This is a genomic window from Streptomyces sp. NPDC008137 (genome assembly GCF_042957035.1).
Classification (GTDB): domain Bacteria; phylum Actinomycetota; class Actinomycetes; order Streptomycetales; family Streptomycetaceae; genus Streptomyces.
Map to the genome: position 1 here is coordinate 112437 of NZ_JBIBHN010000002.1, position 87463 is coordinate 199899.

General features: G+C 71.1%; 73 protein-coding genes and 2 pseudogenes (1 of these 75 running past the window's edge). 41 read left to right on the forward strand and 34 right to left on the reverse strand.

What is annotated here, in order from left to right:
• Nucleotides 1-1014, forward strand: the 3' portion of a protein-coding gene (locus ACFZBT_RS03830) for an NCS1 family nucleobase:cation symporter (protein ID WP_391097991.1). 513 nt of this gene lie to the left of the window's left edge; the window shows 1014 of its 1527 coding nt (coding positions 514-1527); its start codon lies off the left edge, out of view; it ends in the stop codon at nt 1012-1014.
• 25 nt (nt 1015-1039) lie between these two features.
• Here ACFZBT_RS03830 and ACFZBT_RS03835 read toward each other — a convergent pair whose 3' ends face one another.
• The 3 genes from ACFZBT_RS03835 to ACFZBT_RS03845 form a co-directional block, all read right to left on the reverse strand.
• Nucleotides 1040-1714 (reverse strand): hypothetical protein, encoded by a 675-nt coding sequence (locus ACFZBT_RS03835; RefSeq protein WP_391097992.1) that lies wholly within the window; start codon nt 1712-1714, stop codon nt 1040-1042.
• Between the two features lie 235 nt (nt 1715-1949).
• Nucleotides 1950-3203, reverse strand: coding sequence for an SLC13 family permease (locus ACFZBT_RS03840; RefSeq protein ID WP_391097994.1), 1254 nt, complete (start codon nt 3201-3203; stop codon nt 1950-1952).
• Nucleotides 3204-3306: 103 nt separating this feature from the next.
• Nucleotides 3307-4428: a PrpF domain-containing protein gene (locus ACFZBT_RS03845; RefSeq protein ID WP_391097995.1), complete on the reverse strand. Its 1122-nt coding sequence runs from the start codon at nt 4426-4428 to the stop codon at nt 3307-3309.
• A 169-nt stretch (nt 4429-4597) separates the two neighbouring features.
• Here ACFZBT_RS03845 and ACFZBT_RS03850 point away from each other — a divergent pair, with 169 nt between their 5' ends.
• Together ACFZBT_RS03850 and ACFZBT_RS03855 are read left to right on the forward strand one after the other, a co-directional pair.
• Complete coding sequence (locus ACFZBT_RS03850) at nt 4598-5551, forward strand: LysR substrate-binding domain-containing protein (RefSeq protein ID WP_391097996.1); 954 nt, start codon at nt 4598-4600, stop codon at nt 5549-5551.
• A gap of 146 nt (nt 5552-5697) precedes the next feature.
• Complete coding sequence (locus ACFZBT_RS03855) at nt 5698-6063, forward strand: RICIN domain-containing protein (protein WP_391097997.1); 366 nt, start codon at nt 5698-5700, stop codon at nt 6061-6063.
• Between the two features lie 671 nt (nt 6064-6734).
• Here the strand turns inward: ACFZBT_RS03855 and ACFZBT_RS03860 are convergent.
• Nucleotides 6735-7325 carry a TetR family transcriptional regulator gene (locus tag ACFZBT_RS03860; RefSeq protein WP_391097998.1) on the reverse strand — a complete coding sequence of 197 codons (591 nt, stop codon included), beginning with the start codon at nt 7323-7325 and terminating at the stop codon, nt 6735-6737.
• A 72-nt stretch (nt 7326-7397) separates the two neighbouring features.
• On the opposite strand from ACFZBT_RS03860, the gene ACFZBT_RS03865 reads away from it, so the two are divergent.
• The 4 genes from ACFZBT_RS03865 (at nt 7398) to ACFZBT_RS03880 (ending at nt 12525) form a co-directional block, all read left to right on the forward strand.
• Nucleotides 7398-8225 carry an SDR family NAD(P)-dependent oxidoreductase gene (locus ACFZBT_RS03865; protein WP_391098000.1) on the forward strand — a complete coding sequence of 276 codons (828 nt, stop codon included), beginning with the start codon at nt 7398-7400 and terminating at the stop codon, nt 8223-8225.
• 11 nt (nt 8226-8236) lie between these two features.
• A complete protein-coding gene (locus ACFZBT_RS03870; RefSeq protein ID WP_391098001.1) occupies nt 8237-9664 on the forward strand; it encodes an aldehyde dehydrogenase family protein in 1428 nt (475 codons plus the stop codon).
• Nucleotides 9665-10162: 498 nt separating this feature from the next.
• On the forward strand, nt 10163-10972 hold the full coding sequence (locus ACFZBT_RS03875) for an SDR family NAD(P)-dependent oxidoreductase (RefSeq protein ID WP_391098002.1): 810 nt from the start codon (nt 10163-10165) through the stop codon (nt 10970-10972).
• Between the two features lie 254 nt (nt 10973-11226).
• The gene (locus tag ACFZBT_RS03880; protein ID WP_391098004.1) at nt 11227-12525 is read left to right on the forward strand and encodes a DUF3533 domain-containing protein; all 1299 of its coding nucleotides are present in this window, start codon (nt 11227-11229) and stop codon (nt 12523-12525) included.
• A 250-nt stretch (nt 12526-12775) separates the two neighbouring features.
• Here the strand turns inward: ACFZBT_RS03880 and ACFZBT_RS03885 are convergent.
• The 5 genes and pseudogenes from ACFZBT_RS03885 to ACFZBT_RS03905 all read right to left on the reverse strand — a co-directional run.
• Nucleotides 12776-13052 (reverse strand): annotated as a pseudogene (locus ACFZBT_RS03885) (FAD-binding protein); the annotation flags it as partial.
• Between the two features lie 241 nt (nt 13053-13293).
• Nucleotides 13294-14010 carry a flavin reductase gene (locus tag ACFZBT_RS03890; RefSeq protein WP_391098005.1) on the reverse strand — a complete coding sequence of 239 codons (717 nt, stop codon included), beginning with the start codon at nt 14008-14010 and terminating at the stop codon, nt 13294-13296.
• Nucleotides 14011-14051: 41 nt separating this feature from the next.
• Nucleotides 14052-14840, reverse strand: a complete 789-nt coding sequence (locus ACFZBT_RS03895; RefSeq protein WP_391098007.1) for an enoyl-CoA hydratase-related protein — start codon at nt 14838-14840, stop codon at nt 14052-14054.
• Between the two features lie 480 nt (nt 14841-15320).
• Nucleotides 15321-16238 (reverse strand): alpha/beta fold hydrolase, encoded by a 918-nt coding sequence (locus ACFZBT_RS03900; protein ID WP_391098009.1) that lies wholly within the window; start codon nt 16236-16238, stop codon nt 15321-15323.
• A 2-nt stretch (nt 16239-16240) separates the two neighbouring features.
• Nucleotides 16241-17416 (reverse strand): alpha/beta fold hydrolase, encoded by a 1176-nt coding sequence (locus ACFZBT_RS03905; RefSeq protein ID WP_391098011.1) that lies wholly within the window; start codon nt 17414-17416, stop codon nt 16241-16243.
• A 220-nt stretch (nt 17417-17636) separates the two neighbouring features.
• Here ACFZBT_RS03905 and ACFZBT_RS03910 point away from each other — a divergent pair, with 220 nt between their 5' ends.
• Complete coding sequence (locus ACFZBT_RS03910; RefSeq protein ID WP_391098012.1) at nt 17637-18485, forward strand: MBL fold metallo-hydrolase; 849 nt, start codon at nt 17637-17639, stop codon at nt 18483-18485.
• 31 nt (nt 18486-18516) lie between these two features.
• Here the strand turns inward: ACFZBT_RS03910 and ACFZBT_RS03915 are convergent, their stop codons facing one another.
• Nucleotides 18517-19110 (reverse strand): CGNR zinc finger domain-containing protein, encoded by a 594-nt coding sequence (locus ACFZBT_RS03915; protein WP_391098014.1) that lies wholly within the window; start codon nt 19108-19110, stop codon nt 18517-18519.
• Nucleotides 19111-19411: 301 nt separating this feature from the next.
• Here ACFZBT_RS03915 and ACFZBT_RS03920 point away from each other — a divergent pair.
• The 6 genes and pseudogenes from ACFZBT_RS03920 to ACFZBT_RS03945 all read left to right on the forward strand — a co-directional run.
• Nucleotides 19412-19684, forward strand: a pseudogene (locus ACFZBT_RS03920) (beta-ketoacyl synthase N-terminal-like domain-containing protein); the annotation flags it as partial.
• Between the two features lie 50 nt (nt 19685-19734).
• Nucleotides 19735-20478 carry an acetyl-CoA C-acyltransferase gene (locus ACFZBT_RS03925; protein ID WP_391098015.1) on the forward strand — a complete coding sequence of 248 codons (744 nt, stop codon included), beginning with the start codon at nt 19735-19737 and terminating at the stop codon, nt 20476-20478.
• A gap of 465 nt (nt 20479-20943) precedes the next feature.
• On the forward strand, nt 20944-22773 hold the full coding sequence (locus ACFZBT_RS03930) for a gamma-glutamyltransferase (RefSeq protein WP_391098016.1): 1830 nt from the start codon (nt 20944-20946) through the stop codon (nt 22771-22773).
• Between the two features lie 121 nt (nt 22774-22894).
• Nucleotides 22895-23740 (forward strand): inositol monophosphatase family protein, encoded by an 846-nt coding sequence (locus ACFZBT_RS03935; protein ID WP_391098017.1) that lies wholly within the window; start codon nt 22895-22897, stop codon nt 23738-23740.
• A 160-nt stretch (nt 23741-23900) separates the two neighbouring features.
• Nucleotides 23901-25310, forward strand: a complete 1410-nt coding sequence (locus tag ACFZBT_RS03940; RefSeq protein ID WP_391098019.1) for an FAD-dependent oxidoreductase — start codon at nt 23901-23903, stop codon at nt 25308-25310.
• Nucleotides 25307-25816 (forward strand): O-acetyl-ADP-ribose deacetylase, encoded by a 510-nt coding sequence (locus ACFZBT_RS03945; protein WP_391098020.1) that lies wholly within the window; start codon nt 25307-25309, stop codon nt 25814-25816. The genes ACFZBT_RS03940 and ACFZBT_RS03945 overlap by 4 nt, the downstream gene beginning before the upstream one ends.
• A gap of 34 nt (nt 25817-25850) precedes the next feature.
• Here the strand turns inward: ACFZBT_RS03945 and ACFZBT_RS03950 are convergent, their stop codons facing one another.
• Nucleotides 25851-26684 carry a class II glutamine amidotransferase gene (locus ACFZBT_RS03950; protein ID WP_391098022.1) on the reverse strand — a complete coding sequence of 278 codons (834 nt, stop codon included), beginning with the start codon at nt 26682-26684 and terminating at the stop codon, nt 25851-25853.
• Between the two features lie 239 nt (nt 26685-26923).
• Here ACFZBT_RS03950 and ACFZBT_RS03955 point away from each other — a divergent pair, with 239 nt between their 5' ends.
• The 3 genes from ACFZBT_RS03955 (at nt 26924) to ACFZBT_RS03965 (ending at nt 30413) form a co-directional block, all read left to right on the forward strand.
• Nucleotides 26924-29599 carry a LuxR C-terminal-related transcriptional regulator gene (locus ACFZBT_RS03955; RefSeq protein WP_391098024.1) on the forward strand — a complete coding sequence of 892 codons (2676 nt, stop codon included), beginning with the start codon at nt 26924-26926 and terminating at the stop codon, nt 29597-29599.
• Nucleotides 29596-30102, forward strand: a complete 507-nt coding sequence (locus ACFZBT_RS03960) for a hypothetical protein (RefSeq protein WP_391098025.1) — start codon at nt 29596-29598, stop codon at nt 30100-30102. The genes ACFZBT_RS03955 and ACFZBT_RS03960 overlap by 4 nt, the downstream gene beginning before the upstream one ends.
• A 113-nt stretch (nt 30103-30215) precedes the next feature.
• Nucleotides 30216-30413, forward strand: coding sequence for a hypothetical protein (locus ACFZBT_RS03965; RefSeq protein ID WP_382578135.1), 198 nt, complete (start codon nt 30216-30218; stop codon nt 30411-30413).
• Between the two features lie 39 nt (nt 30414-30452).
• Here the strand turns inward: ACFZBT_RS03965 and ACFZBT_RS03970 are convergent, their stop codons facing one another.
• Nucleotides 30453-31856, reverse strand: coding sequence for a DUF2252 family protein (locus tag ACFZBT_RS03970; RefSeq protein WP_391098028.1), 1404 nt, complete (start codon nt 31854-31856; stop codon nt 30453-30455).
• Between the two features lie 3 nt (nt 31857-31859).
• On the reverse strand, nt 31860-32477 hold the full coding sequence (locus ACFZBT_RS03975) for an ion channel (protein ID WP_391098030.1): 618 nt from the start codon (nt 32475-32477) through the stop codon (nt 31860-31862).
• 262 nt (nt 32478-32739) lie between these two features.
• On the opposite strand from ACFZBT_RS03975, the gene ACFZBT_RS03980 reads away from it, so the two are divergent.
• Nucleotides 32740-33180: an SHOCT domain-containing protein gene (locus ACFZBT_RS03980; RefSeq protein ID WP_391098031.1), complete on the forward strand. Its 441-nt coding sequence runs from the start codon at nt 32740-32742 to the stop codon at nt 33178-33180.
• 34 nt (nt 33181-33214) lie between these two features.
• The gene (locus ACFZBT_RS03985; protein WP_391098032.1) at nt 33215-33664 is read left to right on the forward strand and encodes a hypothetical protein; all 450 of its coding nucleotides are present in this window, start codon (nt 33215-33217) and stop codon (nt 33662-33664) included.
• Nucleotides 33665-33891: 227 nt separating this feature from the next.
• Here the strand turns inward: ACFZBT_RS03985 and ACFZBT_RS03990 are convergent, their stop codons facing one another.
• Together ACFZBT_RS03990 and ACFZBT_RS03995 are read right to left on the reverse strand one after the other, a co-directional pair.
• Entirely contained in the window at nt 33892-35574 is a 1683-nt protein-coding gene (locus ACFZBT_RS03990) for an ATP-binding cassette domain-containing protein (RefSeq protein ID WP_391098033.1), read from the reverse strand.
• Between the two features lie 237 nt (nt 35575-35811).
• Nucleotides 35812-37857 (reverse strand): SpoIIE family protein phosphatase, encoded by a 2046-nt coding sequence (locus ACFZBT_RS03995; RefSeq protein ID WP_391098035.1) that lies wholly within the window; start codon nt 37855-37857, stop codon nt 35812-35814.
• A 390-nt stretch (nt 37858-38247) separates the two neighbouring features.
• Between ACFZBT_RS03995 and ACFZBT_RS04000 the strand changes: the two genes are divergently transcribed.
• Complete coding sequence (locus ACFZBT_RS04000; RefSeq protein WP_391098037.1) at nt 38248-42144, forward strand: glycoside hydrolase family 2 TIM barrel-domain containing protein; 3897 nt, start codon at nt 38248-38250, stop codon at nt 42142-42144.
• A 27-nt stretch (nt 42145-42171) separates the two neighbouring features.
• Here the strand turns inward: ACFZBT_RS04000 and ACFZBT_RS04005 are convergent, their stop codons facing one another.
• Complete coding sequence (locus ACFZBT_RS04005) at nt 42172-42534, reverse strand: metalloregulator ArsR/SmtB family transcription factor (protein ID WP_391098039.1); 363 nt, start codon at nt 42532-42534, stop codon at nt 42172-42174.
• Nucleotides 42535-42653: 119 nt separating this feature from the next.
• Between ACFZBT_RS04005 and ACFZBT_RS04010 the strand changes: the two genes are divergently transcribed.
• The gene (locus tag ACFZBT_RS04010) at nt 42654-44135 is read left to right on the forward strand and encodes an AlkA N-terminal domain-containing protein (protein WP_391098041.1); all 1482 of its coding nucleotides are present in this window, start codon (nt 42654-42656) and stop codon (nt 44133-44135) included.
• Nucleotides 44136-44153: 18 nt separating this feature from the next.
• Nucleotides 44154-44645, forward strand: coding sequence for a methylated-DNA--[protein]-cysteine S-methyltransferase (locus ACFZBT_RS04015; protein ID WP_391098043.1), 492 nt, complete (start codon nt 44154-44156; stop codon nt 44643-44645).
• On the opposite strand, the gene ACFZBT_RS04020 is transcribed toward ACFZBT_RS04015, so the two are convergent.
• The 3 genes from ACFZBT_RS04020 to ACFZBT_RS04030 form a co-directional block, all read right to left on the reverse strand.
• On the reverse strand, nt 44622-45350 hold the full coding sequence (locus ACFZBT_RS04020; RefSeq protein ID WP_391098044.1) for a Sir2 family NAD-dependent protein deacetylase: 729 nt from the start codon (nt 45348-45350) through the stop codon (nt 44622-44624). The two genes, ACFZBT_RS04015 and ACFZBT_RS04020, sit on opposite strands and share 24 nt — an antisense overlap.
• A gap of 91 nt (nt 45351-45441) precedes the next feature.
• The gene (locus ACFZBT_RS04025) at nt 45442-45936 is read right to left on the reverse strand and encodes an NUDIX domain-containing protein (protein ID WP_391098046.1); all 495 of its coding nucleotides are present in this window, start codon (nt 45934-45936) and stop codon (nt 45442-45444) included.
• Nucleotides 45937-45967: 31 nt separating this feature from the next.
• Entirely contained in the window at nt 45968-47038 is a 1071-nt protein-coding gene (locus tag ACFZBT_RS04030; protein WP_391098047.1) for an ADP-ribosylglycohydrolase family protein, read from the reverse strand.
• Nucleotides 47039-47239: 201 nt separating this feature from the next.
• Here ACFZBT_RS04030 and ACFZBT_RS04035 point away from each other — a divergent pair, with 201 nt between their 5' ends.
• On the forward strand, nt 47240-48358 hold the full coding sequence (locus ACFZBT_RS04035) for a glycerate kinase (protein ID WP_391098863.1): 1119 nt from the start codon (nt 47240-47242) through the stop codon (nt 48356-48358).
• Nucleotides 48359-48605: 247 nt separating this feature from the next.
• On the opposite strand, the gene pssA is transcribed toward ACFZBT_RS04035, so the two are convergent.
• From pssA to ACFZBT_RS04080, 9 genes are all read right to left on the reverse strand, one after another.
• Complete coding sequence (gene pssA / locus ACFZBT_RS04040) at nt 48606-49424, reverse strand: CDP-diacylglycerol--serine O-phosphatidyltransferase (RefSeq protein WP_391098866.1); 819 nt, start codon at nt 49422-49424, stop codon at nt 48606-48608.
• 22 nt (nt 49425-49446) lie between these two features.
• A complete protein-coding gene (locus ACFZBT_RS04045) occupies nt 49447-50103 on the reverse strand; it encodes a phosphatidylserine decarboxylase (protein WP_215117587.1) in 657 nt (218 codons plus the stop codon).
• A 170-nt stretch (nt 50104-50273) separates the two neighbouring features.
• Entirely contained in the window at nt 50274-51479 is a 1206-nt protein-coding gene (locus tag ACFZBT_RS04050) for an acyl-CoA dehydrogenase family protein (RefSeq protein WP_391098048.1), read from the reverse strand.
• A 2-nt stretch (nt 51480-51481) separates the two neighbouring features.
• On the reverse strand, nt 51482-51994 hold the full coding sequence (locus tag ACFZBT_RS04055; protein WP_391098049.1) for a MaoC/PaaZ C-terminal domain-containing protein: 513 nt from the start codon (nt 51992-51994) through the stop codon (nt 51482-51484).
• 5 nt (nt 51995-51999) lie between these two features.
• Complete coding sequence (locus tag ACFZBT_RS04060) at nt 52000-52959, reverse strand: CoA ester lyase (protein ID WP_184588553.1); 960 nt, start codon at nt 52957-52959, stop codon at nt 52000-52002.
• Nucleotides 52956-54983 carry a methylmalonyl-CoA mutase family protein gene (locus tag ACFZBT_RS04065; RefSeq protein WP_391098051.1) on the reverse strand — a complete coding sequence of 676 codons (2028 nt, stop codon included), beginning with the start codon at nt 54981-54983 and terminating at the stop codon, nt 52956-52958. Before ACFZBT_RS04065 ends, ACFZBT_RS04060 begins: the two co-directional genes overlap by 4 nt.
• Nucleotides 54984-54991: 8 nt before the next feature.
• Nucleotides 54992-56329 (reverse strand): crotonyl-CoA carboxylase/reductase, encoded by a 1338-nt coding sequence (gene ccrA, locus ACFZBT_RS04070; protein WP_391098869.1) that lies wholly within the window; start codon nt 56327-56329, stop codon nt 54992-54994.
• 407 nt (nt 56330-56736) lie between these two features.
• On the reverse strand, nt 56737-57546 hold the full coding sequence (locus ACFZBT_RS04075) for a TetR family transcriptional regulator (protein WP_391098052.1): 810 nt from the start codon (nt 57544-57546) through the stop codon (nt 56737-56739).
• Between the two features lie 115 nt (nt 57547-57661).
• Nucleotides 57662-59467 (reverse strand): 3-hydroxybutyryl-CoA dehydrogenase, encoded by a 1806-nt coding sequence (locus ACFZBT_RS04080; protein ID WP_391098054.1) that lies wholly within the window; start codon nt 59465-59467, stop codon nt 57662-57664.
• A 330-nt stretch (nt 59468-59797) separates the two neighbouring features.
• Between ACFZBT_RS04080 and ACFZBT_RS04085 the strand changes: the two genes are divergently transcribed.
• Nucleotides 59798-60373, forward strand: coding sequence for an adenylosuccinate lyase (locus ACFZBT_RS04085; protein WP_391098056.1), 576 nt, complete (start codon nt 59798-59800; stop codon nt 60371-60373).
• 2 nt (nt 60374-60375) lie between these two features.
• Here ACFZBT_RS04085 and ACFZBT_RS04090 read toward each other — a convergent pair whose 3' ends face one another.
• The 4 genes from ACFZBT_RS04090 to ACFZBT_RS04105 all read right to left on the reverse strand — a co-directional run bounded on the left by ACFZBT_RS04090 (nt 60376) and on the right by ACFZBT_RS04105 (nt 64106).
• Nucleotides 60376-60879 (reverse strand): GNAT family N-acetyltransferase, encoded by a 504-nt coding sequence (locus ACFZBT_RS04090; protein ID WP_391098057.1) that lies wholly within the window; start codon nt 60877-60879, stop codon nt 60376-60378.
• An 11-nt stretch (nt 60880-60890) separates the two neighbouring features.
• Complete coding sequence (locus ACFZBT_RS04095) at nt 60891-61289, reverse strand: RidA family protein (protein WP_359889180.1); 399 nt, start codon at nt 61287-61289, stop codon at nt 60891-60893.
• 56 nt (nt 61290-61345) lie between these two features.
• Nucleotides 61346-62923, reverse strand: a complete 1578-nt coding sequence (locus ACFZBT_RS04100) for an alpha/beta fold hydrolase (RefSeq protein WP_391098058.1) — start codon at nt 62921-62923, stop codon at nt 61346-61348.
• Nucleotides 62924-63059: 136 nt separating this feature from the next.
• On the reverse strand, nt 63060-64106 hold the full coding sequence (locus ACFZBT_RS04105; RefSeq protein ID WP_391098059.1) for an Rv2578c family radical SAM protein: 1047 nt from the start codon (nt 64104-64106) through the stop codon (nt 63060-63062).
• A gap of 170 nt (nt 64107-64276) precedes the next feature.
• Here ACFZBT_RS04105 and ACFZBT_RS04110 point away from each other — a divergent pair, with 170 nt between their 5' ends.
• The 15 genes from ACFZBT_RS04110 (at nt 64277) to ACFZBT_RS04180 (ending at nt 83715) form a co-directional block, all read left to right on the forward strand.
• Nucleotides 64277-64720: an SRPBCC family protein gene (locus ACFZBT_RS04110; protein ID WP_215117577.1), complete on the forward strand. Its 444-nt coding sequence runs from the start codon at nt 64277-64279 to the stop codon at nt 64718-64720.
• Between the two features lie 163 nt (nt 64721-64883).
• Nucleotides 64884-67274: a DHA2 family efflux MFS transporter permease subunit gene (locus ACFZBT_RS04115; protein ID WP_391098060.1), complete on the forward strand. Its 2391-nt coding sequence runs from the start codon at nt 64884-64886 to the stop codon at nt 67272-67274.
• A gap of 143 nt (nt 67275-67417) precedes the next feature.
• Nucleotides 67418-69856 (forward strand): SpoIIE family protein phosphatase, encoded by a 2439-nt coding sequence (locus ACFZBT_RS04120; RefSeq protein WP_391098062.1) that lies wholly within the window; start codon nt 67418-67420, stop codon nt 69854-69856.
• An 89-nt stretch (nt 69857-69945) separates the two neighbouring features.
• Nucleotides 69946-70671, forward strand: coding sequence for a methyltransferase domain-containing protein (locus ACFZBT_RS04125; protein WP_391098063.1), 726 nt, complete (start codon nt 69946-69948; stop codon nt 70669-70671).
• Between the two features lie 156 nt (nt 70672-70827).
• Entirely contained in the window at nt 70828-71106 is a 279-nt protein-coding gene (locus ACFZBT_RS04130) for a LuxR C-terminal-related transcriptional regulator (RefSeq protein WP_391098064.1), read from the forward strand.
• Nucleotides 71107-71185: 79 nt separating this feature from the next.
• Nucleotides 71186-71497 (forward strand): hypothetical protein, encoded by a 312-nt coding sequence (locus ACFZBT_RS04135; RefSeq protein ID WP_391098065.1) that lies wholly within the window; start codon nt 71186-71188, stop codon nt 71495-71497.
• Nucleotides 71498-71618: 121 nt separating this feature from the next.
• Nucleotides 71619-72293, forward strand: coding sequence for an ATP-binding cassette domain-containing protein (locus ACFZBT_RS04140; protein ID WP_391098066.1), 675 nt, complete (start codon nt 71619-71621; stop codon nt 72291-72293).
• Nucleotides 72290-74872 carry an FtsX-like permease family protein gene (locus tag ACFZBT_RS04145; protein WP_391098067.1) on the forward strand — a complete coding sequence of 861 codons (2583 nt, stop codon included), beginning with the start codon at nt 72290-72292 and terminating at the stop codon, nt 74870-74872. Before ACFZBT_RS04140 ends, ACFZBT_RS04145 begins: the two co-directional genes overlap by 4 nt.
• Before the next feature lie 51 nt (nt 74873-74923).
• Entirely contained in the window at nt 74924-76021 is a 1098-nt protein-coding gene (locus tag ACFZBT_RS04150; protein WP_391098068.1) for a GDSL-type esterase/lipase family protein, read from the forward strand.
• A 71-nt stretch (nt 76022-76092) separates the two neighbouring features.
• Complete coding sequence (locus ACFZBT_RS04155; RefSeq protein WP_391098069.1) at nt 76093-76926, forward strand: M55 family metallopeptidase; 834 nt, start codon at nt 76093-76095, stop codon at nt 76924-76926.
• Nucleotides 76919-78232, forward strand: a complete 1314-nt coding sequence (locus ACFZBT_RS04160) for a M20/M25/M40 family metallo-hydrolase (RefSeq protein ID WP_391098071.1) — start codon at nt 76919-76921, stop codon at nt 78230-78232. The genes ACFZBT_RS04155 and ACFZBT_RS04160 overlap by 8 nt, the downstream gene beginning before the upstream one ends.
• Before the next feature lie 4 nt (nt 78233-78236).
• The gene (locus ACFZBT_RS04165; protein WP_391098072.1) at nt 78237-80255 is read left to right on the forward strand and encodes a prolyl oligopeptidase family serine peptidase; all 2019 of its coding nucleotides are present in this window, start codon (nt 78237-78239) and stop codon (nt 80253-80255) included.
• The gene (locus ACFZBT_RS04170; protein ID WP_391098074.1) at nt 80252-81184 is read left to right on the forward strand and encodes an LD-carboxypeptidase; all 933 of its coding nucleotides are present in this window, start codon (nt 80252-80254) and stop codon (nt 81182-81184) included. The genes ACFZBT_RS04165 and ACFZBT_RS04170 overlap by 4 nt, the downstream gene beginning before the upstream one ends.
• Before the next feature lie 72 nt (nt 81185-81256).
• Nucleotides 81257-83098 carry a CocE/NonD family hydrolase gene (locus ACFZBT_RS04175; protein WP_391098075.1) on the forward strand — a complete coding sequence of 614 codons (1842 nt, stop codon included), beginning with the start codon at nt 81257-81259 and terminating at the stop codon, nt 83096-83098.
• Between the two features lie 38 nt (nt 83099-83136).
• Nucleotides 83137-83715, forward strand: a complete 579-nt coding sequence (locus tag ACFZBT_RS04180; protein WP_391098077.1) for a GNAT family N-acetyltransferase — start codon at nt 83137-83139, stop codon at nt 83713-83715.
• A gap of 18 nt (nt 83716-83733) precedes the next feature.
• On the opposite strand, the gene ACFZBT_RS04185 is transcribed toward ACFZBT_RS04180, so the two are convergent.
• Nucleotides 83734-84081, reverse strand: a complete 348-nt coding sequence (locus tag ACFZBT_RS04185; RefSeq protein ID WP_391098078.1) for a VOC family protein — start codon at nt 84079-84081, stop codon at nt 83734-83736.
• Between the two features lie 48 nt (nt 84082-84129).
• On the opposite strand from ACFZBT_RS04185, the gene ACFZBT_RS04190 reads away from it, so the two are divergent.
• On the forward strand, nt 84130-84558 hold the full coding sequence (locus ACFZBT_RS04190) for a phage holin family protein (protein ID WP_391098079.1): 429 nt from the start codon (nt 84130-84132) through the stop codon (nt 84556-84558).
• 4 nt (nt 84559-84562) lie between these two features.
• Here the strand turns inward: ACFZBT_RS04190 and ACFZBT_RS04195 are convergent, their stop codons facing one another.
• Nucleotides 84563-85525: a TIGR03557 family F420-dependent LLM class oxidoreductase gene (locus tag ACFZBT_RS04195; protein ID WP_391098080.1), complete on the reverse strand. Its 963-nt coding sequence runs from the start codon at nt 85523-85525 to the stop codon at nt 84563-84565.
• A 169-nt stretch (nt 85526-85694) separates the two neighbouring features.
• On the opposite strand from ACFZBT_RS04195, the gene ACFZBT_RS04200 reads away from it, so the two are divergent.
• Nucleotides 85695-87463 (forward strand): FAD-dependent oxidoreductase (locus ACFZBT_RS04200; RefSeq protein WP_391098081.1); only part of this gene is annotated, 1769 nt, incomplete at its 3' end.

Consider the following 87463-nt stretch of genomic DNA (forward strand, 5'->3'; position numbering starts at 1 on the left):
GGCGGCTACGCCTGGACCATGTGGCTGTCGTTCGCGATCTTCTGGGCGCTGCAGGTCGTCATCATCTACCGGGGCATGGAGACGATCCGCCGCTTCGAGAACTGGGCGGCGCCCTTCGTGCTCGTCGGCGCGTTCGTGATGCTGTGGTGGATGAGCGACAAGGCGGGCGGCTTCGGCCCGCTCTTCGACCAGCCCTCCAAGCTCGGCTGGGGCGCCGACTTCTGGAAGCTGTTCGCGCCCGCCCTGATGGGCATGATCGGCTTCTGGTCCACGCTGTCGCTGAACATCCCCGACTTCACCCGCTACGGCAAGAGCCAGAAGGCACAGACCCGGGGCCAGGCGCTCGGTCTGCCCACGACCATGACGCTCTTCGCCTTCCTGTCCGTGATGGTCACCTCGGGCTCGCAGGCCGTCTACGGCGAGGCGATCTGGGACCCGGTCAAGCTCGCGGCCAAGACGGACAGCACGGTGGGCCTGCTCTTCGCGCTGGTCACCGTCCTGGTGGCGACGCTCTCCGTCAACGTCGCGGCCAACCTGGTCTCACCGGCCTTCGACTTCTCCAACATCGCGCCCCGCAGGATCAGTTTCCGGGCCGGCGCCCTCGCCACCTGCGTCCTCGGTGTGCTGATCTTCCCGTGGAAGCTGTACTCCGACCCGCAGGGCTACATCTTCACCTGGCTCGGCCTGGTCGGCGGACTGCTCGGCACCGTCGCGGGCATCCTCATCGCCGACTACTGGATCCTGCGCCGCGCCCGGCTGGACCTGGCCGACCTGTACCGCACGGGCGGCCGCTACTGGTACGAGGGCGGCTGGAACTGGCGGGCCGTCGTCGCCTTCGTGGTCGGGGGCGTCCTCGCCGTCGGCGGCGCGAGCTTCAAGCCGCTGATCGACGGCCGCCCGATCCCGGCGCTGGCCGAGCTGGCCGACTACGGCTGGGCGGTGGGCCTGGGCACGTCGATGGTGCTGTACCTGGCGCTGATGGCGTTGCGGGGCCGGCATCGCGGCACGGTCTGACCCGGGTGGGTGCGCTGGAGGGCGATCAGCCCTTGCCGCCCTCGGCCTCCAGCGCGGCCACCGCCTCCTTGGCGGCCTTGATGGCGCCCTTGTTGATCGTGTCCGTACTGGGCGCCTTCTTCGACTCGAAGTCACTGCCGTTGTACGTGATGGTCACCAGCGCGTTGGAGGCGCTGACGAACACCTGGCCCTCGCGGGTCTCCTGCTTGTCCTCGGTGGTGAGGTTGACGATGGAGTACGCGCTGTCGCCGAGGCCCGGGACGGCGCCGCCGCCGCTCTTCTCCTCGGTGCGTTTCCTGTAGGCCTTCTGCGCGGCCTCGTCCGACTCCAGCACCTCGTAGGACACGTCGAGCCAGCGGTAGTCGTAGCCGTCGAGGGCGTTCCAGGAGCAGGTGCGGCGCAGGTCCGAGTCCGTGGACGGGATCTCCTTCCCGGCCGTCTTGGCGCCCGGCACCAGCGACTCGACCGTCTTCTTGGCGACGCTCTCGCAGGGCGCGGGCGCGGCCGAGTACGCCTTGGACACCGTCTCCGTCGACGGGCCGGACGCGGACTGGGTCTCGGTCTTCTCCTCGGCCGAGGTGTGCTCGGTGTCCTGCGGCGCGGCGAGCGGACCGGAGGACAGAGCCCAGCCCATGGTCGCGAGCACGACCACCGGGGACAGGCGTGCGGTCAGGGCCAGGGGCAGAGGTAGGGAACGCACGGCGCCCTTCTGTGGGGGACGGACGGTGCGGAGCGGGCCCGCACGGCGGACGGGACGCCAGTGTCACACGGCTGCCTGCGGGGCGGAAGCGCGGCCTGGAACTCAGGGCGTCGGCAATACCGTTCGCGGTGATGCGGTCGCGCTGCGCAGCCTTGATCCATGCCTTCTCCATCCATCTGGGGTAATTCGCGACATGTCCCAAGTCCCCGCTGTTCGCCAGGACATAGCCGCCCTCTTATGACCAGGGCAGGACCAGCGCGCCCCAGGCGACGACGGGCCCGACGGCGACGATGCCGCCGGTGTAGCCGATGACCTGGCGGTAGAAGCGGCGGGAGTCCACCCCGCGGGCGTTGCTGAGGACGAGCGCGCCGTTGGTGGAGAAGGGCGAGGTGTCGACGATCGTCGTGGAGACGGCGAGCGCGGCGATCAGTCCGGCGGCGCTGAGGTGGCTGGAGAGCAGCAGCGGCACGGCGATGGGGATGATCGCGGTGAGGATCGCGGTGGAGGAGGCGAAGGCGGAGGTGATGGCCACGGTGAAGCACAGCAGCAGGGCGACGGCGACCGGTGCGCCCAGGCCCGCCGCGTGTTCGGAGATGCTCTCGATGATGCCGGCCTTCTCCAGCATGGCGATGTAGGTCATCATGCCCGCGACCAGCAGCAGGGTGGCCCAGCTGACGCCGTCCACGGCCTTCTCCTGTCGCTTCATGTCCACCAGGGCCAGCAGGGCACCGGCCGCCAGGGCCAGGAAGCCGATCTCCAGATGGAAGCCGAGAGCACCGACGACGAGGGCGACCAGGCAGGCGAGGGTGAGCCACTGGCGCCAGTCGGGCCTGCCGGACACGGAGACGTCCTCGTCCCCGGACGCCTCCTCGGAACCCTCGGCCAGTGGGGCGGGGCGCTTGGCGAGCAGTGCGTAGGTGAGGGCCGAGAGCACCAGGTTGATCAGGAAGCTGGCGCTGAACAGCGTCACCGCGGAGACCTGCAGTTCGGTCTTGTCGACCAGGCCGAGGACCAGCGCGCCGGAGACGGCGAGCGGGGAGAACGCGCCCGCGTGTCCGCCGCTGATCACCATCATGCCGACGACCAGCGGGTTGAGCTTGTAGCGGTAGGCGAAGTTCATGCCGATCGGCGCGAGGATCGCGACCGCCGCGGGAGTGAAGGTGCCGAACGCCGTCAGCAGTGCGGCCACCAGGAACAGCACCCAGGGGATGAGCGCGACCTTGCCGCGTACCAGCCGTACCCCGGCCGCGACGAGCCAGTCGATGGTGCCGTTGCGGCGGGCGACGGAGAACAGGTAGGTGACCCCGACGATGGTGACGAAGAGCTTCGCTGGGAACCCCTCGAAGATCTCGTCCTCGGTGAGGCCGAGCGAGGCGGTGCCGACGGCGAAGGTGGCGACGAAGGCGAGGATGCCCAGGTTGATCGGCAGTACCGTGCCGACCACGAACATCACCAGCAGCGCGCCTATGGAGATCACTTCAGCAGACATCTTTGTCCTTGGTGCGAGGGGGAGGGGCGCGCCCGGAGGGCGCGAGGGTATACCGGTGCGGCCGGCTGGGGGACCGGCTGACCGAGGTGATGTCCGTCCCGGTTCAGGCGGCCTGCGTGCGGCCTGTTTCCGGGACGTAGATGCGGGCGTCGGCGAGCAGCCGTGCCGCGCGCTGCACGGTGACCCGTTGCGGCAGGCCGTCCCGTATGTCGGTGCAGCGGACCGAGACGATGCCGGCGGGTGTGCCGAGACGCAGCCATTCGTCGGTCGGACCACCCGCGGCCCGGCAGATCACGGAGTCCTCGACGAGTCCGGCCGCGGCGACGGCGACGGCGGAGGTCAGGCCGATCGCGGGGTGCGGGGCGTTCATGCTGAGCATGCGCACCGAGATGTCGTACTCCTCGGCCGCGATCTCGTCCCCGAGGGTGGTGGTGTACGGCACGGGCGGACCCACCAGGCCCACCTTGGGCACCGCGTCGCCCGGTTCCGTGCCGGGCTCGAGCAGCCCCATCAGCGGCGCGGCGGCATGACGCACGGTGCGCAGCCAGGGCACGTCCGCGCTGATCCGTTCCGGGGGCTCGGCGCCGGTACGGCCCGCTCCGAGGGCGTCGACGAGGACGACCGGGGCCCCGGCGTCCACCATGCTCACCCGTACCGGCTCGCCGGCGGTGACCCGCAGGTCCTGCGCCGCCTGACCGGTGGGAAGCAGTAAACCGGTGGTGCCGCCGGCCGGATCGCGGAAGGTGAGACCGACGGCGACCCCGCCGGCCCGGGTGCCGGGTATCGTCTGACGGCCGAAGTGGCGCACCACGCCTCCGGTGGTGTCCACGAGTCCTTCCAGGACCGAGCCGGTGTTGGTGTTGCGCATCACCACGCGCGTCTGATCGCCGGTGATCGCCACCATGCCCTTCGCGACCGCGTACAGCGCGACCCCCGTGGCGCAGTTGCCGCAGTTGCTCGTCCACTCGACCGAGCCCGTGCCGACACCGACCTGGGCGAAGAGGTAGTCCACGTCCACGCCGGGTTCGGGGGAGGCGCTGACGACGGCCGCCTTCGAGGTGGTGGGGGTCGCCCCGCCCACGCCGTCCAGTTCCCCGGGATCGCCGGCGCCGTACGCGGAGACCAGCAGCTTCTCCAGTTCGTCACGACCGGCGGGGACGTCGACCTGGTTGAACAGCCAGCACTTGCTGGTGCCGCCACGCACCAGGGTCGCGGGAGTGTGCACGTCTGAGCACTTCCTTGATCACGGGAGGGAGGGAAAGGCCGAAGCGGTGGTCACGGGCGCATTACGGGCCGGTGAACCGCTCGGCGATTGCGGAGACCTTCGCAGAGGCGTGACTTCGGAACAATCGCAGTTCGCTACACATGGGTTTAGCTCAGCTAAAGTCGAACGCATGCTGAACGTGCGCCGACTGCTGCTGCTCACCGAGGCCACCGAACGCGGTTCGCTCACCGCGGCGGCGGAGGCGCTGGGCATGACCACCTCCGCCGCCTCCCAGCAGATGTCCCTGCTGGAGCAGGAGGTAGGGCAGCCCTTGATCGAGCGGCTGCCGCGCGGTATCCGCCCCACCCCGGCCGGTGCCGCGCTGGCCGGACGCGGCCGGGTGATCCGCCGTGAACTGCGTGCCGCACAGGCCGACTTGGATTCCTTCACGGCACTCGACCAGGGCACGCTGCGGCTGGGCTCCTTCCCCACGGCCAGCGCGTCCCTGCTGCCGCTCGCGCTCACCCGCTTCCGGCGCAGCCACGCGGGCATCCGCATCGAGGTACGCGCCGGGGTCCTCGCGGAGCTCCGGGAGATGCTGCACACCGGGGAGGTGGAGCAGGGCCTGCTCTGGGACTACGAGTGGAACCGCCTCGATGATCCGGCGCTCTCCTTCACCCACCTCCTGGACGACCCCACAGTGCTGGTCGTCCCCGCCGACTCACCCCTGCGCACCCATCCCTCGGTGCGCCTCGGCGACCTCGCCGACCAGGAGTGGATCATCCGCGCCGACAACCACCCCGTCGCCGACGTGCTCCGCCGGAGTTGTCGCCAGGCGGGATTCGAGCCGCGGATCGCCTACTCCTCGCACGACTACCAGGAGGCACAAGCCATGGTCGCCGCCGGGCTCGGCATCGCCCTCGCGCCCCGCCTGGCCCTGACCAGCCGGCGCAGCGACGTACGCCTCCTGCCCTTCGCCTCCGACGTCCCGGCCCCCACCCGCCGCATCCTCCTCGCCCGCGCCACGGCCCGCCCGGCCACCCCGCCCGCCCAGGCGATGGCCCGAGTCCTGCGCACGGTGGCGCAGCGGTTCACCGCCCCCGGTCTGCACCGGGCCCAGCTCGGGGCGGTCCGGCGCGGCTGAGGCGCGGGTCAAGCAGGTGCGGTTGTGCGCCTGTTCAACCGACCTGCGGGCTATCGGTGGCTCGTAATACATCCGATGTCACTGCATCCATGCGTGCCGAGCACCCCGTCACGCCGGTCCAACGCGTAAGCGACGAAGCTGGTCGAGTGGCCCGCCGGCACAGCGGCAAGGTCGCCGACGTGGCGGACGCGGGCACCGCCAACGGCACCGACGTCCTTCAGCGGCCGTGGCGCGGCCAGGCGGACCAGAAGTGGACCTTCAGCGGCACCGGAGACGGCTACTACAAGATCAAGGGTGCGGGCAGCGGCGGACTCCTGGAGGTCGCGGGTCTCTCCCGCGCGGACGGCGGCAACGTCGGCATCCGGGAGGACGCCAAGGCCCCTCAGCAACACTGGGCTGTCACGCTCACCGGTGACGGGTACTACTTCCTCGTCAACCGCTCCAGCGGACTCTCCCTGGGTGTCGACGAGGGCAGCACCGCCGACGGAGCTCGGGGCGGTGGCGACGGATAGCCTCCCGGGGGAGCCGGAGAAGGAGATCCCCCCATGTTCACGTCCCGTCCCACCCTCCAGGGCACCTTCGGCATGGAGGCCCCGGGGTTCGGGCGCTGACCTGGGCTTTCGGAACCTATTGAGTTTCTGACCTGCGGGAACGTGTCTTTCGGCGTCTTTCAGAGGGGTTCTGGCTTGTGTCGCTCAAACTCCCCGGAGCCTCCCCGAGCGACGAGAAACTCCCCAGCCGCTCCCCAGGGGGAGCGGCTGGGGAGAACCCGGCCGATTGCTGTCGGCCTGCGGCGAGTCGTATCGGCGGCGAATCGCCCGGCAGCTGAACAAGGGCAAGAACCTGCACGTCCTGCACCGGGAATTCGCCTACGTCGGAGAGGGTGCGGGTCCGGCGCCAGCACTGCGAGCAGCGATCCGAGCAGATGTGGTGCCTGATGGTGGCCACCGCCGCGATCGTCACCTGGACCACCGAGCACTACGGCCTCGGTGGTCACCGCGCTGCGCCGGGCCGGCCGACCTGTTGGTGACGACCTGCTGGCACACATCTGGCCCAGCCGCCACGCCAACGTCAACCTTTTTACGGCACCCAGGTCGCATTGTTCGGTCTTGCCGGCGTGATCAGGCGGTTCGGGCCGTGATCCCCACGCCGACGAGCGTGGTGGAGCTGGATGCGGCCGTTTTCAGGTGGGGCGACGGATGGCCTGCACGGCGGTGTCGTAGAGGTCGAACACGTCGACCTGTCCGCCCAGGCGTACCCATTCCTCGTTGGCCGCCTGCATGCAGACGATCGCTGCGGCCGCGATCGCGCGGGCCTGCAGGGTGCGCCGGTCGGAGTCGGGCAGGCGCCGCTCGATCAGCGGAGCGAACAGGTCTTGCCAGCGGGCTTGCTTCTCGGCGTGTCCGGCACGCAGGGAGTCGTTGCCGAAGAGCAGCGTGATGAACTCCAGGCGCCCTTCGGCCGTTATGTCGATCTCCTCGAGCACCTGGAACGCCGCGCGCAGCGCCGCCCAGGCATCCTCGTCGGCCGGGCGCTCGGCGAGGCGCGCGGCGATCAGTTCGCCCTGTTCGTCCAGGCCGCTGAGCGCGAGGTCTTCCTTGTTGCGGAAGTAGTTGAACAGGGTCCGCCGGGAGACGCCCGCGGCGGCGGCGACCTCATCAAGGGTCGTGTTGTCGAAGCCCTTGGCGCCGAACAGCTCGATAGCGGTACGGGCGAGCAGTGACCGGACCACGGAGCGGGTCTGTTCCCGGATGGGGGCTGGTTTCTGAGGCATGCACCAATGGTACTTCGTCGCACTTGATGCAGCTACTTGCACTCAGTGCAAAAGCGTGCGTAGAGTGAACCCATGAGCAAAATCGACTACCACCGACAGACCGTCATCGTCACCGGCGCCAGCTCCGGCCTCGGCGCCGAATTCGCCCGCCAGCTGGCCCGCCGTGGCGCGAACCTCGTACTCGTGGCCCGCCGGGCGGACCGGCTGGAGAGCCTGGCCGCCGAACTCACCCGCGCCCACGGCGTCACGGTGACCGCCGTCGCCCGCGACCTCGGCCGGCCCGACGCCGGCCGCACCCTGCGCGCCGAACTCGAGTCCCGCGGCATCCACGCCACCGGCCTGGTCAACAACGCCGGCTTCGGCACCCACGACGCGTTCACCGACGAGGACCCCGACCGCCTGCAAAGCATGATCGCGCTGAACGTCAGCGCGCTGGTCGACCTCAGCCGCGCCTACATCGACCCGCTGACCTCCGCCGACACCGGCGTCCTGATCAACGTCGCGAGCCTCCTGGGCTTCCAGCCGACCCCCTACATGAGCGCCTACGGCGCCACCAAGGCCTTCGTCCTCAACTTCACCGAATCACTGTGGGAGGAGACCCGCGGCACCAACCTGCGCGTCCTGGCCGTGAACCCCGGCGCCACCCGGACCGAGTTCTACGACGTCGCAGGCAGCACCGCCGACTACGGCACGAAGCGGGCCACCCCCGAGCAGGTCGTGAAGATCGCCCTCGACACACTCGACCGCCGATCCGCGCCCCCGTCGGTGGTCACCAACGGCCGGCCGGTCGCTCTCCTCGGAAGGCTCCTGTCGCGCCGCTCGATGGTCCGGCTCATGGGCTGGATGGACCGCCGCCAGCGCCCGCAGCACCCCGCCCCCGCCGCCCTCGTCAACAGCTAAGGAACACGATCATGACCATCACCGACGTCACCAGCCAGCCCACCGACGCGGAGCGCTTCCTTCACATCCTCCATACTCAGCGCGCCGCCTACGTCCGCGACGGAGCGCCCTCCCTGGAGGCGCGGCGCAGCGATCTGACCAGGTTCAGGGCGGCGCTGATCGCCCGGCGCGGCGCCATCGAGGAGGCGATCAACGCCGACATCGGACATCGCTCGCGACACGAGACCGCGCTGATGGAAGTCGTGGGCGTCGTGCAGGGCATCGACTACCTGCGCCGCAACCTCCGCCGGTTCATGCGCCCGACCCGCCGCCACATCGAGCCGCTGCTGCGTTTCGGCAGCAACCGCATCGAGTACCAGCCGCTCGGTGTGGTCGGCGTCATCTCGCCGTGGAACTATCCCGTCAACCTGTCGCTGATGCCTGTCGTCACCGCAATCGCGGCCGGCAACCGCGTGATGCTCAAGCCGTCGAAGCTGACCCCGGCGACGAACGCGGTGCTCGCGTCGATGCTCAGCGAACTCTTCCCGCCGGAGCAGGTCACGATGGTCAGCGGCGACGGCTCCGCGTTCTCCTCTCTGCCGTTCGACCATCTCGTCTTCACCGGCAGCACCGAGGTCGGGCGAGCCGTGATGAAGGCGGCCAGCGACAACCTCGTCCCCGTCACGCTGGAACTCGGCGGCAAGTCGCCGACCATCGTGGCCAAGGGACACGTCCGGGACCAGGCCGTGTCCGACATCGTCTTCGGCAAGCTTCTCAGCGGCGGGCAGACCTGCATCGCGCCCGACTACGCCCTGGTGCACGAATCCGAGATCGACGCCTTCATCGCCACCTACGACAGACTCGTGAAGACCGCCTACCCCGACGGTCCCACCAGCGACGATTACACCTCGATCATCGACGACAAGCAGTACAAGATCCTCACCGGCCTCATAGAGGACGCCCGCTCTCACGGGGCGCGGATCATCGAGGTCGGACACCGGCCCGGCGACGCGGCCCGCCGCCCGCACACCCTCGCACCGACCGTCGTGCTCGGCGTCACCGACGACATGCGCATCGCCCACGAGGAGATCTTCGGCCCCATCCTGCCGATCTTCGGTTACCGCGACATCGACGACGCCATCACTTACGTCAACGCGCGGCCGCGGCCGCTCGCGCTCTACTACTTCGGCGACAACGGCCCCGAGCGGCGCAAGGTCCTCGACCGCACGACCTCCGGCAACGTCACCGTCAACGGCACCATCATGCACGTCGCACAGGACGACCTCCCCTTCGGCGGCGTCGGCGCCAGCGGGATGGGCAGATACCACGGCATCGAAGGATTCCGCACGCTCAGCCACCCCAAGGGCATCCACGTTCAGGGACGCTGGAACGCCACCCGCCTGCTGCGCGCCCCCTTCAACAAGCGCACCGAAACCCTCCTCGACTTCCTGCTCCGGTAAATGGAGACAGCACCGGCATCCGCCAGCCCGGTGCCCCCTGCACGCAGGTGCGGCCGCCCCTTTGCCGAGACCGATCAGAGGATGGCGGAAAGGGGTTCACCCCGAGCGGCAACGTCGAGCACCAGGACGCACGACCGCCCGTGCAGCGGCCAGGGCCTGGCCGAGATGCACACCTCCGCAACGAGGCCACCGATGGCTGATCACGACCTCGTTCTCGTCACGTCACCGGCGGCATAGACCGCCTCGTCACCGAGCGGCTGCGCTCCCAGAACGTGCCGGTCCGCGTGGATTCGCCGTGAGGACAACCGCGCGGCCGAGGTGCGGGCATGGGGCGCCGAGGTCGTCGCCGGGGGCACCTCAATCGTCACGACCATCGCCCAGCCGGGCTCCGAGCTCGCCTCGGCAACAGATGAGCACCCGATGACGGTTGCCAACCGTCGCAAGATTGAAAGGAGAAGGGGAGGAGGTACCTGCAAGGGCACCGTGTCCCCGACCGCCATGAACAAGATCGACTACCGCACCCAGTCCACATTGATCACCGGCGCGAGTGCCGGCCTCGGCGCGGAGTTCGCCCGCCAGTTCGCCGAGCGCGGCTCGAACCTCGTACTGGTCGCCCGCCGCGCGGACCGGCTTCAGGCCCTGGCCGACGAACTGTCCGCGAAGTACCAGATCACTGCCACGGTGGTGCCTTTCGACCTCACCGCGCCGGCCGCGGGTGAAGCGCTGGCCAAGGAGGTGGCCCGGCGAGGGATCACCGTCACCAGCCTCGTCAACAACGCCGGCTTCGGCACCCACAGCCCGTTCCGCCAGGAGGACCCGGCACGCGTCCAGCAGGAGATCGGCCTGAACGTGGCCAGTTTGGTCGACGTCACCAGGGCATTCATCGACCAGCTGACCGGTGTCCTGGTCAACGTCGCCAGCTCCCTCGGGTACCAGCCGTGGCCGAATGCCGCCGTATACGGGGCGACCAAGGCGTTCGTGCTGAACTTCACCGAGGCGCTGTGGCAGGAATCGCGAGGAACCGGCCTGCGCGTGCTCGCCCTCTCCCCGGGGCCGACCCGCACCGAGTTCTTCGACACGGCCGGCTCCGACGACATGGCCCGCGGTGTCCGGCTGCAGACCCCGCGCCAGGTGGTCACCACCGCACTGCGCACGCTGGACCGGCGCAACCCGCCGCCCAGCGCCGTCTCCGGTACCTTCAACTGGGTGATGACCCTGACCTCGCGCTTCACCACCCGCCGAGCCAACGTTCTGGCCTTCGGTGCGATGACGCAGTGGCAGATGCGCTCGCGCCGGCCCAATCACTGACACTCTCCGGACCACCGTCAATTGGAGGGTCCCGACTTCTGCCGCATCGGCGAGACCGCGACCTGACCACAGGCGACCGGCTGGTTCCCCACAGGGGGCGGTCACGACAGTGGTCCAGTGGGGTGCCGAGTGGTCGCCGTGTTCCCCTGCGGTTGCGCAAGCCGAGGGTTGAACCCCAGAGAGCTCCCGGGCCTGCAATGGCGCCGTCCGGTCTCCTCACTGATGTAAATGTGCTGCCCAGACCGGAGTAAGTCATGAATGGAATCCACCCCTTCCGCGTGCTGCGTGCCAGAGCCCTCTGGATGGCAAGCGGCGTCATCACAGGCGTCCTCGCGATCCTGTTCGGCATCTTCTACGTCGGCCCCAATATCGATCCGGCCGGACATACGAAGAATCTGCCGGTCGGCCTGGTCAACTCCGACAAGGGGGCCAGTGTCGGCGGCAAGCAGGTCAATCTCGGGGCGCAGATCACCGGGTCGATCAAGACTTCCACCGCGAGTGGCGGCAAGATCGACTGGAGGGTGATGGACGAGAAGGAGGTGACGGAGGAACTCGGCAAGGGCAGGCTGTACGGCGCGCTGGTCGTCCCCGCTGACTTCACCTCCTCCGTCGCCTCGCTGACCGGATCCTCGGCAACCGATAATCCGGTCCGTCCGCAGCTGACGGTGCTTACCAACCAGTCCGCAGGCAGCATAGGCTCCAACGTCGCCCGGCAGGCGACGACGACGGCGGCTGAGGGAGCCTCGCTCCAACTGGGCAAGCAGTTGACCGCGCAGACCCAAGCTCAGCAGGTCAAGTCACCGACGGCGGCCCGCGTCCTGCTGGCCGATCCGGCCGCGGTGACCGTGAAGGACGGGCATCCACTCGACTCTCACAGTGGCCTGGGCCTGTCGGCGTTCTACTACGCGCTCGTCCTCGTGGTCTGCGGCATGCTCTCCGCCAACGTCATCAGCGGCCAGGTCGACCACGCCCTCGGCTACACCCACAACGACATGGGCCCGCTGCGCATCCATCGTCCGCTGATCAAGGCCACGCGCGTGCAGAGCCTAGCCATGAGCAGCACCCTCATGGCGACCCTGTCCCTACTGATGGGCACCTTGGTCATGGTGGGAACGATCGGCATCATGGGGATGGACGCCTCCCACCTGCCGCTGCTGTGGTTGTACTCGGTGGCCGCCATCGCCGTCTCCGGGATCGGCGCCCTTGCCCTGCTCGCCGTCTTCGGCACCCCCGGCATGCTGGTGGTCACGCTGGTCTTCATTGCGATGGCCGTGCCGACGGCCGGCGCTACCACCCCGATCGAGTCGCTGCCCGGCTTCTACCGCTTCCTCGCGGAGTTCGAGCCGATGCGCCAGATCGTCGGCGGCGTCCGCTCGATCCTCTACTACGACGCACAGGGCGACGCGGGCTTGACCCGGGGCTGGGTCATGATGGCCGCCGGCCTCGCGGCAGCCGCACTGTTCGGCTTCGGCATGACGGGCTGGTACGACCGCAAGGGGCTGCACCGTACCCCCGCGGAGACGCGGCATAAGGAACCTGCCGTCAAGGCGTAGCGGACCGCCGTACTCACGCACACCAGAGACGGGGCCATTGTGCGGAGTGGCCCTCGGTGCGCGTCCCTCGGTGGGGACGGGAGGCGTGCACACCCCAAGGGTTCGGCGGCGGTGTTCACGCAGCCGCCGAACCCTCGCTCCGGCTGGGATGCCCTTCGGTCATGATGTTCGGCGCCCGCCGTCGCCCGAGCTCCACACCGGAAACCGATCGGTCTTCTTTGGCTGGAACTGAGTTGACCTCAAACCATGCGAGCATGCGCCGGGCCTGGTCGTAGTAGGGCTTCAACTCTCCTTCCCAGTCGGTGATGTTTTCCGCTGCGGTTCCTGACGTCCCAGGAGTTCTTGGGCAGCGAGTCGGACGTGAAGCTGCGGCCCGCTTCCAACACGCCTACGCGATAACCCTTCTCAATGAGTCGAAGGGCGGTGACGGATCCGCCGAAACCGGAGCCGACGACGATTACGTCGTAGTCGTACGCGAAGTCGCCTCGGGGCTCGTCTGGCTTCGTGGAAGAGTTCTTCCGCGACACGTGCTCTCCTCATTGAGAACAGGTGACTCGGGGCCGTTCTGGTGGGCGGCTGCGCGGTCGGCTGGGTGAGGCAGGAAGTAACGGGCTTTCTGAACCAAACGCTTATGGCGTCACAAGCAATTGAGCGGACGGGTGCGAGGTGACACACCGGCGGGTGGGCGCGGTCCGCACCAAACTCGGGGTGCCGGACAGGCGGTCTGCCGGACCCGCGAGGGGTGTCACCTCGTCACGTCCTGACGGTTTAGTCGAGTGTCGTTGTGGAGCCGGACGGCGACCAGGCGGGCGTGTCGATCGGCGAGTAGTACGCGTCCTTGCGATCCAGACGCAGCATTCGGCGACTGGCGCGCTCCTGGACCACTTCCGCGTCGAGCGGCGTCTCGAACGCGTTGTCCACGACGGTGTATTCGGCGGCGAGTCGTCCCACCGGAGCGATGGCACCGAAGTCGATCCGGCCGCCCACATAGAGGTCGTCACGGACGTAGAAGCGCACCACGTTGCCCCAGACGACGTTGTTGAGCCCGTCGGGCGACGAGAAGATGTGCTCGACCGTGCACTCGAACGCGATGGGCGCGCCCTTGATACGCGGCGGACTAACGGTTTCGGACGGCACCTTTTCCAGCCCGACCGCGTCGAACTCGTCCACATCGGGCTCGAACTCGAAGGCGCTGCGGTTCAGTCCCTCGATCTGCGGCAGAGTGGCCATGTTGGTGACGAACTCGCCGGTGTCACGGATGTTGACGAAGCTGTCCTTGAGCGTGGCCCCGTCCGAGCGGGGCTGGAACGACAGGGAGATCCGGGGCGGTTTGCGCCCGACGACCGTGAAGAAGGAGACGGGGGCCAGGTTGCCCACGCCTTCGGTGGACAGGGTGCTCACCCACGCGATGGGGCGAGGAATGACACTGCCGATGAGCAGCTTGTAGGCGGACTTCGCGTCCAGGTCGGCCGAGTCGATGATCATGTGGTGTCCCTTGGCGGTGAGTGTGGGGGGAGAGTTGCGGGTCAGCGGCCCTTGAAGGGCAGTACGGGGCGGGGGCGGTCCTCCTTGAGGGCCTTGGCGGCGGAGTCCAGGCCGTCCTTGACGTCCTCGGTCTCGAAGAGCGGGACGGCGAGGTCGGACAGTTGCTGGTCGGCGGCCGGGATGCCGCCCGTGGTCCAGGAGCGCAGCAGCGCCTTGTGCGCCACGTGCGCCCGAGTGGGGCCTGCGGCGATCTTGCGGGCGAAGGACGCGGCTTCGGCGCGGAGTTCTTCGTCCGGGACGACGCGGTTGATGACGCCGGCCTCGGCCATGACCGTGGCGGGTACCTGCTCGGAGGTCAGTGCCCATTCGTAGGCGCGGGCCCGGCCGGCCCGCTCGGCGACACGCTGGATCCCGCCGAGGATCGTGACGATGCCGAGTGACTGCTCGGGATGGCCGAAGCGGGCGCTTTCACCGGCGAGGATGATGTCGGCCCGCAGCGCGAGCTCGAAGCCGCCGCCGTAGCACAGCCCCTGCACCGCGGCCACGACCGGGATCGGAAGCTGTTCGAACCGGTTGATCACGGCCAGGGCGTGGTCGAAATCGGCCCGCAGGCCGGTGCGGTCGGCGCCTACCCAGGGGCGGAAGTCGCCGCCGTGACTGAAGTCGGGCCCCTCGGCCCGCAGTACGACGGCGCGGGCCGGGCTGCGGGTGATGGCGTCGACGGTGTCGCTGAGTTCCTGGGTGAACTCGGGCGCCAAGCGGTTCTGCGGGGGGTTGTCGAGGACGATCGTGGCGACGTCGCCGTCGAGGGAGTGGGTGAGTACGGACATGGGACTTCCTTGGCTCGGGACAGTGCGGACGGGGTCGCTGTCGGTCAGGTGTGGTGCTTGCCGAAACAGTCCAGGGCGGACTGCGCGGCGATGGGGGACTGCGTGCTGCACGGGGCGAAGTGGCCACCGCCGATGAACGTCGGCCGCTCGGGTTCCAGTGCTCGTTCGTGGGCCGTCAGTGCGAGGTCGGTGGGGGATGAGGTGGTCGTCGTGGCCGACGGTCATGAGGGCAGAAGTCGCATGAGCCCGTCGACGTAGCGGAAGCTGAGCGGGATGCGGTGGTACACCCTGCGCGGTGGGAGATCACCTCGACCGATACCGGTGCCCCCTGTACGACGGCCACGTGCTGCCCGACGACCACCCGGTCGACGGCGGGCACCGCGTCGAGACTGCGGCGCCTCGGTGGTGTAGTCGACCGTGACAGGTCGCGGTCACCCGCCTGTGGAGACGGTTCGATCAGCATCCCGAACCGCGTCCATTTCACAAGCCGGTCGAGGCCGCGTCCGGGGCGAGGTGGGTGCGGAACCATGAGAGCGCGGCGCCGCTGGATTCCTCGAAGTGCACCTTGTAGGCGTCGAAGTGCCCGCCGGGCAGCAGCACCAGCTCCTTCGGGGCCAGCGCCCGCTCGAAGGCGGCCAGCTGGATGTCGGCCGGGATCACCGTCTCACCGGTCCCGACGATCATCATGAGCGGCTTGGGCGAGACCCGAGTGATCCAGACGCCCGGCTCGTACAGCCGCGCGGCCCGGCTGGAACGCAACGTCACCGTGTTGTTCTCGCGGCCCGGCGGAACCAGCTCACGGTAGAACCGCAGCGCGTCCGGGCTGGTGTACAGGGCCGGGTCGGCCGGATCGTCGCCGATGGAGGTCTGGTATCGCAGTTCACCGCCCGCGGCCTGGGCGCGTTCGTCGTCGGCCTGGGCGAGCTCGAAAGCGGCGATGCGCTCCGGCGGGACCTTCCGCTGCCACTGCTCGAATCCGCTGATGGTGGGCACCTGCGACACCACGCACTTGATCCGCACCTCCGTCGCCCCGAGCACGATCGCGTGACCGCCCGCGAAGCTTGTACCCCACACCCCGATGCGGTCCGGGTCGACCTCGGGCCGGGCCTCCAGGAAACTGATCGCGCGGCGCCAGTCCGCGATCTGACGCCAGGGGTCGATGTCGTTGCGGGGCTCGCCGTCGCTGGCGCCGAACGTGCGGTGATCGTGGACGAGCACCACGAACCCGGCGTCGGCGAACTTGCGCGCGTACGGGTCGAGGCCCATCTCGCGGTTGCCGCCGAATCCGTGCGCCATCGTGATCGCCGGGCGCGGGCCCTCGGCGTCCGGCAGGTAGAGCCAGCCGCGCAGCGTCACGCCCCCGTCCGCCGTGAACTCTACGTCGATGCGTTCTGTCATGGTTATTCGCCTTCCGTGAAGTTGAAGTACTCGGCGGGGATGAGGCCGGCCTCGATGAGGGGTCCCCCGACCTTCGCGTTGATCTGCACCACGGCACCGAGGGGCCGGTGGTGGATGGCGATCTCGGTGATGAGCCCTTCGTCATCACGCGTGAGGATCGTGATCCCCTTCATCTCGATGCCGCCGAACGCGGCGGCCTCCCACTCCAGATACGTCCGCGTGCCGTCCTGCACGTTCCGGACGAACTCGAGCCGTTCGTACACGGAGCTCACCGCGGCCATGAGGGCCTCGACGTGCTCCTTGCGCTCGACCGGCTTGGCGAGTGCGCTCGCCTCCATCCGCACGTTCGGTGAGAGTGCCGCCGCGAAGGAGTCCTGAGTGCGCTGCTCGAACGCGGCCGTCCAAGCCTTGGCCGGGAGGCCGTCGGTGGCGTTCGACGCGGTCGCCTCGGCGACCGTGGTGATGACGGCGGCGACCGCTGCCGGGTTCTCGACATGCGCCCAGTGACCTGCGCCGGAGATCGTCTGCGAGGTGGCACCGGGGAAGCGGGGTGTGACATACGCGGAGACGATCTCTTCCGTGACGAAGGGGTCGTTCTCTCCGCGCAGGACGGTGACGCTTCCGTGGAACTCGCTGGGCCGCTGTCCGTCCGGATGTCCGTTGTTCCAGGCCGTCGCCGTGTCGGAGATCGCCGACGGGTCGACGTGCAGCGTCACTTCGGCGAGCCGGTCGTTTTCCTCGGCCGGGAACGCGGTGGCGAGCGCACCGCGGAAGGCGCGCTGCGCGTCGAATCCGAGATCCGGTGCCTGGAAGGGGGCGATCTGCTCCGGCGGCAGGTGAGTGCCCGCCAGCGGGATCGGGTTGACCAGGACGAGCGAGCGCACCTGATCGGCCAGGCGGGCGGCGACGAGTTCGGCGATCTGGCTGCCCATGCTGTGGCCGACGAGTACGACGGGGCCCTCCGTCGCGCGCACGACGCTCTTGAGGTCGTCGGCCCAGCGGGCGAGCGTGAACGGTCCTGGATCCGAGGCGCGCCCACCCATGCCGGCGAGTTCGAAAGCCATCGAGGGAATCGACCGCTCGTCGAGGACGGTGCGAACGCTGTTCCAGATGGCGCCGTCGTCCAGGTATCCGTGGACGAGCACCACGGTCGGCGCCTGCGTCGCTGGGCTGTTCATCTCGTGTCTCCTTTGGCGATCGCTCTCTTGCGGCGACGAACCGGAGCCGGTGGCTCCCGAGATCTTTGGCCGACGCGAGCTCTATGACGTAAGCATAGGGTCTATGCTTGCGTCAATGTCATCGCTCTGTGATCGACGGAAAGAGGACCGGGCCTTCCGGCTCCCTCTGCGTTCCGGCCGGAGTGGGAGCGACCACCCGAGAATTCGAGGAGTCCACCAAATGACGTCGAACGCTTTGGCTTACGCCGTGCACATCGCGGACGGCATGCCGACCACCAACTCCGACGTGCCGCCCGACCTCAGCGAGCGTTCCTGGTCACCGACGTCGAGCATCCTCATCTCGAACGGGGGAGAGGCGCTGCTCGTGGATCCGCTCTTCACGATCGCGCAGTCGGAGGGGCTGCTGCGGTGGCTCGGTGAGCGCGGCGCCCCGGTGACGAGCGTGTACGTCACGCACGGCCATGGGGATCACTGGTTCGGTCTCGGAGCCGTGTTGCGGCAGTACCCCGTTGCGCGCGCCTTCGCGCTGCCCGAGGTCGTCGAGGACATGGCCTACCAGTCCTCGCCCGAGGTCCTCAAGGCGGTCTGGCGCGCATGGTTCCCCGGGCAGATCCCTGAGCGACTCGTACTCGCCGAACCGCTGGACGGCGAGGCCCTGACCGTGGGCGGGGCGGAGGTCCGCCCGGTCCGCCTGGGACACACCGACAGCGACAACACCACCTGCCTGCACGTCCCCGACCTGGGGCTGGTCGTCGCGGGCGACGTGATCTACAACAACGTGCACCTCATGCTCGCGGCATCGGACGCGGAGGGGCGAGCCGAGTGGCTGAGGGCTCTCGACACGGTCGAGGCGCTGGCGCCGACCGCCATTGTCGCGGGGCACAAGGATCCGGCCGCCGATGACGATCCCCGTCACATCGAGGAGACCCGCCGCTACATCCGTGACTTCGACAGTGGGGTGCGCCGCACCGGCAGCACCCTCGAACTCTACGAGTACATGCTGGAGCGTCACCCGTCCCGCATCAATCCCGGTGCGCTGTGGGGCTCCTGCCGGGCAGCCAAAGGCTGAGCAGTCGGCGTGTCGGTCGGCCTGCGGCGCGCTACGCGCGCGCGGCCGCCCGACGCTGCCGTGAGGCCCGAAGGTTCACGGCATTACCGCAAATGCGCACGTCGTGCCAGACCCCGTTGTTTGGGTTCGTGCCGTCATAGAACGCAACCGAGCAGACCCGGTTACGGCACATCTTCAAACGACGCCACGTACCCGTGAGTTGGGCGTTCGTGATCTCGTTGAGCACGGCTGCGACAACCCACGGGACGTCCTTGCCCCGCGGCGCCACCGAGAAGACGCCATCGGTGTCGATCCGCACCTCGAGCGCGCCGCTCACCCCCTTCGGCGCGGACCGGACCGGAGCATCGCGCACCGAACCCGACACCGTCATCTGCAGCGACGCGCGTAGCTGCTGAAGCCGCACCAGCCCCGGTTCGTCGACCTCGATCGCGGGCGCCTGCGCCCCGGAACGTCGACTCCATTCGTCCAGAGCACTGGCGAGCCACGACGTCGCGGAATCCGGCGTCGAGAGCAGGTCCTCGAGCGCGGGCTTGCCGGCGGCGCGCGTGTTCAGGACCTCCTGGACGAGGATGAGCGGCCCGGTGGTGATGCGGTCGGTGTAGCGCTCGCTCGCGAGTTCAGACATAGGCATAGTTTATTAGCTCCAGTCCTTATTGGCGAGGAGAACGGGATCGCCGCCGAGGCGACCCTAACGGCGATGCCGTGCGTTCGACGTTCCTGCGAGTGTGCGGCATCGCGCGGTGGCCGTAAGGCCGGGGGTGCTGCACCTCATCGAGTCCGCCCAAGGTGCCCACGATGTGATATGACGTAAGCATAGAGGCTATGCCTACGTCAGATGATGTCGATCGTCGTGCACCGTCACCACGCGGGTCGGCCATGTGAAATCACTGGAGAGGTCGCGCGACGCCCGAACGCGTGGAGGAATAATGATCGACAAGATCGTCGAGGACACCGCAGCCGCCGTCCGCGCGCATCGACGACGTGATATTCGGCGATGCGAACCAGGCAGGCGAGACAACCGCAACGTCGCACGCTTCGGCGCACTGCTCGCCGGATTCCCCACCTCAGTCACGGGAGTCACAGTCAACCGCCTGTGCGGGTCCTCGGTCGAGGCCGTCATCCAGGCGTCACGAGCCGTCGAGGCAGGAGACGCCGACATCGTGCTCGCGGGCGGCGTGGAGTCGATGAGCCGCGCGCCGTACGTCGTCGAGAAGGGCACCAAGCCCTTCCCATCGGGCAACCAGACGGTGTGGGACACGTCGATCGGATGGTGCATGGTCAACCCCCGCCTGCCGAAGAAATGGACGATCTCCAACGGCGAAACGCCGAGAACCTTGCCGGCATCCGCCGGATCTCACGTGAGGAGCAGGACGCGTCGCGGCGCAGCCATCGCCTGGCCGCCCGCGCATGGGCGGACGGCACCTTCGACCGCGAGATCGTCCAAGTCGACGGCCACCACCTCGCCCGCGACGAAAGCATCCGCGACGAATCCACCGTCGAGGTGCTCGCCGGCTTGCGCCCGGCGTTCGCCGCCAACGGCACGGTGACCGCCGGGAACTCTTCACCCCTCAATGACGGCGCCTCCGCCGTGCTCGTCGCACGCGAGGGTGTGCTCGACGGCGAACCTCTCGCCCGCATCGCCGGCCGCGCGGCCTTCGGCAACGACCCTGACATCTTCGGAGTCGCTCCCGTCGAGGTGGCCAACCGCGCACTCGCTCGTGCCGGGCGCACATGGTCCGACGTCGATCTGGTCGAGCTGAACGAAGCATTCGCAGCACAGTCGCTCGCCTGTCTGCGGCTGTGGGGAGACCTCGACCCGCAGAAGGTGAACGGGCACGGAGGAGCCATCGCGATGGGGCACCCGCTCGGAGCGTCCGGAGGGCGCATCATCGGTCGCGCGGCCTACGAACTCGCCCGCCGGGGCGGCGGTATCGCAGTCGTGGCGATCTGCATCGGCGTCGGCCAAGGTCTCGCTGTCGTGCTCGAGAGGTGAAGGGCGGTCGAGCTGAGGGCCGGAGCCGGTCGCAGCGTCTTTGCACCGAGCGGTAGGCGGCGGCGACACCGGCTGTCCGGCGCCAATGGCGTACGAGGTCGCAACCGATGCCGACCTGGAGGAGACGAAGCCCGTTGTCCTCCACCATTGTTTCGGTTGCACCGGTGCGGAGCATCGCGAGTGGGTGATGAGCACAGCGTCGCCTTCATGCAGGTGGCCCGTGTGTGAGGCGGGGCTGCTGCTTACCTGGGGATGTATTCGGCCTGGTGAGAAGGGTGGTGTCGGTCGGTAGCGCGCATCTACGCTGCGTGCGGCAGTGGCCGACATCGACAGCCTGCCCCGGCTGGAGGTGGAGATGGGGCTACCTAGAGGAGATGGTCTCGCGCTCGTTCTCCCCAGATTCTCCCCGCTGGCCCATTTCGCTCTCGCGTGAGCCCGTCGATGTACACAAACCCGAGGTCAGGTATGCAATTCACGACTCGTCCCACCCTGAGCGGCACCTTCGGCATGGTGTCCTCCACACACTGGCTCGCCTCGCAGTCGGCGATGGCCGTGCTGGAGGACGGCGGCAACGCCTACGACGCGGCCGTGGCGGGCGCGTTCGTGCTTCACGTCGTGGAGCCGCACCTCAACGGCCCGGCCGGCGAGGTGCCGATCCTGCTGGCCCCGGCCGGCGGTGAGGTCCAGGTGCTGTGCGGGCAGGGCGTCGCACCGGCCGGAGCGACCGTCGCGCACTACCGGGGCCTCGGTCTGGACCTCGTCCCCGGCACCGGGCCGCTCGCCGCCGCCGTACCCGGAGCGTTCGACGCCTGGATGGTGCTGCTGCGCGACCACGGCACCAAGTCCCTCGCCGACGTCCTGACGTACGCCATCGGGTACGCCGAGCACGGCCACGCGCCCGTGGAGCGCGTCGGGGAGACCGTCGAGACCGTGCGCGAGCTGTTCGAGACGGAGTGGACCTCGTCGGCCGAGGTGTACCTCCCCGGTGGGAAGGCGCCGCGGCCGGGCGAGCTCTTCGCCAACCCCGCGCTCGCCGCCACCTGGAAGCGCCTGCTCGCCGAGACCGCCGGGGCCGGCGGCCGGGAGGCCCGGATCGAGTCCGCACGGCAGGTGTGGCGCACCGGATTCATCGCCGAGGCCCTCGTCCGCCAGGCCGCGCGCCCCACCCTGGACACCAGCGGCACCCGTCACACCGGCACCCTCACGGCCGCCGACCTCGCCTCGTGGTCCGCGACCTACGAGGCGCCGGTGACGTACGACTGGAACGGCTGGACCGTCTGCAAGCCCGGCCCCTGGAGCCAGGGCCCGGTCCTGCTCCAGCAGCTCGCCCTGCTCCCGCCCGAGCTGCCCCGGTACGGCTCGGCCGACTACGTCCACCTCCTGGTCGAGGGCTGCAAGCTCGCCATGGCCGACCGCGAGGCCTGGTACGGGGACGCCGCCGACGTGCCGCTCGACGACCTGCTGTCCGACGGGTACAACGCCGCCCGGCGTGCCCTCGTCGGCGATCGGTCCGACCACGACCTCAGGCCCGGCAGCCCCGGCGGACGCACCCCGAGGCTGTGCGCGCACGCGCGCGTGGCGGCCGCCGCCCAGGAGGGCTACGACGCCCTGGGCGTCGGCGAACCGACCGTCGCCAGGAGCCCGGCGTCCCCCGTGCCGGGCGAACCGGAGGTCCTCGGCGACGGGACCACCCGGGGCGACACCTGCCACCTCGACGTCGTCGACCGCTGGGGCAACATGATCTCGGCCACGCCCAGCGGCGGCTGGCTCCAGTCCAACCCCGTCGTCCCCGAACTGGGCTTCCCGCTCGGCACCCGGCTCCAGATGACCTGGCTGGAGGAGGGCCTGCCGGGCTCCCTCACCCCCGGCCGCCGCCCCCGCACCACGCTGACGCCCTCGATCGCCCTGCGCGAGGGGGTGCCCGTCATGGCGTTCGGCACCCCGGGCGGGGACCAGCAGGACCAGTGGCAGCTCCACTTCTTCCTCGCCGTCGCGCTGCGCGCCCAGGTCCGCGGCGGCCCCGATCTGCAGGGCGCGATCGACGCCCCCAACTGGCACAACGACAGCTTCCCCGGCTCCTTCTACCCGCGCGGCATGCGCCCGGGGAGTGTCACCGTGGAGTCCCGCTTCGACCCGGAGGTCGTCGCGGAGCTGCGGCGGCGCGGCCACGAGGTGACCGTCGGCGGCCCCTGGTCGGAGGGCCGGCTGTGCGCGGTCGCGCGGGACCCGGAGACGGGCGTGCTGTCGGCGGCGGCGAACCCGCGCGGCATGCAGGGATACGCGGTTGGCCGGTGACCCGGCAGGGCCGCCGTCGCCCGGCCCGCGCGGACCCGCCGGCGTCCATCGTTCATCGTGATGCCACCCGGGGTGCACCCGGCATGCGGGCATTGTCAGTGGCGCGTGTTGTCATGGAGGGGTGATCGACAGCAACGAAACCATCGAAGAGTTTCTCGCACAGCGCGCCTCCGACGTCGAGGAGGCGATCCGCAAGGCCGCCGCCACCGAGATCATGCCGCGCTGGCGCCGGCTCGCCGCGCACGAGGTGGACGAGAAGAACGGCCCGCACGACCTGGTGACGGACGCCGACCGCAAGGCCGAGCTGTACCTGACCGACGTCCTGATCGACCTGCTGCCCGGCTCGGTCGTGGTCGGCGAGGAGGCGGTCCACGCCAACCCGGCGTCGTACGAGGCGATATGCGGCGACGCCCCGGTCTGGATCGTCGACCCGGTCGACGGGACACGGCAGTTCGTGCACGGCGACGCCGGGTTCTGCACCCTGGTCGCGCTGGCGCACGGCGGTACCCTGCTCGCCTCCTGGACCTACGCCCCCGCCCGCGAACAGTTCGCCACCGCCCGGCGCGGCAAGGGCGCCTACCTCGACGGCGAGCGGCTGTTCGCCGGGGTGCCGGAGCCCGGCCGGGACCTCCGCGTGGCCACCTCCCACCCGGACTACACGACGGACGAACAGAAGCACGCCCTGCTCTGCCTGCGCGCCGACGGTGTGGCGCCGCGCCCGTGCGGCTCGGCCGGACTGGAGTATCTCGCCATCGCCCGCGGCGAGTTGGACGCCACCGCATTCAGCTGGGAGGCCGCTTGGGATCATGCCGCCGGGCTGCTCCTGGTCGAGGAGGCGGGCGGCGCCCACCTGACGCGCGCGGGAGAGCCGTTCCGCATCACCGGCGGTAACGACCTCCCCTTCACCGCGGCCCGCGACGCGGCCACGGCCCGGCATGTGGCGGGACTGCTGGCGGGCGGCGCGTGACGGTCACCGACCGTACACGCCTGGTCGCTCGAACAGCGCTCCAGCCATTCTCCGGGCGTCCTCCGGGCCGGAAATCACCCGCGCCCGGTGACTGTCAGTCCCCGGGCATATCCTGACCTTCAGTGGCCGTCGGCTGACGAAGGGGTCAGAGGTGCCGTCGATGCTCGATGCCGTCGTAGTGGGTGCGGGACCGAACGGACTGACCGCGGCCGTGGAGCTGGCCCGCCGCGGCTTCTCCGTCGCCGTCTTCGAGGCCCGGGGCACCGTGGGCGGCGGAGCCCGCACCGAGGAGCTCACCCTGCCCGGCTTCCGGCACGACCCGTGCTCCGCCGCGCACCCCCTCGGCATCAACTCACCGGCGTTCCGCGCCCTGCCGCTCGAAAGGTACGGCCTGGAGTGGCTGCACGCCGAGCTGCCCATGGCGCACCCCTTCCCGGACGGCACGGCGGCCGTGCTGTCCCGGTCGGTGGGCGAGACGGCCGCCTCCTTCGGGCCGCGAGACGCCGGGGCCTACCGCAGGCTCGTCGAGCCCTTCCTGCCCAAGTGGGACACCCTGGCCCGGGACTTCATGTCCCTGCCGCTCACCGCGCTGCCCCGCGACCCGGTCACCCTCGCCCGCTTCGGCCTCGTCGGCCTGCCCCCGGCGACCCTGCTGATGCGCCGCTTCCGCGACGAACCGGCCAGGACGCTGTTCGCCGGGCTCGTCGCGCATGTCATGGCACCGCTCGGCGGCTTCGCCACCGGCGCCATCGGCCTGGTCTTCGCCCTCGCGGCGCACGCCCGCGGCTGGCCCGTCGCCCGCGGCGGCTCCCAGAGCCTCTCCGACGCCCTCGCCGCCTACCTGCGCGACCTCGGCGGCAGCGTCCACACCGACTACGAGGTCAAGCGCCTCGACGACCTGCCCCCGGCCCGGGCGTACGTCTTCGACACCTCGCCCACCGCCCTGGCCCGCATCGCCGGCTTCGGGAACCACTACGCCGACTACCGCTACGGCCCGGGCGTCTTCAAGATCGACTACGCGCTGGACGGGCCCGTGCCGTGGACCGCGAAGGAGGCCCGTGTCGCCGGCACGGTCCAGATCGGCGCGAACAGCGCGGAGATCGGCACCGCACTGCGCGCGGCGTCCCGGGAGGGCCGGGCCCCCGACCGCCCCTTCCTGATCACGGTCCAGCCGAGCGTCGTCGACCCCACCCGGGCGCCGGCGGGCAAGCACGTCTTCTGGGCCTACGGCCACGTCCCGCACGGCTGGACCGGCGACCTCACCGACGCCATAGAACGCCAACTGGAGCGCTTCGCCCCGGGGTTCCGCGACCGTGTCCTGGCCCGCGCCACCGCCGGCCCGCCCGAACTCGCCGCCCGCAACGCCAACTACGTCGGCGGCGACATCGCCTCCGGCGCGGTCTCCGGACTCCAGCTCCTGCTGCGCCCCAAACTGACCCCGTTCCCGTACCACACGCCCCACCCGGCGGTCTTCATCTGCTCGTCGGCGACCCCGCCCGGCCCCGGGGTGCACGGCATGTCGGGGCACAACGCGGCCAAGGCCGTCTGGAGGCGGCTGAGGCAGCCATGACCTCCATCGAACTCGTCCAGGGCGACAGCACCCGCGAGAGCGTCGACGCCATCGTCAACGCCGCCAACTCCTCCCTGCTGGGCGGGGGAGGCGTCGACGGGGCGATCCACCGGCGCGGCGGTCCCGCGATCCTCGAGGACTGCCGCAAGCTCCGCGCCTCGCACTACGGCAAGGGCCTGCCCACGGGCGAAGCGGTCGCCACCACCGCGGGCGACCTGGACGCGCGCTGGGTCATCCACACCGTGGGCCCCGTCTTCAGCGCGACCGAGGACCGCTCCGGCCTCCTCGCCTCCTGCTATCGCGAGTCTCTCCGCGTCGCCGACGAACTCGGCGCCCGCACCGTCGCCTTCCCGGCGATCTCCACCGGCGTCTACCGCTACCCGATGGAGGACGCCGCCCGTATCGCGGTCGACACCGTGCGCGCGGCGCGGACCGACGTCGAGAAGGCGCGGTTCGTCCTCTTCGACGAGCGGGCGTACGAGGCGTTCGCCCGACAGCTCCGCTGAGACCCCCGGCGCACACACCCCGCGCCGGGCGCGATCACACGGGCTCGGGCTCGAAGGGCCGCAGTACGTCCTGGCCGGCCTGGACGACGCCGTAGCTGCTCTCCGGTACCGCGTTCCAGACGCCGGGAAGATCGCCCAACGGCTCCGACACGACCAGTCGGGTTTCCTCGGAGATGTGCCTCAGGAACGCGAGGTCGGGGTGGAGGGCACGCACGTCGTCCACCCGGCTGCTGTAGTACAGCGACCGCGAGTCCCCGCCGCTGGAGTACCGGAAGAACCACACCCGTTCGCCGTCGGTCACCGCCACCGTCATCTGGAGCGGCTGCGCCACTCCGTGCTCGTGCCCGAGCCGCTCGACGAGCCCCGCCATCCGGGCCACCGCGCCCGGCGGGTCGCCGTCGAGCCCGAAGGTGAGGGCCACGTGGAACATCACCTCGGAGTCCGTCGTACCCTCCAGCGCCGGGAACAGCGCCGGGTCCACGGTCAGCATGAGGTCCCGGCGCAGATCGTGGAACCCGGCGATCGCCCCGTTGTGCATCCACAGCCAGCGTCCGTGGCGGAAGGGGTGGCAGTTGGTCTGCTGCACGGCCGTCCCGGTGGAGGCGCGCACATGGGCGAAGAACAGCGACGAGCGGACGTGGTCGGCGATCTCCCGCAGATTGCGGTTGCTCCAGGCCGGACCGGTGTCCCGGATGACGGCGGGCGTCCGCAGATGCCACGCGTACCAGCCGATCCCGAAGCCGTCGCCGTTGGTGGTCTCGACACCCATCCGCGCGTGCAGGCTCTGGTCGATCAGCGAGTGCTGCGGCCGGTAGAGGACGTCGTCGAGCAGCACGGGCGTGCCCGAGTAGGCGAGCCAGCGGCACATGGTCGATACCCCCGTTCCGAGCCGCCCGGGCGGGACCGCACGGCTGCGTAGGTGGTGCGCGTGGACCTCAGCGAACCCCGGCCGCCATGCGAGCGCATCGCCCGTCGCGGGTGGTCGCGCGGCGGCCGCCCAGGCCGGTCACGGCGCGGCCGTGGGCGTGCGCAGGGGGATGAAGCTTGAGATCCTGGGTGGTACGAGCGCTGCTTGTGATCCGTCGGACGGCGAACAAGGTGGGCTCCATGGCCGTGACCGAGGAGACCGGTGCGGAACCGGCGTCCGAGGGCGTCGACCCCACGGGCGATCCGCTGCTGCGCACCCGGTTCGCCCTGCCGAAGCGGCCTGACACGTTCCTGCGCCGCGCCCGCCTCATCCGGCACCTCGACCAGGCTCTCGGGACACCGCTGACGCTGGTCAACGGGGCGGCCGGGGCAGGCAAGACCCTCCTGGTCGCCGATTGGGCCGCCGGCCTCGAGGAACCGGTCGCCTGGCTCACGGCCGACATCGCCGACCAGGCCCCCGGGATCTTCTGGGCGTATCTTCTGGAGGCACTGCGTGCCGCGGGCGTACCGGTGACGGGCGACGTCGGCTGCCCGGCGGAGGCGGCCCATGTGGACCAGCGGACGCTGACCCGCCTGGCCGCCGGTCTGGAGCGCCGGGACCACACCACCGTCGTCGTACTCGACGAGTTCGACCGGGTGACCTCCCCCGAGATCGCGGAGCAGCTGCAGTTCGTCCTGCACCATGCCGGACAGGGCATGCGCCTGGTCCTCGTCTCCCGCACGGAACCCCTGCTGCCGCTGCACCGCTACCGGGCGTCGGGCGAGATCACGGAGATCCGGAACGCCGAGCTGGCCTTCACCTCCGAGGAGGCCCACGAACTGCTGTCGCGGCACGGACTGCACCTGCGGGCCGGCGCAGTACAGGCCCTGGTGGAACGCACCCAGGGCTGGGCCGCGGGGCTCCGGCTGTGTGCCCTGGCCGCCCGGCAGGGCACGGACCCCCACACCTACCTGAAGCAGTTCGAAGCCGACCACAGCGCGGTGGCCGACTTCCTGCTGGCGGAGGTGCTCGACCGGCAGACACCCGGCACGCAGGACCTGCTGCTGCGCATCAGCGTCCTGGACCGCTGCTGCCCCGATCTGGTGAACGCGCTGACGCTGCGCACCGACGCGGAGCCGATCCTGGCCGCGCTGCAGCGCGAGAACGCGTTCCTCCACTATCTCGGACACTCCTGGTACAGCCTGCATCCCCTGTTCGCGGAGATCCTCCGAGCCCATCTGAGGGAGCGCTTTCCCGGCCTGGAGCCGGAGCTGCGCGGCCGGGCCGCCCAGTGGCTGCGGCGATCCGGAGCCCTGCCCGACGCGCTTGTGCAGGGGGCCGCGGCGGACGACTGGGAGTTCACCGCCCGCGTCATGGTCGACGATCTCGCGATCGGGCAGCTGTTCACCGGGCTGCGCTCCGAGGAGCTGTCCGCCCTGTTCGCACGGATGAGCCCCGAGGCCACGGGCCCGGCACCGGACCTCGTGCGCGCCGCCCGTGAGCTGGGCCGACGCGATCTCGAACACGGCCTGGCCCATCTGCGCCAGGCCGAGGAGGCACTGGGCCGGGACGGCTCAGGTGCGGCGGCCCCGGTGCGGCTCAGCTGGGCCCTCCTGGAAGCCCTGGCGGCTCGGCTGACCGGCTCCCCGGACAGAGCGGAGCGGGCCGCCGAGCAGGCGAGGCACCTCCAGCGGGAGGTCCCCGGTGATCTCCTCGACGAGCACCCGGAACTCACGGCCCTCCTGCTCACCCATCTGGGCTCCGCCCGCCTGTGGGCCGGAAGGTTCGACGACGCCCGGGCCGCCCTGTCGTCGGTGGCCGCGGCCCCCGGCGGAGCGGCCACGGCACTGCCCCGGTGGGAGGCCCTCGGCCACCTGGCACTGATCGACCATCTCAACGGCTGGCCCGGCCCGGCCGAGCACAAGGCCCTCGCGGCGGCCGGCCAGGCGGAGCGGTACAGCCTGCCGCGGCACTCCCGGTCCGGCATCGGCCCGCTGGTCCTGGCCGCCGTCCTCATCGACCGCGACGAACTCGACGAGGCGCAGACGCTCCTCGACGAAGCGGCCGCCGCCCACCCGCTCGTCGACGACCCGGTGGTGCGGGCCGGCCGGACCCTCACCCGAGGGCGGCTGTACCTTGCCCGGGGGGACGCCCGGGCCGCTCTGGCGGCGGCGGAGGTGACCGTCCCGGCGGCCGTGAGCTCACCCTGGGCACAGGACCACGCCGCCCTGCTCGCGTCCGCCGCCCACCTGGCCCGGGGGCACCCCGAGCCGGCCCGCCGGGCCGTGGAGAGGGTGGCGCACCACCGGCGGGCCTGTGCGGTCGAGGCGGCCCGCGTCCGGCTCGCGTCGGGCCACCCCGAAGGCGCGCTCGACCTGCTCGACGGCCTGCCGGAGAACGACCGGCCGGGCCCGGCGGTGACCGTCCGCGCCACGCTGGTACGCGCCCGGGCCGCCCTCGACACCGGGGATGCCACCACCGCCCGCCGTCTGGTCGCCCGGGCCCTCCTGGACGGCCGGCGCGAGCAGCTGCGCCGCCCGTTCCTGGAAGCCGGCCCCTGGATCCGTCCGCTGCTGAGCACCGGCCGGCCGCGGGAACTGGCCGTCGGCTGGCTCCTCCCGGACCTCGGCCGCTACCGCGCCCCCGGCCCCGCCGTACCCGACGAGCCTCCGGAGCTCGCCGTCGAGGAGCTGAGTGCCCGCGAGCGTGACGTGCTGCGGCGCCTGGCCGAGATGAGGTCGACGGAGGAGATCGCCGCCGACCTCCATGTGTCCGTGAACACCGTGAAGACCCACCTCAAGAGCATCTACCGCAAGCTCGCGGTCACCCGGCGCGGCGACGCCGTCCGTCGGGCACGCGAACGGCGGCTCCTGTGACAGGGGCCCCGGGCGCAACCCCTGGCCCAGGGCGGTCCCGGGCCGACTACACCGGCGGCGTCTACGGCTCCATGCTCGCCGCCTCCGTGGTGATCGGCGTCGGAACCCTGGGGTCGCTGCCCCGGGTGGAACTCGTGGCGCTGCTGCTGATGACCGGGGCGGTGTTCTGGCTCGCGCATGTGCACGCGCAGCTGTTCGGGGCGCGGCTGGCGCAGGGAGCCGTGGGCCGCCGGGCCGTGCTGCAGGTGTGCCGCGAGGAGTGGCCGATCCTGGAGGCCGCCGTCCCGCCCGCCGTCGCCGTGGCGATCAGCCCGCTGCTGCCCCTGGACATGCCCGGCACCCTGTGGCTGGCGCTCTCCGTGGCGGTGGCGGGCCAGGTCGGCTGGTCGATGGCCGCGGCGGCCCGGGCCGGCGCCTCCCGGAGCCAGATGGCCCTCTCCGCCTCGGTGAACCTGCTGCTGGGTCTGCTGATCATCATCCTCAAGATCGTCCTGAAGGAATGAGGCGCGACGCAGGTTCACCTGCGCCGGGTGAGGGCGTACGGCCCGCCGGGGCGGAACATCGCAAGGGAAGGGCGTGCACGGCCCGCCCCACGCCGCCCGCGGGAGAGCAGCTCATGCGCTACGAGATCCGCGTCGACGGACACATGTCGGAGACGCTGGCCAAGGTCTTCCCGGAGCTGGATCACGTGGTGATGTCCGGTCAGACGGTCCTGTTCGGCTCCGTCATCGACGAGGCCCACCTGTACGGGCTGCTCACCCGCTTCCAGTCGCTGGGTCTCAGGGTCGTGGAGATGCGCCAGCTGCCGGAGTGAGCGTGTGCCGGAGTGAGCGAGGGGCGCAGGGCCGCCGGGTCACAGGGCCGCCGTGGGGATCCTGCCGGAGCGGGCGGCCGCGCCCAGTGCCGCGAAGTCGCGCTCGTTCTGATCGGCGTACGCCTGGGCGAAGGAGGCGAGGGCGCGGTCGAACTTGTCGCCGCCGCCCAGGTACGCCGCGATGGCGACGGCGTCGCCCGAGCGGGCGTGGGCCCGTGCCAGGCTCGCCCCGCACAGCCGCGCGAACAGGCGGAGCATGGCCGGGTCCATGGTGTCCGCACGCGCGATGCCCTTCCAGTCCCGCAGCTGGCGTACGTAGAAGTCCCGTTCGTGTCCGTCGAGGCCAGTGGCGTGCGTCCAGCCCAGGAGGATGTCACTGGTCGTCTGGATCAGCCGCTGTCCCGCCACCACGCGGCGGCCCTGGTTGTCGTAGCCGTCCCCGCCGGTGTGGGCGGCGAGCACCGAACGCTGTGCCTCCTTGGCCTGGAGGAGCAGGGGATCGTCGTCGTCCCGGCCGAGCAGCAGCACGATCCAGCAGCGGGTGCCGACACTGCCGACCCCCACCACCTTGCGGGCGATGTCCACCAGGCGGTAGCGGCGCAGCAGGTGCCTGCGCTCGGACGACAGACTGTCCGCATACCCCTCCAGGACGGTGAGCAGTTCCTTCTCCTGGTCGGGCGAGGAGTCGGACACCAGATCCCGCAGCGGGGTGATCAGCGGTGGGTCCGGTGTGATCCGCCGCCCCTCGTCCGTGGTCTCGGTGAGCTTCGCGAAGGCCTGGAGGCCGGTGCGGGTGCGGGCCTTCGCCGTGGCCTCGGCGGTGCGGCGCCTGGCCTTTTTGGTCATCGACGCGGCCATCAGCTCCCGCATGTGGTCGGCGTCGTCCTGCGCGTACCAGATGTCCAGGTTGCGCATGCCGGCGAACTCCCGCATCCGCTGCCGGTAGGCGCGCACGCAGGTCTCCACCGCGGCGTTCTGCTCCGCGGTCTCGAAGCCGTTGGCCCGGCCCGCGATGGCGAAACTGGCCGCCAGCCGTTTGACGTCCCACTCGAACGGCCCGGCCAGGGTCTCGTCGAAGTCGTTGATGTCGAAGACCAGATGGCGCTCCGGCGAGGCCAGCAGCCGGAAGTTCAGCAGATGGGCGTCCCCGCACAGCTGCACTCGCAGCCCGGTGTCCGCGGCGGCCCCGAGATCGGCGGCCATGATCGCCGCGGCGCCCCGGTAGAACCGGAACGGGGACTCCAGCATGCGGCCGTAGCGGACCGGCACCAACTCCGGTACCCGGGTGGCCGACTGGCGCTCCACCACCTCGACCGGGTCGGGCCGTGCCGTCCCCGGGTCGAACCGGCCGTGGGACGAACGCGGCACCCGCCGCCGCGCGCCCCGGCCCGACTCCGCCCGCTCGGCCGGGGACAGGAACGCCGTAGGGCTCGGTATGGTCATGGCTCAGTCCTCCCGCCGGGAGTGGAAGTCATCCGCCGGCTCGTGGCCGCGCCTGCGCAGCCCGGCCTGCACCGCGCCGGCGAGGATGCGTGCCGCCACGCCCACCAGCAGCAGTCCGCCCATCATCTGAAGCATGGTCAGCACCCGTGCCGTCTGGGAACGGGCGACGATGTCGCCGTACCCGACGGTGGTGAACGTGGTGAGCGTGAAGTACAGGGAGTCCGTCTTGGTCAGCGGCTCGCTGAAGGAACCCGGGGTGGAGTGCTCCAGCAGGAAGTAGGTGCTCGCGAAGAGCAGGAGGAACAGGACGAGTGTGGCGGCCAGGGCCTCGACCGCTTTCAGCCGGGGGAAGGGCGAGTGGGCGATGGCCTGAACCTCCCACCAGAAGACCAGGATGACGAGCAGCAGCCCGCAGGCGAGCAGCACCGAAGTGCCGCTGCCGGTGCTGCGGCCGTCCAGGGGCAGCACGTAGTAGACGGTGACGAGCCCGGTCGCGATGAGCGCGGCGCGCACCAGGACGGCGACACTCGCGCGCCGCCTCGGTCCCTCCTGCCGGGGGTGCCGCTCCCGCTCCCGCCGGGGCCGGGCGGGCTCGGTCCGGGCGGCCGCTGGCTCGTTCATCTGGTCTCTCTCGGTCCGGTGGGGGTGCGCTCTCCACCTCACCGCCACGGCTGCGGGAACGGATCACCCGGCGCGGGTGACCCTGCGGCCGGAGGGGCGCGCGACGCCGGCCGCCGCGCTGTGGCTGATGGCCTGACCGGTCCGGCCGGTGTCCGGCCCGCTCACCCGTCCCGGGTGAGGCGGCCCCGTGCCGGACATGGGCACGCTGAGAACGGCACGGAACGGCTTGCCGGGCGACGTGCGCCCGGGACGGAGGAGTGACATGAGTGCGCAGACCTACCTGGCGTACGACTTTCCGTTGTTGAGCGCCTTCTGGACGATGCTGTGGTTCTTCCTGTGGATCATGTGGTTCGTGCTGCTCTTCCGGGTCGTCCTCGACATCTTCCGGGACGACGGTCTGGGCGGCTGGGCCAAGACCGGCTGGCTGGTGTTCTGCATCGTCCTGCCGTTCCTCGGCGTGTTCGTCTACGTCGTCGCGCGCGGCAAGAACATGGGCCGCCGGGAGATGTCCCAGGCCCGCGCGCAGCAGGAGGCCTTCGACAGCTACATACGGGAGACCGCCAAGGGCGGCGAAGGACGGGGGAGCAGCGTGGACGAACTCGCCAGGCTGTCCGAGATCCGCGCCCGCGGCGACATCACGGACGACGAGTTCCGCAGGGCGAAGGAGCTGGTCCTGAGCGGCTCCGGCCCGTCGGAACCCTAGCCTCCGACAGACCCGACAGAAACGAGGCAGCAGGATGACCGCCACACACCCTACGCACGCGCACTCGACGGCGAAACGCGAATGGGCCGTCGGTCTGATGGTCTTCGCCGCGGTCATGCTCATGATCGGTGGAATCCTGGGCATCATGCGTGGCATCGCGGCGATCGCCGAGGACGAGGTGTTCCTCTCGACCCCCAACTACGTCTTCGCGTTCGACCTCACGAGCTGGGGCTGGATCCATCTGGCCATGGGCGTGGTCGCCGTGCTCGTCAGCATGGGGCTGTTCCAGGCGTCGACGTGGGCACGGGTCGCCGGCGTGGGCATCGCCGGACTCGTCATCGTCGCCAACTTCCTCTCCCTGCCGTCCTACCCGGTCTGGTCGGTCGTGATGATCGCGATCTCCGGGTTCATCATCTGGGCCCTGTGCACGGTGAAGAAGGACGACGCCTGGGAGCCGTTCGAACAGACCCCGAGCAATCCGTGAGGTCGCTTTGACGCTCCGGGCGGGTGATCGGACCCGTGCGGAGCGTCAAATCTCGCGCCGTGCGGCCCATGCCCCGCGCAGGCAGTCCCGCCCGGGGTACCGACCGCGCCGCGCCTGCCCGGGCGTGCGCCGGCCGCACCGCGTCCGAGTGGGAGGGCGGACCCGCCTTGGAGGCGGACTCGCCCGGCCGTGCCCGGGCGGCGCCGGCGCAGCGTGTCGTCGGGGCGTCAGTGTGTCGTCGTGCCCGCCCCCGTCTCCGCAGCCCCCCGCCGCGACAGCGCGACGCGCGGCGACAGCGCGACGCGCGGCCACGCGGCGATGTCGCGCCGCAGCCGGCGGTCGTGGGTGGCCAGGACGACGGCCGCCTCCGTGGAGTGCAGCGCTTCGGTGAGTTCGTCGACCAGGGCGATGGACAGATGGTTGGTGGGTTCGTCCAGCAGCAGGACGTGCGGGCGGGCGGCGAGGGCCAGGGCCAGGTCGAGGCGCCGCTGCTGACCCATCGACAGCTCGGCCACCGGCTTGTCGGTGTCGCGTGAGGTGAGCAGGCCCAGCGAGCCGAGCCCCACCACCTCGGCCTCCTTCAGCACGCCCGCCGTGACGAGCTCGGCGGTGTGCGCCTCGTAGAGGTCACGGGCCCGCCGGTGCGTCGCCCGCGGTGATTCCTGCCCGAGCAGCCGCAGCCGCACCCGGCGTGCCCGGTGCACCCGGCCCGAGCCGGGGGCCAGCCGCCCGGCCAGCACGGACAGGAGCGTGGACTTTCCCGCCCCGTTCGGGCCGGTGACGGCCAGCCGGTCGCCGGACGTCACGGACAGGCTCGTCGAATGGTGCAGCCGTCCGTCGACCGTCACCTCCTCCACCCGCAGCAGGACGACACCCGGCCGGGCGGGCAGCTCGGGCAGCGAGAAGCGCTGGGGCGGCACCGGCGCGGTCACCTTGTGCCGGTCCAGATGGTCCTGGCGCCGGTGGACGGACCGCACCAGCGCACCGGCGCGGGTGGCGCGCTGATGCTTGCCGGTGCCCTTGTCCGGCCGCCAGCCGGTGCTCAGCCGGTTCTGCGCCTCGGACAGGGCCTGCTTCAGACGCACGTGCTCGGTCAGCTGCTGCTCGTACTCCTCCTTCCAGCGGACCAGTTCGGCCTCCCGTCCCTCGCGATAGCCGGTGTAGCCGCCGCCGTACACGCCCGGCCGGCCGTCCCGGGTGGGGTCGAGATCGAGGATCGTGGTGGCCACGTCCGCGAGGAGCGCACGGTCGTGACTGACCACCACGACGCCTCCGGCATGGGCGCGCAGCCTGGCGGTGAGGTAGTCGAGCCCCGCCAGGTCCAGGTGGTTGGTGGGCTCGTCCAGGAGCAGGAAGTCGTACTCGGCACCCAGCAGACAGGCCAGCCGGATGCGGTAGCGCTGGCCGACCGACAGCGTGGCCAGCGGACGGGCCCGGTCGCTCACCGCACCGAGTCCGTCCAGGGCGACGTCCACCCGCCGGTCGGCGTCCCAGGCGTCCAGCGCCCGCGCCACCTCCAGGGCATCGGCGTAGGCCTGTTCGGCCCCGGGACGTTCCGCCGCGAGCGCGTCGGCCGCGGTGTCCAGATCCCGCAGGGCCGCGCGGGCGTCGGCCAGGTGGTCGTCGATGAAGTCGCCGACCGTGCGTTCGTCCTCGGTCGGCATCTCCTGCTCGGCCAGGGCGAGGGTGCCCACACGGTGCACGGTCCCCTCGTCCGGGGCCAGGAGACCGGCCAGGACATGCAGCAGGGTCGACTTGCCGCGGCCGTTCTCGCCGACGACGCCCCAGCGCGACCTGGGGGAGACCTTCATGTCGACGTCGTGCAGCACGGTGCGGCCGCCGCGGTCGACGCGGATCGCGGCGCAGTTCAGCTGGGCCCGGTCGCGGGCAGGCAAAGCAAGGGTGGTCACGTTCTCTTCCTCCGTGAGGAGGCACACTTCACCCCCGGCAAGGGGCGGGGATGCGAGCGGGCCATCGGATCCGACGGACGGCCGGGCCCAGAACAGGGCGGGCCGTGGGCGACGTCGCGGCTCTCGGCGCCCCAGGCGGGGCGGAGCCGGTGGCCCGGATCAGAGGTAGAAGACGTAACTCACACAACCATGCTAACAGTTGACGCCGCTCGGGCCCGAGAATTCAGGCGCGGACGCTCAGGCGCGCGTGCGCACCAGCAGCAGCGCCACGTCGTCGTCGGGCTCCGGGCTCAGCGCGCTGAGGAGGCTGTCGCTGGTCCGCTGCAGATTGGGACCCGCGTTCCGCAGCAGGTGGGTCAGCGTGCTGAGCCCGGTGTCGATCGGCTCCCCGCGGTTCTCGACCAGCCCGTCCGTGTACAGGGCGAGCAGCGAGCCCGGGGGAAGCTCCACCTCCACGGTGCCGAACTCCACGCCGCCCACCCCGAGCGGTACACCGCCCGGCACGTCGACGAGCTTCGCGCTGCCGTCCACCCCGGCCAGCACGGGCGGCAGATGACCGGCGCTGGACAGGGAGCAGGTGCCGCGCCGCAGGTCGCACACGGCGTACACGCACGTGGCGATCGCGTCGCCGAGCGAGCCGGCGATGTCGTCGAGGTGCCGCAGCAGCTGTGCGGGCGGCAGGTCCAGCCGGGCCAGGGCCCGCGTCGCCGTGCTCAGCTGCCCCATGATCGCCGCGGCCTGGACGCCCTTGCCCATGACGTCCCCGACGACGAGCGCGGTGCGTCCCGGGCCCAGCGGCAGCACGTCGTACCAGTCGCCGCCGACTTCGCTGAGGGCCGGACGGTAGCGGGCGGCGATGTCGAGCCCCTCCTGCTCGGCGGGCGCGGCGGGAAGCAGGCTGCGCTGGAGGGTGAGGGCGGTGCCGCGCTCGCGTCCGTAGAGGCGGGCGTTGTCGATGCAGATGGCGGCGCGCGCGGCGAGTTCGGAGGCGAGCACCCGGTCCCGGTCGTCGAAGGGGCGTTCGTCGACCGTGCGGTACAGGGTGAGCGTGCCGAGCACCTTGCCGCGGGCCATCAGCGGCACCGCCAGGTAGGAGTGCGCGCCGGCCTCGCGCAGGGTCTGCGCGGCCCGTCCGTCCCGGGCGATGCGCCGCATCATCTTCGCGTCCACGCGTTCGACCAGGACGGGGCGGGCGCTGTGGACGCACTGCGTGATGATCCGTGACGATCCGTAGGTGGCGAGTTCACCGACCGGGTCGGCGGCGTGGATGGCGTCGGTGGGGTATCCGGCGGCGACGGCCAGCGCCCGGAACTCGGCGGGGGCTCCGCCCGACACCGGCGCGATGGTGCCGTGGGCCACGACGGACTCCAGCACGTCCACGGCGGCCAGGTCCGCGAGCTGCGACACCACCACGTCGGCCAGCTCCCGGGCGGTCTGCTGGAGGTCCAGAGTGGTGCCGATCCGCACCCCGGCGTCGGCGATCACCGACAGATGCCGGCGGGCCTGGGCGACCTCGGCCGCGGCCTGCTGGCGCTCGGTGACGTCCAGAACGGCCATCGCGAGGCCCAGCACCCGCCCCTCGGTGTCCTCGATGCGGTGGTACGACTCCGAGTACGCGCGGTCCTGGGCGTCCGCCGCCGTACGGCCGATGGTCTGCTGGTCGAGCAGGGGTCTGCCGGTCTCCAGGACGTGCCGCATCCGGGCCTCGATGGCCGCCACGTCCAGGTCCGGCAGCACCTCGCCGACCCGGCGCCCCAGCACGGCCTCCTCGGGCACGCCGTTCATCCGCTCCAGCGCGGGATTGACCCCGACCCAGCGCAGGTCGTTGTCGAAGACGGCGATGCCGAGCGGGGTCTGGTTGACGAGGCTGTGCGAGAGGGCGAGGTCCCGCTCCACGACGCGTACGGTCGTCGCGTCCGTGGCGAGGCCCAGCAGATGAGGCTGTCCCTCGGGGTCGAGGAGACGCATCGTGCGGAACTCCACGGCCCGGTCCGTACCGTCCTTGTGCCGCAGCGGGAAGACACCGGCCCACCGGGCCCCTGAGCTGACCTGGGCGAACAGCTCCCGGCCCCGGGCCCGGTTCTCGGGTGCCACCAGGAGTGTGTCGGCTCGTTGGCGCAGGGCCTCCGCCGGGGTGTAGCCGAGCAGCTGCTCGATCTCGGGGCTCCACAGGGCGATGTGCCCGCCCGCGTCCAGGACCACGGCCGCGACCTTCAGAAGATCCAGCAGGCCGCCTGGCGCGGCCGTGACGGAGTCGCGATCCGAGGTCGCATACCCGTTCATGCGAGCCGCTCCTTCCGGCGCGGCAAAAGGTCCGGCCAAGATCCGTTGCGCAGGCTGTCCGATGAGGTCACAGTACGTTCGGTGAGCGACGCTGTCGCGCCGAAATGACGAAAAATCGCGGGCGCGCCGGTCGCGGCTTGCACACGGGAAGCCCTACGCCGTTCGCCTTCCTCGGAGGCCGAACCATCAGGACCGCACAAAGTCCGACGAGGTCATTGCTTCGATTGTGTGCGAGTTCTAGGGTGTGCCTGCTCAGCAGTTGCTCCGTCACCGTCAGTTGACACGCATCCCAACAGAAACACCCATCGCGGGTGTTCAGTTGAGGATCGCTACTGACGTGCCCTCAGTCCGTGCAGCACCGCACCTGTCGAACCGAGGAAGGCCACGGTCATGCCGCACCCGCACCCGCTCCCGTCTCCCGCCGACCGGCCCGTAGTCAGCCGCCGCCGTCTGCTCGAAGGGGGCGCCGCCGTGCTCGGCGCGCTCGCCCTCTCGGCGTCGCCCATCGCAGCGCACGCGGCCGGCCGACGCCCCACGGCGGACGGCCCTCCGGAGTGGAACGACGGACTGGCCGTGTACCGGGTGGGCACCGAGCCACCGCACACCACGCTCATGCCGTACGCGGACCTCGGGCAGGCACTGGACGCCGACCGCACGCGCTCGCCGTACCGGCAGAGCCTCGACGGCCAGTGGAGGTTCGCCTACGCCGACCGGCCCGACGACCGGGACACCGACTTCTACCGCACCGACGTCGACGACTCCGGCTGGGACACCATCCCCGTGCCCTCCGCCTGGCAGCTGCACGGCTACGACTTCCCGATCTACGTCAACATCACCTACCCCTGGTGGGGCCCCAACGGCGGCGGCGAGAACGCCCAGCCGCCGGCCGCCCCCACCCGCTACAACCCCGTCGGCCAGTACCGCCGTACGTTCACCGTGCCGAAGAACTGGTCGGGCCGGCGCACCTTCCTGCACTTCGAGGGCGTCAAGTCCGCCCACTACGTGTGGATCAACGGCGAGCTGGCCGGCTACCACGAGGACTCCTACACCTCCGCCGAGTACGACATCACCCGCCACCTCAAGCCGGGCACCAACCAGATCGCCGTCGAGGTGTACCGCTACTCCGACGCCGACTGGCTGGAGGACCAGGACATGATCCGGCTGAGCGGCATCTTCCGCTCGGTCCACCTGTACTCCACGCCCTCCGTGCACCTGCGCGACTTCAGACTGGACACCCCGCTCGGCGACGACTACGCCTCCGCCGACCTCAAGGTCACCGCGCACGTCCGCGACTACGGCGGCGAGGGCGCGGGCCGCTACACCGTCGAGACCCAGCTCTACGACGCGCGCGGCCACGCCGTCTGGTCCCGGCCGCTCCAGCGGTCCGTCGACGTCCCGGCCGGCGACGAGGCCACCGCCGAGGCGTCCAGAGCCGTCCCCTCGCCCAAGCTCTGGTCGGCCGAGCACCCGAACCTCTACACCGCGGTGCTGCGACTGCGCGACCCGGCCGGCAAGGTGGTCGAGACCCTCTCGCACCGGGTCGGCTTCCGCGAGTTCGCGCTCAAGGACGGCCTGATGCGCATCAACGGCAAGCCCGTGTCCTTCCGCGGCACCAACCGGCACGAGATGCACCCGGTCACCGGCTCGGCGCTCACCAGGGCCCAGATGATCGAGGACATCGAGATCATCAAGCGCCTCAACATCAACAGCGTCCGCACCTCGCACTACCCCAACAACCCGCTGTGGCTCGAACTCGCCGACGAGTACGGCCTGTACCTCGTGGGCGAGACCAACCTCGAAACCCACGGCATCCGCGACGAGTTCCCCGGCAGCGGCCACCCCGAGTGGACCGAGGCGTGCGTGGTCCGCGCCCAGAACATGGTCCACCGCGACAAGAACCACGCCTCGGTGGTCATCTGGTCCCTCGGCAACGAGGCGGGCGGCGGCACCACCTTCAACGCCATGTACGACTGGATCCGCGGCTACGACCCCACCCGCGTCATCCAGTACGAGGGCGACGACCGCCCGGGCATCAGCGACATCCGCTCCGAGATGTACGACAGCCCGCAGCGAGTCGAGGCCCGTGCCAAGGACACGAACGACAAACGCCCGTACGTGATGATCGAGTACTCCCACGGCATGGGGAACTCCAACGGCAACTTCAAGAAGTACTGGGACATCGTCCGCCGCTACGACGTTCTCCAGGGCGGCTGGATCTGGGACTTCGTCGACCAGGCCCTCAGCTGGCCCACCCCGACCCGCAAGCTGCTGACCGAGTCCGGCCCCGGCGCCCTGCGCGGCGAGATCATCGCGCCCGCCGGCACCTTCGACCGCGCCAAGGGTGTCTCCGGTGGCACCGTCTTCCCCCGCGACGCCCGCCTCGACCTCACCGGCTCCCTCACGCTGGAGGCCTGGATCACCCCGCACGTGACCGGCTACCACCAGCCCATCATCGCCAAGGGCGACACCCAGTACGCCCTCAAACAGTCCGACAGGACGCTGGAGTTCTTCATCCACGGCGGCGGCCAGTGGGTCACCGCGAGCTGGGCGCTGCCAGACGACTGGACGGGCAGGGAGCACCACGTCGCCGGTGTCTTCGACGCGGACGCGGGGACGCTCACCCTGTACGTCGACGGCCAGGTCCGCGGTACCCGGACCACCACCCGGCGCCCCGGCGACAACACGGCGTCCCTGGCGCTCGCCACCGACGTCGACAACCCGACCCGGGAGTTCAGCGGCACCATCCGGCGCGCGCGCGTCTACGCCCGCCCGCTGAGCGCGACGGAGCTGGCCTCGGACAGCCGGAAGCCCGGCGACGAGGGCGTACGGTTCTGGTTCGACGCCGCCACCGCCGGGCTCACCGAGAAGCGCCCGCGCGACAGGACCTTCTACGCCTACGGCGGCGACTGGGGAGACAACCCCAACGACGGAGCCTTCGCCGGCGACGGCATCATCACCGCCGACCGCGGCCTCACGGGCAAGTCCGCCGAGGTCAAGCAGATCTACCAGGCCGTCAACGTCACCCCGGCCTCCGGTGGCCCCGGCGCAGTCAAGCTCATCAACGAGTATCTCTTCACCAACCTCCGTGAATTCGACGGCCGTTGGTCCCTCGTCGCCGACGGCGAGGTCGTCCAGCGCGGCCGGCTGACCCGCGAACAGCTCGATGTGGCGCCGCTGACCGCCAAGGACATCAAGGTGCCGGTACGGCTGCCGGCCAAGCCCGAGCCGGGCGCGGAGTACTTCCTCCAGCTCTCCTTCACCACCAGGGAACGCACCAAGTGGGCCAAGGCCGGCTTCGAGGTGGCCAAGCAGCAACTGGCCCTCCAGGCGGGCAGCCCGGTCGTGAAACCGGCGCCGCTCGGCAGCGTGCCCACCCTGCGCCACACCGACGGGGACAAGACCCTCTCGGTCAAGGGCAAGAACTTCTCGGTCGCCTTCGACAAGAGCACCGGCACCATCACGTCGTACGAGGCCGCCGGCACGCCTCTGATCACCTCAGGCCCCGTCCCGAACTTCTGGCGTGCGCCCACCGACAACGACCGGGGCAACGGCCACCACACCCGCAACCAGGTGTGGCGCGACGCGGGGGCGAAGCGGAAGGTGTCGGACGTACGCGTGCGGCCCCTGGGCGACCGGGCCGTCGAGGTCACGGTCACCGGCACGCTGCCCACCGGCACGGAGTCCACGTACTCCACCACGTACACGGTCTTCGGCAACGGCGAGATCAAGGTCGACAACACCCTGCACCCGGGCGCGGCGAACCTGCCGTACATCCCCGAGGTCGGCACCCTGCTGTTCCTGCCGCGCCGGCTGGACCGGCTGCACTACTACGGCCGCGGCCCCGAGGAGAACATGTGGGACCGCAACAACAGCACCGATGTGGGCCTGTACTCCGGCACCGTCTCCGGGCAGTGGACCTCCTATCTGCGCCCCCAGGAGAACGGCAACAAGACCGACGTCCGCTGGGCCGCGCTGACGGACGGCGGCGGACGCGGACTGCTCGTCTCCGCCGAGCCGCTGCTGGAGGTCAACGCCTCACGCTTCACCCCTGAGGACCTGTCGGTGGGCGCCCGCCACGACTACCAGCTCACCCCGCGCGACGCGGTGGTCCTGCGGATCAACCACCGCCAGATGGGCGTGGGCGGCGACAACAGCTGGGGCGCGCACACCCACGACGAGTTCAAGCTGCTCGCGAACCGCGACTACGCGTTCACCTACCGGCTGCGCCCGCTCACGCGGGTGAGTGAGGCGATGGAGGCCGCACGCCGGCCGACGGCGACCGAATAGGAACAACCGGGGGACAGCGGCGCCGCCTCAGTCGGCGGTGTCGCTGATCCCCAGGCGCAGATGCTCCACGTGGTACACGGCCTGGTCGAGCAGCTCGGCGACATGGTGGTCGTGCAGCGCGTACACGACGGAACGGCCCCGCCGCTCGCCCACCACCAGGCCCAGATTGCGCAGCAGCCGCAGCTGGTGCGAGCAGGCCGACTGCTCCATGCCCACCTCGGCCGCCAACTCGGTGGCGGGCAGCGGGCCTTCCCGCAGCCGGGCGAGGATCAGCAGACGGGAGGGCGTGGACAGCGCCTGGAGCGTGGTGGCCACCTTCGCGACGTTGTCCGCGTCCAGGCGTACGCGCTCGCGGGCGTCCTGCGGGGTGGTGACGGCTCCATGACCCATGACGTCATCGTACCGGGCACACACGAACACATGAATGAATCTTCATCTGTCCCGGTCCCGGCAGGTCGATGTCGGATTCTCGCCAGACCCGCCCGCTCGTGGTGACCGATGCTGGACGTATGCAGACGGGGATGCACACCGACACCGAGCGTTGCGTACGCGCCGTCCGGTCCAAGGACGCGCGCTTCGACGGCTGGTTCTTCACAGCCGTCCTGACCACCCGCGTCTACTGCCGTCCCAGCTGCCCGGTCGTGCCGCCCAAGCCGGAGAACATGGTCTTCCACCCGAGCGCGGCGGCGTGCCAGCAGGCCGGGTTCCGGGCCTGCAAGCGCTGCCGGCCCGACACCAGCCCCGGCTCTCCGGAGTGGAACCAGCGTGCCGACCTGGTGGCCCGTGCCATGCGGTTGATCGCCGACGGCGTCGTGGACCGCGAGGGCGTGCCGGGCCTCGCAGGCCGGCTCGGCTACAGCACCCGGCAGGTCGAGCGGCAACTGCTCGCCGAACTGGGCGCGGGCCCCCTCGCGCTCGCCCGGGCCCAGCGCGCCCAGACCGCCCGGCTGCTCATCGAGACGACGGCGCTGCCGATGGCGCAGCTCGCCTTCGCCGCCGGCTTCGCCTCGATCCGCACCTTCAACGACACCGTCCGCGAGGTCTTCGCCCTGTCCCCGAGCGAGCTGCGCACCCGCGCCCCGAAGCGGCAGGGCACGAGCACGCCCGGAGTGCTCTCCCTGCGGCTGCCGTTCCGCACCCCGCTCAACCCCGACAACCTCTTCGGCCACCTCGCCGCGACGGCCGTACCCGGGGTGGAGGAGTGGCGCGACGGCTCCTACCGCCGCACCCTGCGCCTCCCGTACGGCCACGCCATCGTCGCCCTCACCCCCACTCCCGACCACATCGCCTGCCGCCTCACCCTCAGCGACCTGCGCGATCTCACCGTCGCCATCAGCCGCTGCCGCCGCCTGCTCGACCTGGACGCCGACCCGGTCGCGATCGACGACCAGCTGCGCACCGACCCGGTCCTCGCGCCGCTGGTCGACAAGGCACCCGGCAGGCGTGTCCCGCGCACGGTGGACGAGGCCGAGTTCGCCGTCCGGGCCGTGCTCGGCCAGCAGGTCTCCACCGCCGCCGCCCGCACCCACGCCGCCCGCCTGGTCACCGCGCACGGCGAACCGGTCGAGGACCCCGAGGGCGGTCTCACCCACCTCTTCCCGGCGCCCGAGGCCCTCGCGGCCCTGGACCCCGAGTCGCTGGCGATGCCGCGCAGCCGCCGCACCACCTTCACCACCCTGGTCCGGCAGCTCGCCGACGGTGAACTCCACCTGGGAGTGGAGAGCGACTGGCCGCGCAGCCGCGCCCAGCTCCTCGCCCTGCCCGGCTTCGGCCCCTGGACGGCCGACGTCATCGCCATGCGCGCGCTCGGCGACCCGGACGCCTTCCTCCCCACCGACCTCGGCATCCGCCGCGCGGCCCAGGAACTCGGCCTGCCCTCCACACCCGCCGCGCTCACCGCACGCGCGGCCGCCTGGCGCCCCTGGCGGGCCTACGCCGTCCAGTACCTCTGGGCGACGGACAGCCACCCGATCAACTTCCTCCCGGTATAGAGACCACAAGGACGCTCGATGAGGCACCACACCGTGACCGCCAGCCCCTACGGCCCCCTCACCCTCGTCGCCGACGACGGAGTCCTGTGCGGCCTCTACATGACCGACCAGCGCCACCGCCCGCCGGAGGAGACCTTCGGCACCCGCGACGACACCCTGTTCGCGGAGACGGAGGAGCAACTGGAGGCGTACTTCGCGGGCGACCTCAAGGAGTTCACCGTCGAACTCCGCCTGACGGGCACCCCGTTCCAGCGCACCGTCTGGGAGCAACTGAGCCGCATCCCGTACGGCGAGACCCGCACCTACGGCCAACTCGCCGCCACCCTCGGCACCCCCACCGCCTCCCGGGCGGTCGGCCTCGCCAACGGCCGCAACCCGGTCGGCGTCATCGTCCCCTGCCACCGCGTCCTGGGCGCCGGCGGCAGCCTCACCGGCTACGGCGGCGGCCTGGACCGCAAGCGCCGACTGCTGGAGTTCGAGAGCGCGTCAGTTCTGCCGAAGCCGCTGTAGCAGGGACGGGAGCGCCGTGCCGATGGGTTCCCGCACGATCTCGTCGGCACGCTCGTCGTACGGCGTCGGCTCGGCGTTGACGATGATCAGCCGGGCGCCGTGGTCGGCGGCGACACCGGCGAGCCCGGCGGCGGGCTGGACCTTCAGGCTCGTGCCGACGGCGACGAACACCTGGAAGGCCTTGCTGATGGCGGCCGCCTCGCCGAGGACGACGGGGTCGAGCCGCTCGCCGAACATCACCGTCGCCGACTTCAGGACACCGCCGCACTCCAGACACGGCGGGTCGTCCTCACCGGCCTCGACCCGGGCGAGCGCGTCCTCCATCGGGCCGCGGGCGTGGCAGCCGGTGCACACGAAACTCCGCGCTGTGCCGTGCAGTTCGAGAACCTTGCGGGCAGGCATCCCGGCGAGCTGGTGCAGCCCGTCCACGTTCTGCGTGATCACCCGCACCGGAACCCCCGCCCCCTCCAGGTCGGCGATGGCCCGATGGGCGGCGTTGGGCTCGGCCTGCAGCGTCCGGTTCTTGCGCCGCATCTGCCAAGACCGCCGCCGGATCTCCGGATCGCCCATGTAGTACTCGTACGTCACGAGCTTCTCGGCCTCCGGGTCCCGACGCCACAGCCCGTTCGGCCCGCGGTAGTCCGGGATCCCGGAGTCGGTGCTGATACCGGCACCGGTGAGCAGGGCGACTAGGGGCTTGGCCATGAGCCGAGGGTAGGACGCCGGGCTGCTCGGGGCGAACGCATATCCGCCCGGTGAAGCCTTCCCGCCCCGCGCGACCGGAGCCCGCCGCCCGTCAGCCGACCCGGTGGCCGTTCTCCAGCTCCGCCGTGCCCGAGCCGTCCGCCAGGACGTCCAGTGCGGTGAGGACGCGGCGGCCGAGAGAGCCCGGGAGGTAGTCGGTCAGCTCCTCGCGCGGTACGAGGCGCCAGGAGAGCAGCTCCTCCTCCTGGAGGCGGATCGCCTTGAAGGCTTCCTCGCCGAGCACCCCGCCGTCGTACAGATACGCGACCAGCGGCGGACGCCCCGGGCCGTGCGTCCAGTCCACCGCCAGCAGCCGGCCGAGCTCCCGGTCCAGGCCGATCTCCTCGGCCGTCTCACGCCGCGCGCCCTGCCGCGGGGTCTCGCCCTCGTCGGACTCGATCGTGCCGCCGGGCAGCGTCCAGCCGTCCCGGTAGTTGGGCTCGACGAGCAGCACCCGGCCCTCGCCGTCCCGGAACAATGCGGCGGCGCCGGCCAGGACGCGGGGCAGGGACGCGATGTAGGCGGCGAAGTCAGCAGAGGTGGTCATGGGGGCAGGGTAACCACCGCGTCCACTCCGCTCAGGCCGCCGGCTCCGCCAGCCGCAGCGTCCGCTCCGCCAGCTCGCTGATCCGCACCCCGTCGAAGCCGAACACCGCACTGCGGACCGTGTCCTCCAGCGGCGCCTTCCAGTGCTCCGGGATGGCGGCCGCCCCGCCGAACACGCCCGCCACCGATCCCGCGGTCGCGCCGTTGGAGTCGGTGTCCAGACCGCCGCGGACGGTCAGGGTGATGGTGCGCGTGAAATCGCCGTCGCCGTAGAGCAGGCCGGCGGTCAGGACGGCGGCGTTCGGAACGGTGTGGATCCAGCCCATGCCGGCGGTCTCCTCGGCGACCGTGGTGAGCGTGTCCTCCCAGGACATCCGGGTGTCGTGCAGGGAGACCACCCGGCGTACCGTCCGGGCCAGCCGGCTGCTCGCCGGGATCACGGTCAGGGCCTGGTCGACGGCATGCCGCACGGTGGGTGCCGTGAACGCCGCCGAGATCAGCGCCGCTGCCCACATCGCCCCGTAGACCCCGTTGCCGGTGTGCGACAGCACCGCGTCCCGCCGGGCCAGCGAGGCGGCCCGGCGCGGCACGCCCGGGCAGGTCCAGCCGTAGATGTCGGCCCTGATCAGCGCCCCGATCCACTCCTGGTACGGATTGTCGTACGTCGCCGTCAGCGGCGGCTTGAGCCCGTCGGCCAGGTTGCGGTACGCGGCCCGCTCGGCGGTGAACGTCTGGAGGTACGGCAGCCGCAGCAGCCACAGGTCGCCGACCTGCTCGGTGCTGAAGCCGAAGCCGTGGGTCTCCAGCAGATGGAGGCCGAGGATCGCGTAGTCGACGTCGTCGTCACGGCAGCTGCCGTGGATCCGGCCGCGCACACACTGGCGCCACTCGGGCCGCAGCGCGGTCGCGTCGTCGCCCGTGGGCTCGGGCAGGTAGTCGGTCAGGGGGAGGGCGCCGGCCTGTCTGAGGTAGCGGTCGATGCGGTCGCGTGTCCAGACCTCGCCCAGCTCGACCGGCTTGCCCAGCATGTTGCCCGCGATGCGGCCGACCCAGCCGCCGAGGACGCGGTCGGCGAGCGCTGCTTCGGTGTCGACGAGGGTCATGGTTACGGTCTACCCGTTTCCGCGGGATCGGCCGAGCAGGTGGGGCCGCCGGTCCAGGAGTCGGGCAGATGCTGACGGCCGGGGCGTCCTCCGGTTAAGGTCACAGCGGCGCGACTGGCCCTGACGTGCGTGAGGGCCCGGAGAGCAAGGGGAGTGCAAGTGGCGGACGCTGCAGTGAGCGGTACCCGAACGACACAGCGGGTGCTCGTCGCCGCGGACAAGTTCAAGGGGTCGCTGACGGCCGTGGAGGTCGCCGAGCGGGTGACGGCCGGGCTGCGCCGGGCCGTGCCGCACCTCGAGGTCGAGGCGCTGCCCGTGGCCGACGGCGGCGACGGCACCGTGGCCGCGGCGGTCGCGGCCGGGTTCGAGCGCCGGGAGGTACCGGTCGCCGGCCCCCTCGGCGGTGAGGTGACGGCGGCGTTCGCGCTGCGCGACGGCACCGCGGTCGTGGAGATGGCCGAGGCGAGCGGACTCCAGCGGCTGCCCGCCGGCGTCTTCGCCCCGCTCACGGCGTCCACATACGGCTCCGGCGAGCTGCTGCGGGCCGCCCTGGACGCGGGCGCCCGCACCATCGTCTTCGGGGTCGGCGGCAGCGCCACCACGGACGGCGGCGCCGGGATGCTGTCCGCGCTGGGCGCCCGGTTCCTGGACGCGGACGGCGAGCCGGTACCGCCGGGCGGCGGCGGCCTCACCGATCTGGCCACCGCCGATCTGTCGGGCCTCGACCCGCGCCTCGCCGAGGTCGAACTGGTTCTCGCCAGCGACGTCGACAACCCGCTGACCGGCCCGAAGGGCGCGCCCGCGGTCTACGGCCCGCAGAAGGGCGCCTCGCCGGACGACGTGGCGGCCCTGGACACCGCTCTCGCGCACTTCGCGAAGGTGCTGGAGGGGCCGGCCGGTCCGAAGGCCGCCGAGTACGCCGCCTCGCCCGGCGCGGGCGCGGCGGGCGGCATCGGCTACGGCGCCCTGCTGCTGGGCGCCCGCTTCCGCCCCGGCATCGAGGTGATGCTCGACGTCCTGGGCTTCGCCCCCGCGCTGGACCGTGCGGATCTGGTGATCACCGGCGAGGGCTCCCTCGACGAACAGACCCTGCACGGCAAGGCCCCGGCGGGCGTCGCGGCGGCGGCCCGCGCCGCCGGCAAGGACGTGGTGGCGGTCTGCGGCCGCCTCGCCCTCCCCCCGGAGGTCCTGGGTCGCTCCGGCTTCCGCAGGGCCTACCCCCTGACGGACGCCGAGCCGGACGTGGCGAAGTGCATCGCCGAGGCGGGCCCGATCCTGGAACGGGTGGCCGAACGCATCGCCAGGGACTTTCTGACCTGAGCGGACTTCGTGTCCGACCGATTCGGGCGGCGGGCCGGTGGGGGTGGTTCGCGCAGTTCCCCGCGCCCCCAAGGTGACGCCGCCCCCCAGGGGCGCGGGGAACTGCGCGACCGGCCACGACGGCGCCGCAGCCGATGCCCGGAGGTCTGGGGGCGGAGTCCTCAGGGACATGACCTCCACGAACCCGGACAAGCAAAGGGGCCCCGAACCGAATCCCGGTCCGGGGCCCAACCAAGCCAGTGCAACGCTACGGCTGCGCCGCCCGCGCCTCCCGCCGGTTGCCGCGGAAGTTGTTCACCCGCCGAGCCGTCGCGAAGAGCGGAATCACCGCACCCATGACCAGCTGAAGCGCACACCCCGTCTGCAGCAGCAGCTGTCCGCTCGGCGCGTCGAACGCCCACGCGGCGAGCAGCCCCATGCTCAGCACGATCCACGACAGCATCGCCACGGCGAGCCGCCCCCGCGGCTTCGGGTACTCGACCCGGCTGACCATGAGCCACGCCGTCCCCAGGATCGCCAGCAGCGTCGCCACGAAGGGCAGCTCGAGCAGCACGATCGAGACGACCGTCAGCGCCCCGAACGGCGACGGCATGCCCTGGAACGTCCCGTCCTTCACGGTGACGCACGAGAACCGCGCAAGCCGCAGCACCACCGCCAGCAGCACGACGATCGCGCCCACCGCCGCGACCCGCTCATGCGCGTCCCGCGCGACCATGCCGTACACGAGTACGAAGTACGCGGGCGCCAGACCGAAGCTGATCAGGTCGGAGAGATTGTCCAGCTCCGCACCCATCGGCGACGACCGCAGCTTGCGGGCGACGAGGCCGTCGAACAGGTCGAAGACCGCCGCGCACAGCATCAGGATCACGGCCGTGGCCGCGCTGTTGCGGGCCATGCCCATGCCCACATCGTCACCCGTGAGATGCGGGATGAGGATGCCGGTTGTCGTGAAGTAGACAGCCATGAACCCGCACGTGGCGTTGCCGAGCGTCAGGGTGTCCGCTATCGAGAGGCGAAGAGAGAGAGGCATCTCCTCTTCTTCGTCCACCTCGTCGGCCTCCGGGATCCAGCCGGCCTTGGTATCAGGATCAATCACGGTCAATGCGAGTCACCCCAGCCACGGTCTTCTGACCGACCTCGACGTCTACCTCCACGCCCTCGGGCAGGTAGATGTCCACACGCGAGCCGAAGCGGATCAGGCCGATCCGCTCGCCCTGCTCGACCTTGGTGCCCTGGGGCACGTAGGGAACGATGCGACGGGCGACCGCGCCGGCGATCTGGATCATCTCGATGTCGCCGAGCTCGGTGTCGAAGTGCCACACGACCCGCTCGTTGTTCTCGCTCTCCTTGTTGAAAGCGGGAACGAATCCACCGGGGATGTGCTCGACGGACGTCACCGTGCCGGCCAGCGGCGCGCGGTTGACGTGCACGTTGAGCGGGCTCATGAAGATCGCGACGCGGGTGCGGCCGTCCTTCCACGGCATGATGCTCTGCACCACGCCGTCGGCGGGCGAGATGACCCGGCCCTGGGTGATCTCGCGCTCGGGGTCGCGGAAGAACCACAGCATCCCCGCCGCGAGCGCGGTGGCGGGAACGGCGACGGCCTTGGCGGCGCCGGAGCGCCGGGCACGGGCCAGGCTGAGGGCTGCGGTGGCGACGGTCGGAAGAAGCCACGGCGATGCTCCGCGCGCGAGGCGTACGCCGGCCCGGCTGTCGCGTGGTGCAGAGGTTTGGCTGTGGGGCATGGATGACCTTCGTAGCGGATGAGGCCGCACTCTGACGGGGGACGGCGGCTTTCCGGCGATCGTAGCGGCTCGGGGCCGTAACTGGGTAAGCCAGGCAGCCGAGTCGGCGGCTGAAGAGTGCTGACGGGGTGTGATCTTCTTCTCCAAGAAAACACCCCGTATCCGGACATCTAGCCCTGGAATCGATACTCTTCGAGCAGTCGCCGACCGATGATCATTTTCTGGATCTCGGCGGTACCTTCACCGATGAGCAGCATCGGAGCCTCACGGTAGAGGCGCTCGATCTCGTACTCCTTGGAGAAGCCGTAGCCGCCGTGGATCCGGAAGGCGTCTTCGACGACCTCCTTGCAGTACTCGGAGGCGAGGTACTTCGCCATCCCAGCCTCGAGGTCGTTTCGCTCACCGGAGTCCTTTTTGCGAGCTGCATTCACCATCATCGCATGCGCGGCCTCGACCTTGGTAGCCATCTCGGCCAGCTTGAACTGGATCGCCTGGTGCTGGGCGATCGCCTTTCCGAAGGTGTGGCGCTGCTGCGCGTACCGGACGCCCAGTTCGAACGCACGCTGGGCGACACCGCAGCCACGTGCCGCCACATTGACGCGCCCGACCTCGACCCCGTCCATCATCTGGTAGAAACCACGGCCGGTGACCCCGCCGAGCACGCGATCCGCAGGAATCCGCAGGCCATCCATGATGAGTTCGGTGGTGTCGACCCCCTTGTAACCCATCTTGTCGATCTTGCCGGGGATGGTGAGGCCGGGGCGGACCTCGCCGAAGCCGGGCTCCTTCTCGACGAGGAAGGTCGTCATCGACTTGTGGGGCGCGGTGCCCTCGGGGTGACCTTCGTCACTTCGGACCAGAACGGCCACCAGGGACGACGTCCCGCCGTTGGTCAGCCACATCTTCTGGCCGTTCAGGACGTACTCCTCGCCGTCCTTCACCGCCTTCGACGTGATCGCCGAGACGTCCGAGCCGAGGGCCGGCTCCGACATCGAGAACGCGCCACGGATGTCGCCCGCCGCCATCTTCGGCAGGAAATGGTCCTTCTGTTCCTGCGTGCCGTGCTGCTTGAGCATGTACGCCACGATGAAGTGGGTGTTGATGATGCCGGAGACCGACATCCAGCCGCGGGCGATCTCCTCGACGCAGAGGGCGTACGTCAGGAGCGACTCGCCCAGACCGCCGTACTCCTCGGGGATCATCAGGCCGAAGAGGCCCAACTCCTTGAGGCCGTCGACGATCTGCTGCGGATACTCGTCGCGGTGCTCCAGCTCGGTCGCGACCGGGATGATCTCCTTGTCCACGAAGTCGCGGACGGTGGAGAGGATCTCCTGCTGAATGTCGGTCAGACCGGCGGTCTGGGCGAGTCGCGCCATGGCTACTTCTCCTGCTCCTTGAGCTCGGGGCGGCCGGGCTGCTCGCCGCCGCGCTCCTTGATGTAGGTCTCGGTCGGCACCATGACCTTGCGGCGGAACACGCAGACCAGCGTGCCGTCCTGCTTGTAGCCCTTGGTCTCGACGTAGACGATGCCGCGGTCGTTCTTCGACTTGGACGGCCACTTGTCGAGCACGGTCGTCTGGCCGTAGACCGTGTCGCCGTGGAAGGTCGGCGCCACGTGCTTGAGCGACTCGATCTCCAGGTTGGCGATGGCCTTGCCGGAGATGTCCGGGACGGACATGCCGAGCAGGAGGGAGTAGATGTAGTTCCCGACCACGACGTTCTTGCCGAAGTCCGTCGTCTTCTCGGCGTAGTTGACGTCCATGTGGAGCGGGTGGTGGTTCATGGTGAGGAGACAGAACAGGTGGTCGTCGTACTCCGTGACCGTCTTTCCGGGCCAGTGCTTGTACGTCGCCCCGACCTCGAACTCCTCGTAGGTGCGTCCGAACTGCATCGCCGTCACGCCTCCGGGATCTCGAACTTGCTGGTCCGCTGCATGCCGGCGGCCCGGCCCTTGCCGGAGACGACCAGGGCCATCTTGCGGCTGGCCTCGTCGATCATCTCGTCGCCGAGCATCGCGGAGCCCTTCTTGCCGCCCGCCTCGGACGTGTAGTAGTCGTACGCGTCCAGGATCAGCTCGGCGTGGTCGTAGTCCTCCTGCGAGGGCGAGAAGATCTCGTTGGACGCCTCGACCTGACCCGGGTGCAGCACCCACTTGCCGTCGAAGCCGAGGGCCGCGGCGCGCTGGGCGACCTCGCGGTAGCCGTCGATGTTGCGGATCTGGAGGTAGGGGCCGTCGATGGCCTGGAGGTTGTTGGCGCGGGCGGCCATCAGGATCTTCATCAGGATGTAGTGGTAGGCGTCCGCCGGGTAGCCGGGCGGCTGCTCGCCCACGACCAGCGACTTCATGTTGATGGAGGCCATGAAGTCGGCCGGGCCGAAGATGATCGTCTCGACGCGCGGGGAGGCCGTCGCGATCTCGTTGACGTTGTTCAGGCCCTGCGCGTTCTCGATCTGCGCCTCGATGCCGATCTTGCCGACCTCGAAGCCCATCGTCTTCTCGATCTGCGTCAGCAGCAGGTCGAGGGCGACGACCTGCTGGGCCGTCTGCACCTTCGGCAGCATGATGCAGTCGAGGTTCTGGCCGGCGCCCTCGACGACCGTGACGACGTCCCGGTACGTCCACTCGGTCGTCCAGTCGTTGACCCGCACGACGCGCGTCTTGCCCGTCCAGTCGCCCTCGTTGAGGAACTTGACGATGGTGTGCCGCGCCTCGGGCTTGGCGAGCGGGGCGCAGGCGTCCTCCAGGTCGAGGAAGACCTGGTCCGCCGGCAGGCCCTGCGCCTTCTCCAGGAAGCGCGGGTTGCTTCCCGGTACCGCGAGACACGAGCGGCGGGGTCGCAGACGGTTGACGGTCATGCGGGGACCTCCAGGGGGTCGAGCTTGTTCGCTTTCCGGATCTCGTCGACGATGCGGCCGATGATTCCGGTGATGTCGAAATCCTTCGGGGTGAAGACGGCGGCCACTCCGGCGGCCCTGAGCTGCTCGGCGTCCCCGTTGGGGATGATGCCACCGGCGATCACCGGAATATCTGTGGCACCGGCCACACGGAGCCGTTCGAGCACGTCAGGGACCAGTTGGGCGTGCGAGCCGGACAGGATCGACAGGCCGACCGCGTGCACGTCCTCGGCGAGGGCCGCGTCCACGATCTGCTCGGGCGTCAGCCGGATGCCCTGGTAGACCACCTCGAAGCCGGCGTCACGCGCCCGCACGGCGATCTGCTCAGCGCCGTTGGAGTGCCCGTCCAGGCCCGGCTTGCCGACCAGGAAGCGCAGCTTGCCGACGTCCAGGTCCTTGGCCGTCAGATCCACCTTGCGGCGGACCAGGGCCAGCGCGCTGCCCTCCTCGACCGGGACGGCCACGGGCGCCGACGAGACGCCCGTCGGGGCGCGGAACTCGCCGAACACCTCGCGCAGGGCCCCGGCCCACTCGCCGGTCGTCGCCCCGGCGCGGGCGCACTCCAGGGTGGCCTCCATGAGGTTCTCGGTGCCGCGGGCGGCCTCCTTCAGCTTCTCCAGCGCCTTGCAGGGGCGCGGGTGGTTGAAGGGCGGCTGGTAGCGGTTGTCCCGCCATTGCTGGAGCGAGGCGATGACGCGGGCCTCGACCGCCGGGTCGACGGTCTGGATCGCGGTGTCCAGGTCGGCGGTCAGCGGGTTCGGTTCGGTGCCCTCGAAGGCGTTGACACCGATGATCTTCTCCTGGCCCGACTCGATCCGGCCCCGGCGCTCGGCGTGCGAGGAGACCAGCTGCGACTTGAGGTAGCCGGACTCGACGGCCGCCATCGCGCCGCCCATCTCCTGGATGCGGTCGATCTCCGCGAGGGCGGACTCGACCAGTTCCCCGACCTTCGCCTCGATCACCTTCGAGCCGTCGAAGATGTCCTCGTACTCCAGCAGATCGCTCTCGTAGGCCAGCACCTGCTGGATGCGCAGCGACCACTGCTGGTCCCAGGGGCGGGGCAGGCCCAGCGCCTCGTTCCACGCGGGGAGCTGCACGGCACGCGCGCGTGCGTCCTTGGAGAGGGTCACGGCCAGCATCTCGAGCACGATCCGCTGGACGTTGTTCTCCGGCTGAGCCTCCGTCAGTCCCAGGGAGTTGACCTGGACGCCGTAGCGGAAGCGGCGGTGCTTGGGGTTCTCGATGCCGTACCGCTCGCGGGTGACCTTGTCCCAGATGCGGCCGAAGGCGCGCATCTTGCACATCTCCTCGACGAAGCGGACGCCCGCGTTCACGAAGAACGAGATGCGGCCGACGACGTCGCCCATGCGCTCCTGCGGCACCTGGCCGGAGTCGCGCACTGCGTCGAGCACGGCGATCGCGGTGGACATCGCGTACGCGATCTCCTGCACCGGCGTGGCGCCCGCCTCCTGCAGGTGGTAGCTGCAGATGTTGATCGGGTTCCACTTGGGGATGTGGGAGACCGTGTACGCGATCATGTCCGTCGTCAGACGGAGGCTCGGTCCCGGCGGGAACACGTGGGTGCCCCGGGACAGGTACTCCTTGACGATGTCGTTCTGGGTCGTGCCCTGGAGCTTGGTGATGTCCGCACCCTGCTCCTCGGCGACGACCTGGTAGAGCGCCAGCAGCCACATGGCCGTGGCGTTGATGGTCATCGAGGTGTTCATCTGCTCCAGGGGGATGTCCTGGAACAGCCGGCGCATGTCACCGAGGTGCGCGATCGGCACACCGACCCGGCCGACCTCGCCGCGGGCGAGGATGTGGTCGGAGTCGTAGCCGGTCTGCGTCGGCAGGTCGAACGCCACCGACAGACCTGTCTGCCCCTTGGCGAGATTGCGCCGGTACAGCTCGTTGGACGCCTCGGCCGTGGAGTGACCGGCGTACGTGCGCATGAGCCACGGCCGGTCCTTCTGACGCTCACTCATGGACGACCTCAGATGTTCCGGAAGCGGTTGATGGCGTCGATGTGCTTGGCGCGCTTCTCCTGGTCGCGCACGCCCAGGCCCTCCTCGGGAGCCAGCGCGAGGACGCCGACCTTGCCCTGGTGGAGGTTGCGGTGCACGTCGTAGGCGGCCTGCCCGGTGTCCTCCAGGGAGTAGACCTTGGAGAGCGTCGGGTGGATCTTGCCCTTCGCGATGAGCCGGTTGGCCTCCCAGGCCTCCCGGTAGTTGGCGAAGTGCGAGCCGATGATCCGCTTCAGCGACATCCACAGGTAGCGGTTGTCGTACTCGTGCATGTAGCCCGAGGTCGAGGCGCAGGTGGTGATGGTGCCGCCCTTGCGGGTGACGAACACGCTCGCGCCGAAGGTCTCGCGGCCGGGGTGCTCGAAGACGATGTCGATGTCCTCGCCGCCGGTGAGCTCGCGGATGCGCTTGCCGAAGCGCTTCCACTCCTTCGGGTCCTGGGTGTTCTCGTCCTTCCAGAACTTGTAGCCCTCGGCGTTGCGGTCGATGATCGCGTCCGCGCCCATGGACCGGCAGATGTCGGCCTTCTGCTCGCTGGAGACGACGCAGATCGGGTTGGCTCCGCCGGCCAGCGCGAACTGGGTGGCATAGGAGCCGAGTCCGCCGCTCGCGCCCCAGATGAGCACGTTGTCGCCCTGCTTCATGCCGGCGCCGTTGCGGGAGACCAGTTGCCGGTAGGCGGTGGAGTTGACCAGGCCGGGGGCGGCGGCCTCCTCCCAGCTGAGGTGGTCGGGCTTGGGCATCAGCTGGTTGGACTTGACGAGCGCGATCTCGGCGAGGCCGCCGAAGTTGGTCTCGAAGCCCCAGATGCGCTGCTCGGGGTCGAGCATCGTGTCGTTGTGGCCGTCGCTGGACTCCAGCTCGACGGAGAGGCAGTGCGCGACGACCTCGTCGCCGGGCTGCCAGGCGTTGACGCCGGGGCCGGTGCGCAGGACGACGCCCGCGAGGTCGGAGCCGATGATGTGGTACGGCAGGTCGTGGCGCTTGGCCAGCTCGTTGGTGCGGCCGTAGCGCTCCAGGAACCCGAAGGTCGACAGCGGCTCGAAGATCGAGGTCCACACCGAGTTGTAGTTGACCGAGGAGGCCATGACGGCCACCAGGGCCTCGCCCGGGCCGAGCTCCGGGACCGGGACCTCGTCCAGGTGGATCGACTTGCGGGGGTCCTTGTCGCGGGTGGTGAGGCCCGCGAACATCTCCGTCTCGTCCTTGTGCACGGTGATCGCGCGGTACGACTCGGGCAGCGGGAGGGCGGCGAAGTCCTCCGACGCGGAGTCGGGCGACTGGATCGCGGCCAGGATGTCCTTCATGGTCACGGTGTTGCCTCCGGCGGTGTGCGCCCTGAGGGAGGGGCGCTGAGGGTTACGGCGGTGCTGCTGAGGGTTGAGGGTGTGCCGTCGGTTCGGCGGTGGTGCTGTTCGGCAGCGCTGGTGGCGCGGGAGGTTGCCTGTGACGCAGGCGTCCGGGCGAGCAGGCGGTGGGCTTGCTGGGACGTCGCCCGGACCCCTTCAACGTATGACACCGCGTGTCACCCCGCAAGGCACTGAGTGCCAGAACTTGCTCTCAGATGAAATCTTTACGTAACAAATGAGCGATGATCGATCGAATGGCCTCGGCGGGGCATGTCAAAGCGGCCCCTGACATGCCAAAACGGCCACCCCGTGGGGTGGCCGTCATCACAGTGGCGCGAGCTGCTCCGTGCTCCCTCGCGAGCCGCTCAGCGCTCCTTGAGTGCCTGCTCGATCGTCCTCATGACCTCGTCCAGCGGCGCGTCGGTGCGGGCGACGGTCACCAGCACCTCGCCCTGCGTCGAGGCCGTGGCCGCGGCCGGCTGCGCCTCCGTGGAGCGCCCGGCCCCGATGCCCGTGCCGAAGGTCTTGCGCACGATCGCGAAGGCGTGGTCCAGCTGCGTCTCCACGTCCCCCTGCCCGCCGGCCCGCAGCCAGCGCCGCAGGACGTGGTTGTGCGCGGTGACCACGGCGGACGCGGCCACCTCCGCCAGCAGCGGGTCGTCGTTGGCGTCGTCGGCGTGCGCGCGCTCGTCGAAGTGGCCGAGGAGATAGCGGGTGAACAGACGCTCGTAGCGGGCCACCGAGGCGATCTCCGCCTCGCGCAGCGTGGGCACCTCGCGCGTCAGCTTGTAGCGGGCGACCGAGATCTCCGGCCGCGCCGCGTACATCTTCATGACTTCCTTGATGCCGCGGCACACCGTGTCGAGCGGATGCTCGTGCGCGGGCGCGGCGTTGAGCACCGCCTCGGCGCGGATCAGGGTGTCGTCGTGGTCGGGGAAGATCGCCTCTTCCTTGGACCGGAAGTGGCGGAAGAACGTCCGTCGGGCGACCCCGGCCGCGGCCGCGATCTCGTCGACGGTGGTCGCCTCATACCCCTTGGTCGCGAACAGCTCCATCGCGGCGGCCGCCAGTTCCCGGCGCATCTTGAGCCGCTGGGCGGCGGCGCGAGAGCCTGCGGCGCTCTCCGGCGCGTCGGTCGTAGCTGGTGTACGTGAGGACTTGGCGGGCTGGGGCATGCCCTGAACGTACTGCATGTGCGCAGCTCGCTGCGCATGGCCTGGTTCGTGGAACCGGTCCGGGCCGAGCAGGCCACCCCACTCGCCGCCGGACCGGAACCAGTCGCCGGGACCCTCAGCGCTTGGCATATTCGCGGAAGCCACGGCCGGTCTTGCGGCCGAGGCAGCCCGCGGCCACCAGGTGCTCCAGCAGCGGCGCCGGGGCGAGCCCCGGGTCGCGGAACTCGCGGTGCAGGACCTTCTCGATGGCGAGCGAGACATCCAGTCCGACGACGTCCAGCAGCTCGAAGGGACCCATCGGGTACCCGCCGCCCAGTCGCATCGCCGCGTCGATGTCGTCGAGGGACGCGTAGTGCTCCTCGACCATCTTGATCGCGTTGTTCAGGTACGGGAACAGCAGCGCGTTCACGATGAAGCCCGCCCGGTCCCCGCAGTCGACCGCGTGCTTCCTGATCCGGCCGCAGACCTCGCGGACCGTCGCGTGGACGTCGTCGGCCGTCAGCACGGTGCGGACGACCTCGACCAGCTTCATGGCCGGCGCCGGGTTGAAGAAGTGCATGCCGATCACGTCCTGCGGACGCGAGGTGGCGCGGGCGCAGGCGACGACCGGCAGCGACGAGGTCGTGGTGGCCAGGATCGCGCCCGGCTTGCAGACCTTGTCCAGCGCGGCGAACAGCTGCCGCTTGACCTCCAGGTCCTCGGCGACCGCCTCCACGGCCAGATCGACGTCGGCGAAGTCGTCGTAGGTGCCCGTCGGCGTGATGAGGTCCAGGGTCTGCGCGGCGGCCTCGGCGGTCATCCGGCCCCTGTCGACCGAGCGGGCCAGGGACTTGCCGATCCGGGCCTTCGCGGTCTGGGCCTTCTCCTCGCTGCGGGCCGCGATGACCACCTCGTACCCGCCCTTGGCGAAGACCTCGGCGATCCCGGAGGCCATGGTGCCCGAGCCCGCGACGCCGACCGAGCGGATCTCCCGGCCCTCGGTCAGGTCCCCGCCCTCCAGCGGGGTCAGGGCGTCCCGCACGACGACCGGGCTGCCCGGCGCCTCGTAGGTGTAGAAGCCACGTCCCGCCTTACGGCCGGTCAGGCCCGCCTCGCTGAGCTGCTTGAGGATCGGGGCCGGTGCGTGCAGGCGGTCGCCGGACGCGGCGTACATCGCCTCCAGGACGGTGCGCGCGGTGTCGACGCCGATCAGGTCGAGCAGCGCCAGCGGGCCCATCGGCAGCCCGCAGCCCAGCCGCATCGCGGCGTCGATGTCCTCGCGGGAGGCGTACTTCGCCTCGTACATCGCGGCGGCCTGGTTGAGATAGCCGAACAGCAGGCCGTCGGCGACGAACCCCGGGCGGTCGCCGACCGCGACGGGCTCCTTGCCCAGGTCCAGGGCCAGGTCGGTGACCGCCGTGACAGCCGCCGGCGCGGTCAGCACCGACGAGACGACCTCGACCAGCTTCATCGCCGGGGCCGGGTTGAAGAAGTGCAGGCCCAGCACCCGCTCCGGGCGGGAGGACTCGGCGGCCAGACGGGTGACGGACAGGGCGTTGGTGCCGGTCGCCAGGATCGTCTCCGGGCGCACGATCCCGTCCAGCTCCCGGAAGATCTGCTGCTTGACCTCGTACGACTCCGGGGCCACCTCGATGACGAGGTCGGCGTCGGCCGCCGTCCTGAGGTCGGTGGAGGTGCGGACCCGGGCGAGGATGCCGGCGCGGTCCTTCTCGGTCAGCCGCTCGCGCTCGACGCCGCGGGCGGTGGAGGCCTCCAGGGCGGCGACGCACTTCGCGGCCTGGGCCTCGCTGATGTCGATGCCGACGACCTCGCGGCCGGCCTTGGCGAGGACCTCGGCGATGCCGGTGCCCATCGTGCCGAGGCCGACGACGGCGATGGTCTGCAGCGGGGACTGGGACGGGTCGGAAAGGGGAGTGGCCATCGCGGGACTCCAGGAATGAGGGTGACGACGGGGAACGCGCCCGGGTGCGCCGAGGGGCGCACCGGGTGCGTGAGAAGTGCGGGTGTTGCCGGGCCGCATGCGCACACGCCCGGTGAAGGGAGGACCGGCCCTGTCCCGGGGCCGAGTCGCACCTCGGTACCTGAAGCACCGAACCGACTGCTCTCACGACGGCCGCGTCACCAGACCGCCGCGAGGAAAACGAGTGGGTAACTCGCTCGTCTGAGCTTAACTGGCGGGTAACGAGCGCGCCAGCCCTCGTCTTTGTGATGTACGTCCCGCGCAGCTCGCGCCACGCCTACCCTCTCAGTCATGGACGAAGAGTTGCGATCACTCACGCTGCGCTTACGGCAGGAGTCGGGGGCATCGCCCGCGTTCGAGCGGCTCGTGGCGACCGAGGACGTCGACGCCCTGGCGGGTGTGCTGACCGAACCCGGGCAGCAGCTGTGGGCGAGAGAGCTGGCCGCCTTCCGGCTCGGGCTCGCGGGGGACCGGCGGGCCTTCGAGGCCCTGGTGCTGCTGCTGAACCATCGCGATCCGCCGCGCTGCGCTTCCGCCGCCTACGCCCTCGCGCGCCTCGGCGACCCGCGCACCGCCCGCGCGGCCGCCGCCCTCGCCACCAACGAACTGCGTGTCGCCTACGCCCTCCACCCCGTGCGGCTCCTGGTCGAGCTGCGCGCCCCGGAGGCCGTGCCCGCGCTGATCACCACCCTGCGGCGGCGGCTGCGGCCGCACGACCCCTACCGTCGGGTGGCCCTCGCCTGTGTGGACGGACTCGGCACGCTGGGCGACGCCCGGGCCAGGCCCGTCCTGGACGAGGCCCTCGCCCACCCGGTCCTCGCCGAGGCGGCGGTGCGTGCGCTGGGGAGGATTCCGAGGCAGCGGTGAGGTCAGCGGGGGAGCGCTCTCACGTAGCGCACTTCGGGGACGGTGACGCCCTCCACCTCGAAGGGCTCCTCGGCGCCGTCCGCGTGGAAGCCGGCCCGTTCGTAGAAACGACGGGCCCGGCCGTTCTCCTTCAGCACCCACAGGAGCAGCCGGCCGTGTCCCGCCCCCGAGCAGCGCTCGACCGACTCCGCGAGCAGCACCCGCCCCACGCCGCGTCCCAGGTGCTCCGGGTGGACGTAGACGGCGTACAACTCGGCGTCCGGCGTCAGGACTTCACCGTCCCGGTACCGGCCGTGGCAGGCCCAGCCGACGAGTGCGCCGCCGTCGTCCTCGGCGACCAGGTTCACCACGCTGTCGTCGGCCTGTGCGAAGTACGCGCGACGGCGCTCCGCGTCCTCGGCGGTGCTCAGGCCGTCCAGGTACGACTGCGGGATCAGCCCGCGGTACGCGCTCTGCCAGCCGCGTACACGGATCTCCGCGACCCGGTCGCAGTCGGCGAGCGCCATCTCCCGGACCTTCACTCCGCCACCACCGCGAACGCCTCGACTTCCATCAGGAACTCCGGCCGCACCAGCCCGGCGACCCGCACCGCCGAGGCGGCCGGCAGCCGGTCGTCGGGTATGTGCTCGGCGCGGGCGGCGCGGATGGCCGGCATATGGGCCATGTCCGTGACGAAGTAAGTGAGTTTGACGACGTCGTCGAAGGTCGCCCCGGCCGCGGCCAGGCAGCGCCCGAGGTTCTCGAAGACCTGGCGGGCCTGCGCCGCCGGGTCGCCCTCGCCGACCAGCCCGCCCCGCTCGTCGAGCGCGAGTTGACCGGCGACGGCCACGAAACGGCCGGTGCCCATGACCACGTGGCTGTACTGGGCGGCGGCAGCGACCCCGTCGGGGGCGGGAATCCTCGTCAGCTCACTCATGGGCCCATAGTGGACCACGGGACTGACAGTGCCCGCCCCGACGGACGGTCAGGTGCTCAGTTCCGGAAGCCGAGCAGGCGGTGCAGTGTCGATCCGCGGGCGGACATCGACGCCGTCTTCGACGTCAGAGGCTCGGGGTCCGGCAGGGCGTCGCAGGTCGCGTCCCGGGTGCCGATGCCACGCGGCACGGTGCCGTCGGCCAGATAGGCCGCCAGGTACTTGTCCAGGCAGGCGTTCCCGCTCAGCGTGATGCCGTGGTTGCCGCCGCCCTGCTCGACGACCAGGCTGGAGCGAGCCAGCAGGTCGTGGACGGTGACGCCGCCCTCGTAGGGAGTGGCCGCGTCGTTCGTCGCCTGGAACAGCAGGGCCGACGACAGACGGCCGTTGGCGATGCTCACCGGACGTGCCCCGTCCGTCGGCCAGAACGCGCACGGTGCGTTGTACCAGGCGTTGTTCCAGGTCATGAACGGCGCCTTCTCGTACGCAGCCCAGTTGTCCTTGCGCCACTGGTGCCAGTCACGCGGCCAGAACGCGTCCCGGCACTGCACGGCCGTGTAGATGCTGTAGCTGTTGTCGTCGGCGGCGTCGGTCGCGCCGAAGTTCTTGTACACCTCGACCAGCGGGGCGGTGGTCTTGCGGTTCACATAGGCCGCGAACGCCTCCGCCAGATAGGGCCAGTAGCCGTTGTAGTAGGAGCCCGGGACGAAGGTGTCCTCCAGCTCCGCGGCACCCACCCTGCCGCCCGCCGGATCCTTGGCCAGCGCCGCCCGCATCGCGTACCACGTGGCTTCGATCTTCTCCGGGTCGGTGCCGAGCCGGTACCGCTCGTCGTGCTTGGCGACCCAGGCCATGAAGGCGCGGTGGCGGTCGTTGAAGGCGTGGTCCTGGTTGAGGTTGGCGGTGTACCAGACGTCGGTGGGGTCGACGATCGAGTCCAGGACCATCCGCCGGACGTGCTGCGGATAGAGCCGCCCGTAGACCGCGCCCAGATAGGTGCCGTACGAGTAGCCGAAGTAGTTGATCTTCCGCGCGCCCAGTGCCCGCCGGATCGCCTCGATGTCGTGCGCGGCGCTGACCGTGTTGATGTGCGGCAGCAGGTGCCCGTACTTCTCGGAGCAGGCGACGGCGAAGGACTTGGCGCGGGCGAGGTTGGCCCGCTCGGCCTCGGGCGTGCTCGGCACGGAGTCCGGGCGCACCGGGCCGAAGTAGCCGGGCTCGCAGTCCAGCGCGGGCCTGCTCTGGCCCACTCCGCGCGGGTCGAAGCCGATGACGTCGTACTGGGCCGCGACCTCCTTGGGCAGTGAGGTGGCCACGAAACCGGCCAGCGCCAGACCGTCGCCGCCGGGGCCGCCGGGGTTGACCAGCAGCGGGCCCTGGAACCGCTCGGCGGTGTGCGGGACGCGGGACAGCGCGAGGGAGATCTGCGGACCGCGCGGGTTCGCGTGGTCGAGCGGCACCTTGACGGACGCGCACTGGAGCATCGGATAGTCGGTGGTGCCGCACTTCTTCCAGGCGGGTTTCGCAGCGCGAAAGGTTTCCTCGGGGTGCGGTGCGCTCGCCTCGGCGGGCACGGCCGCGATGCTCCCGGCCAGCATGACGGCAGCGCCGCACAGCACGGCTGCGCGTGTTCTCATGGCGTCCTTCCAGGGCGGAGAGGCGTCGGACCGCGGACTTCACGGTCATCGCCGATTCGTCCCGGCAAGCGGCTCCGGAAGAACGTGTTCTGTCAAGACTTGACCCGATTGGGTCGCGAGATGCGCTCGAACGCTCCTATATGAGCGACAGTTGGGTGGGTTCGGACGTCGGCGGCTCGGCCGGTTCGTTCGGCTCGGGCGGGCGGATCCGGCGCGGCAGGTCCGCGCGCGTGGGCCCGATGCCGTACTCCTCGGCCAGCTCGTGGACCTGACGGGTGATCCGGCGCTGGTACCACTTCGGGGCGTAGGAGCCCTCCGCGTACAGCCGCTCGTACCGGGCCACCAGATGCGGATGGTGCTGCCCCAGCCAGGCCATGAACCACTCGCGGGCGCCGGGCCGCAGATGCAGCACCAGCGGGGTGACGGACGTGGCACCGGAGGCCGCGATCGCCCGTACGGTGGCCCGCAGTTGGGCCGGCCGGTCGCCCAGGAACGGGATCACCGGCGCCATCAGCACACCGCAGCCGATGCCGTGCTCGCCCAGGGTCCGTACGGCGTCCAGGCGCCGCTCCGGCGCGGGCGTGCCCGGCTCGACGGTGCGCCACAGCTCGGGGTCGGTGAAGCCGACCGAGACGGAGATGCCGACGTCGGTGACCTCAGCGGCCTGCTTGATGAGGTTCAGGTCGCGCAGGATCAGCGTGCCCTTGGTCAGGATCGAGAAGGGGTTCGCGTGGTCGCGCAGGGCCGAGATGATGCCCGGCATCAGGCGGTAGCGGCCCTCGGCGCGCTGGTAGCAGTCGACGTTCGTGCCCATCGCGATGTGCTCGCCCTGCCAGCGCCGCGAGCCGAGCTGCCGGCGCAGCAGCTCGGGCGCGTTGACCTTGACCACGATCTGGGTGTCGAAGCCGAGGCCCGTGTCGAGGTCGAGGTAGCTGTGCGTCTTGCGCGCGAAGCAGTACACGCACGCGTGCGAGCAGCCGCGATAGGGGTTGACCGTCCACTGGAACGACATCCGCGAGACCGCCGGGACCCGGTTGATGATCGAACGGGCCCGGATCTCGTGAAAGGTGATTCCAGAGAACTCCGGCGTGTCTATGGTGCGGGTCGTCACCGCGTCCGCGCCGAACAGCGCGGAGTCGGCCCGGCTGTGTTCGGAGTCCGGTGTGAGGTTCTCCCAGCGCATGACGCCTCCTCGGTAGCACTGCCCACAGAATAGAACATATGTTCCCTTGATCGTGCGAGGGTGTTCTACGAACGTGTTCGACCGGGTTCGGGGACCCCGATTTGGGGGGTCGGGCGGCGGGGTGGTTGGCTTGCCCCGACCCCCGAGAAACCATGTCCTGGAGGAACCTGATGGCGCAGGTCGAGGCCACTACGGAGCGGATCGTCGCGGCGGACGCGGAGACGGTGTTCGACGCCCTCGCCGACTACAGCGGCACGCGCGAGAAGCTGCTGCCCGAGCACTTCAGCGAGTACGAGGTGCGCGAGGGCGGCGACGGCGAGGGCACCCTCGTCCACTGGAAGCTCCAGGCCACCAGCAAGCGCGTGCGCGACTGCCTCCTGGAGGTCGGCGAGCCCACCGACGGCGAGCTGGTCGAGAAGGACCGCAACTCCTCCATGGTCACCACCTGGCGGGTCACCCCGGCCGGCGAGGGCAAGTCCCGGGTCGTGGTGACCACCACCTGGACCGGCGCCGGCGGCATCGGCGGCTTCTTCGAGAAGACCTTCGCCCCCAAGGGCCTCGGCCGGATCTACGACGCGATGCTCGCCAAGCTCGCCGCCGAGGTGGAGAAGTAACCACCCGCGTCCCCAAGATCCAACCCAGTGGGGGCCGTTGTGCCCCCTCACCGGTTCGGGTGATCTCCGGGCGGACCCGCCGCATGCCGTAACTCGTCGTGCTTGCTCATAGTTGTCGCTTTTACGCGGGAATTGTGCGGCAGCGCGACGAGGGGAGCGGTAGGTGGGCGGTATCACTCTGGCGCAGGACGAACCGGCGGTGGCGCCACCCGACACCCCCGCCCCGCCACCGGCCCCGGCCGCCGAACTCAGCCCCCGCCGGATCCGGTTGATCTTCCTCGCGCTCCTGCCGGCCCTGCTCCTGGCCGCCCTGGAGCAGATGATCGTCGCCACCGCGCTCCCGAGGATCGTCGGCGAGCTGCACGGCCTGGACCGGATGTCCTGGACGGTCACCGCCTACCTGCTCACCGCCACCGTCGGACTGCCGATCTACGGCAAGCTCGGCGATCTGCTGGGCCGCAAGGGCGTCTTCCAGTTCGCCATCGTCGTCTTCGTCGCCGGCTCCGCGCTCGCCGGCCGCGCGCAGACCATGGACCAGCTCATCGCCTTCCGCGCCCTCCAGGGCGTCGGCGCGGGCGGCCTCATGATCGGGGTCCAGGCGATCATCGCGGACATCGTGCCGCCCCGGCGGCGCGCCCGCTACCTGGGCCTGATCGGCGCCGCCTTCGGCCTCGCCTCGGTGGCCGGACCGCTGCTCGGCGGCTACTTCACGGACCATCTCTCCTGGCGCTGGTGCTTCTACGTCAATGTGCCCTTCGGCCTGTTCACCCTCGCCGTCGTCGCCGTCGCGCTGAAGCTCCCGAAGCCGGCCGTCAGGGCCCGGCTGGACATCCTCGGCGCGCTGCTGCTGACCGCCGCCTCCACCTGCCTCGTCCTGCTGACGAGTTGGGGCGGCACCGAGTACCCCTGGGACTCGCGGATGATCATCGGCCTCGGCGCCGGAGCGGGCGCGGCGACCGTGCTCTTCCTCGTCGTCGAGCGCTTCGCCGTCGAACCCCTCATCCCGCTGCGGCTGTTCAGGGACTCGGTCTTCAACGTCACCGGTCTCGTGGGCCTGGTGATCGGAGCCGGACTGTTCGGCGCCGCCAGCTACCTGCCGACCTGGCTGCAGATGGTCGACGGGGCCTCCGCCACCGAGTCGGGCCTGCTCATGCTGCCGATGACGGGCGGCATCGTCGGCGCCTCGATCATCGTCGGCCAGCTCATCAGCCACACCGGCCGCTACAAGGCCTACCCGATCCTCGGCGGCGCCCTCTCCGTCGCCGGAATGTGGCTGCTCTCCCGCCTCGACGCCGGCACGCCCCGGCTGCAGTACAGCATCTGGATGGCCGTCCTCGGCGCCGGCATCGGCATGGTGATGCCGGTCCTCGTCCTCGCCGTGCAGAACTCGGTGCGCCCCGCCGACCTGGGCACCGCCACCAGCGCCAACAACTACTTCCGGCAGATCGGCGGCAGCGTGGGAGCCGCCGTCTTCGGCACGCTCTTCGCCGGCCGGCTCGCCGACGCGCTGGCCCGGCACCTCCCCGCACACGCGGGCGACCGGCTGCCCGAGCCCGAGTCCATCACCCCGCAGCTCGTTCACACGCTGCCTCCGGCACTGCGCGACGGCTACATCCGGGCGTACGCCGACGCCATGCCGCGGATCTTCCTCTACCTGGTGCCGGTGCTCGTCCTCGGACTGGTCATCGCCTTCTTCCTCAAGGAGAAACCACTGGTGTCCCACTACGCCTCCGCCACCGACCCGGACACGGCGCCGGGGAACGCCGCGATCCCGCAGGCGCGCGCACCGCACGTGGCCGGAATGCCCGTCTGCGGCTCGGTGCAGCACCACGACGGGACCGTCGTACCCCGCGCGGCGCTCACGCTCATCGACGTCACCGGGCAGCAGACCGGGCGCGGCGCGAGCGGCGAGGACGGGCGCTACACGCTGGCCACCCCGGGCCCCGGTGCCTATGTGCTGATCGCCGCCGCGGGCGGCCACCAGCCGCAGGCGGTCTCCGTGACGGTCGGCGAACGCCCCGTCGAACTGGACATCGTCCTCGGCGGCGCCGGGAACCTCGTCGGCAGCGTCGTCACCGCCGACGGCACCCCCGTGCGGGACGCCACCGTCACGCTCACCAACGCGCACGGCGCGGTCGTGGCCACCACCCGCAGCGGGCGGGAAGGCGGCTACGCCATCACCGAACTGGTCGCCGGGGAGTACACCCTCGCCGCCGGGGCGCCCGCCTTCCGCCCGGCCGCGCTGCTCGTCACCGTGCAGGCCGATCGCGAGACCCGCCGGGACATCGAACTGGCCGGCGGCGCCGTCCTGCGCGGCACCGTCCGGGCGGGCGGCGGCCGGCCCGTGGAGGACGCCCGCGTGACCCTGCTGGACGTGGCGGGCAATGTCGTCGACACCCTCACCACCGGCCCCGACGGGACGTTCCGCTTCGTCGACCTGTCCTCCGGCGAGTACACCGTCATCGCCGCCGGATACCCGCCCGTCGCCACCGTCCTCCAGGTGGCCGGAGGCGGCCGCACCGAGCGCGACCTCCAGCTGGGACACGAGGACTGAGGCGGACCGGCGCGCGGGTCGTGCGCCGGTGCGAGGCCCGCGCGAGCAATTCCCGCATTGCCTCACATCGCGACCGGCGGGCGCCGTACGGTGGTGACGCCGACGCAGATCTCGCGGATCCGTGGGGAGAGAGGGCCTGGGCCATGGACCGTGGCACCGACAAGGCTGAGCAGGGCATGGTGACGGAACCCGCCGAGCCCGGCCGGGTCCCCCTGGCCGTCGTCGTGGTCGACCGCGAGGGCCTCGTGTCCCACTGGAGCCGGGGCGCACGGCGTCTGTTCGGCGTCCCCAAGGACGAGGCGATCGGCCGTACGGCCCTCGACCTGCTCCCCGTCTCGGGCGCCCTGCCCGAGGAACCCGAGGATCAGGACCCCACCCCGCACGCCGCCTACGACGGTCTCGGGCCCGACCTCGAATCGTCCCTCGACGGCGGCCTCGCCTACCCGGCGGCGGGCCGCGCCCGGCTCACCGCACCCGGCCGCGACCGGGTCGACGTCCTGTGGTGGGCCTACCCCCTCATCGGCCCCGGGCCGGAACGGCTGCTCGTCCTGGCCGCCGACGCGGACGGGCTGCGCGCCGACGACATCGGAGACGGGGTGCCGGATCGGATAGCACCCGCCTTCGCCCTGCACACGGACTTCCCCGGGGCGGAGGATCTCGCCCGCCGGCTTCCCGAGATCCTGCCCAGCATGAGCGTCGGCGAGAGCGCCCGCATCGTCGCGCAGGTCCTCGAACTCGGCTATCCGATCCTGGAGTTCAGCCAGAACGACCGGGTGCCCGTCACCCCCGACTGGGGTGTGGCCCGGCGCGCCGAGCGCAAGGCACGCCGGGAGCGTGCGGCGCGGGCCCTGGCGGCCGGCGAGCCCGTCCCGGAGGAACTGCGCGACGAGGGCGAGGACCTCGAGTACGCGGCCGTCCGTGAGCATCTGGAGTTCCTCAACGAGGTCAGCGGCCGTATCGGCACCTCCCTCGACCTGTCCCGCACGATCATCGAGGTCAGCAGGGCCGTCGTGCCCCGGTTCACCGACGTCGCCGGGACGTATCTGCGCGAACAGGTCGTCGCCGGCGAGGGGTTCCCGGACGGTGTGCCCGACACGACCACCATGTGGCACCGGGTCGCCCTGGAGCACACCGACGAACCCGGCCGCTGGGACGACGTCGTACCGGTCGGCGAGGCCATGCCGTTCCCCGCGCACACGCCGTTCTTCCAGTGCATGACCACCGGCGAACCCGTCCTCGTGCCGCGCATCAGCGAACAGATGGGCCACGCCATCGCCGCGCAGTTCGAGAAGCGCGACATCCGGCCGCTCATCACGGGCCGCTCCATGCTCGTCGTGCCCCTGAAGGCCCGTCATGTCGTGCTCGGCTTCATGATCCTGCTACGGCACCCCGAACGGCCCGTCTTCGACGACATGGACCGCGTCACCGGCGCCGAACTCGCCGCCCGCGCGGGCCTCGTGCTCGACAACGCGCGCATGTACACCTTCCAGGAGAACGTCGCCGAGACGCTCCAGGACAGCATGCTGCCGCACATCCCGCCTCGCATGGCGGGCTGCGACATCGCCACCCGCTATCTGCCGGGCACACTCCTCGGGAGGGTCGGCGGCGACTGGTTCGACGCGGTGAAGCTGCCCGGCGGGCGTACCGCGTTCGTCGTCGGCGACGTCATGGGCCACGGCCTGAACTCGGCGGCGATGATGGGCCAGTTGCGGACGGCCGTGCAGACCATGGCCGGACTCGACCTGCCGCCCGCGCAGCTGCTGCGCAACCTCGACGACCTCGCCCAGCGCCTCGGCGACAGCTACCTCGCGACCTGTCTGTACGCCGTGTACGACCCGATCGCGAGCGAGCTGCACCTCGCCAACGCCGGGCACATCCCGCCCGTCCTGGTCCGGGCCGACGACGGGCGCAGCGAACTGCTGGAGCTGCCCACGGGGGCGCCGATCGGCGTCGGGGGAGTGCCCTTCGAGGCGGTACGGACGCGTGTGGAGCCCGGCGACCGGCTGGTGATGTGCACCGATGGTCTGGTCGAGGTGCGCGGCGAGGACATCGGCGTGGGCCTGGCGACTCTCTGCGAGTCGGCCGCCCACCCGGCCGCGTCCATGGACGACGCCTGCGACACCATCATCCGGTCCCTCAACACACGCGGCGGCCGCAAGGACGACGTGGCGCTGCTGATGGCCCGGCTGAACGGCATCGAGCCGGACGACGTCGCCGAGTGGCGGCTCGCCCTCGACCCCGCCGAGGCCGGCCGCGCCCGCGCGGTGATCCGCGAGCAGCTGCACGACTGGGGCCTGGCGAAACTGGTCGCGTCCGCCGAGCTGATGGTCAGTGAACTCGTCACCAACGCCGTACGGCACTCCCACGCACGCCCGGTGGAACTGCGCATGGTGCGCGGCGACACCCTGCTGTGCGAGGTGGAGGACGACGACCACGAGCTGCCGACGCTGCTGAGCAGCGGATCTCTCGACGATGCCGGGCGCGGTCTGCGGGTCGTCAGCACGCTGTCCCGTGAGTGGGGCACCAGCCGCACCAAGTCGGGCAAGACCGTGTGGTTCGAACTGACACTGCCCAGGCGCTGACACCGGAGGCTTGTCGTGGCCCCCGCCGCGCGGTACACCGTACTCGCCCGCCGGACGGCGGGATCCGTTCGCACCCTGGGGAGTCGGTCATGAGCGTGACGAGTCGGTACCGGGAGGCGTGGGAGGGGTTCTGGCGCGCGGCGTCCGACGAACCGCGGGCGGTTTTCTGGGACGCCGAGCCGGTCCTGACCGCAGGCCCGCACCTCGCCCTGTTCGAACCCCATGTGGCCGATCCCGCACTGCCGATGGTGGACCTCGGCTGCGGCAACGGCACCCAGACCCGCTACCTCGCCGACCGCTTCCCGCGGGTCGTGGGCGCCGACTTGTCGGCCGCGGCCCTCGACCACGCCCGGCGGGCCGACCCGGCCGGGCAGGCCGCGTACCGGCAGCTGGACGCCGCCGACAAGAGCGAGACGCAGAACCTGCACGCGGAACTCGGCGACACCAACGTCTATATGCGGGGCGTACTGCACCAGTGCGAACCGGAGGACCGGCAGTCGCTGGTGGACGGGATCGCCACGCTGATCGGCGACCGCGGCCGGGCCTTCCTGGTGGAGCTCTCCGGGGCCGCCAAGCCGGTGCTGATGGGGCTGGTGAGCGGCCCCGACGGTCCGCCGCCCAAGCTCGCGCCGGTGTTCCGGCACGGCATCGCACCCGGCGAGGTCTCCGACGAGGCCGTGCCCGAGTATCTGCGCTCGGCCGGCCTCACGGTCCTGGCGAGTGGCGAGCTGCCCCTCGCCACCACGGAGTACGCGGCCGACGGCACCCGGGTGGAGCTGCCCTCGACGTGGGTGGTGGCCCGGCGCACGGTGTAACAAGTATCAGTTTCAAGCTTCCTTTGTGGCTGGTTTTCGCGCCTGTTGCGCAACCCGTGTATCAATTCTTTCCGACTGACTACCATTCACCGATCGCAGCGGCACAACGGGGCACTGTGCCACACATCTGAAGAGCGACATGATCGGGGGAAATGCATGGGATCGGATCAGTTCAACGAACTGACCAGTCGCGAACTGGAGGTGCTGTCCCTGCTGGTCACAGGTGACTCGAACCGGCGCCTCGCACAACGACTCGGAATTGCCGAACGCACGGTGAAGGCCCATCTGACGAGTCTGATGCGCAAGCTCGGCGTCGAGTCCCGCGTGGAAGCGGCCCTTCTAGCACAGAGATCCCAGAAAGCGCTATCGGACCTTGGGGCAATACCCAAAGGTCCGATGGGCGAGCGCGGTGCGAGTTGTAAGAGTGACGCCTGACGGTCGGAGAGCCCGGCCGTGCACAACCTGGTCCGTTGTTCGGAAAGCGTCGGTCAGCGGATCTTGAGGGGGTATTTCCATGAAGCGTCTTCTGGCGTCTCTGGCCGTCGGTGCCGCGCTCGCCGGCGGCGTGACGGCCGCCACCGTGCTGCCCGCCCAGGCCGGCACCGTCTCCTGCAGCAACCAGGGACACAACTCCGGTAACGGCGGCAACGCATGGGCCAGCGGCTGCTCACACAGCGGCGCCCACGACGTCCGCCTCTACGGCGAGTGCGATCTCTCGCCGTTCGCCGTGTACTCGCCCTACAAGGGCGGGAGTTTCTCGGGAGCCAGCTTCTCCACCCCCGGCTGCACGTGGGGCGTGGGCGAGTCGGGCTTCCAGCACCGCTGACCGGTGTGAAACGGCGGTGAAGCACGACTGACGGCTGCCGGGCTGAGGAAAGCAGCCCGGCAGCCTTCGTCCAGTTTCGCAGCCATCGTCGCGTACGGATGAATGGGGCACACAGGTGTTGGTGTTGGACGGCGTGACCCGGCGCTACCGCAGTGGCGAGGTCGAGGTCCAGGCGGTGCGCGGGGTGAGTCTGACAGCCCGCGAGGGCAGCTTCACCGCGGTCATGGGACCCAGCGGATGCGGCAAGTCCACCCTGCTCACCATGGCGGGCGGACTGCAGCCCCCGGACACGGGCACCGTCACGGTAGCCGGGGTGCGCATCGACTCGCTCGCGGAGGCGGAGCTCTACCAGCACAGGCGCCGTCACATCGGTTATGTGTTCCAGGACTACAACCTGGTGCGTATCCTCAGCGTCGCCGAGAACGTGGCCCTGCCCGCCGAACTCGACGGGATGTCCCGCCGCAAGGCCCGCGCCCAGGCCCGAGAGGCGCTCGCCTCCGTGGGCATGGAGGAGTACGCCGACCGCTACCCGGACTCGCTCTCCGGTGGGCAGCAGCAGCGCGTCGCCCTGGCCAGGGCGTTCTCGGGCGGCCGTGGACTGATCCTCGCGGACGAACCGACCGGGGCGCTCGACAGCGACAGCGCCGCCCAGGTCCTCGACAGCCTTCAGGCACTGGTGCGGTCCGGGGCGACCTGCGTGATCGTCACCCATGACGAGGCCGTCGCCGCCCGAGCCGACCGAGTGGTCCGGATGCGCGACGGCGTCGTCGGGCAGGACAGCGGAGCCGCCGCGTGAGCGCACGCAGAATCGCCCTCCGGGTCGCCCTGCGGCGCGTACGGCGCGACCGCAAGCGGACCCTCGCCCTCACGGCGGCGCTGCTGGTTCCGCTGACCCTGGCCGTCACCCTGGTCACGCTCCGGGCCACCAGCGAGATCTCCGAAGACGTACGGGTCGGCACGCTCATCGGCCGGTCGGAAGGGGTGCTGCGCAACCTCGACTTCGTCGCCGAGCGGGGCGCCGAACGCGCCCTCGCCGAAGGGCCGCGGGCCCTGGCGAACGCCGCCGGCCAGGACATCGAGGTCGTCCCCGAGGTCGACGGCCCGCTCGCCGTCTCCTCGGACGGCCTCCAGGTCGACTCCTACGGCTACGGCCTCGCCCTCGACCAGCCCCTCCACCGGGGCAGGTTCGTACTGACCGACGGCAGGGCACCGAAGGCACCGGACGAGGTCGCCCTCTCGCCCAGCGTGGCGGAACGGCTCGGGGTGCGGCCGGGCGATCGGGTGGAACTCGGCGAGAAGGGCGCCGGAGCCGAGGTCACCGGCATCGCCGCGATTCCCACCGACACCCTGCGGAAGTTCGTGGTGGCCCTCCCCGCCGTCGTCGCCGGCCAGGCACCGGCTCTCCCGGAACCCGGGCAGGAGAGCTCCATGGCCGCCGCGCAGGACGGCACCGTCGTCGTGTGGCACACCCCGGACGCGCTCACGCCCCGGGTGCAGCAGGCCATGGCCGCGCAGGACTGGCGCTTCGAGCCCCGCTCCACCGCCTTCGACGTCGCCCGCGACGCCCCTGACTCCCTGCTTCCCGAGGAGTCGGCGGCCGCCTGGGTCATCGGACTGGCGGTCCTGGTGCTCGGGGAACTCGGGCTGGTGATGGGGGCGGTCTACGCGATCGTCGTACGCAGCAACCGGCGTGAACTCGCCCTGCTGGCCGCGGCCGGGGCGGGACCGAGAACCAGGCGTTCGGTCATCACCCACCAGGGAGTCCTGGTGGGGCTTCTCGCCACCGGACTCGCCCTCGTCGTGGGGGTGGCCGGTGCGTGGCTGCTGAAGCCCTGGGCGGCGGAGCGGAGCGGCGAACTCTGGGGCGGGCTGCGGCTGGACGCCTGGTCGACCGCGGTCCTGACCCTGCTCGGCGTCCTCACTCCGGCGATCGCGGCCAGGGTCGCGGCGCGCGGGGTCGGCGGCGATGTGGTCGCCGCCCTGCGGGACCAGGCCGGCTTCGAGGACCGCGCGCCACGCCGCGGGCAGGTGGCCCTCGGTGCCCTGCTGACCTGCGGTCTGCTGCTGGCCGTCGCCGGTGCCTCGCTCAAGGCCCCGTTCACCGTCATGATCGGGGCGCTGGCCCTGGTCATCGGCACGGGCGTCCTCGTCCGGCGGCTGCTGCCGTCGAGCGCGGGCCGGGCCGACGGTCTCAGGCTGATGCAGCGCATCGGCGCCCGGCTGCTGGCGCGTTCCGCGTCCCGCTCCGCCACCATGGGGACGGTGGTGGCCAGTCTCACGGTGCTGACCGGGCTCGTCCTGGCGGCCATGGGAGGACTCACCGCTGAGGTCGGCAAGTCGTACGAGCCCGCCTCCCCGCACGGTTCGGCCTTCACGTACGCCACCAAGGTGCCCGGGCCCGCCACCGTGGCCGCCATGGAGGAGGCGCTCGGGGGCGAGCGGCTGACCGTCATGGGTATCGCAAGCCCGCCGGCCCCGCGGGGCCTGGCCCCGGACGGCACGGCGTGGTCGTACTGGGGCGAGTTCCAGGCCGCCTCGCCTCTGCCCGATCGGCCCTCCGCCGTCATGGTGATCCGCGAGGCGGACCTCGCCACGGTGCTCGGCAGGAAACCCACCGCCCGGGAACGCGGGGCGCTGTCCGCCGGTGGCGCCGTCGTCCTGGACGAGCGGCTCGCACCGGGCGGCCGGCTGACCGTGACCGCGCCGAAGTCCCCCGTCATCGACACGGGCCGGACGGAGCTGGTTACCAAGAGCCTCGACGCCGTCGCGGCCCAGCGGCGCTCGGAGTACCGCAACCTGCCCGCCATCTACGTCAGCGCGGCCGGGCTCAAGGCGCTCGGCGGCGTCGAGCAGCCCAACTCCGCCTACTACTACCTGCCCGCGCCCGACGGTGCGATCTCCCCGGAACAGGAGGACCGGGCGCGCGGAGCGCTCGCCTCGGACATCGGCAGCGGCTACTTCACGCTGGAGGTGGAACGGGGCCCGGTCGCCGCCGAGGTGCTGCGGGCCACGACGCTCGGCAGTGCGGTCGTGCTGATGCTCGTCGCCGCCACGCTGGCCTTCCTCACCGTGGGCCTCGCCACTCAGGAGATGCGGCCGGACCTGTCGGCACTGGCCGCCGCGGGCGCCGACCGGCGGTTCCGGTCCTGGCTGACCGGTGTGTACGCCGGTCAGGTGACGCTCCTCGGCGTGCTGATGGGGGTCGGGGTGACCACCGTCGCCACCCCCGCTCTGCTGTTCTCCCTGGACATCGGCTGGTCGCTGTGGCCGTGGCTGGGACTCGCCGCCGCCTCCGCGGGAGCCGTGGCGGCGGCGGTGGCGGCGGGCTGTCTGGGCGGCTCCCGGGTGGCGACCCTGCTGAGGAGCGCACAGTGAGCCGGTCGTCGTTCTGTCCGTGCACCTGACCCCGTCTCCCGGAGGACAGTCATGCCCTTGCCCTGGACACGGACGCTGGTCGCGTCCGCCGCTTCGATGCTGTTGCTCGGCACGTCCGCCGTGGCCACCGCCGCCGCACCGGACGACAAAGGCGTGGCGGCGAGCGCGCACACCGCCGGGCGGGTCCAGGACGGCGGGGACGTGCTCCGGTACAGCTGGCCCGGCGTGTACTTCGAGGGCCGGATCAGGGGCACCGGCGTCGGCATCAAGCTCGACGACCCGGCAGCCGACTACGACGTCCAGGTCGACGGAGCCACCGTCGCGACCCTCGTCACGCCGGGCAGGACCACGCACTGGGTCGACGGCCTGCGCAAGGGAGTGCACACCGTACGGCTCGTCAAACGCAACGACACTCCCTGGAGCACCAGCGCGTTCGGCGGCTTCGTCGCCGCGCCGGGCGGGGCCGTGCTCTCCCGCCCGACCGCCCGCGGCCGCCAGATCGAGTTCGTCGGAGACTCCCTCACCGCGGGCTACGGCAACCTCTCGGCCTCCCGCGACTGCACCGGCGAGCAGGTCGCCCGCACCACCAACGCCGACGTGGGCTACGCCGCCCTCACCGCCCGGCGGCTGCGCGCCGACTACCAGGTCAACGCGTACTCGGGCCGAGGCATGGTGCGCAACTACAACGGAGGCTCGCCGGAGGAGAACTACCGCACCTTCTACGACCGCGCGCTGCTGAACGTGCCGGGCGACGTCTGGCAGAACCCGGGCACCTGGCGGCCGGGCCTCGTGGTGGTCCATCTCGGCACCAACGACTTCTCGACCCCGGTCAACCCGGGCGAGCCCTGGACGGACGAGAGCCTCGCCGCCGCGTACCGGAGCGCCTACGGCGGCTTCCTCCAGAAGCTGCGGACGCGCTACGGGCCCGGGACCACCCTGCTGGCCGTCGGCGCGGGCCCGTTCGCCGGACACGTCGAGCAGGTGGTCCGGGAGCGCACCGGCGCCGGCGACCGCCGGGTCCGCTACTGGCGGCTCGACGACACGGACCTGGACTTCACGGGCTGCCACTGGCACTACTCGGCCCGCGACCACCGGCTTCTCGCCGGCCGGCTCACCTCTTTCCTCGCCGATCTGCCGATCCGCTGGTGACGTCGTAGCCGGTTCTGCCCGCAGCGCGTAACGTGACGAACCATGAAGATCTCCATCCGGGACGGCTCGTCATGAGAATCCTCGTCAGCGCCGACATGGAGGGCGCCACCGGGGTCACCTGGCCGGACGACGTGGTGCCGGGCGCCGCGCAGTGGGAGCGCTGCCGCTCGCTGTTCACCTCCGACGTCAACGCCGCCGTGCAGGGCTTCCACGACGGCGGCGCCGACGAGGTGATCATCAACGAGGCGCACGCGACGATGCGCAATCTGCTGCTGGAGCAGCTGGACGAACGGGCCCAGCTGCTCACCGGGCGGCACAAGGCGCTCTCCATGGTCGAGGGCGTGCAGCACGGCGACGTCGACGGCATCGCGTTCGTCGGATACCACGCGGGCGCCGGCATGGAGGGCGTCCTGGCCCACACCTACCTCGCGAACCAGATCACGGGCGTGTGGCTGAACGACGTACGGGCGAGCGAGGGGCTGCTCAACGCCCATGTCGCCGCCGAGTTCGGGGTGCCGGTCGTCCTGGTCACCGGGGACGACGTCGCCTGCGAGGACGCGCTCGGTTACGCGCCCGAGGCGCTGAAGGTCGCGGTGAAGGACCATGTGTCGCGGTACGCGGCCGTGTGCCGCACCCCCGCCCGGACCGCCGCCGACATCCGCGCGGCGGCCAAGGAGGCGGCCGGGCTGGCGGTACGTCACGAACCCGTGCGCGGCGGCCCGTTCACCGTCGCCGTCGAGTTCGACGCGGAACATCTGGCGATGGCCGCCACCGTCGTGCCGGGTGTGGACCGGATCGGGGAGCGGAAGGTGGCATACACGAGCGAGACCATGTACGAGGGCATCCGCGCCTTCAAGGCGGTCACCACGATCGTCGCGGCCGCGGTGGAGGAGCAGTATGGCTGAGCAGGTGGACGGGCAGGCGCTGGACGAGGTCGTGACGTACACGTCCGACCTGATCCGGATCGACACCACCAACCGGGGCGGGGGCGACTGCCGGGAGCGGCCCGCCGCCGAGTACGCCGCCGCGCGGCTCGCCGAGGCCGGGATCGAGCCGACGCTCCTGGAGCGCACCGAGGGCCGGACCAACGTCGTCGCCCGCGTCGAGGGCACCGACCCAGGAGCCGGGGCGCTGCTGCTCCACGGCCATCTGGACGTCGTACCCGCCGAGGCCGCCGACTGGAGCGTGCACCCGTTCTCCGGGGAGGTCCGCGACGGGGTCGTCTGGGGGCGCGGCGCCGTCGACATGAAGAACATGGACGCGATGATCCTCGCCGTGCTGCGCGCCTGGGCCCGGCAGGGCGTACGCCCCCGGCGGGACATCGTCATCGCGTTCACCGCGGACGAGGAGGCCAGCGCCGAGGACGGCTCCGGGTTCCTCGCCGGTGAACACGCCGCCCTGTTCGAGGGCTGCACCGAGGGCGTCAGCGAGTCGGGCGCCTTCACCTTCCACGACGGCAACGGGCGGCAGATCTACCCGATCGCGGCCGGGGAACGCGGCACGGCCTGGCTGAAGCTCACCGCGCGCGGACGCGCCGGGCACGGCTCCAAGGTGAACCGGGACAACGCGGTGACCCGGCTGTCGGCCGCGATCGCCCGGATCGGCGAGCACGAATGGCCGCTGCGCCCGACCGCGACCGTGCGCGCGGCGCTCACCGAACTCGCCGCGCTCTACGGCATCGACAGCGACCTGACGGACGTCGACGCGCTGCTCGACAAGCTGGGCCCCGCAGCGAAGCTCGTCGAGTCGACCCTGCGTAACAGCGCCAACCCGACGATGCTGAACGCGGGTTACAAGATCAATGTGATCCCCGGGGAGGCCGTGGCACAGGTGGACGGCCGCTATCTGCCGGGCGGCGAGGACGAGTTCCGCGAGACCCTCGACCGGCTCACCGGGCCGGACGTGGAGTGGGAGTTCCACCACCGCGAGGTGGCCCTCGAGTCGCCCGTGGACTCGGCGACGTTCGCCCGGATGCGGGCCGCCGTCGAGGAGTTCGCCCCGGAGGGGCACGTGGTGCCGTACTGCATGTCCGGCGGCACGGACGCCAAGCAGTTCTCGCGCCTCGGCATCACCGGCTACGGCTTCACACCGCTGAAGCTGCCCGAGGGCTACGACTACGGAGCCATGTTCCACGGGGTCGACGAGCGGGTCCCGGTCGAGGCGCTGCACTTCGGTGTGCGGGTACTCGACCGGTTCCTGCGGACGGCCTAGGGGAGTGGGGGAGAGCGTGCGGACGCTGGCGTACGGGGCGTGGCCCTCGCCCATCGACGCGGCCCTGGCCGCCGCGCACGACGGGCACCCGGAGTACGTGGGCTTCGTCGGCGACGAGGTGTGGTGGACCGAGCCGCGCCCCGCCGAGGGCGGCCGGCGCACCCTGGTGCGGCGGCACAATCAGGAGGTGGGGCGCGAAGCGCCTCGTCACAAGGGCGGTGGCGGGCGACGGGCGGGCGGCACGGAGGAGGCGGTGCTGCCCGCGCCGTGGAACGTGCGCAGCCGGGTCATCGAGTACGGCGGCCACCCGTGGGCCGCGCACGCGGGCGACGACGGCCCCCTGGTGGTGTTCGTGAACTTCGCCGACCAGCGGCTGTACCGGTACGAGCCGGGCGGAGAGCCCCGCCCCCTCACGCCGGTGTCCCCCGTGGGCGCGGGCCTGCGCTGGGCGGAACCGCTGCTGCGCCCCGAGCGGGGCGAAGTGTGGTGCGTGCTGGAGGAGTTCACCGGCGACGGACCCACCGATGTGCGCCGCGTCCTGGCCGCGGTCCCGCTGGACGGCTCCGCCGCCCACGACCGGGGCGCCGTAGGGGAACTCACCGACGCCCGGCACCGGTTCGTGACGGGCCCGAAGCTCTCCCCCGACGGGCGGCGGGCGGCCTGGCTCGCCTGGGACCATCCGCGCATGCCGTGGGACGGCACCGAACTGGTCCTCGCCGACGTCGGCCCCGACGGCCGCCTGCACGACGCGCGGACCGTGGCCGGCGGGCCCGGCGAGTCCATCGCCCAGGCCGACTGGACCCACGACGGCCGCCTCCTGCACGCGAGCGACCGCAGCGGCTGGTGGAACCTCCACCTCGACGGAGAGCCGGTGTGCCCGCGCGAGGAGGAGTTCGGCGGGGCGCTGTGGAAGCTCGGCATGCGATGGTTCGCGCCGCTCGGCAGCGGTCTGGTGGCCGTCGTGCACGGCCGGGGCGCCACCGCCCTCGGCATCCTGGACCCCGAGACCGGCGAGGTCGTCGACGCGGCCGGGCCCTGGACCGAGTTCGCGCCCACCCTCGCCGCGCACGGCGAGCGGGTCGTCGCCGTCGGGGCCAGCCCGCGCAGCGCCTACGAGGTCGTGGAACTGGACGCCGCCACAGGCCACGCCCGCGTCATCGGCGCCGAGCACGACGACGCCGTGGACCCCGCGTACTACCCCGAGCCGCAGATCCGCGCCTTCACCGGCCCGGACGGACGCGACATCCACGCCCACATCTACCCGCCGCACCACCCCGGCTGTGTCGCGCCCGGCGACGAGCTGCCGCCGTACGTCGTCTGGGCGCACGGCGGTCCCACCGGCCGCGCACCGCTCGTGCTCGACCTGGAGATCGCCTACTTCACCTCACGCGGCATCGGCGTCGCCGAGGTGAACTACGGCGGCTCCACCGGATACGGCCGCCCCTACCGCGAACGGCTGCGCGAGCAGTGGGGCGTGGTGGACGTCGAGGACTGCGCCGCCGTCGCCCTGGCCCTCGCCGACGAGGGCACCGCCGACCGCGAGCGGCTCGCCGTCCGGGGCGGCAGCGCCGGTGGCTGGACCGCGGCCGCCTCGCTCACCACGACCGGTGTCTACGCCTGCGGCACGATCAAGTACCCCATCCTGGACCTCACCGGCTGGGGCACGGGCGAGACCCACGACTTCGAGTCGCGGTACCTGGAGAGCCTGATCGGGCCGCTCGCCGAGGTGCCCGCGCGCTACGCGGAGCGCTCGCCCGCCACCCACGCCGACCGCCTCCGCGTGCCGTTCCTGCTGCTCCAGGGCCTGGACGACCCGATCTGCCCGCCCGTCCAGTGCGAGCGGTTCCTGGCCCGGCTGGAGGGCCGGCGAGTGCCGCACGCCTATCTCGCCTTCGAGGGGGAGGGACACGGGTTCCGCCGGGCGGAGACCATGGTGCGCGCCCTGGAGGCCGAACTCTCCCTGTACGCCCAGGTGTTCCGGCTCGATCCGCACGGCATCCCGACTCTGGAGCTCAGCACGTGAACCAGCTGCAGCGACCGCCCCGGCTCGCTCCCGGCGCCCGGGTCGCCGTCGTCGCGCCGAGCGGGCCCGTGCCCGAGGAGCGGCTCCAAGCGGGGCTCGACATCCTGCGCGGCTGGGACCTCGACCCCGTGGTGGCGCCCCATGTGCTCGGCGGGCACCGCGCGTTGGACTACCTGTCCGGCACGGACGCCGAGCGGGCCGCCGATCTGCAGGGCGCCTGGTGCGACCCGTCCGTCGCCGCGGTGCTGTGCGCCCGGGGCGGATACGGGGCGCAGCGCATGGTCGACCTGCTCGACTGGGCGGCGATGCGGGCGGCGGGACCGAAGGTGTTCGCCGGGTTCAGCGACATCACCGTCCTGCACCAGGCCTTCGCCACCCGTCTCGGACTGGTCACCCTGTACGGTCCCGCGGTAGCCGGCGTCGACTTCCTCAAGAGCGCCCGGGCCCAGGAGCATCTGCGGGCGACCCTCTACGAGCCGGAGTCCGTGCGGACCGTCACGGCCGTGCCCGGGGGCGGCGGCGCGCTGGTGCCCGGACGGGCCCGGGGCGTCACGCTGGGCGGCTGCCTGAGCCTGCTCGCCAGCGACCTCGGCACCCCGCACGCCCACGCGGCGGCCCGGGACGGACTGCTGCTGATCGAGGACGTCGGCGAGAGCCCGTACCGCCTGGACCGGTATCTGACCCAACTCCTGCGCGGCGGCTGGCTGGACGGGGTCGCCGGGGTGGCGCTCGGGTCCTGGGCGACGTGCGGCCCCTACGAGGACCTGCGCGCGGTCTTCGCCGACCGGCTCGGCGGACTCGGTGTCCCGGTCGTGGAGGAGTTCGGGTTCGGGCACGGCGAGGGCGCGCTGACGATGCCCCTGGGGATGGCCGCCGAACTGGACGTCGGGACGGGCACGTTGACCTTCGACGACCCGGCCCTGAGGTGAGCATGTGATTACTGAAAACCTGTCAAGAAACCCTCGTTTCGGTGATTGACGCTCTCTGACACGTGTCACACGATGACTACGACCAAGTACCTACTGGTCGGTATCCGGGTAGTCCCCACCGTGGAGGTCCGTGTGTCCCGACGCGTGCCCAGATCCCGCGCGCCGCTCGCTCTCGCTCTGGGCGCCGCCCTGGCCGCCCCCCTCGCCCTCACCCCGCCCGCGACCGCGGCGGACTCCTACACCGTCACCCCGCTCAAATTCACCCTCCGGGCGGGCGGCCGGCCCTGCACGGTCGACGCCGACCTGTACCGCCCGGCGGGAGTGGACCGGAACCACCGGGCACCTGCCGTGCTCGGCACGAACGGCTTCGGCGGCAGCAAGTCGGACGGTTCGACGGACACCATCGGCAAGGCCTTCGCCCAGCGGGGCTACGTCTCCCTCATCTACTCCGGGCTCGGATTCGGCCGCAGCGGCTGTCTCATCTCCCTCGACGACCCCGCCATCGACGGTGCCGCCGCCGCGCGACTGGTCGACTTCCTGGGCGGCAGACGCGCCGCCGACGACGGCACCACCGCCGACTTCGTCACCCTCGACCGGCCCGGCGACCCACGGGTCGGCATGATCGGCGGCTCCTACGGCGGCGCCGTCCAGCTGGCCACGGCCGCCGTCGACCACCGCCTCGACGCGCTCGTCCCCATGATCACCTGGAACGACCTGGCGTACGCGCTGGACCCCAACAACGCCACCGGCAGTACCCGCGTCCCGGGCGTCTTCAAGTGGCAGTGGACCAACGGCTTCTACCTCATCGGCGAGGGCCAGCCGCTGCTCCAGCCCAGCCTCGACCCGTCCCGCATCAACCGTCTCTCCTGTCTGCACTTCGTCACCAAGGCCTGCCGCACCATCCACACCCTCAACTCCGGCGCCTACCCGGCCGACCGGACCGCCGAGCTGCTCGCCTTCGCACGGAGCGTCTCGCCGGCGTCGTACCTCCACCGCGTCAAGGCACCCACCCTGCTGGTCCAGGGACAGGCCGACACCCTCTTCAACCTCAACGAGGCGACGGCGACGTACCGGACGCTCCGCGCACAGGGCACCCCCGTGAAGATGATCTGGCAGTCCTGGGGCCACAGCGGCGGACTCACCGGCCCCGGCACAGGTGAACTCGATCTGTCGAAGGGCAACCTGGAGACCAGCTACGTCGGCCGGCGCGTCCTCGCCTGGTTCGACCGCCATCTGCGCGGCCGGACCCAGGCCGACACGGGACCGGCCTTCGCCTACCACCGGGACTGGATCACCGACCCGGACCGCGCCTACGCCACCGCCGACCGCCTCCCCGAGCCGAGCCGCACGCTGTATCTCTCCGGCGACGGCAAACTCGTCGACAACCGGAACAAGGTGGCCCGTGGCAGCCGCGGCTACACCAACTGGCTGACTCCCACGAGCCATTCGGAGAGCTCCCTGGCCGGCCTCATCGGGCTGCCCGACACCCCACCGCACGACACCGAGGGCACCTACCTCGGCTGGACCAGCGCACCCCTGTCACACCCCCTCGACGTCGTGGGCGCGCCCCGGGCCACGCTCAAGGTGCGCTCCCCGAAGGCCGAGCGCACCCAGAACTCCGGCGACGCGGCCGACAAGCTCGTATTGTTCGCCAAGCTCTACGACGTCGCCCCCGACGGCACCCGCACCCTGGTGCGCCGCCTGGTCGCGCCGGTCCGGGTACCGGACGTGACGAAGAGCTTCACCGTCACGCTGCCCGGGATCGTGCACCGGTACGAGAAAGGGCACCGGTTGCGGTTCGTGATCGCGGCGAGCGACGACGCGTACTTCGGCAACCGGGGCGTCAAACCGGTGACCGTGGTCAGCGGGCCGCGGAACACCGGGGTGCTCCGGCTGCCGGTGGTCGGTTCCTGACGCTGAAGAAGCACAGGTGACGCGGTTACTGTGGCGGGGTGCCGCACAACGCATCCCGCTACCTCGCCGAAGGCCCCCGGGTGGGCATACGCCACTTCACCTACGGGGACGGCGCCGAGTTCACCGCCCGGGCACGGGAGAGCAAGGACCTGCACCGCCCCTGGCTCTTCCCGCCCGAGAGCGCCCAGGCCTACACCGCGTACGCCGGGCGGCTGATCGAGGACCCGTCCAAGGCCGGCTTCCTCGTCTGCGAGAAGGGCGACGTCCGCGAGCGGGGCGCCGGGGCCATCGCCGGGTTCATCAACATCAACAACATCGTCGAGGGCGGCTTCCAGTCCGGGGCGCTGGGCTACGGCGCCTTCGCGCACGCCGCCGGGCGGGGGCTGATGCGCGAAGGTCTCGACCTCGTCGTGCGGTACGCGTTCGGGCCGATGCGGCTGCACCGGCTGGAGATCAACGTCCAGCCGGGGAACGCCGCGTCGATCGCCCTGGCCCGCGGCTGCGGATTCCGGCTGGAGGGTTTCTCGCCCAAGATGCTCTTCGTCGACGGGGCCTGGCGCGACCACGAACGCTGGGCGATCACCGCCGAGACGGTCACGGGGCCGGACCGGCGCTGAGCCCGGCCCCGGCGGGCATCACGGGTTGCGGTCCACGTACTCGTAGATCGACCCGTCCGGGTGCAGCGCGATCAGATTGCGGCCGGCCGGTGACGCGATGGGGCCGGCGACGATGTGGGCGCCCAGCTCGGTGAGCACCCGGTGGGTGTCGTCGACGTCCTTGACGGCGATCGTCGCGGAGACCTTGCGCAGCACCTCCAGTTCGGCCGGGGGACCGCTCATCAGCAGGAAGCAGCCGATCGCCGCCACCTCGACACCGCCCCGTTCGAAGCGCTGGGCGCTGCCGCCCGCCAGTCGCTCGTAGAAGGGGATCGCGGTCTCGAGGTCGTCGACGCAGACGCGCAGTGTGGCACCCAGAATCTCCATGAGGACGAGCCTAGTTACGCCTCAGGGGGCGAGGGTACCCGGCCGGGCATGAAGCCGATGGATCATCTGGAGCATCTGGACAAACATCTGGTTGACGAGCTGGCGCAGGTGGCGCGGGAGACCGTACGGGACGAACTGCGCGAGCAGACGCGCAAGCAGCGCCGCAAGGCCTCGCTGTACGCCGCGTCCGGCGCCCTCGCCCTGTACGCGGGCGCGGCCCTCGCTCTCGCCGTGGGACTGGCCCTCGCCGTCGGCCTGCCCGGCTGGGCGGCGGCGCTGATCACCGCCGTGCTCCTGGGCGCGGCTGCCTATGTGCTGCGCGGCATGGCCCGCCCGGGTTCCGGGCACGGGGCCGACGCGGCCGACGGAGTGCCGTCTGCGCCCGTGGCGCCGGCCCCGCCCGCCGCCGGGCCCGCCCCGGGCACGGTGCCCCCGCGGCCGACGGACGCCCCGGACGTGCCCCGCCCCCGGGCGTGACGCGTCAGAGGCCCTGCTGGAGCTGCGGCAGCACCTTCGTGCGGTAGAAGTCGAAGAAGCCGCGCAGGTCGGGCCCGATCTGGTTGACGTAGACCCGGTCGAAGCCCGCGTCGGAGAACTGGCGCAGCTCGGCCACGTGGCCGTCCACGTCGTCCCCGCACACCCGGTTCTCGCGCACCATGTCCTCGGTGACCAGTTGCTGCGCCTGCTCGAAGTGTTTCGGGGAGGGCAGCACCTGGCTCAGTTCCCCCGGCAGCTGCTCGTTCGCCCAGAGCCGGTGGACGGTCCGTACGGCCTCGTCCGCGTCGGTGTCGTAGCAGACCTTGGTGCCGCCGCTGACCGGCTTTCCGCCGCCTCCGCCCTTGCGGTACTGCTCCACCATCGTCTCGTCCGGCGCCATGGTGATGTAGCCGTCGCCGACGCGGGACGCCAGCTGGGTCGCCGCCGGGCCGAAGCCGGAGATGTCGATCGGCACGGGCTCGTCCGGCACCGTGTACAGGCGGGCGTTCTCCACCGTGTAGTGCGGCCCGTGGTGGTTCACCTCCTCGCCCGTGAACAGCCGGCGCATCACCTGGATGGCCTCCTCCAGCATGTCCAGACGGACATGGGCCGGCGGCCAGTGGTCACCCAGGATGTGCTCGTTGAGCGCCTCGCCGGAGCCGACGCCGAGCCGGAAGCGGCCCGCCGTCATCACCGCGCTGGTCGCCGCGGCCTGCGCCACCACCGCCGGGTGCATCCGCACGGTCGGGCAGGTCACCGCCGTCTCGATCGGCAGGGACACCGCCTCGGACAGCGCGCCGATCACCGACCAGACGAACGGGCTCTGGCCCTGCTCGTCGTTCCACGGGTGGTAGTGGTCCGAGATCCACAGCGCCTGGAATCCGGCCTGCTCGGCCATCCGCGCCTGCTCGATCAGCTCGGCGGGTCCGTACTGCTCGCACGAGAGGAAATAGCCGTACTCGGGCATGGGGGAGTGCCTCCGGGAGATCGGCGGTCCGTGTCCCGCACCGGGTACCCGGGCGCCGGTCCGGAAACCGGTGCTGTTCGGGCCGGCAGGTCCCCGGCGGACGTTTGGGTGCCCTGGCCAGGGGGACGCGGAAGGCTCCCGAGGTACGCGACAGCGCCGGAGGCGAACCGTGAGTCGACCCCGCATCGTGATCGTCGGTGCCGGTTTCGCCGGCTACCGGGCGGCGCGCACCCTGGCCCGGCAGACCCGGGGCCGGGCCCACATCACGCTGCTGAACCCGACCGACTACTTCCTCTACCTGCCGCTGCTGCCCCAGGTCGCCGCCGGCGTCCTGGAGCCGCGCCGGGTCACGGTCTCCCTCTCGGACACGCTGCCGCACGTACGGCTGGTACTCGGCGAGGCCGACCGGATCGACCTCGACGGCCGCACCCTGCACTACACCGGCCCCGAGGGCGAGGGGGGCACGCTCGCCTACGACCGGCTGGTGCTCGCCGCCGGCAGCGTCAACAAGCTGCTGCCCGTCCCTGGCGTCGCCGAGCACGCGCACGGCTTCCGGGGGCTGCCCGAGGCGCTCTACCTGCGTGACCACGTGACCCGGCAGGTGGAGCTGGCAGCCGCCGCCGACGACCCTGAGTCGTGCGCCGCGCGCTGCACCTTCGTCGTGGTCGGCGCCGGATACACCGGCACCGAGGTCGCGGCCCACGGGCAGATGTTCACCGACGCGCAGGTCCGCAAGCACCCGCTGCGGCAGGGCATGCGACCGCGCTGGATCCTGCTGGACGTGGCGTCGCGGGTGCTGCCCGAGATGGACGAGAAGCTCTCCTCCACGGCCGACCGGGTGCTGCGGCAGCGGGGCGTGGACGTGCGGACGGGCATCTCCGTGAAGGAGGCCACGTCCGACGGGGTCGTACTGAGCGACGGCGAGTTCGTCGGGACCCGGACGCTGGTGTGGTGCGTGGGCGTACGGCCCGACCCGCTGGTGGAGTCCCTCGGGCTGCCGTTGGAGAAGGGGCGGCTGCTCGTCGACACGCACTTCCAGGTGCCGGGACGGCCGGAGCTGTTCGCGTGCGGTGACGTGGCCGCGGTGCCCGATCTGGAGACGCCGGGCAGCTATACGCCGATGACCGCGCAGCACGCCTGGCGGCACGGCAAGGTCGCGGCCGAGAACGTCGCCGCGTCGCTCGGCCTGGGCGGGGAGCACAGGCCTTACCGCCATCGCGACCTCGGCTTCGTCGTCGACCTGGGCGGTGCGAAGGCCGCGGCCAACCCGCTCGGTGTGGCCCTGTCCGGGGTGCCGGCGGGTGCGGTGACGCGTGGCTACCATCTCGCCGCCATGCCCGGCAACCGGGTCCGGGTCGCCGCCGACTGGCTGCTGGACGCCGTACTGCCGCGCCAGGCCGTGCAGTTGGGGCTCGTACGGTCCGGGTCCGTGCCCCTGGACACGTCGTCGCCGGAGCCGGCCCGGGTAGCGGGCGGGCCGGGGAGGCGGCGGGAGGCCGACGCGCGCTCGGGGCCGGGCGCCGCGGTCGAGGCCGACACCTACGACGGGGGGGCCGGCGCCGGGCCCGGGAAGGGCCGGGCCGGAGACGAGCCCGCGAAGGGGCAGCCCGGATCCGGGGCGACGCAGGTGCGGCCCGGATCCGGGGCCGCGGAGCGGCGGTCGGAAGAGGAACTCGCCAAGGGCCGACCAGGTGCGGAGCGGGCCAGGACTTGGCCCGCCGACAAGCCCGCGAAGGGACCGCTCGGCGGTACGGGGGCCAGGAGCGGCGGGCCTGAGGGTGGGCCGGGCGGCGACTCTCCCGGCGGACAGCCGGGCGGCGAGCCTCCCGGAGGACAGCCGGGTGGTGAACCCGCGCGGAGCCGGCCGGGTGGAGAGCCCGACAGGAATCGGCGGGGTGGAGTGCCTGTGCGGAGCCAGTCGGGTGGTGAGGCCGCCCG

Coding starts and splice junctions, on each gene's coding strand:
- ACFZBT_RS03980 (WP_391098031.1), top strand. CDS start 32,740: ATGAGTGCGCAGACCTACCTGGCGTACGACTTTCCGTTGTTGAGCGCC.
- ACFZBT_RS04005 (WP_391098039.1), bottom strand. CDS start 42,534: ATGGGTCATGGAGCCGTCACCACCCCGCAGGACGCCCGCGAGCGCGTA.
- ACFZBT_RS04130 (WP_391098064.1), top strand. CDS start 70,828: ATGGGATCGGATCAGTTCAACGAACTGACCAGTCGCGAACTGGAGGTG.
- ACFZBT_RS03930 (WP_391098016.1), top strand. CDS start 20,944: ATGCAATTCACGACTCGTCCCACCCTGAGCGGCACCTTCGGCATGGTG.
- ACFZBT_RS03865 (WP_391098000.1), top strand. CDS start 7,398: ATGAGCAAAATCGACTACCACCGACAGACCGTCATCGTCACCGGCGCC.
- ACFZBT_RS03910 (WP_391098012.1), top strand. CDS start 17,637: ATGACGTCGAACGCTTTGGCTTACGCCGTGCACATCGCGGACGGCATG.
- ACFZBT_RS04095 (WP_359889180.1), bottom strand. CDS start 61,289: ATGAGTGAGCTGACGAGGATTCCCGCCCCCGACGGGGTCGCTGCCGCC.
- ACFZBT_RS03905 (WP_391098011.1), bottom strand. CDS start 17,416: ATGAACAGCCCAGCGACGCAGGCGCCGACCGTGGTGCTCGTCCACGGA.
- ACFZBT_RS04025 (WP_391098046.1), bottom strand. CDS start 45,936: ATGACCACCTCTGCTGACTTCGCCGCCTACATCGCGTCCCTGCCCCGC.
- ccrA (WP_391098869.1), bottom strand. CDS start 56,329: ATGAAGGACATCCTGGCCGCGATCCAGTCGCCCGACTCCGCGTCGGAG.
- ACFZBT_RS03985 (WP_391098032.1), top strand. CDS start 33,215: ATGACCGCCACACACCCTACGCACGCGCACTCGACGGCGAAACGCGAA.
- ACFZBT_RS03945 (WP_391098020.1), top strand. CDS start 25,307: ATGACCTCCATCGAACTCGTCCAGGGCGACAGCACCCGCGAGAGCGTC.
- ACFZBT_RS04175 (WP_391098075.1), top strand. CDS start 81,257: ATGACTACGACCAAGTACCTACTGGTCGGTATCCGGGTAGTCCCCACC.
- ACFZBT_RS03890 (WP_391098005.1), bottom strand. CDS start 14,010: ATGATCATCGACTCGGCCGACCTGGACGCGAAGTCCGCCTACAAGCTG.
- ACFZBT_RS04135 (WP_391098065.1), top strand. CDS start 71,186: ATGAAGCGTCTTCTGGCGTCTCTGGCCGTCGGTGCCGCGCTCGCCGGC.
- ACFZBT_RS03880 (WP_391098004.1), top strand. CDS start 11,227: ATGAATGGAATCCACCCCTTCCGCGTGCTGCGTGCCAGAGCCCTCTGG.
- ACFZBT_RS03940 (WP_391098019.1), top strand. CDS start 23,901: ATGCTCGATGCCGTCGTAGTGGGTGCGGGACCGAACGGACTGACCGCG.
- ACFZBT_RS04030 (WP_391098047.1), bottom strand. CDS start 47,038: ATGACCCTCGTCGACACCGAAGCAGCGCTCGCCGACCGCGTCCTCGGC.
- ACFZBT_RS03995 (WP_391098035.1), bottom strand. CDS start 37,857: ATGAACGGGTATGCGACCTCGGATCGCGACTCCGTCACGGCCGCGCCA.
- ACFZBT_RS04195 (WP_391098080.1), bottom strand. CDS start 85,525: ATGCCCGAGTACGGCTATTTCCTCTCGTGCGAGCAGTACGGACCCGCC.
- ACFZBT_RS04045 (WP_215117587.1), bottom strand. CDS start 50,103: ATGCCCCACAGCCAAACCTCTGCACCACGCGACAGCCGGGCCGGCGTA.
- ACFZBT_RS04150 (WP_391098068.1), top strand. CDS start 74,924: ATGCCCTTGCCCTGGACACGGACGCTGGTCGCGTCCGCCGCTTCGATG.
- ACFZBT_RS04185 (WP_391098078.1), bottom strand. CDS start 84,081: ATGGAGATTCTGGGTGCCACACTGCGCGTCTGCGTCGACGACCTCGAG.
- ACFZBT_RS04085 (WP_391098056.1), top strand. CDS start 59,798: ATGGACGAAGAGTTGCGATCACTCACGCTGCGCTTACGGCAGGAGTCG.
- ACFZBT_RS03915 (WP_391098014.1), bottom strand. CDS start 19,110: ATGTCTGAACTCGCGAGCGAGCGCTACACCGACCGCATCACCACCGGG.
- ACFZBT_RS04015 (WP_391098043.1), top strand. CDS start 44,154: ATGAGGCACCACACCGTGACCGCCAGCCCCTACGGCCCCCTCACCCTC.
- ACFZBT_RS03850 (WP_391097996.1), top strand. CDS start 4,598: ATGCTGAACGTGCGCCGACTGCTGCTGCTCACCGAGGCCACCGAACGC.
- ACFZBT_RS04060 (WP_184588553.1), bottom strand. CDS start 52,959: ATGACCGTCAACCGTCTGCGACCCCGCCGCTCGTGTCTCGCGGTACCG.
- ACFZBT_RS03970 (WP_391098028.1), bottom strand. CDS start 31,856: ATGACCATACCGAGCCCTACGGCGTTCCTGTCCCCGGCCGAGCGGGCG.
- ACFZBT_RS04125 (WP_391098063.1), top strand. CDS start 69,946: ATGAGCGTGACGAGTCGGTACCGGGAGGCGTGGGAGGGGTTCTGGCGC.
- ACFZBT_RS03955 (WP_391098024.1), top strand. CDS start 26,924: ATGGCCGTGACCGAGGAGACCGGTGCGGAACCGGCGTCCGAGGGCGTC.
- ACFZBT_RS03965 (WP_382578135.1), top strand. CDS start 30,216: ATGCGCTACGAGATCCGCGTCGACGGACACATGTCGGAGACGCTGGCC.
- ACFZBT_RS03860 (WP_391097998.1), bottom strand. CDS start 7,325: ATGCCTCAGAAACCAGCCCCCATCCGGGAACAGACCCGCTCCGTGGTC.
- ACFZBT_RS04155 (WP_391098069.1), top strand. CDS start 76,093: ATGAGAATCCTCGTCAGCGCCGACATGGAGGGCGCCACCGGGGTCACC.
- ACFZBT_RS03975 (WP_391098030.1), bottom strand. CDS start 32,477: ATGAACGAGCCAGCGGCCGCCCGGACCGAGCCCGCCCGGCCCCGGCGG.
- ACFZBT_RS04110 (WP_215117577.1), top strand. CDS start 64,277: ATGGCGCAGGTCGAGGCCACTACGGAGCGGATCGTCGCGGCGGACGCG.
- ACFZBT_RS04065 (WP_391098051.1), bottom strand. CDS start 54,983: ATGAGTGAGCGTCAGAAGGACCGGCCGTGGCTCATGCGCACGTACGCC.
- ACFZBT_RS04020 (WP_391098044.1), bottom strand. CDS start 45,350: ATGGCCAAGCCCCTAGTCGCCCTGCTCACCGGTGCCGGTATCAGCACC.
- ACFZBT_RS04055 (WP_391098049.1), bottom strand. CDS start 51,994: ATGCAGTTCGGACGCACCTACGAGGAGTTCGAGGTCGGGGCGACGTAC.
- ACFZBT_RS04105 (WP_391098059.1), bottom strand. CDS start 64,106: ATGCGCTGGGAGAACCTCACACCGGACTCCGAACACAGCCGGGCCGAC.
- ACFZBT_RS04010 (WP_391098041.1), top strand. CDS start 42,654: ATGCAGACGGGGATGCACACCGACACCGAGCGTTGCGTACGCGCCGTC.
- ACFZBT_RS03870 (WP_391098001.1), top strand. CDS start 8,237: ATGACCATCACCGACGTCACCAGCCAGCCCACCGACGCGGAGCGCTTC.
- ACFZBT_RS04190 (WP_391098079.1), top strand. CDS start 84,130: ATGAAGCCGATGGATCATCTGGAGCATCTGGACAAACATCTGGTTGAC.
- ACFZBT_RS04160 (WP_391098071.1), top strand. CDS start 76,919: ATGGCTGAGCAGGTGGACGGGCAGGCGCTGGACGAGGTCGTGACGTAC.
- ACFZBT_RS03950 (WP_391098022.1), bottom strand. CDS start 26,684: ATGTGCCGCTGGCTCGCCTACTCGGGCACGCCCGTGCTGCTCGACGAC.
- ACFZBT_RS04050 (WP_391098048.1), bottom strand. CDS start 51,479: ATGGCGCGACTCGCCCAGACCGCCGGTCTGACCGACATTCAGCAGGAG.
- ACFZBT_RS03895 (WP_391098007.1), bottom strand. CDS start 14,840: ATGTCCGTACTCACCCACTCCCTCGACGGCGACGTCGCCACGATCGTC.
- ACFZBT_RS03900 (WP_391098009.1), bottom strand. CDS start 16,238: ATGACAGAACGCATCGACGTAGAGTTCACGGCGGACGGGGGCGTGACG.
- ACFZBT_RS03875 (WP_391098002.1), top strand. CDS start 10,163: ATGAACAAGATCGACTACCGCACCCAGTCCACATTGATCACCGGCGCG.
- ACFZBT_RS04080 (WP_391098054.1), bottom strand. CDS start 59,467: ATGGCCACTCCCCTTTCCGACCCGTCCCAGTCCCCGCTGCAGACCATC.
- ACFZBT_RS04075 (WP_391098052.1), bottom strand. CDS start 57,546: ATGCCCCAGCCCGCCAAGTCCTCACGTACACCAGCTACGACCGACGCG.
- ACFZBT_RS03840 (WP_391097994.1), bottom strand. CDS start 3,203: ATGTCTGCTGAAGTGATCTCCATAGGCGCGCTGCTGGTGATGTTCGTG.
- ACFZBT_RS04090 (WP_391098057.1), bottom strand. CDS start 60,879: ATGGCGCTCGCCGACTGCGACCGGGTCGCGGAGATCCGTGTACGCGGC.
- ACFZBT_RS04120 (WP_391098062.1), top strand. CDS start 67,418: ATGGACCGTGGCACCGACAAGGCTGAGCAGGGCATGGTGACGGAACCC.
- ACFZBT_RS04100 (WP_391098058.1), bottom strand. CDS start 62,923: ATGAGAACACGCGCAGCCGTGCTGTGCGGCGCTGCCGTCATGCTGGCC.
- ACFZBT_RS04000 (WP_391098037.1), top strand. CDS start 38,248: ATGCCGCACCCGCACCCGCTCCCGTCTCCCGCCGACCGGCCCGTAGTC.